The sequence below is a fragment of the Agromyces salentinus genome (assembly GCF_009749395.1).
Taxonomy (GTDB): domain Bacteria; phylum Actinomycetota; class Actinomycetes; order Actinomycetales; family Microbacteriaceae; genus Agromyces; species Agromyces salentinus.
The window spans coordinates 1-111846 of sequence record NZ_WBIR01000007.1; the positions used below are offsets into that span (position 1 = coordinate 1).

A 111846-nucleotide genomic window follows, 5' to 3' on the forward strand; every position below is an offset into this window, starting at 1 on the left:
CGACCGCGGCGCCGCGGCACCCGGCGCGCCCGCGAGCGCACCCCGGCCCCCTGCCGCGGCCGTCGACCCGGCGCTCGCGGAACGCTCGGGCATCACGACGTGGGAGTGGGACGAGCTGGCGGCGCACCTCGACTCCCGGCAGGCGGGCAACGTCATCCGCGCCTACCCGGCGCTCGTCGACGAGAAGACGTCGGTGGCGCTGCGCCTGGTGGCCACGGCCGAGGAGCGCGACCGGGCGTCGCGCCGCGGCATCCGTCGCCTGCTCGTGCTCGCGACGCCGACCCCCGTCGCCTACGTGCAGGAGCACCTCTCGAACGAGGAGAAGCTCTCGCTCGCCGCGAGCGCGTACCCGGGCACCCGTGCGCTGCTCGACGACTGCCTCGCCGCCTGCGTGGACGCCGAGCTGCGTGCGCACCACCCCGACGGGCTGCTGCGCACGCGCGCGGAGTTCGACGTGGTCCGCGACGCCATCGCGGCCACGATCGTCGACCGCATGTTCGAGACGGTCGCGCTCGTCGCGCGCATCCTGCGCACGGCGCGCGAGGTCGACCGCGCGATCTCGAAGGCGTCCAGCATCAGCCTGATGTCGGCGCTCGGCGACGCGCGCACCCAGCTCGACGGCCTCGTCCCCGCGGGGTTCGTCTCGGCGACCGGGCTCGAACGCCTGCGCCACCTGCCCCGCTACCTCGACGCGCTGCTCGCCCGGGTGGCGAAGCTCGTCGAGAACCCGGGCCGCGACCGGCAGGCGATGAACCAGTTCGAGCCCTCGCTCGAGGCGTTCGAGGCGGCCGGCGGGCGCATTCCCATCGACCCCGAGGCGCCGGAGCGGCTCGTGCGGGTGCGCTGGATGCTCGAGGAGCTGCGCGTCAGCCTGTTCGCACAGGAGCTGCGCACGGCCGAGCCGGTCTCGCCGCAGCGGATCGCGAAGGCGCTGGCCGGCTGACACCGCGTACATCGCGGGGCACGCCGGGCGCCCCGCCGTACGCACGCCCGCGGGCATCCGCGTCGATAGAGTGGTGCCACCGTGGGAAGCTACACCGATCTTCTGAGAACCGCGGGCGTCGCTCGCATCATCGCCGCCCAGCTCACTGCGCGCTTCCCGTCGGGCATGCTCTCGCTCGCGTTCCTCCTGCACGTCGAGCAGCAGACCGGCTCCTACGGTGCAGCCGGTCTCGTGCTCGCCGCCACGTCGATCGGCCAGGCCATCGCCGGGCCCCTCACGAGCCGGCTCATGGGCCGTGTCGGCATGCGGCCGGTGCTGATCGTGACGACCATCGTGTGCGTCGCGGGCATCGTCTCGATCGGCGTGCTGCCGCTGACCGTGCCGCTCTACATGCTCGTCGGCTTCGTCACCGGGCTCGCGACGCCGCCCGTGCAGCCGGCCGTGCGCACGATCTACCCGAAGATGGTCAACTCGCGCCAGCTGACCCCGCTCTTCTCGCTCGACGCCTCGGCCCAGGAGATCATCTGGGTCGTCGGTCCCGTCGTCACGACCCTCGTGGCGACGCAGATCGGCACCATCTGGGCGATCATGCTCGCCGCGCTGATGATGGTCGGCGGCGGCGCCTGGTTCATCAGCTCCCCCGAGCTCGGCCGCGTGCGCATCCCTCGCTCGAAGCGTCGGTTCGGAGTGGTCCTCGCGAGGCCGCCCGTCATGCTCGCCACGATCGTCGGGTTCCTCCTCATCGGCGCGTGCGCGGCGGTCGAGGCGGGAGTCGTCGCGGTCTTCGGGCACGGCGGCCCGGAGGCCGGCATCGTCCTCGCGATCTTCTCGGTCGGCAGCCTCGCCGGCGGCCTCCTGTTCGGGCACATCCCCATCGGCCCGTGGGCGACCGCCCGCCGCATGTTCATCGTCTTCGCGGGCATGGCGCTCGCCGCGTTCGTCATGGACTTCTGGTGGCTCTCGGCGACGCTCTTCGTCGCGGGCATCGGCATCGCGCCGGCCCTCGCCGTCCTCTTCTCGATCGTCTCCTCGAGCGTGAAGTTCTCCGACACGGCCGAGGCCTACGGATGGGTCGGCACCGGCCAGCTCATCGGCGCCGCACTCGGATCCGCGCTCGCCGGCTTCTTCATCGACGGCTACGGCGCGCAGGGCGCGTTCTGGATCGCCGCGGCATTCGCCTTCGTCGGGGTGCTCGTGCCCACGTTCGGCCGTCGCTGGCATCCCGACCTGCGCGGCCGCGACGCGTCCCCGATCCCCGACACCGAACCCGTGCCCATGCAGCCCAGCTGATCGGAGCCCAGATGACCGACGAACCGCTCCCCCTCGCACCCGTGCTCGACCTCGCCGACGGCGCGGCCGTCCCGCAGCTCGGGTTCGGGCTCTACAAGGTGCCGGCGGCGGATGCCACGGCGCTGGCCCGCACCGCCCTCGACACCGGGTACCGACACCTCGACACCGCGGCCTTCTACGAGAACGAGGCGGAGGTCGGCCGCGCGGTGCGCGAAACGGAGGTGCCGCGTGACGAGGTCTTCGTCACGAGCAAGGTCTGGAAGGACGACAACGGCTTCGACGCCACGCTCCGTGCGTTCGACGCCTCGATGGAGCGCCTCGGGCTCGACGTGCTCGACCTCTTCCTCATCCACTGGCCCGTGCCCTCGACCGATCTCTACGTCGACACCTGGCGGGCCCTCATCCGGCTGCAGGCCGAGGGGCGGGTGCGCTCGATCGGCGTCTCGAACTTCCACGTGCACCACGTCGACCGCATCGTCGCCGAGACCGGCGTCACGCCGGTCGTCAACCAGGTCGAGCTGCACCCGTGGCTGCCGCAGCGCGAGCTCCGCGAGGATCACGCGGCACGCGGCATCCGTGTCGAGGCGTGGTCGCCGCTCGCCCGCGGGCGGGTGCTCGAGGATCCGACGCTCGCGCGCATCGCGGAGCGCCACGGCCGGACGCCCGCACAGGTCGTCCTCCGCTGGCACATGGAGCAGGGCGTCATCGCGATCCCGAAGGCGTCGTCCGCCGCCCGCATGCGCCAGAACCTGGACGTGTTCGGCTTCGCGCTCGACGAGGTGGATCTCGAGGCGATCGCGGCGTTGGAGTCCGGCACGCGCACAGGCCGCGACCCCGACCTCGACTGAACCCCGCTCGGCCGAAGGGATGCACGGCGCAGCCCTCCGGACGAGCGGCGCCGACGCTTCGTTGGGGCCGTTCACCGACTCCCAGCGAACCGCAACGGCATCGTGACCGCACTCCCAGTCGGCCCCCAGACATCGGCCACGCCCGCGCCACTACCGTGAGCGCATGAGAGCCACGCAGCGTATCGTCCCGCCCCGCACCAGCCTCAGGTTCGCCTCGTCGGCGGCCCTCGCCCTCGTCGCCGCGGCCCTGCTCGGGGGCTGCAGCATGGGCGCCGGCAGTGATGCCGCATCCACCGCCGTCGACCCGGCCATCGAGGCGCCGATGCCGGACCAGGCGCCCGAGCAGTTCGCGGGCGGCGCGGAACTCGGCGAGGCGAGCGATGCCGACGGCGGCGCGGAGGCCGGCGCCGAGGCGCCCGAGGATCGCAGCGTCGTGACCACCGGCTGGGTCGCCATCACCGTCGAGGACCCCGTGGCGGCGGCGGCCGACGTCGCCGAGCTCACGGCCCGGGCCGATGGCCGCGTCGACGACCGCACCGAACGCCCGGGCACCGACACCCAGTCGGCGTCGGCATCCCTGGTGATCCGGGTCCCGTCCGACGGGCTGGACGCGGTGCTCGACGAGCTCCGCGATCTCGGCGACGTCACCTCGGTGCAGCTGAGCGCAACGGATGTCACGGTGGCCCACCAGGACCTCGAGGCGCGCATCGGCGCGCTCACCGCCTCGGTCACGCGCATGCGGGCCCTCCTCGCCGAGGCCGCCGACATCGGCGACCTCATCGCGATCGAGTCCGAGCTGACCACGAGGCAGGGCGAGCTCGACGGCCTCACGCAGCAGCGCGCCCAGCTCGACGACCAGATCGCCTACTCGACGGTCTCGGTCGAGCTGGGCACCGAGGACACCGCGCCGTCACCGGCGCCCGAGGGGTTCTGGGGCGGGCTCGTCGCCGGGTGGACCGGACTCCTCTGGTTCCTCGGCTGGCTCGGCGTCGCGCTCGGCGTGATCCTGCCCTGGGTGCTGGCGGCCACGGTCGTCGTCGCGATCGTGCTCGGCATCGTCCGACTCGCGCAGGCGCCGGCGCGGCGTCGCGAGCGCGAGGCGGGGGCGGCACGCGACCCCGAGGCGGGGGCGGCACGCGAGCGCGAGGCGGTCGCCGCCTCGACGACCGGCGACGACCCGACCCCTCGGGCGTAGTCTGACGAGGTGACCTCGACGCCCGAGACCCTGCTCGACGACCACCTGCTCGAACGCATCCGCGAGCGGGCCGCGCACTACGACCGCGAGAACGCCTTCTTCGACGAGGACCTCGCCGAGCTGCGCCTGGCGGGCTACCTCCGGATCCTCGTCCCGACCCGCCTCGGCGGCCTCGGCTGGGGCCTCGACGACGCGGTGCGCGCGCAGATGCGCCTCGCCGGCGCGGCACCCGCCACCGCCCTCGCGATCAACATGCACCTCGTGTGGACGGCCGTCGCGAAGATCCTCGCCGACCGGGGCGACGACTCGCTCGAGTTCCTCCAGCGCGAGGCCGGCGCGGGCGAGGTGTTCGGGTTCGGCATCAGCGAGGCCGGCAACGATCTCATGCTGTTCGGCTCGCGCACCTCCGCCGACCCGCAGCCCGACGGCGGCTATCGCTATTCGGGCCGCAAGATCTTCACCTCGCTCTCGCCCGCGTGGACGCGCCTCGGCACCATGGGCCTGGACGAGACCTCGGCCGACGCCCCGAAGCTCGTCTACGGCTTCATCGACCGCGACGACCCCGACGTGCGGATCCTCGACGACTGGGACACGCTCGGGATGCGCGCCAGCCAGAGCCGGACGACCGTGCTCGACGGCGCGTACGCCGCGCCCGACCGGATCGTGCGCCGGCTCGATCCCGGCCCCAACGCCGACCCGCTCGTCTTCGGCATCTTCGCCGCCTTCGAACTGCTCCTCGCCTCCGTCTACGCCGGCATCGGCGCACGGGCGCTCGACCTCGCCGTCACGGCCGCGCACCGCCGCACGTCGATGAAGCGCGACGGGGCGCCGTACGCGCACGATCCGGACATCCGCTGGCGTATCGCGGATGCCGCGCTCGCGCAGGACGCCCTCGAACCGCAGCTGCTCGCCGTGGCGCGCGACCTCGACGGGCTGGTCGACCACGGATCGAAGTGGTTCGCGAAGCTCGTCGGCGTCAAGGTGCGCTCGACCGAGACCGCGAAGCAGGTCGTCGACCAGGCCGTGCGCGTCTCGGGCGGCTCGAGCTACTTCGCCGGCTCCGAGATCGGGCGGCTGTACCGGGACGTGCTCGCGGGCATCTTCCACCCCTCCGACGACGAGTCGGCGCATGCGACGGTCGCGAACGCCTGGCTGGGCCCACTGCCCGAGTGACCGCCGCCCGTCCGGGCACCGCGCGGCGCGGCATCCGCTCGCTAGACTGGCAGGACCGGTGGCGATGGATGCCGCCGCATCCTTGGGAGTTGAGGCATGAGCGGCATCGCGTTCATCATTTCGATGGCAGTGTTCCTGTTCGGCATGTGGCTGATGGGCAATGCCACGCACATCGTCGGGTTCGAGGCCGCGGTCTTCTTCGCCGGCATCCTCTGCGTGTCCCTCGCCGTCGCGATCCCGGTGAGCATCCTCGGCCGCAGCGACAAGGCCTGAGCGCCCCTCGATGACGCTTCCGCAGCAGGACACCCGCGTCACGTACCCCGAGGGCGAGCTCGTCCAGCCCGCACGCGTGCTGCACGTGGAGCCCTTCGACGACCGACTCGTGGTCGTGACCGATGTCACCAGCTTCCACCCCGTCGACGCCGCCTGGCCCGACCAGCCGGCCGACACCGGCGTCATCGACGCGCACGGCGTCAGCCATGCCGTGCACGAGGCCGTCGTGGCGGCCACCGATGGTGACGCGCTCCACCTCGGCGCCGACATCCCGGTGCGCAAGGGAACCGAGGGCTGGTCCTTCCTCGTCGCGCACCTCGTCGACGCCGACGCCGCGATCTCCGAAGACGACCTCGTGGCGATCACGGCGGATGCCTCGGCGCGACGCGCCCTGTCCCTCGGGCACACCGCCTGCCACGCGGCATCCCTCGCCCTGAACCTGGCGCTCGCCCCGTACTGGTCGAAGCCCGCGCGCACCGACGCGCTCGGAAACCCCGACTTCGACGGCATCGCCATCGCCTCGAGCCGCATCGAACCCGGCGGTTCGCTCGACCGCTACCGCCTGAACAAGTCGCTCCGGCGAGCCGGCTTCGATGCCGCCGCCGCCCTCCTCGACGCGGACCTCGACGACCTCGCGCGGACCGTGACCCAGACGGTGCAGGGCTGGGTCTTCGCCAACGCGCCGGTCCGCATCGACCGCGACGGCGACGGGCTCACCGACCGCCGCACCTGGGTCGCCGAACTGCCCGTCGGCACGGCGGAGATCCCCTGCGGCGGCACGCACGCCGACTCCCTCGGCGAACTCGGCAATGCGCATGTCGACCTGCAGATCGTCGACGACGACGGCACGCCCGTGGTCGAGATGCGCACCACCGTCACCACCTGACACCGCGGTCACCCGGCGAGCCGGGCCCGAGCGGACGGCAGTGCTCTCAACGGGGTTACGATGTCCGCTGTGGGTATTCGCATCGAGAAGGTCGACCTGCCGGGCATCGGCGTGCGTCACGACCTCGTTACCGAAGGCGGGCGGCGCATCAGCGTCGTCTCGCACCGCGACGGCGAGCGCGATCTCGGCGTCTTCGACCGCGACGATCCCGACGCGTGCCGTGACTCGGTCCAGCTGAACGACGACGAGGCGGCGGCCCTGGCCGACGTGCTCGGCGCCTCCGTCATGCTGAGCCGGCTCACGAGCCTCAGCGACGAGACCGCGGGCCTCTACACCGAGCAGATCGCGCTGCCGACCGATTCGCCGTACCTGAACCGCACGCTCGGCGACACGAAGGCGCGCACCCGCACGCACGCCTCGATCGTCGCCATCGTCCGCGACAAGTCGATCATCCCCTCCCCGACGCCGTCCGAGAAGCTGCGGGCGGGCGACGTCATCGTCGTCGTCGGAACACGAGAAGGACTCGACGGAGTGGCCAAGCTGCTCGCCACCGGCCCCGACTGATCGCCGGGCGCCGCCGATGCACGACACCACGCTGCTCCTGATCGAGGTCGGCGCGCTTCTGCTCGTCATGAGCCTGGCCGGGCGTCTCGCCCTGCGCATCGGGATGTCGCCGATCCCGTTCTACCTCCTGATCGGCCTCGCGTTCGGCGAGGGCGGCATCGTGCCCCTCGACGCGAGTTCCGAGTTCCTCGAGGCCGGCTCCGAGATCGGCATCATCCTGCTGCTCGCACTGCTCGGCCTCGAGTACACGGCGTCCGAGCTCTTCGACAGCCTGAAGTCCGCGCGCGCGGCGGGCATCGTCGACGGCGTGCTGAACGCGGTTCCCGGCGCACTGATGGCGCTCATGCTGGGGTGGGGCCCGCTCGCCGCGGTCGCGCTGGCGGGCGTCACCTGGGTCTCGTCGTCGGGGGTCGTGGCGACGATGCTGCGCGACCTCGGTCGCCTCTCGAACCGCGAGACCCCCGCCATCCTCGGCGTGCTCGTCATCGAGGACCTGGCGATGGCCTTCTACCTGCCCATCCTGTCCGCCCTCGCGGTCGGGGCGAGCATCCTGCAGGGGGCCATCGGCGTGGCGATCGCCGTCGGCGTGGTCACCGTCATCCTCTTCGTCGCCCTCCGCCACGGGCACCTGATCTCGCGCCTGTTCCCGGCCGACCAGTACGAGCCGCTGCTGCTCGGCGTGCTCGGGCTCACGATGCTCGTCGCCGGCCTCGCCGCGCAGGTCAGCGTGTCCTCCGCGGTCGGCGCCTTCCTCGTCGGCATCGCACTGTCGGGGCGGGTGGCCGCGAACGCCAGCCGGGTGCTGACCCCCCTCCGAGACCTGTTCGCGGCCACGTTCTTCGTCTTCTTCGGCATCACGTCCGACTCCTCGGCACTGTGGACGATGCTGCTCCCGGCGACCCTCCTCGCGGTCGTGACGATCGCGACGAAGGTGCTGACCGGCGCCTACGCCGCCAGGCGCGCCGGTGTCGGCACCCTCGGCCAGTGGCGCGCCGGGTTCACCCTCGCGCCGCGCGGCGAGTTCTCGATCGTCATCGCGGGCATCGCGGTCGCCTCCGGAGCGGCGCCCGAACTCGCGCCGCTCGCGACGGCGTACGTGCTCATCACGATCATCGCCGGGACGTTCCTGGCCCGCGTTCCCGATGCCCAGTGGTTCCGTGCGATCGTGCGGCGGCGGGCCGAACGGGCCGCCACCGCCGCGGGCTGAGCAGCGCTCGACCCACCGTGACGCCGAACGGGCGGCCCGGTCGCGAACGACCGTTCCGCGAGCGAGCGGCCGGCGGCCCGCGGCCCGCGGCAAGGCCTACTCGGCGGAGCGGCCCTCGGCGGCGGCATCCGCCCGGTCCTGCGCCGCGACGGCACGGAACGCCGCGAGGTCCGCGTCGACATCCGCCTCGGCGTCGGCTGTGAGGAGCTCGCGCACGCGCGGGACGACCTGCGTGGCGTACCGCTCGATGCTGCCCATGATGGCCTCGTGCGAGAGGCCGCCGTTCGAGACCTTCAGGTCGAAGCGGGTCGCGCCCGTGACCCGCATGGCCTCGGCGATGCGCTGCGCCACGGGCTCGGGCTCCCCGGCGTAGAGCGCGCCGCGCGCGGCCTCGTCCTCGAAGTGCGCCCGGCTCGTGGGGCCCCAGCCGCGCTCCTGCCCGATCTTGTTCATCATGGCCTCGTAGTGCGGCCAGAGCGTGTCGAGCGCCTCCGACCGGCTGTCGGCGAGGAAGCCGGGCGAGTGGATCGCGACGGGCTGCGGCTCGTGGCCGAACTGGTCGAGCGCGCGACGATAGAGGTCGGCGAGCGGGGCGAACCGCGCAGCGCTCCCGCCGATGATCGCGAGCACGAGCGGCAGTCCGTAGTGCGCGGCACGCACGACCGACTCGGGGCTCCCGCCGACGCCGATCCAGGTCTTGAGGCGACCGTGCTCGACCGGCGGGAAGACCCGCTGGTTCTCGAGCGCGGGGCGCAGCTCGCCCGACCAGGTGACCGGCTCCTGCGGCAGCAACGCGGCGAAGAGGTTGAGCTTCTCCTCGAAGAGCTCCTGGTACTGGTTCAGGTCGTAGCCGAAGAGCGGGAACGACTCGATGAAGGAACCGCGACCGAGGATCACCTCGGCACGGCCGTTCGAGAGCCCGTCGAGCGTCGCGAAGCGCTGGAAGACGCGCACGGGGTCGTCGCTGCTCAACACGGTGACCGCTGAGCCGAGGTGGATGCGCTCGGTGCGGGCCGCGATCGCGGCGAGCACGACCTCGGGAGCGGAGACCGCGAATTCGTGCCGGTGGTGCTCGCCGACGCCGAAGAAGTCGAGTCCGAGGCGGTCCGCGAGCACGCCCTCCTCGACCACGTTGCGCAGCACCTGGGCGTGTGTCAGCTTCGCGCCGGATGCGTCGAGGGTGACGTCGCCGAACGTGTCGATGCCGAACTCGTAGTGGGTCATGCTCCGCCTCCGTCGTGACGCACACATCCGTATGCGTTCGCATGGGTTGAACCGGGTCCGTGCCGATGCTATTCCCCCGCGTCACGAACGCCGGGGAATGCGACATCCGATCGGTCGGTTGACCTTGATGCACACGCATGGAACCTCCGGCACGATGGAGGCGCGCGCGCGAGAATGGAGTGATGGACGTGGCAGACCGGCCGACGATCGGCATCTTCGGGGCGGGCAAGGTGGGCACCGCCCTCGCCCGCCTGCTCGTGGGCGCCGGCTACGACGTCGTCATGGCGGGTTCGCCGCGACAGACCGCCCTCTCGCTGCTCGTCTCGGTGGTCGCACCGGGGGCCCGGGTCGGCACGCCCGACGAGCTGGTCGCGCACGCCGACGTCATCATCGTCGCGGTGCCGTTCGGCAAGGCCGCCTCGGTGCCCTGGGAGGACTTCGACGGGCGCATCGTCGTCGATGCGATGAACTACTGGCCACCGGTCGACGGCCACATCGCCGAGGTCGACGCCGACGAGCGGTCCACGAGCGAGATGATGGCGGCGCGCAATCCGAAGGCCCGCGTCGTGAAGTCCCTGAACCACGTCGGCTACCACGAGATGGAGGACGACAGCATGGACGCCGGTTCGCCGCTGCGTCGTGCCATGGCCGTCGCGGGCGACGACCCCGAGGCACGCGCGGCGCTCGCCCGCATCATCGACGACCTCGGCTTCGACCCGGTCGACGGCGGCCCGCTCGTCAACGGTCGGGCGCTCGAGCCCGGCCATCCGGCCTTCGGGCGCGAACTCGGCGCCGCCGAGCTCAGCGCGCTCGTGACCCCCAGCGCCGACCTCGCCGCCTGACCCTCCGCGGCGGTCGGCGTACGCTGGCACCGTACGGCCGAGGGCCGGCCGCATGGAGGGGCCCACCATGGCGACGGATGCCGCGGCGCTGGTCGCCGCGCTCGAGGAGATGGCCACGCCGGCGGAGCGCGAGAAGTACACGCGGTACTTCCCGCCCGACGACTCCGCGCCGTTCATCGGGGTGCGCATGGGCACGGTGTTCGAGCTCGCGAAGACGGCCCTCGACCTCCCCGTCGCCGAGCTGGAGACCCTGCTCGACGTGCCCACGCACGAGGTGCGTGCGCTCGCCTGCAGCATCATGGGCAAGTCCGCCGCCCATCGCCGCACGACGGAGGAACGACGTGGCGAGCTGTACGAGCTCTTCCTGCGCCGGCACGACCGCATCGACCAGTGGGACCTCGTCGATCTCGCAGCGCGGGACGTCGTGGGCGGCTGGCTGCTCGACCGCGATCGGGAGCCGCTCCGCCGGCTCGCGGCATCCGACCGCTGGCCCGAGCGCCGCACTGCGCTCGTCGCGACCTTCGCGTTCCTCCGCAGGCGTCAGCTGGACGACGCGTTCACGATCGCCGAGCTGCTCGCCGACGACGACGAGCCGTACGTCGCGAAGGCCCTCGGCTGGGTCCTCCGCGCCGCGGGCGACCTCGACCGTGAGCGCCTGACGCTGTTCCTCGAGCGACGGGCCCCGTCGATGCCGCGGGTCGCCCTGCGCGCCGCCGTCGAGCACTACGACAAGCCGGATCGGGCGCGCATCCTCGCGCTGCGCTGAGGGATGGGCCGCCGCTCGGGTCAGGAGGTCGGGCGGACGTCGGGTTCCTCGTCGTCGTCGTCCGACGCGCGACGCCGGCGCCTGGACCCCAGGTCGGCCACGCCGATGGCGAACGCCGCGGCGACCAGCACGGCGACGGCGAGCATGCCGTAGCCGTACGCGTGGTGGTAGACCTCGAGGTCGGGGTCTCCCCCGGACTCCCGGTAGATCGTCGAGTAGAACAACGACAGCGTGACCGCCGTGCCGATGGCCGTGCCGATGCGCTGGCCGAGCTGCCCGACCGAGCCGGCGAGGCCGCCCTGCCGTACCGGGATGTCCATGAGCGTCAGCGTCTGGTTCGGCGAGACGACGAGGCCGCCGCCGGCTCCCGCGATCGCCATCGCGCCCGCCATGGCCCAGGGGGTCACCGCGGCCGGCGTCGTGATGGCGACGAGCACGAGCAGGCCGATGCCGATGAGCAGCAGCACGAGGCCGCCCACGACGAGCGGTCGGCCCAGGCGGTTCACGAGGGTGCCGCCCACCCACGAGCTCAGCGCGCTGACGAGTGCGAAGCCGATGCTCACCATGCCCGCGTAGACGGCCTCGAGTCCGAGTCCGTCCTGCAGGTAGAGGGTCGTGAGCAGGAACATCGACGGCATGGCGGCGAAGTACACGCTGGCCAAGGAGATGCCATTGCGGAACGAGGCGACCCGGAACAGGGTGAGCGGCACGAGCGGCTGCCGACCGGATGCCGCGTACCGCTGCTCCCACGCGAGGAAGGCGGTCAATGCCAGCACGAAGATCACGAGCACCCACCAGCGAGCCGGATTGTCGCTCGGAGAGCCCGTCGTGAACAGGAACGGCCACATGAGCGCGAGCACGGTCACCGCGAACAGCCCGAGCCCGACGGGGTCGAGTGAGAGCGGCTCCTTCGAGGGACGGCGCGTCACCGGCAGGAACCAGATGGCCAGCACGAGCGCGATGATCACGAGCGGCACGTTGATGAGGAAGATGCCCCGCCAGCCGTCCTCCGGGCCGCCGATGGCGATCATGAGTCCGCCGAGCGTGGGGCCGAAGGCGGTGGCGAGACCGATGACCGCGCCGAAGAGGCCGAACGCCTTGCCGCGCTCGGGTCCCCGGAAGAGCTCCTGGATGATGCCGAGGACCTGCGGCATCTGGATGCCGGCCGCCACCCCCTGCAGGAGGCGTGCGACGAGCAGTACCGTGATGTTCGGCGCGAGCGCCGCGACGAGGCTCGTGACGAGGAACAGGCTCAGGCCGACCACGAAGAGGGTCTTCCGCGACCGCTGGTCGCCGATGCGCCCGGAGGGCACGAGCGTGAGGCCGAAGGTGAGGACGTAGCCGGCGACGATGAGCTGCAGTTGCGTGGCGGAGGCGTCGAACGCCGCCTCGATCGACGGGAGCCCCACGTTGACCTTGGAGAGATCGAGGATGGTGAGGGCGGCGACGCCCGCACAGATCCAGTAGGCGCGCCAGCGATGGGCCTCGGAGACGGGGATGGACCTGGTGGCCGGTTGCTGCGTCATCCCTGCCAGACTATGCCCGGCCCCTCGCGAAGGCGAGACACGACGGGCGGCACCGACGAGTCGGCGGCGATGCGCGAGAGCGAGACGGATCGCGGGAACAGGAAAGGCCGGCTTTCGCCGGCCTTTCACGCTGCTGGTGGACCCAGGGGGATTCGAACCCCCGACCTTCTCATTGCGAACGAGACGCGCTACCAACTGCGCCATGGGCCCGAGCGAGTACGAGCCTATCATCCCGAAAGCGGTGGTTCGAACCACCGCCGAGCGCCCGTCAGCCGGCCTGGCGGCGCCGTCGGAGCACGGTGTCGAGGTCGTCGAAACGCCGCTGCGGCGCCCCCACGACGCCCATGCGCGCGTACGGGCTCACGGGCTCGGGTGCGGCCTCCTCGCGCGTCGGCTCAGGCGCTGCCGCCGCCGGGACGATGCTCGGCATCGGCGTTGCGAGCTCGTCGATCCGCCTGGCCCGCTCGGCCTCGAGCGCGAGGCGCTGCAGTTCGGCGGCGGCCTCGATGGACGCCATCGCGGTCGCGGCGATCGTGCCGCGCGAGAGCGTCAGCGGGCGAGGCAGCGGCTGCGGGACCCAGCCCTCGGGCGCGGCATCCGGTTCGGCGAACTCGACCGGCTCGAACGCCTGCGACACGACGGGCGCCGCGACGTGCACGGCGGGACGGGCGACGCGGATGCGCGCGAGCGCCACGAGGGCGCCGAGCGCGGCGAGGAGCACCGCACCGCCCGTGATGAGCACGGACACGGCGGTGGCGACCGGGGCGAACCCCAGCAGGACGACGCCCGCGACGGCGGTGAGGAGGCCGACCAGCAGCGCGAGCGAGCACAGGGCCCGCCGCCGCCGGAGCACCTTCAGGCTGGTGGCACGGACAGGCGCGTCGACGACCGCGATCGGCTCGGTCGGCGCGGCGACGCTCGCGACGAGGTCTGCTGCGGCATCCGCCGCCGTCTGCGCCGCGCGACGCTCGGCGATCGCGAGCCGCTCACTGGCCTGCTCGCTCAGGCGGGCCGCACGCTCCTGCTCCCGCAGCACGCGCTGCTGGGCCGCGACCTGCCGCGCCGTCGCCTCGATGACGACCGGCTCGGGCGTCTCCGCGGTCTCGGCGAGGATGCGCAGCGTCTGCTGGAGCCGGACCGCGTTGCGCTCCGTGGCGACGTACTGACGGCGGCTGAGCCAGATGGGCATGAGGTACGCGAGCCACAATGCCGCAGCCACCGCCACGAGCAGTCCCCCACCGATCACGCCCATGCGACAACGCTAGGACACGTGCGACGGATGAGTCGACCCGGCCCGGGCGTGTCAGCGATCTGCTATCCTCAGCGGCTGCGCGGCCGCGACGAGATCCTCGGGATGGATCCGAGCGGCCTCGGTCGGCGCCCGTCCGTCGCGCCAGCGCCGGAGCACGCCGCCCGGCACCTCCTCGGCGACGAGCGCGAACGCGAAGTGGTCGCACCACTGGCCGTCGATGTGGATGAAGCGCCGGCGCAGGCCCTCGTAACGGAAGCCCAGCTTCTCGACCACGCGCAGCGACGGCCCATTCTCGGGGCGGATGCAGATCTCCATGCGGTGCAGGCGGAGGGTCCTGAAGCAGTAGTCCGTCGCCAGCGCGACCGCGGTCGGGGTGATGCCCCGACCGGCGGCCCCCTGGGCCACCCAGTAGCCGATCGAGGCCGACGAGAGCGAGCCGTGGGTGATCGACGAGACGTTCATCTGGCCGACGATGGCGCCGTCGACCTCGATGAGGAACGGGAGCGCCGTGCCGTTGCGGGCATGAGCGAGCAGGTTCCGGATGCTGGCCCGCGCGTCGATCACCGTGCCGCCGCCGGGATACGTCGCCTCCCAGCGCCGGAGCCATGCCCGGTTCTCGAGCAGCACGCGTTCGAGCGCCTTCGCATCACGCGCCCGGATGGGGCGCACGATGATGTCACCGTCGCGCAGGGTCGGGATCCCGGCGGCGGACATGGTCAGTCGCGCCCGAGGCCGGCGACGTACTCGACGAGCCAGGGCTTGAGGTCGGGACCGAGGTCGTCGCGATCGGCCGCCAATTGGATGACGGCCTTGATGTAGTCGAGCTTGTCCCCCGTGTCGTATCGGCGGCCGCGGAAGATCACCCCGAAGACGCCGCCCGTCCCCTCGACGTCGGCGGCCATCTCCATGAGGGCGTCGGTGAGCTGGATCTCTCCGCCCTTGCCCGGCTGGGTGTGCTCGAGCACGTCGAAGACCTCGGGCTTCAGCACGTAGCGGCCGATCACGGCGTAGTTCGACGGCGCCACCTCCTTCGCCGGCTTCTCGACGAGCCCCGTGATGCGGACCACGTCGTCCTCGTCGGTCGCCTCGACGGCCGCTGCGCCGTAGAGGTGGATGCTGTCGGGGTCGACCTCGAGCAGCGCGACGATCGAGGCGTCGCGGGAGACCTGCTCCTCGAGCATGCGGGAGAGCAGGATGTCGCGGGCGTCGATGATGTCGTCGCCGAGGAGCACCGCGAACGGCTCGCGACCGACGTGCATCTTCGCGCGCAGCACGGCGTGCCCGAGCCCCAGCGGGTCGCCCTGGCGGACGTAGTGCATGTCGGCCAGGTCGGTCGACTCGTTCACCTTCTCCAGCTTGGCGGTGTCGCCCTTGGCCGCGAGGGTCGCCTCGAGTTCGGCGACGCGGTCGAAGTGGTTCTCGAGGGCGTTCTTGTTGCGCCCGGTGACCATCAGGACATCGGTCAACCCGGCCTCGACGGCCTCCTCGACCACGTACTGGATCGCGGGCTTGTCCACGACGGGCAGCATCTCCTTCGGCATCGCCTTGGTCGCAGGGAGGAATCGGGTGCCGAGGCCCGCCGCCGGGATCACGGCCTTGGTGATGCGTACAGTCATGCGCTTCAGCGTATCCGGACGGGCGGCCCCGCGCAGGCCCGCCTCAGCAGGACGGCCCTAGGATGAGTGCCATGTCCGACGATCCGTCCGTCCAGAAGCGGATTCTGCGCGCCGAGCTCCGCGAACGCCGCCAGAACATGCCGGAGCACGAGCGTCGCATCGCCACCGAGGGCTTCACGGCCCGCCTGGAGGAACTCGTCGGATCCACGGATGCCGCATCCCTCTCGTGCTACCTGTCGATGCCGAGCGAGCCCGACACGCGGCCGTTCGTCGAGTGGGCCGAGGCCCGTGGCATCCGCGTGCTCTTCCCGGTCACGCGCGAGGACGGACTGCTCGACTGGACCATCGGCGAGAGCGAGGACGAGATCCTCGGCCTGCACGGCACGCCGGAGGCGGTGGGAGAACTCCTCGGCCCGATGGCCATCAACGACGTCGACCTGATCGTCGTTCCGGCGGCCGCGGTGGACTCGACGGGCATGCGATTGGGCTGGGGCCGGGGCTATTTCGACAAGACCCTCGGTTCGATGGGAAAATGTCCTCCGGTGTACGCCGTGGTGTTCGACAGCGAGTTCGTCGAAGAGGTCCCACGCGAGGTGCACGACCAGCCGGTCAACGGCGTCGTCACCCCGACGCGCATCCACGCGTTCTAGCAGCGATGCACCTCCGAACCGAGAGAGCTCCATGCCCACCTATTCCTACCGTTGCACCGCGTGCGACAACGCCTTCGACATCCACCAGGCCTTCAGCGACGACACGCTGACGGTCTGCGAGGCCTGCGGCGGCCCGCTGCGCAAGCTCTTCAACACGATCGGCGTGACCTTCAACGGGTCGGGCTTCTACCGAACGGATTCCCGTGCCGGCGCGTCCGGCGGGTCGTCGGGTGGCGGGTCGAAGGGCGGATCGGGCACGTCGTCGTCGGGTTCTGCCCCGGCGAAGGCGGGGGGCTCGTCGTCGAGTTCGTCTTCGGGCGGCTCCACCGCTAGCGTGGCGTAGACCTGATCGATGCGACAGCAGGGGGCGACGTGCTGAAGGGTTTCAAGGAGTTCATCCTCCGGGGCAACGTGATCGAGCTGGCCGTCGCGGTCGTGATCGGCACGGCGTTCACGGCCGTGGTGACCTCCATCGTGAACAACCTGATCAACCCGCTGATCAGCGCAGTCTTCCGCGCCGACAGCCTCGACACGGCGTTGGTCGCCGAGATTCCGACACTCGACGGCGGCACTTCCGACGTCAAGTTCGGCGCCGTGCTCGGCGCGATCATCACGTTCATCACCGTCGCGGCGGTCGTCTACTTCGTCTTCGTCCTCCCGATGAACACTCTCAAGGAGCGCGCGGAGGCCAAGCGCAAGGCCGGCGAGCCCGACCCGGACGAACCTGAGTCGGAGCTCACCCTGCTGTCGGAGATCCGCGACCTGCTCGCCGAGCGGCCCACGGGCGACACACACCAACCCAGGCACTGACCCCGCGTCGATGGAGGGCCCGTCGCCCAGGGCGGGCGCTGCGTCGAGCAACGGCTCAGCCCCAGTGGGGCGGCTTCTCCCGCGTGAACCGATCGTCGTCGGGGCCAGGCGCACGGCGGGCACCCTCGTCGTCCGGCGCGTCCTCGCGGCCGGGCACCGGCGCCTCCGGCGAAGGGTCGGTGCCCGGCGCCGGCGTCAGCCGCGCCCGCCGCGCCCGGCCGCCGGCCCGCTCGACGCGTTGACGTTCGTCGTTCATTCCGAAGCGGCGTCCACGGGAAGCACGGGCGGCTTGCCGAGCAGCGTGGCGACGCGGTCGGCGACCGCCTCGGGGTTGCCGAACAGCTCGAAGGTGTGCACGCGGAGGTAGTGCCAGCCCAGCCTGCGGAGCACGTCGGGCCGGAGGCGCAGGGACTCGCGGAGGCTGTATCCGGTGAGCACTTCATCGGTCTCGACCACGACGGCCTTGCCCGCGTTGGCGGCGGCCAGTGCGAGGCGACCCCGGTGGCCGGGTGAGATGCGGATGCCGCGGCGCTCGAGCCTGGCCGCGAGGTCGTCGAGCATCGACGACCCGCTCGACCCGTTGACGCCCTCGGCGGCACGCTCCTCGGTCTGGCTCAGGATGCTCGCGAGCGCGAGGACGCCGTGCGACTGCCGGTCGGCATCGATGTCGTCGGGGCGGAACGCCGAGACGAGGTCCATCGAGCGCCGGGCGCGGGTCATGCCGACCGCCAGGAGGCGGTCGCCACCGGGCTCGCCGAGCGACCCGAAGTTCGACAGGAGCCGCCCATGCGGGGTGCGTCCGTACCCGACCGAGAAGATGACGCGGTCCCGGCTCTGCGCGACGGACTGCTCGAGCGTGAGCACGGTGAACGGCTCGGCTCGGTCCTTGAGGATGAAGTCCGACAGATCGGTGCGCTTCGCGAAGGCGGCGAGCACGGCCTGGTGCACGCGCGCGGCGTGCCTGGCGCTCGCGGTGATGACCATGAGCGACTCGCGCGGGCGCTTGACGGCGTGCTCCATCACGAGCTCGACGACCTTCGCGACCTCGGAATCGATGGACTCGACGGTGCCGGTGACCTGGTCGGGCAGCCCGTTGCCGCGCACGTAGTGCAGTCCGAGGCTGCCGTGGCCGAGGAAGCTGCCGGCCCACGGCAGCGACTCGATGCGGCCGCCGTAGAACCGGCGATTGACCAGTTCGGCGAGGTCCTCGCCGCCCGCGCGGTAGCTGCGGGTCAGGGTCATCGTCGGGAGCAGCTCGCCGAGCCGGGCGAGGGCGGAGTCCGCGTGCAGCGCGTCGACGCCGTCGACCTCGGCGGCCCGGCCGGTCGCGGCATCCGTGGCGTCGGGGTCGTCGAGGCCGGTCTCGAAGAGGGTCGGGGTCTGCGTGACCGGGTCGCCGAAGGCCACGACCTGCTTGGCCCGTCGGATGGCGCCGAGGTTCTCGGCCATCGTCGTCGAGCCCGCGTCGACGAGCACGACCGTGTCGAACGTGATCGACGGATCGATGGCAGCCACGTCGTACGGCGAGGCGAGCCAGATCGGCGCGAGCGTGCGGAACAGGTGCGGCGTCTCGCGCTGCAGCGTGCGGCCGTCGACGCGATCGCCGCGCAGCATCCGCTTCAGGCGCTCCGCCTCGTCGGGGTGGTCGACCAGGGCGACCTTCCAGTTCTCGCCGAGGTGCCAGGCGAGCTGCGGGCCGGCCGACGACGCATGGGCCTCGTCGACGAGGCGGAAGTCGCCCTCGAGGCGATCGAGCAGGGCCGTGTCGGCGCCGAGCAGGGCGGTGTCGGTCGCGAGCATCTGCTCGAGCACCGACTGCCACCAGGCCAGCTCGAGCTCGGCCTCGACGACGTGCTCGGGCACGTGCCGCTTCGCGAGGTCGACGAGCAGCGGGTCGAGGCCGAGGTCCCGCAGGCTCGCGAGGAGGGCGGTGCGCTCCTGGAGGTTGGCGAGCACCTCGGACTCCGCGGCGAGACCGGTGAGCATCGTGGTGAGGTCCCGCACGGGCCGGGCCACGAGGCGGCGCGGCGTGCCGCTCAGGCCGAGCGGGGTGTCGAGCAGGGCGAGGTCGCCCTCGACCGACCGGTACGCCACGTGGACGTCGTCGAGCCCGACGGGCACGGCCGGGATGGATCCGGCCTCGGAGTAGCGCTGCCAGAGGGTGCGCTGCTGCTGGATGCCGCGGAGTGCCGCGTTGAGGTCGGTCACGTGCACGCCCGGGCGCACGTACTCCAGGGCGTGCCGGCGCAGGCGTCGCCGGTTCGCCCCCGACATGCCGGGCGACTCGCGGCGCGGCGCCGTGGCGGAGATGAGCTCGCCGAGCGGGCGGTCGAACACCGACGGCCGGAACCGGTCGAGCGTCTCGCGCACGTCGAGCAGCAGCCGGAGGAAGACGCCGAGCTCCGCGACCGATTCGAACGTGCGGAGCCTCGTCTGGGCGATGAGGGCGCGGCCGCGATCGATGAGCCGGGGCACGTCGGTGCCGCTCAACCGCTTCGCGAGCTCGTGGGCACGCGTCGCCTCCTCGGAAGAGGTGAACGAGGCGCCGTACCAGGGCGAGTCCCCCGGTCCGTACTTGAACTCGCCGAGGGCTGCGGCGCGGACGAGGTCGCGGGAGACCCGGTCGCGTCCCTCGGCGAGCGCGACGAGGGACGGATGTCCGAGCCGGGCGGTGGTCGAGGGGGCTTCGGGCAGGAGGGCGAGTCGCGCGAGCTCGCCGAGCGCGTCCAGCACGGAGACGTGGAGTGCGGGATCCCGGCGGGTGAGGGCGGACCGGTAGTCGACGAGCGCCTTGCGGAGCCGGACGAGCGCATCGTCGACGTCGGCGACCCTCGGCCGCTCGACCTTCTCGTTGCGCGAGATCGACGAGATCAGGTCGCGTCGCAGCGCCGTGGTCGTGACGGCGGCGCCGCCGAGTCCGACCTGGCCGAGCCGGTGCGCGATGCCGTCGAGGCTCGCGCGGCGCGCACCGACCACGAGGACGCGCTGGTCCTTGGCGACGAGCGACCCGACCGCGTTCACGATCGTCTGCGTGCCGCCGGTGCCGGGGAGGGTCTTCACGACCAGCGACGTTCCGGCCTCGATCTCGGCGATCACGCGCTCCTGCTCGGGATCCGCGTCCAGGAGGAGGGTGTCGGTCGACGGGGGCCGTTCGTCCTGGGGCACCGGACGTGCCCGTTGGCCGGTGTCGGCGTACCTCGCCTTGGCGGCGGGGTTGCCGGCGATGGCGTCGATGAGCGGGTGGTCGAGGCTCGTGGCGTCGTCGGCCATGGAGGGGCCCACCTCGGCGAACGAGGACACGACCAGGCGCGGCGCGACCTGGAACCACGGCAGGTGGCTCGTGAGCCCGCGCAGGCGGTCGATGACGGGCTGCGGCTTGAAGACGCCGTTGGTGATCGCGAGCGCGACGAAGGCGTCGGCGTCCAGCGTGATCTGGAACTGTCGTCGGAGCTCCCGCGCGAGCGCGGGGTTCAGGAACGGCTGGCCCTTGAGCTTGAGTTCGAAGTCGCGCCCGTACCGGCGGATGGCGAGGGGACGCAGCAGGACCGGGGCGAGGAATTCCTCGCCGGCATTGCGCCACGAGGCGAGCCCGATCGCGAGGTGCACCGACTCGATCCCTCGCACGGACCGCAGCTCGACGCCCTTCTGGGTGATCTCGGCGGCGGCCAGCTTGGCGTTCCGCAGTGCGAGCTCGTCGCGGATGAGGCTCGAGAGCAGGGTCGAACGCCCGGTGATGAACTGGGGCAGTCCGCCGGGGTGGGTCGTCGAGAGCTCGATGCGCGTCCTCGGCGTGTCGATGAATCGCACGAGCGGGGATCGACCGCCCACCGTCTCCAACTCGCGCTGCCATCGATGCCAGGCGGGTTCGGCGACGTTGCCTGCGACGAGGTCGGGGTCGCCGAGGCTCAGGCTGTGGGGACTCGTGAGGTTCTGTGACATGTGTTCCGGGGTGAGTGCTCGGGCGACGGCATCGGTCTCCGCATCGAGGAGCACATCCTCTTCTTCATTCCGATCGAGCCGCCGCACACGGACACGATAAGGCCCGAACGACCGTTTCGTGGGATGCAGCGCCGTCGGATGCTTGTTCAGATACCCCCTGGGTATCGTGGTAGCCTCGACGCCTGCCCTACGCTGTGCCCCTTCCGCGCAGCAGATCGACCCGAAGGAGCCGCCATGCAGGAGATCACCCCCGCCGAGGTCGAGGCACTCGACGGCCCCGTCATCCTCGACGTGCGCGAGCCGCACGAGCTGGAGCAGGCACGCATCGAGGGCGCCATCCACATCCCGCTCGGCGAGCTCGTCGCCAGGGTCGACGAGCTCCCGCGCGACACGACCGTCTACACCCTGTGCCACGTCGGCGGCCGCAGCGCCCAGGCGACCGTCTACCTCGAGAGCATCGGCGTGGACGCCGTCAACATCTCGGGCGGCATCCTCGAGTGGTACCGCCAGGGGCTGCCCGTCGAACTCGGCAGCACGCCGTGACGGCCCCGGCCGCCGCCTCGGCCGCCGACGAGGCGCAGCGCCGCATCCTGAACCGGCTGAAGCGCGCCCGCGGCCAGCTCAACGCGGTCATCGACGCCGTCGAGTCGGGCGAGGACTGCCGCACGGTCGTGACGCAGCTCTCCGCCGTGTCGAGCGCACTCGACAAGGCGGGCTTCGCGATCATCTCCTCGGCGATGCGCGACTGCCTGGCCGACGAGGCCACCGCCGCGGCGCCGGCGGCGCGCGGCGTCGCCCCCACGGGCGGAACGGCCCGCGACCGCCTCACCGTCGACGAACTCGAGAAGCTGTTCCTGACGCTCTCCTGAGCACCGTTCCCACGGGCGACGGATGCCGCGCCCGGCCGCCCGTGCTCAGCGGGCCGACTGCAGCTCGAGGCCGTGCGCCAGGGCGACGCCCTCGTTCGTGAGGCGGCCGGCCGTGGCGTTCAGCCCCTTCGCGAGCGCGGGGTCGGCGTCGAGCGCCGCCTTCCACCCGAGGTCGGCGATGCGCACGACATACGGGAGGGTCGCGTTCGTGAGCGCCGGCGTCGACGTGGCGGGGACGGCGCCCGGCATGTTCGCGACGCAGTAGAAGATGGCGTCGTGCACCCGGAACGTGGGCTCCGCATGCGTCGTCGGGTGCGACCCCTCGAAGCATCCGCCCTGGTCGATGGCGATGTCCACGAGCACGGCGCCGGGCTTCATCTGCGCGACCATCTGGTCCGTCACGACCTTCGGGGCCGCCGCGCCGGGAACCAGCACGGCGCCGATCACGAGGTCGGCGTCCTTCACCTGGCGGGCGATCTCGTACGGCGACGAGGCGAGCGTGTGGATGCGGTGGTCGTACCGCGCGTCGAGCTCGCGGAGCTTGGGCAGCGAGATGTCGAAGACCGTGACGTCGGCACCGAGGCCGAGCGCGGTGGCCGCCGCCTGCTCGCCGGCGACGCCGCCGCCGATGACGATGACCTTCGCGGGCGACGTACCGGGCACGCCCGCGAGCAGGACGCCGGCTCCCCCCTTGGAGGCGAGCAGTTCGGCCGCGCCGACCTGGGGGGCGAGCCGCCCGGCGACCTCGCTCATCGGGGTGAGCAGCGGGAGCGACCGGTCGGGCAGCTGGACCGTCTCGTAGGCGATCGCGGTGACCCCCGAGTCGAGGATGGCGCGGGTCAGCGGAAGGTCCGCAGCGAGGTGCAGGTAGGTGAAGAGCGTGAGGTCCTCGCGCAGGAAGCCGTACTCGGCCTCGATCGGCTCCTTGACCTTCAGGACGAGGTCGGCCGACCACGCCTCGGTAGCGGTGCCGACGATCTCGGCCCCGGCGGCGATGTACTCGGCATCGGCGAAGCCGGCGCCCGTACCCGCGCCCGCCTGGATGGCGACGCGGTGGCCGCGTTGCACGAGCGTGTGCACGCCGGCGGGCGTCATGGCGACGCGGAACTCGTTGTTCTTGATCTCAGCGGGTACGCCGATGTACATGAGGGACTCCGAACGAAGTTGGGTGGTTTCCCTCATGGTCGCCTGTTATTCGTGAGATAGGAAGAACGCCCGCACGGAATTCGGTAGAGTTGAGGTGTCTTGCGCAGAAGTTCGGAAGGATGCCGCATGGAGGGCGATTCGCCGCAGATCAGCACAACCCGATCGGTGACCCCGGCGGGCGCCGTCACCCTCGACGAGCTCGATCGCGCCATCATCGCGCGGCTCCACGAGAACGCCCGCATCCCGAACATCGACCTCGCCCGCGCCGTCGGGGTCTCCCCGTCGACCTGCCTCGCGCGGGTGCGATCGCTCCGGGAGCGCGGCGTCATCGTGCGCTACACCGCGGAGATCAACCCGGTGGCCCTCGGCTTCACCCTCCAGGCGCTCGTGAGCGTGCGCATCCGCCCCGGCGCGCGCCACCTCATGGAGCAGATCTCCGACGAGCTCCGACGTGAGCCAGAGGTCGCCCAGCTCTTCTTCCTCGGCGGCACCGAGGACTTCCTGATCCACGTCCGCGTTCGGGACAGCGATCACGTCCGGCAGTTCGTGCTCGAGAACCTCTCGGCCAACCCCGCCGTGGCCCTCACCGAGACCAACCTCGTCTTCGAGCACCACACGGCGCTCTCGGCCGGCCTGCGCGCCGTGATCTGAGCTCAGCCGTCCACCGGCAGGATCTGCGCCAGGTCGAGCCCGTCGGGCGATTCGAGCTGCGCGTACGTGCAGGAGGCGGCATCCCGGTCGGGCCGCCACCGCTTGAACTGGGCGGTGTGCCTGATGCGGTCGCCCTCCATCTGGCTGTACCCGACCTCGACCACGAGCTCGGGTCGCAACGGCACGAACGAGAGGTTCTTGCCCCCCGACCATCGGCTCACGGCGCCCGGCATGCGAGAGCCCTGATGCGCGTCCGGGTCGGCCCACTCGCCCCACGGATGCCGCGACAGGTCGGTCTCGATGTACGGCTCGAGTTCGGCGACGAGGCTCGCCCGTCGCGCCATCGGGAACGACGCCGCGACGCCCACGTGGTGCAGGCGCCCGTCGTCGTCGTAGAGCCCGAGCAGGAGGGAGCCGACCACGTCGCCGGTCTTGTGCCAGCGGAAGCCGGCGATCACGCAGTCGGCCGTGCGCTCGTGCTTGACCTTGAACATCGTGCGCTTGTCGGGCAGGTAGGCCCCGTCGAGCGGCTTCGCGACCACGCCGTCGAGTCCGGCGCCCTCGAACCGCGTGAACCACTCGCGGGCCTCGGCGAGGTCCGCCGTCGCGGGCGTGACGAACACCGGGTCGGATGCCGCGGCGAGCGCCTCGACGAGCAGGTTCCGGCGCTCGCCGAACGGGCGTTGCATGAGGTCGTCGTCGCCGAGGGCGAGCAGGTCGAACGCGACGAACGACACCGGAGTCTGCTCGGACAGCAGCTTCACGCGGGAGGCGGCCGGGTGGATCCGCTGCTGCAGTGCGTCGAAGTCGAGGCGTCCGTCCCGCACGAGGATGATCTCGCCGTCGACCACGCACCGCTCGGGCAGGTTCGCGCGAAGCGCCTCGACCAGCTCGGGGAAGTACCTGGTCATCGGCTTCTCGTTGCGGCTCCCGAGCTCGATCTCCTCGCCGTCGCGGAACACGATCGTGCGGAAGCCGTCCCACTTGGGCTCGGTATGGCCGAGATCCGGGATCTCCTTGACGGCCTTCGACAGCATGGGCGCGATGGGCGGCATCACAGGCAGGTCCATCGCTCCATCATGCTCCCGGAGAGGTCGGCGGCGCAGCCCCGCCCATGATCGCGCGACGCACCGCCCGGCATCCGCAGTGATTACCACCCCGATGGCGTGCGATCAAGCCCCGTTCCACGTTCGGGTTCGTGCCGTAAGGTCTATCCCGGTCGCCCCCGACGATGTGGCCGACCGGAACGAGGAACACACCATGCACCACCACTTCACCGCCGATGCGCGCGCCCTGACCACGGCCGCACTCGCGCCCCAGGAACCCACCCGGAGGTTCACACGATGAGCTCCGTGCTCGACAATCCGTCGCGCTCGCACGCGCACCTGCCCGCCCAGGGACTCCCTCCCATCGGCAGCTGGTGGACCCTGCTCGACCGGGGGCTCCAGCGGGAGATCCTCGCGAACCCCGCCGCTCCCCTGCGTCCGTTCACCGTGCGCCGGATCTTCGAGGTCTGCGGTCTCGACGTGCACCGCGCGCCGCTCGGCGCACGCCTCGGTGCGAACGAACGCGCGTACATCTCCGGTTGGGCGCACGCGATCGACTGGGCCTGACCACGACCGAGGGAGCGGACGGATGCCTCCGGCGGGCGCCCGACGAGACCTCGGCGCCATGCCGGCACGACGCGGCACCGGTTCGTCACGGGCCATGGTGCCCCTGGAGGGACTCGAACCCCCAACCCTTTCCTTAGGACGGAACTGCTCTTCCATTGAGCTACAGAGGCTGACCGCAGAAGTCTACCCGGCCCGTGCGGGCGGGCAGGACGGCCCGAGGGTCGATGAAGCCGACGATCCGGGTCGTCTCCGGGAGGGGCCGAGCGCGGACCGCTGGAGGTCGCGGGTCCGCGATAGCCTGTCCGACGGCCGCCTGCGCGCGGCGATGACGTCGATGTGCGAGAGTCAATCGGCACGCCACGACCGAACGGGAGCATCATGAGCGGCACGAGATTCTGGGTCGGCGCCTCGACGACGGGCGCGCTCGGCTCGCCCGCCCGCGGCATCCGCTCCCTCGACGTGTCACCCGACGGCGGCACGACGCTCGGCGAGCCCATCGAGGTCGGCGAGAACCCGATGTACCTCGCCGTGTCCCCCGCCGGCGTGGTCGCCATCGTCCACGAACTCGCCGAGGGCCGGTTCTCGGCCTGGAGCCTCGACGGCGACACGGTACGGCCCTTCGGCCGCGCGGGCGGAACCCGGGCGGCCGACCCGTGCCATGTCGCCTTCGACGAGGGCGGCGAGTGGGCATTCGCCGCCAACTACTCCGGCGGTCGCGTGACCGCCCATCGGCTGCGATCGGATGCCGCCGCCGACGCCGTGCTCTCCGTCGCGTTCAGCGGCTCGGGGCCCGACCGCTCCCGGCAGGAGTCCTCGCATCCCCATCAGGTCGTGGTCGACGCGGCCAGGTCGCGCCTGCTCGTGCCCGACCTCGGATCCGACCGCATCCGCGTGCTCGACCTGACCTCGATGCCCGATTCGCTCGGGCGCGACGGACTGGACGCCGGCGACATCGCGGTCCATGCGGGCGCCGGCCCTCGGCACCTCGTGATCGCCGGCGACCTGGCCGTCGTCGCGAACGAACTCGACCGCACGGCGAGCGTCATCGACCTCGTCGAGGGCCGCGAACTGGGTTCCTACCCCGTCGACGAACGCATCACCCCGCGCGGCCTCGGCCTCTCCGCGATCCGGCTCACGGCGTCCGGCACGGTGCTGATCGGCGACCGGGACGCCGACGCCCTCGTGGCCCTGCGCTTGGACGCCGGCGCCCGAACAGTGGAGCGGGTCGCCTCGATCCCCACCGGCGGCCGCCACCCCCGCGACCTGCACATCACGCACGACGAACGATTCGCACTCGTGGCCGACCAGGCGTCGGATTCGATCGCCGTGCTCGCCCTCGCGGACGGCGTTCCGACCGGCGTGGCCTCCACGGTCTCGACGCCGGCGCCGGGCTGCCTCGCACGCCTGCCGTGAGCGCCGCGCCTCAGTTGTAGCCGAGCACCACGATCGCCGACGTCGTCGGCGAGAGTTCGTCGACGAACGGGTTCTCCTCGAGTCGGACCTGTTCCGAGGGCTGCGTCATCGCGGTCACCTGTCTCTGCGTGGGATGGCACCCAACGCTACGGGAGCGACGCCGTGCCCTCATTGTCCGTGTCGTCCAACATCGACGGCGGTTTTCGCCACATCGTCACAGTCCACGAGAGAGCGGGCGGCGGGGAGCCCCGCGTGGATCAGGTCGGCGGGTAGAGGTACAGCGCCGATCCGGCCGGGATCGTGCGCTGGTGGTAGGAGTGATCGGAGTTCTGGTTGTACTCCTCGATGTTGACGGTGCCGTCGCCGTTGATCGACTGCACGTACGCCACATGGTTGTACGGGAACCAGGCGACCGCACCGACGACCGGGACGTCGCTCGTCGGCCATCCGTGGGCCACCCACTCGTCGGCCCAGGCATAGGCGCTGCCCGAGGCGAGGTTCGACCAGTCCCACTTCCAGGGCGCCCCGGTCGAGCCCGCGTCGCGGTTGAGGCGCCACGCGACGAAGTCGACGCACTCGCGGTAGTAGTAGCGCAGCGGCGAGAGCCCTCCGCCGTAGTCGTCGGGGATCTGGTCCCACCAGGGGTAGTCGTCGCCCTCGGCCTTGACGGTGTAGATCGCGTAGGCGCCGGCGCCCCGCGAGGCGAGCTCGGCGGCCCACGCCGCCTGCGCCTCCTCCTCGGCGGAGCGCGCCGCTTCCTCGATCTCGGCCTTGGTCGTCACGGAGTAGGCGTCGTGCGAGACGGGGGCACCCGACGCGTCGGCGGAGACGTCCACGTCCTGCGCCTCGGCGACGGCGAAGCTGAAGACTCCGGAGGGCTCGAAGAGGTCGCCCGCAGGCATGAAGGCATACGCCGGCATGGCGACCGTGCCCACGATGGCGGGGACGACGAGCACCGTGGCGAAGACGCGCAGCGGGCGGCGGTTGCGTCGAACGGAGGACGGCCGGACCGCGCTCACGGCGGGCGGCGCGGCGTCGGGATTCTGACGGATCGGGGTGGGCGGAACTGACGCCGCGGCACGCCGCACGGCACGGGCGGAATCGCGCGTGCGCGCGCGAGCCGGTTGCGAGGGCATCGATCGTCGCGATCTCGCGGACTCCGCCGCGCGCCGCTGCGAGCGCGATGGCAGCTCGGCGTTCTCACCTTCGTGCAAGAGTCGATCCTCCGGACGCCGTTCGAGGCCCTGTCAGGCCCAGATCGGGTTACGTGCGTCGTCGCATCGGCCGGGTCGTCCGGCGACTGGATCCACCATAGGGCAACCCGGCGTCGAAGTCACTCCGACGTCATGCGGCGTTCGCGAGATACTCGTCCCACTGCGGCAGCGGCCGCTCGAAGCCGCGCACGACCCAGCTGCGGCCATGCGGCATCCTGGGCGTGAATCGCAGCTCCCAGCCCATCTCGGCAGGCGTGTGGTCGCTCTTCTGGTTGTTGCATCGCAGGCAGCACGCGACGAGGTTCTCCCAGGTGTCGCGCCCGCCGCGCGACCGCGGCAGCACGTGGTCGATCGTGGCCGCCGACCGGCCGCAGTACGCGCACCGGTGCTCGTCGCGGCGCAGCACGCCCCGCCGGCTCACCGGCACCGCGTGCACGCGCGGGGTGCGCACGTAGCGGGTGAGGATGATCACGCTCGGCCGCTGCCACGACCCGCTCGCGGCGCAGACCGGGTTCCCCTCGTCGTGGCGGATGACGGTCGCCTTCTGGTTCATGACCAGCAGGAGGGCCCGCTTGAAGGAGACGACGGCGAGCGGTTCGTAGCCCGCGTTCAGCACGAGTGTGCGCATGGAGTGCCTTTCGATCGGGGCTGGATGGCTTCCAGCCGCGTGAACGGATCGACGCTCCGGCGACGTGCGGGTCGCGTGAGGCCATGAAGGGGGCGGATGCCGCGTGTCGACGCCGAACCGGCCGGAGAACGCAGAACGGGCACCGTCATGAAGACAGTGCCCGTCGAAACGTCGGCTCGGCTGGTGATCGGCTGACTACTGCGCCGTTGGTGGAATTGCGCGCGCGCATCCGCGGAATGGATGCTGCGCGTGCGAACCATCGGCGTTCCCCTCGCCCGGATCTCGGATCGTCAGGCCTTCAGGCTACGACATGAATGGCACGCCGGGACATCCCGGCGTGCCATTCACAGGTCGTGTCATCCGATGTTCACATCTCAGATGCCGATGCGGACGATCGTGTAGTCGCTCGTCCAGATCGGCTGCACGCGAACCGAGGCGCCCTCGTACGGCGCGTGGAGGATCATGCCGTTCCCGGCGTAGAAGCCGTCGTGGCCGTCCATGATGACGAGGTCGCCCGGCTGCGCGTCGGCCTCGGAGATCGGCGTGCCCATCGCTCCCTGCCCGGCCGAGGAGTGCGGCATGCCGATGCCGAACTGCGCGTAGACGTACATCACGAAGCCGGAGCAGTCGAACCCGGCGGGCGTGGCGCCGCCGTACACGTACGGCGTGCCGATGTACTGGGTCGCGACGTTGTAGACGCTGGCGAGGTCGTAGGCGGGGTAGGGCGGGCTCTCGAGGAACTCGCCGACCGATGGCCCGGAGTACGACGCCGCGTACGAGGTCATCGCGGTCTCGGCGGCCACGCGGGCCGCCTCGGCCTCCTCGGCCTGCCGCTGGGCCTCGGCGGCAGCTTCCGCTGCGGCCTGGATCTCGGCGGCCGTGGTCGCGGCGAAGCCGTCCTTCGTGACGGGTGCGGCGATGACGTCCTCGGCCACCTCGACGGACTGGGCCTGCGCATTGGTGAGCTTCGTCTCGTCGCTGGTCGCGAATCGCGGACCGTTGCTGCCGGGCGCGAACGCGTACGCGGGAATCGCGATGGTGCCGACGATGCCGGCGGCCAGCGTCATCACTGCGACATTCGCGAAGGCGCCGCGCCGGAGCGGGCGGGTCGACGCGAGCGGCTTGACCGCGGTCGCGTCCTGCGCCGGAACGGCCGCCAGGTCGCGGGCCTTGCGCGCGACCGCCTTCGGGCTGTTCCTCTTGAGCTGGGCATTGGGACGACGGGGGGTGAATCGAGCCAAATCGGGTTCCTCCACCGCCCCACGGAACCATGCTCCGTCCCACCTGGTGCGCTCGAGGCGCGTCTTCGTCCTGAACCGGGCGGTGGGTGCTGAGAGGCGATCCCGGTCCTGGTCCGACGACCGGCTTCGTGCCGTCGGACTCGACCGAGGATACGCGAGGGCCGCCCGAATGTCACATTCCGGTCACGGTTCGGCGGAAATGCTTGCGCAGAGGCCCCCGAACGGGGGGCGACTAGGCGCCGATGAAGATGTGACCCGCGACGTCCGTCGGGAGCTCGAGGCCGCCCTCGACGCCGTCGACCTCGACCAGCACGTACCCGCCGTTCCTGGCGAACCGTGCGGCGGCGCCGGGCAGGATGCCCGCCTGCTTCAGCTGGAGCAGCAGTTCGGGATCGAACTGCACCGGCTCGCCCAGGCGGCGGACGACGCCGCGCACCTCGGTCTCGCTCTCGGCGAGCGCGTCGGTGACGCGCACGACGCCGGTCATGAACGGGGCGGCGGGCTCGAGACCGAGCTCGTCGAGCCCCGGGATCGGGTTGCCGTACGGGGAGTGGGTTGGCTCGCCCAGGATCTCGACGAGGCGACGTTCGACCTGCTCGCTCATGACATGCTCCCAGCGGCATGCCTCGTCGTGCACGAACTCCCACTCGAGCCCGATGACATCGGCGAGCAGGCGCTCCGCAAGGCGGTGCTTGCGCATGACGTGGACGGCCTTGCTGCGCCCGTCGGGCGTGAGCTCGAGGTGACGGTCTCCGGAGACGACGACGAGTCCGTCGCGCTCCATGCGGGCGACGGTCTGCGACACGGTCGGACCCGAATGCCCGAGACGCTCGGAGATGCGGGCGCGCAGCGGCACGATGTGCTCTTCCTCGAGGTCGAGGATCGTGCGAAGGTACATCTCCGTGGTGTCGATGAGATCCGTCATCAGCAAAGCCCTCCCTGTCGCAGCCCGTCATCAAGCCTAGCCGGATGCCGAGCCTCGTTAGACTCGGGTGCATGCCGAGCCTCGTGATCCCCAGCGACCTCCTGCCCGCCGACGGACGATTCGGCTGCGGCCCCTCCAAGGTGCGGCCCGAACAGCTCGCCCACCTCGCCGCCGTCGGGCCCTCGCTGCTCGGCACGTCGCACCGCCAGGCGCCGGTGAAGAACCTCGTCGGGCGGGTCCGCAGCGGACTGTCCGACCTGTTCGCGCTCCCCGACGGCTACGAGGTCGTCCTCGGCAACGGCGGTTCCACCGCGTTCTGGGATGCCGCGGCATCCGGCCTCATCGAGCGACGTGCCCAGCTCTGCTCCTTCGGGGAGTTCGGCCAGAAGTTCGCGGGAGCGGCCGGTGCCCCGTGGCTCGAGGCCCCCGACGTGCGCAAGGCCGACGCCGGCACCCGCTCGAACCCCGAGGCGGTCGCGGGCGTCGACGTCTACGCGTGGCCGCACAACGAGACCTCGACCGGCGTCATGGCCCCCGTGCAGCGCGTGTCCGGCGATGACGGCGCGCTCACCGTCATCGATGCGACGAGCGCCGCGGGCGGCGTGGCGGTCGACCCGACGCAGTTCGACGTCTACTACTTCGCCCCCCAGAAGAACTTCGCGTCCGACGGCGGCATCTGGTTCGCACTGTTCTCCCCTGCCGCGCTCGAGCGCGTCGAGCGCCTCGCGGCATCCGATCGGTACATCCCCGAGTTCCTCTCACTGAAGAACGCGGTCGACAACTCGCGGCTGAACCAGACGCTCAACACCCCGGCGCTCGCCACCCTGCTGCTGCTCGAGAACCAGCTGGAGTGGATGAACGGGTCCGGCGGGCTGGAGTGGGCCGACGCCCGCACCCGCGAGTCGTCGTCGGTGCTCTACGACTGGGCCGCGCGAACGTCGGTCGCGACGCCCTTCGTCGCCGATCCGGCGGATCGTTCACAGGTGGTCGTCACGATCGACTTCGACGAGTCGACGGATGCCGCGAAGATCGCCTCGATCCTCCGCGAGAACGGCGTCGTCGACACCGAGCCCTACCGCAAGCTGGGCCGCAATCAGCTGCGCGTGGCGACCTTCACGGCCATCGAACCCGATGACGTCCGCGCGCTGACCGCCTCGATCGACTACGTCCTCGAGCAGGTCGGCTGAGCCCGATGCGGCTCTGGCTGCCCGAGTCCGAGCGTCGGCCCGATCCGGCGCCCGCTCGGGCCGACGCGCGCAAGGCGGTGCTCGCGGGCACCGCGCTGTGGGTCGTGGCACTTCTCGCGTGCGTGCTCGCTCGTGAGCCGCTCGCCCGGGTCGGCCTGGACTGGCTCGCCTGGGCATGCGCGGTGGGTGCCGTCCTCGGCGTGATCGCCCTGCTCGTGGTGCAGGTGATCAGGCGCCGAGCGGCGCGTCAGCCCTCGTCGTCCTGATCGCCGGACGCCGCCTCGGCGGGGTCCGATGCGAGCGCAGACTCGTCGAGCGGGAGCTCGTCCCGATGCGCGTCGTCGAGGTCGCCCTCGTCGAGCTCGTCGAAGTCGATGCCGTCGAAGGGGTCGTCGTGCTCGTCGTCGTCGTCGTGCTCGTCGTCGTTCTCGTCTTCGGAGTCGTCGTCGAACTCGTCGTCGCCGACGATCTCGAGTTCCTCCGAGGCATCGTCGAGGTCGTCGTCGTGCTCCTCGCCGGCCTCGCGCGCGGCCTCGGCCGCAGCGGCCTGGGCGGCACGGTAGTCGGCGAGCCGCTCGGACCAGGGGATCCATGCGGGCGCGAGCAGCGCCCGCTCGCCGGGCATGAGCTGCGTCTCGACGATGGTCGGCTCTGCATCATCGACGCGGACGAGGGTCACGCTCCAGTGCCAGCCCGGGTAACCGGAGAGGTCGGACGCGAAGTGCAGGGTGAGCGCGTGCTCGCCCTCCACGATGTGGCCGATGACGGATCCCACGGTCTCGGGCGCGGTCGTCTCGAGCAGCGCACGACGCGCCATGTCGACGGAGTCGAGCAGGACTGCATCGGGCTCGAATGTCGGCGCCGGCTCATCGACGATCGCGTCGGACGCGGCCGTCTCATCGGCGACGATCGTGTCGGACTCAGCCGTCTCGGCAGGCTCCGCCGACTCGGTCTGCTCGGCAGGCGCCTCGGACGCGTCGACGTGGGCCGCGGCATCCGATCGGGGCTCGGGGTCGGAGAGCTCAGGCATCCAGGTCGTCAGCCACCTTGCGCAGGACGGCTGCAACCGTCCGCGCCTTGGACTTCTCGGGGTAGCGACCGCGACGCAGGTCGGCGCCGATGCCGTCGAGCACCTTCACGACGTCCTCGACGATGATCGCCATGTCGTCGGCGGGCTTGCGGTTGATCTTCGCGAGGCTCACGGGAGCGTCGAGGACGCGCACCGACAGGGCCTGCGCGCCGCGCTTGCCCTCGGCGACGCCGAACTCGAGGCGAGAGCCCGCACGCACGGTCGCGCCGGCGGGAAGAGCGGAAGCGTGGAGGAAGACCTCCTGGCCGTCATCTGAGCTGATGAAGCCGAACCCCTTCTCCTCGTCGTAGAACTTGACCTTGCCGGTGGGCATCGTGTGAACCTCGCTCGTATCGGAGGCGCGCCGAATGCGCGCGCCCTGCTCGGACCAGTCTAGAGTCCCGGCCGACTCCCGCGACGCCGCTGACGCTATCCTTGATGCGTGAGTGAATCCGATCAGGGCGGCAACCAGCGCATCGAACGCGTTCTGGCGTACATGTTCACGACGATGGTGATGCTGTCGATCGGCGCATTCATCGCCGTGCTGATCGGCACCATGGCCGGTGCGGCCGAGAACGACGGCTTCAGCCAGGGCGTCTGGCCCGTGATCATCATGCTCCCGTGGTTCGGCCTGCCGATCGCCTTCCTCCTGCTCATCGCCCTCTTCATCGTGCACGCGGTGAATCGCGCGCGTTCCACGCGCCCTCGAACGAACTGATCGGAGACGATGCTCGAACTCGCCGCGCGACTTCGTGCGCTGCCCCGACCACAGCTCGAGGCCGCGCTCAAGACGCGTGAGTTCGACACGGCCGGCATCCGCGACCTCTTCGACCTCGCCGAGGTGCTGCTCGGGCCCGAGTCGCTCGACCATGCGATCTCCCGGCTCGATCGCCCGCGTCTCGCGGCGCTCGCCGCGACGGCGGCGCTGACCGCCGACCACGCCGACACGACCGTCGACGCGGTCGCCGCCGAACTCGCTCGGCTCGGCGCGTCCGCAGAGCTCTCCGCGGCGACTCCCGAGCTGCTCGAGCAGCTCGCCCTGATCCTGCTCCTCGTCGTCGACGGGTCCCGCGTGCACCTCCCGGCCGCGGTGTCGAGCCGCCTCGCCGTCCGCACCGGGCGCGACATCCCGGATGCCGCGGAGCTGGCCGCCCCCGCACCGCCCGTGCTCGTCGGCGTCGACGAGGTCGACCGCACGATCCTCGACCGTCGGGCCTCCGAGACCGCGTATGCGACCGTCGCGGCCACGGCCGAACTCCTCGCCGCGCTGGGAGTGCAGCCGGCGCGGGAACTCGCGAAGGGCGGGCTCACCCTCCCCGATTCGAAGCGACTCGCCGAGGTCTGCGGCATCGAGCTCGACGCCCTGCCCCGCCTGTTCCATCGCGCCGACGAGGCCGGACTCGTGCTCCGCGACGGTGCCTACTGGCTCGAGTCCGACATCGGCGCGAACTGGACCCAGCGCAGCGCCGGTGAGCGCTGGCAGCGCCTGGCCGAGCAGTGGCTCGCGCGCATCCCGCCGACACTGCGCGAACTCGTCGCCCGGCGGAGCGAGACGCTCTCCTCGACCGACCTGCGCGACGACGTCCGCTGGCTCTACCCCGCGGGCGGGAGATGGCTCGACGACGGACTCGACCGGCTCGTCGACGACGCCGAGGCGCTCGGCCTCGCCGTCGCCGGCGAGCCCGTGGAGTCCGGCCGGCTCGTGCTCACCGGCCAGGTCGAGCGCGCGGCCGCCATCCTCGCGGCGCATTTCCCCGCGCAGGTCTCGAAGGTGTACCTCCAGCACGACCTGACGGTCGTCTCGCCCGGTCCGCTCGAACCCGTGCTCGACGCCCGGCTCCGCAGCTTCGCCGATGTCGAGGCACGCGACCTCGCCTCGACGTACCGCGTGAGCGCGGCATCCGTGAACCGCGGCCTCGCCGCCGGCGAGACGGCCGCGACGATCCTGGACTTCCTCGGCGGCCTCTCGCTGACCGGCATCCCGCAGCCGGTCGAGTACCTCGTGCACGAGGCCGCCAAGCGATTCGGAAGCGTCCGGGTGGCCTCTGCCGACGACGCCGAACTGCCCGCGCGCACGGTCGTCCGCTCCGAGGACGAGCAGGTGGTGCGAACCCTCGCGGTCGACCAGGCCCTGAGCGCGATCGGCCTCCGCCAGGTCGGGCCCTACCGGCTGCTGTCCCGCTTCGCGCCCGACGTCGTGTTCTGGGCGCTCTCCGACGCCCGTTACCCCGTCGCCGCCGAAGACCACGATGGCGCCATCGTGCGCCTGCGTCGCCACCACCTCGCCCAGTCGCCGCCACCGGCAGCGACGACGGACCCCATCGGGGCACTGCTCGACCGCGTGCTCGTCGAGGCCGACGACGACGCCACCGAGGTCGCATGGCTCGCACGGCAGCTCGAGGCGGCGGCGCGCGCCAAGGAGACGCTCACGGTGACCGTTCGGATGCCGGGCGGCACCACGGCCGACTACCTGCTCGCTCCCGCGAGCGTCGCCAACGGCCGGCTGCGTGCGCGCGACCGCAAGGCCGACATCGAGCGCACCCTTCCGCTCTCGGCGATCGCCGCGGTCATGCCCGCCCCGTCCAACGTCTGAGCCGCCGGCGCGCGCGAGGCACGCGGGCGGAGGACGACGCGAACGGCCGGCCTCCCATGAAGCAGGCGTAGACTCGACGGTTATGTCAGACGGCCCACTCATCGTGCAGAGCGACCGCACCGTGCTCCTCGAGGTCGCGCACCCGCTCGCCGAGGACGCACGGCACGACCTCGCGATCTTCGCCGAGCTGGAGCGCGCGCCCGAGCACGTGCACACGTACCGCATCACCCGGCTCGGCCTCTGGAACGCCAGGGCGGCCGGGCACACCGCGGACGACATGCTCGGCACGCTCGAGAGATACGCGAAGTTCCCGGTTCCCCAGACCGTCTCGGTCGACATGCGCGAGACCGTGGCGCGCTACGGGCGCCTCGTCGTCGACCGCACCGACGACGGCGCCCTACGGCTCAGGTCAGACGACCTCGCCGTGCTCACCGAGGTCGCCGGCGCGAAGCGCATCGCCCCGCTGCTCACGGAGCGCATCGACGACACCGGCTTCCTCGTGGAGGCCTGGGCTCGCGGCGCACTGAAGCAGGAGCTCGTCAAGCTCGGCTGGCCGGCGGAGGACCTGGCCGGGTACACGCCCGGCACGCCGCATCCGATCGATCTCGACGAGTCGGGCTGGCACCTGCGCGACTACCAGCAGAAGGCGGTCGACAACTTCTTCGACGGCGGCTCCGGCGTCGTCGTCCTGCCCTGCGGCGCCGGCAAGACGCTCGTGGGCGCCGGCGCGATGGCCACCGCGAAGACCACGACCCTCATCCTCGTCACGAACACCGTCTCGGCCAGGCAATGGCGCGACGAGCTCCTGAAGCGCACCTCGCTGACGGCCGAGGAGATCGGCGAGTACTCGGGCCAGACGAAGGAGATCAAGCCGGTCACCATCGCGACGTACCAGATCCTCACCGCGAAGCGGAAGGGCGAGTACGCCCACCTCGCCCTGCTCGACGCGCTCGACTGGGGCCTCGTGGTCTACGACGAGGTGCACCTGCTTCCGGCGCCGGTCTTCAAGCTCACCGCGGAGCTCCAGGCCCGTCGCCGACTCGGCCTCACGGCCACGCTCGTGCGCGAGGACGGCCGCGAGGGCGACGTCTTCAGCCTCATCGGTCCCAAGCGCTTCGATGCGCCCTGGAAGGAGATCGAGGCGCAGGGCTTCATCTCCCCCGCGGCCTGCTACGAGGTCAGGATCGACCTGCCGCCCTCCGAGCGGCTCTCGTATGCGGCATCCGCGGATGACGAGCGCTACCGCCTGGCGGCCACCGCTCCGGCGAAGCTCGACGTCGTCAAGGAGCTCGTCGCCAAGCACCGTGGAGAACGCATCCTCGTGATCGGGCAGTACCTCGACCAGATCGACGAGCTCGCGGAGACGCTCGGCGCCCCGCAGCTCACCGGTTCGACGCCCGTCGACGAGCGGGAGCGGCTGTTCCAGTCGTTCCGCGAGGGCACCACTCAGGTGCTCGTCGTGTCGAAGGTCGCGAACTTCTCGGTCGACCTCCCCGAGGCGACCGTCGCGATTCAGGTGTCGGGGTCGTACGGCTCGCGGCAGGAGGAGGCGCAGCGCCTCGGCCGCCTGCTCCGCCCGAAGGAGTCCGGCCTCACCGCGAACTTCTACACGCTCGTCTCGCGCGACACGGTCGACCAGGACTTCGCGCAGAACCGCCAGCGGTTCCTGGCCGAGCAGGGCTACAGCTACACGATCCTCGACGCTCACTCGCTCGAGGCGGCCTGACCGGCTCAGCCCCTGGCGTAGCGGAGCAGCACGAGGTCGCCGGCCGGCATCGCGTGCACGAGGCGCATCCGGCGCGCCGCCTCGGCCGCGCCCTGCACGATGCGGATTCCGGAACCGCCCGCGAGCGTCGGCGACAGGGTCAGGCACACCTCGTCGACCAGATCGGCGTCGAGCAGGCTGCCGAAGAGGTGCGGGCCTCCCTCGCAGAGCACTTGGCCGAGACCCGCACGCGCGAGGCCGCCGAGCATGGCCCGTGGATCGAGTGCGTCATCACCGCAGACGAGGACGTCCGCGACCTCGGCGAGCGCGAGCCGCCGCGACTCGGGCGACGACGCATGCGTGACCACGAGCGGTCGGCGCACCGCCTCGGCGAAGAACGGATGCCGCGGCTCGAGGTCGAGCCGCGATGAGACGACCGCCACGCGCGGCTGCCCGTCGAGGCCCTGCGAGCGCCGCCACGCGGCATCCGCCTCGCCGACGGCCAGCCCGCCGTAGCCCTCGGCCCGCACCGTCCCCGCCCCGATGAGGACGACGTCGGCGAGGGTGCGCAGCACCTGCATGGCGAGACGGTCGGTGGCGTCGCCGAGCGGGCCGCTGCGCCCCGACAGCGTCGCCGACCCGTCGATGCTCGCCACGAAGTTCATGCGCACGCGCGGCGTAGACCGATCGGGCAGGGCGTAGGCGGCGAGCAGGGCCTCACGGTCGATCGCGGACGCCTCGGTCATCGGTTGTGCTCCAGGTAGACGGGCTCGCGCCAGCCCTCGATCGCGGAGACCATGCGCATCGCGTCGACGGTCTCGCGCACGTTGTGCACCCGGACGATGCGGGCGCCCTGCATGACGGCGTAGACCGCCGCCGCGATCGAGCCCTCGACGCGTTCGCCGCGCGGCCGGCCGAGGCTCTCGCCCACGAAGTCCTTGTTCGAGAGCGCCACGAGGGTGGGGTACCCGATCGCGACGATCTCGCCCAGTCGTCGGGTCAGCTCGAGCGAGTCGAGCGTGTGCTTGTTCAGGTCGTGCCCCGGATCGACGATGATGCGATCGGATGCCACGCCGGCGGCCTCCGCCCGGGCGACACGGTCGCGAAGGAACGCCGCCACCTCGCCGACGACGTCGTCGTAGCGCGGCGATGGGTAGGGCGTGCGGGGCGCCGCGAGGCTGTGCGTGACGATCACCGCCGCGCCGCTCTCGACGAGCACTTGCGCCATCGCCGGGTCGCTGAGGCCGGTCGTGTCGTTGACGACGTGCGCGCCTGCGGCCAACGCCTCCCGCGCGACCTGGGCGTGGAACGTGTCGACCGAGATCACCGCGCCGGAGCCGGCCATCGCAGCGACCACCGGGACCACGCGGTCGATCTCCTCGGCGACCGGGACCGGCGGGCCCGGGGCGAACTTGGCGCCGCCGATGTCGATCCAGTCGGCGCCGTCCTCGACGGCCCGCTCGGCGGCCGCGACGGCGGCTTCGAGGGCGTCGGTGCGTCCGCGATCGTAGAACGAGTCGGGCGTGCGGTTGACGATGGCCATCACGGCCACCTCGCGTGCGAAGTCGAAGGTGCGTCCGCCCAGTCGCATGGGGGCCGCGCTCATGCCGGAACCAGCGTCTCGAGCGCGACCGACGGATCGGCCAGCGCGTCCCGATCGACTGCGGCGCCGGATCGGATCAGTGCCTGCACCGACTCGTTGACGTCCCAGACGTTGACGTTCATGCCGGCGACAACCCGCGCCTCCCGCACCCAGAAGGCCATGAACTCGCGCGCGGCGACGTCACCGCGGAACACGACGGAGGCGTCCGCGGCGAGCGGCCCGTACCCGGAGTACTCCATGCCGAGGTCGTACTGGTCGGTGTAGAAGTACGGGATCTCGTCGTACGCCACCCGTGCGCCGGCCAGGGCGCGGCCGACCGCCCGCCCCTGGTTCTGCGCGTTCGCCCAGTGCTCGACCCGCAGGTGCCTGCCGAGCACCGGATGGAGCACGTTCGCGACGTCGCCCGCCGCGTACACGTCCGGTGCGCTGGTGCGGAAACCCTCGTCCGTCAGGATGCCGTCGTCGATGGACAGGCCGGCGGATGTCGCGAGCCCCGTGTTCGGGGTCGCGCCGATGCCGACGACCACGAGGTCGGCATCGACCTCATCGCCGCTGTCGAGGATGACGCCGTCGACCCGGTCGCTCCCCCTGATCGCGCTCGCCGCCGCTCCCATGCGGAGATCGACCCCGTGGTCGTGGTGCAGCGTCGCGAACACCGCGCCGACCTCCGGGCCGACCGCCGACTCCAGCGGGACGGCGCCGGGCGCGACGACGGTGACCTCGTTGCCGTACTGCCTCGCGGCGGCCGCGACCTCGAGCCCGATCCATCCGGCGCCGACGATCGCGACGCGCCGTCCGCCGTCCTTCAGCGCGGCGCGCAGGTGCGTGGCATCGGCGAGGGTGCGGAGCGCGTGGACGCCGCGCAAGGAGCCACCCGGTCCGGTGAACCGGCGCGCGGAGGCTCCGGTCGCCAGGAGGAGCCGATCGTACGGCACGGGTTCACCGTCGATCGTGACGAGGTGCGCCTGGACGTCGACCGCCGTCGCCTCGACGCCGGTGCGGAGCTCGACCCGTTGCTCCGCGTACCACTGCGCAGGCAGGGGGATCGTCGCCTCTGCGTCATCCACGCCGAGCAAGTAGCCCTTCGACAGGGGCGGACGTTCGTACGGCGGACGGTCCTCGTTCGTGGCGACGAGGACCTCGCCGTCGAAGCCCTCCGCCCGGATGCCCTCGGCAGCACGTGCCGCCGTGAGCCCTCCGCCGATGATCAGGATGCGCTCGACTGCTGCCATGGTGCGAGTCTCGCATGGCGGCCGCATCCACGCCGCGCCGACGGAGGAAGCACCCCGAGTTCTGTCGCGAAGTTCACAGACCACATTCAGGAAACCTGCAGCAGACTGAAAACATGGCTGACGGACCCAGAATCCTCATCGTCGACGACGAGCCCAACATCCGTGATCTGCTCACCACGAGCCTGCGCTTCGCCGGGTTCGCGGTCCGCGCCGTGGGCAATGGCGCGCAGACCATCTCGGCGGTTCTCGAAGAAGAACCGGACCTCATCATCCTCGACGTCATGCTGCCCGACATGAACGGCTTCGGCGTCACGAAGCGCCTGCGTTCGGCGGGCTACACCGCGCCGATCCTCTTCCTCACGGCGAAGGACGACACCGAGGACAAGATCACCGGCCTGACGGTGGGCGGGGACGACTACGTCACGAAGCCGTTCAGCCTCGACGAGATCGTGGCCCGCATCAAGGCGATCCTGCGGCGCACCATGCACGCCGAGGAGGACGCGGTCATCCGCACGGGCGAGCTCATGATGGACCAGGACACGCACGAGGTGCTCGTGGGCGACGTGCCGGTCGAGCTCTCCCCGACGGAGTTCAAGCTCCTGCGGTACCTGATGCTGAACCCCAACCGCGTGCTTTCGAAGGCGCAGATCCTCGACCACGTGTGGGAGTACGACTTCAACGGCGACGCCGGCATCGTCGAGAGCTACATCTCCTACCTTCGGCGCAAGCTCGACCAGCACTCGGCCGAGCCGCTCATCCAGACCAAGCGCGGGTTCGGGTACATGCTGAAGTCCTCCTCCAAGCCCTGACTCAGGCTTCGCCGCCTAGACTCGCTCCGCTATGCCTCAGACGATCTCCGAGCGGTGGAACCGCATCTCCCTTCGCACCAAGATCACCGGTGTGACGGTCCTGATGCTGACCCTCGGACTCATGGTCTCCGGCATCGGAACAGCCGCCATGCTGCGCTCCTACGTCGAAGACCAGATGTCGGCCAAGCTCAGCAGCATCGCAAGCGGCAGCCTCGACCGGTACTTCGTCGACGAGAACGACTCCGACGCCTCGCCCGACGCGAGCAAGCGCAAGTTCTCCGAGAACGACCAGGTCTTCGTCGCCGTCTACGACGACGCGACCGGTGAGCTCAACGGCACCAACTGGGACGCCCGCCCCGAGGAGGCGCGACCGCTCATCCCGAAGACACTCACCCAGGGTGAGGTCAGCGCCCTGAACGCCAAGGGCTCCGGGTACACGATGTTCCCGCTGAAGGACGCGAACGGCGACCAGAGCTTCCGCGGTGTCGCAGCGCTCATGCTCGCCGACAGCCACGGCAACTACTCCCCCATCGTCATCGCGATCTCGAACAAGGACACCGAATCGCTGATCGCCGTCTACCTGACGATCTTCTTCGGCTTCGGAGTCGGCGTCGTCCTCGTCGGCGCGCTCCTGACGCGGATGCTCGTGACCACGACCTTCACGCCGCTGCGCGAGGTGGAGGCCACCGCGGCCGCCATCGCCGACGGGGACTTCAGCCAGCGCCTCGGCGGTGCGACGCCGAACACCGAGGTCGGACGGCTGAACCGCTCCCTGAACACGATGCTGAACCGCATCGACCGAGCCTTCCGCGACCGAGCCCGCACGATCGACCAGATGCGGCGCTTCGTCGGTGACGCGTCCCACGAGCTGCGCACGCCGTTGGTCTCGGTTCGCGGCTATGCCGAGCTCTATCGCATGGGCGCGCTGCAGACGCCCGACGAGGTCGCTCAGGCCATGGACCGCATCGAGAAGGAGGCGATCCGCATGGGCGGCCTGGTCGAGGATCTCCTCGCCCTGGCACGGCTCGACGAGGCGAAGCCGCTCGAACTCGCCGAGGTCGACCTCGTCCCCCTCGCGCGCGACGCGGCCCTCGACGCGATGGCCGCCCACCCGACCCGCACGGTCACCGTGATCACGCCCGACGACCTGCGATCGACGGATGCCGCGGGCGCGCCGGCCCCGTCCGGATCCGAGCCTCCCGTCGATGCCGGCGACCGGGCCACCACAGGGGCCATCTCTTTCGCGGGCGCGACGCTCGCGCGACTTCGCGGTCGCCGTCCGCGGGCTGAGTCCACCGGCTCGAACCCGCGCCGCGGACCGGGCACGGGCGCCGTCCAGGCTCCCGTCGCGACGCGCGAGACATCCGGCCAGGTGCCGGCCGGCCCGACCGGTGCGACGGCCTCTGCCGGCGCACCGCAGGCGATCGTGCTCGCCGAGGAGAACAAGATCCGCCAGGTCATCACGAACCTCATGGGCAACGCCGTGCGGTTCACCGCGGCCGACAGCCCGATCGACATCCGGGTGAGCGCCGACCCGCTGACCGAGCGCGCCATGATCGAGATCGTCGACCACGGCGAGGGCATCCCGCCGCAGATCCGCGAGAAGATCTTCCAGCGCTTCTGGCGCGCCGACACGTCGCGCACGCGCGAGACCGGGGGCTCCGGCCTCGGACTCGCGATCGTGTCCTCGATCGTCGCCGCGCACAACGGCAGCGTCGACGTGATCGAGACCCCCGGTGGCGGAGCGACATTCCGTGTCCAGCTGCCCCTCGCCGGCAGCGCAGCGGCTCCCCAGCCGGTCTCCGCCGACTGACTCGTCCTCCCCCGAGCCGCTGACGAAGCGCGGCGCCCACGTCCGCTGCCGTTCCCTCCAGAGGGGATCCGACGCGCCCGTAGCGTGACCTTCACCACCGATCGAAGGGATCCCCATGTCGAGCTACCACGTCGATGCTGCGCAGGTCGCGGCCGCGACCCAGACCGTGAAAGGCACCATCGGCCGCATCCAGTCCGAGGTCGCCTCCCTGCTGGGCCAACTGACGGGCCTGCAGTCCTCGTGGTCCGGCCAGGCGGCCACCGCGTTCCAGGGTGCGGTCGCCGACTGGCGCGAGACCCACCTCCGGGTCGAGCAGAGCCTCGACGGCCTCAACCTCGCGCTCGGCCAGGCCGCGACGCAGTACGCGGAGGCCGAACAGGCGAACGCGAGGCTGTTCCTGCGCTGACGTGCCCTCTGCCGACACGCCGCTCCAACGACGAAGGGCGCCTCCTGGTCGGAGGCGCCCTTCGCGCTGATCAGGCCGTGCAACGGCCGAGGATCTGTTCGGACTAGAAGTCCATGCCACCCGTGGGGTCGCCGACCGGAGCCGGGTTCTTCTCGGGCTTGTCGGCGACGACGGCCTCGGTGGTGAGGAACAGGCCGGCGATCGACGCTGCGTTGAGCAGGGCCGAGCGGGTGACCTTCACCGGGTCGTTGATGCCGGCGGCCAGCATGTCGACGTACTCGCCGGTCGCGGCGTTCAGGCCCTGACCGACCGGGAGGTTGCGCACGCGGTCGACCACGACGCCCGGCTCGAGGCCGGCGTTGAGGGCGATCTGCTTGAGCGGGGCGTCGATCGCGACGCGCACGATGTTCGCGCCCGTTGCCTCGTCGCCGGTCAGCTCGAGCTTCTCGAACGCGGTCTTGCCCGCCTGGATGAGGGCGACGCCACCACCGGCGACGATGCCCTCCTCGACGGCGGCCTTCGCGTTGCGGACGGCGTCCTCGATGCGGTGCTTGCGCTCCTTGAGCTCGACCTCGGTCGCCGCACCCGCCTTGATGACGGCGACGCCGCCGGCGAGCTTGGCGAGACGCTCCTGGAGCTTCTCGCGGTCGTAGTCGGAGTCGGTGTTCTCGATCTCGGCGCGGATCTGCGCGACGCGACCGGCGATGCCCTCCTCGTCACCGGCACCCTCGACGATGGTCGTCTCATCCTTGGTGATGATGACCTTGCGGGCCTGGCCGAGCAGGTCGAGGGTCACGTTCTCGAGCTTGAGGCCGACCTCCTCGGAGATGACCTGGCCACCGGTGAGGATCGCGATGTCCTGGAGCTGCGCCTTGCGACGGTCGCCGAAGCCGGGAGCCTTGACGGCGACCGACTTGAAGATGCCGCGGATCTTGTTGACGATCAGGGTCGCGAGCGCCTCGCCGTCGACGTCCTCGGCGATGATCAGCAGCTGCTTGCCGGTCTGGATCACCTTGTCGACGATGGGCAGGAGGTCCTTGATGTTCGAGACCTTGCCGTTGACGATCAGGATGTAGGGGTCCTCGAAGACCGCTTCCTGGCGCTCGGGGTCGGTGACGAAGTACGCCGACAGGTAGCCCTTGTCGAAGCGCATGCCCTCGGTCAGTTCGAGTTCGGTGCCGAAGGTGTTCGACTCCTCGACGGTGACGACACCCTCCTTGCCGACCTTGTCGATGGCCTCGGCGATCAGGGCGCCGATGGTCTCGTCGGCGGCGGAGATGGAAGCGGTCGCAGCGATCTCCTCCTTGGTCTCCACCTCCTTGGCGTTGGCGATGAGCTCGGCCTCGACGGCCGCGACGGCCTTCTCGATGCCGCGCTTCAGCGAGATGGGGTCGGCGCCTGCGGCGACGTTGCGGAGGCCCTCGCGCACGAGCGCCTGGGCGAGCACGACCGAGGTCGTGGTGCCGTCACCGGCGACGTCGTCGGTCTTCTTGGCGACCTCCTTGACGAGCTCGGCACCGATCTTCTCGTACGGGTCGTCGAGCTCGATCTCCTTGGCGATCGACACGCCGTCGTTCGTGATGGTGGGGGCGCCCCACTTCTTCTCGAGCACGACGTTGCGACCGCGCGGGCCGAGGGTCACCTTGACCGCGTCGGCGAGCGTGTTGAGGCCACGCTCGAGACCGCGGCGGGCCTCCTCGTTGAAAGCAATGATCTTTGCCATGTGTGTATCTCGTCCCTTCTCGGACGTCTCAAAGATTCGTGTTTAGCACTCGATTCGAATGAGTGCTAAACCGATTCTGGCACTCGACCGCCCCGAGTGCAAGCGAGCGCCGGCCACCCGGCGCAACGTTCGCTCACGGCGCGAAGGACACCGAACCGGTGGTCGGCACGAGCTCGATCCAGGTGTTGCCCGGCGCGAGGCGAAGGGCGTCGCCCGAGTCGGAGGTGAGCACGATCGGCGCGTCCGGAGCGTCCTTCGACCATGTGCCGTGCGCGGTGCGACCGGCCGCCGAGACCCACGCCTCGCCCGATCCGACCATGACGGTCCTCGGCACTTCGCCGTAGCTCCAGTCGATCCCGACGCGCATGGTCACGACGTTGACGGCGCGGACGCGTTCGCCGGAGGCCTCCGTGTCCGCGAGGCCCTCCTGCGAGCGCAGCCACGTCGACGTCCCGGCATCCCAGTCCCAGGACGGCGCGCGCTCGTCCGAGAACGTCTGCGCGATCGCGGAGGTGGTCGTCGCGGCGAACGTCGGATCCGCGAGCGGGTCCGCGCTCCCATAGGCGAACTGCACCGGCGGAGGCGGCAGTTCGGGATGCCGGGCGACCGCCTCGGAGGCGGCGAGGATCACGTCGTGCGGTCCGGGCCGGTCGTCGGCGCGCGTGAACAGGCCGGTGTCGTCGTAGTCGAACACGATGTTCACGACCGGCGCCGCCTGCATCATCGCGACGAACTGCTCCTGCCCGCCCGAGTAGGCGACGATCCCCCCGAGGGGCGAGATGATGTCGGGATCCATCGGCCGGATCGAGCGCACCGGTCCCACCTCGTCCGGCACGTCGGAGTGCCAGACGGCGACATACCTCGTGAGGCCGCCCTCGACGAGCTCCTCGAACACGAGGTCGGTGCGGTTCAACGCGATCTGCGGCCGCGCGAGCTCGTGATCATCGATCTTCACCGCGATCGACGGATGCTGCATCGCACTCCACTCGGCCCCGGTTCCGCGCAGGGGCGAGAACGCGATGCCGACGGGTGCCGCCGACGCGCCCACCGGGCGCGGCGCTGCCGTCTCCGCCGGCGGGGACGCGGACGGGTCGGCCGCATCGCCGAAGCATCCCGAGAGCAGCAGGGCGGACGTCGCGAGCAGCGCTCCGAGCCGCAACCACCCCGTGGCCGAACGAGCGCGCTTCGCCATGCCGAACAGCAAACCATCCACGGTGCCGGCAGGACGCGCGACGCGCCGCGACACCGCCGCGGATCGCCCGCGCCCCGCGGGTTGCCGGCGCCCCGCGGGTTGCCGGAACGACGGAGCGCCGCCGGTCGAGGACCGACGGCGCTCCGACCTCGCGTCTCAGGCCGGGCGGACCGCCTCGGCCTGAGGGCCCTTCGAACCCGTGCCGACCTCGAACACGACGGCCTGGCCCTCCTCGAGGACCTTGTAGCCGGCCATGTCGATGGCGGAGTAGTGGACGAACACGTCCTGCCCGCCGTCGTCGACGGTGATGAATCCGTAGCCCTTTTCAGCGTTGAACCACTTGACGGTTCCGTTCGCCATGCGTTGCTCCCATATAGCTGTGTGTCGATCAGCACGTGCCTGTCGCCTGTACCGGGCCCCTGATTCGTGCCGACTGGAACCACGGGTGGTACCGGTGCAGCGCACGGGTTCGAGCGACCAATTCCAGATCCTAATGAGACGCGTACGCCTGAGAGAAGGGGTTGGACGCACCGCAATGTCGCGGAATGGCAACGATTCGGCGCTGCTCAGCCGCCGAGGCCCTCCGCGAAGTCGGAACCGAGCACGAGGACCAGCGGCGTGCCGATCTCGCCGAACTTCGCATCGAGGCGCACATCGGTGCCGGGCACGGCCTGTGCGACACCTCGCGCCGCCCCCTCGAGGTCGGCGGTCGCGTAGTAGACGACGGTCTCGGTGAGATCCGATTCACTGGCGTTCGCCATGGCGCTGACCGGGATCCCGGCTGCGGTGAGCGTCTCGCCGGCGGTCGCAGCCAGCCCTTCGGTCGCGGTCCCGTTGAGGACCGTCACCGGCACGTCGGGTGCCACCGTGGGCTCCGCGGTCGCGACCGGTGACGGGGTACTGGACGGCGAGGCCTCCGAGAAGTCGACCCGGTCGTTGACGATGACGACCCCGGCGATGCCCGCGCCCGTCAGCACGGCCGTCGCCAGTGCAGCCCAGCCGAGGGCCACCCACCTGGCACCGCGGCGCTGCGGCGCGCGATGCGCGCCGACCCGCTCGATGCCATGCGGGATGGAGTCGAACCGGTCTCGGGGATAGTTCTGCGCCATGGGTCCAGTCGGGGTCGGGCCGTGCTCAGTCGAGCGGGCGTGTGGTCGAGAGTGAGCGACGCGCGCGGTCGGCGGCCCGGGCCTCGCGCATGCGCTGCAGCCTCTTGACGAGCATCGGATCGTGGCGGAGCGCGGCCGGCGAGTCGATCAGCTCGCCGAGGATCCGATAGTAGCGAGCGGCCGACATCTCGAACTCGTCGCGGATGCCGTCGGCCTTCGTACCGGGATGCTGCCACGACCTGGCCTCGAAGGCGAGCACGCGTACGGCGAGGTCGTCCAACGGAGCGCCCGGCTGGGAGCCGCGGTGCGCGGGCTCTGCGCTCATGGTGCTCCTCCTCCGACCGTGGCTTGGCTTCGGGTGACATCCTAGGGATCCGCGGCCGTGAGGATGCCGAGCGCCCACGGCGTGTGCGCGGCCGTCACGCTCGGCCGTCACGCTCCGGGGACGTGCGACGATGGACGGACCTGAGTTTCTGGAGGAACCGCGATGGCGTACCGAGTGGAGAAGTCCGACGACGAGTGGCGCGAGCAGCTCGGCGATGAGCAGTTCGCGGTGCTCCGCGAGGCCTCGACCGAACGCGCCTGGACGGGCGAGCTGCTCGACGAGGAGCGGGCGGGCGTCTACGCCTGCGCCGCCTGCGGTGCGGAGCTGTTCAAGAGCGGCACCAAGTTCGACTCCGGATGCGGCTGGCCGAGCTTCTACGAGTCCGTCCGCCCCGAGGCGGTCGAACTCATCGAGGACACGTCGCTCGGCATGGTCCGCACCGAGGTCCGCTGCGCAGCCTGCGGCTCGCACCTCGGCCATGTCTTCCCCGACGGGTTCGGCACGCCGACCGGCGACCGGTACTGCATGAACTCGATCGCACTCGACTTCACGCCCGAGTCCTGAGCGTGCGGCCGGCCCAGGCCGCGGTACGGGCCCGGCGATCGGTGTCCAAGGTGACGGATGCCGCGCCGACCGACGCGGAGCTCCTCGAACTGCTCGCCGCGGCGGGCCTCGTCGCCGATCACGCCGCGCTGCGGCCGTGGCGCGTGATCGCGCTGCGGGGGGATGCGCGAGCACGTCTCGGTGCCGCGCTCGCGGAGGCTGCCGGGCTTGCGCTCGACGAGCACGGCGGAGCGAAGCTCGCGAGCAAGCCGCTTCGCGCGCCGGTACTCCTCGCGATGGTCGCGGTGCGGACGCCCGATCATCCCAAGGTTCCCGAGTGGGAGCAGGACACCACGGCCGCCGGCGTCGCGCACCTGCTCGAACTGCTGCTGGACGAGGCCGGCTGGGGCGTCATGTGGCGCACCGGGCCGTACACGCGGCATCCGGCCGTCGCCGCCATGCACGGCCTGGGCGAGGACGAAGCGCTCCTCGGCTGGCTCTACGTCGGGGGCAGGCCCGACCGGTGGCGAGCGGAACGCCGCCGCATGCCCGATGCCGCCGAGAGGTTCACGACCCTGACGTGATCGTGGTGAGCTCGTCGCTCACGTGCCGGCTGCGGGACTCGAACCCGCAACCCCCGCTTTACAAGAGCGGTGCGCTACCAATTGCGCCAAGCCGGCGAGGCGGAGCCCCAGCCCATGATATCGATCGTGCCCCGGCCCCCGGCCCCCGGGAACCCGGGTGGCCGGAGCACGATCGGAGGCTACTGCGCCGGGGTCGGCGTCGGAGTCGGCGTCGACTCGGACTCGTTGAACGTCGCGCTCGTGGCCTGGACGACGAACGACTGGAACTCCTGCGCGTCGGTGAGCGACCCGCTGTACTGCTGGCCGTTCACGAGCACCGTCGGGGTGCCGGTGATCGAGGTGAGCTCGGAGTTCGGGATCGGCTCGGTGAGTGCGCGGTTCGTGGCGTCCTGCACCCACGACTTGAAGCGGACGTCGTCGATGCAGCCGCCGACGGACGATGCGGCGCCGGCGTCGTTCGCGAGCTTCTTGAGGTCGGAGTTCGCGAGGCCGGTCGAACCCTCTTCGGGCTGGTTCTGGAAGAGGAGCTCGTTGTAGTCGAAGAACGCCTCGGGCGAGAGGTCGGCCACGCACGCCGCGGCGTTCGCCGCCCTGAGCGAGTACTGCGTGCCCGCCGACTTGTTCGTGAGGATCGCGATCGGATGGATCTCGAGGGTCGCGGCACCCGACTCCACCATCGTGCGCATGGCCTCGGAGTTGGTGGTCTCGAACTGACCGCAGAACGGGCACAGGTAGTCGACGTAGGTGACGATGTTCGCCACGGTGCCGCTGTCGTCGGGCTCGGTCGGCGTCGGGTCCTGACCGGCGTCGAGCGCCGGCGTCTCGACGGCGGTGATGCCGCCCTCGTCGCCGGCGACGAGCAGGATCCCGTCGCTCGCCATGTTCGCCGGGCCGGGCCCCGCCGGCTTGATGCTGTTGAAGATGAGCGTTCCGATGAGCCCGGCGACGACCAGGACGGCGACGATGACGCCACCCTGGATCAGCAGCTTGTTGCGCTTCTCGCGCTTCTTCTGCTCTTCGCGCAGGACACGGGCCTTCTCACGGGCCGCCTCCCTGCGATCGTTACGGGTGGCGCGTGGCTGATTGGATCCGCCGTTGGTCATCGATGGTCACTCCGGTCGCTGTGTGGGCGCGCGCGTACTGCGAACGCACCCACGATAGTAGGAAGGGTGGCTGTGAATCCGCCACACGGACAGCGCCGTCCGCATGCGACGGCGAGCGGCGCGGGGCCCCTCCATCGGCGGGTCTCAGGCGGCCGGGACGTGGTCAGCGGGTGCCATCGCGCATGCGATACTGGGGAGGCGTCATCGCTGACGCAGTCCATCACTACGGATCGTCCGGCACGTACCTGCCGGTGAAGGAGAAGAACACCATGGCGTCAGTCACGTTCGACAAGGCCACCCGCCTCTACCCCGGCGGCACCCGCCCCGCCGTCGACCAGCTCGACCTGGATGTCGCAGACGGCGAGTTCCTCGTGCTCGTCGGCCCGTCGGGTTGCGGCAAGTCCACCTCGCTCCGCATGCTCGCCGGCCTCGAAGAGGTCAACGACGGCAACATCTTCATCGGCGACCGCAACGTCACCGACGTGCCGCCGAAGGACCGCGACATCGCGATGGTCTTCCAGAACTACGCGCTCTACCCGCACATGACGGTCGCGGAGAACATGGGCTTTGCGCTCAAGATCGCCGGCGTAGGCAAGGACGAGCGCGCCGCTCGCGTCCTCGAGGCTGCGAAGCTGCTCGACCTCGAGCCCTACCTGAGCCGCAAGCCGAAGGCCCTCTCCGGCGGCCAGCGCCAGCGCGTCGCCATGGGTCGCGCGATCGTGCGCCAGCCCCAGGTGTTCCTCATGGACGAACCGCTGTCGAACCTCGACGCCAAACTCCGCGTGCAGACCCGTACCCAGATCGCCTCGCTGCAGCGCCGCCTCGGCGTCACCACCGTCTACGTCACGCACGACCAGACCGAGGCGCTCACAATGGGCGACCGCATCGCCGTGCTGAAGGACGGCCTGCTCCAGCAGGTCGGCACCCCGCGCGACCTCTACGAGAAGCCGCAGAACGTGTTCGTCGCCGGCTTCATCGGCTCCCCCGCGATGAACCTGTTCCACGCGGACCTCGTCGAGGGCGGCGTCATGTTCGGAACGGCCACCGTGCCGGTCGAACGCGACGTGCTCGCCGAGGCCTCGGCGAAGACCGCGACCATCGGCGTGCGCCCCGAGGACATCACCGTCTCCGCCAACGAGGGCGAGGGCCTCGCGGTCGACGTCGACCTCGTCGAGGAGCTCGGTGCCGACGGCTACCTCTACGGCCACTCGACCGTCGAGGGCAAGCGCACCGACATCGTGGCCCGCGTCGACGGCCGCATCCACCCGAGCGCCGGCGACCGCGTGTACCTCACGGCGACGCCGAACCACGTGCACCTGTTCGACATCGAGTCGGGCCTGCGCCTCAGCAACAAGGCCGTCGTCAGCTGACGACTCCGCACCTTCCACGATCGACGCCGGTCGGGCTCAGGCCCGGTCGGCGTCGGCCGTTTCCGGACGTTGCACTCCGAATCCGCAACCCGCACGACGGATCGGACGCCCGGTTCGTCGGCGAAGGTCCGCCCCGGCTACGCTGAGCACGATGAGCGGCTCACTTTCGATCACGTCGGCGATGACCGATCCCGCCCTGCTCGACCTCCCCTGGAACATTCCGCTGGAGTCGTGGCCGAACGAGAACATCGCGACCCTCCCGAAGGGCATCTCGCGCCACCTCGTGCGCTTCGCCCACCTCGCGGGCCACGTGGTCGCGATCAAGGAGACCACGGCCGAGATGGCGCGTGGCGAGTACGAGATGCTCCGCACGCTCCAGAAGCTCGAGATCCCCTGCGTCGAGCCCGTCGCGGTGATCACCAACCGGACCGATGACGACGGCGAGCCCCTCAAACCGGTCCTCGTGACCCGGCATCTCCGGTTCTCGCTGCCCTACCGTGCGCTGTTCTCGCAGACGCTCCGGCCCGACACGGCGACCCGCCTCGTCGACGCACTGGCCGTCCTGCTCGTGCGACTGCACATCGTCGGGTTCTTCTGGGGCGACGTCTCGCTCTCGAACACGCTGTTCCGTCGGGATGCCGGCGCCTTCGCGGCGTATCTCGTCGACGCCGAGACCGGCAAGCTCTACGAGGGCGGCCTCTCGAACGGCCAGCGCGAGAACGACCTCGAGATCGCCCGAGTGAACATCGCCGGCGAACTGCTGGACCTCGAGGCGGGCGGCCGCGTGGCCGACGAGCTCGACCCGGTGCGCATCTCGAACGGCATCGTCGAGGCCTACCGCAGCCTCTGGAAGGAGCTCACCGGGTCCGAGTCGTTCTCATCGGCCGAGCGGTGGCGCATCAACGAACGCGTCGGCCGGCTCAACCAGCTCGGGTTCGACATCGAGGAACTCGCGATCCGCACGTCGGACGCGGGCACGACCGTGCGCATCCAGCCGAAGGTGGTCGATGCCGGGCATCACCAGCGCCGCCTGCTCCGCCTGACCGGCCTGGACGCCGGCGAGAACCAGGCCCGCCGGCTGCTCAACGACCTCGACTCGTATCGGGCGACGTACGGCAAGGAGGCGCTCGACGAGGAGATGGTGGCGCACGAATGGCTCGTGCGCGTCTTCGAGCCGGTCGTGCGCGCCATCCCGGTCGACCTGCGCGGCAAGCTCGAGCCGGCCGAGGTGTTCCACCAACTGCTCGACCACCGCTGGTTCCTCGCCCAGCAGGCCGGCCACGACATCCCGCTCGCCGAAGCCGTGGGCTCCTACATCAACACCGTGCTCCGGCACCGCCGCGACGAGGCCACGGTCATCGGCCCGCAGACCGGCGCGATCACCACGTCGATCGACGTGGTGCCGCTCGACACGGCCTCGGTCGCCGTCATCGACCCCGACGACGAGAACGACTGGCGGGCGAACGTCTGAACGCCCTCGGGCGCGCAGGCGTTCGCCCGTGAGCCGGGCGGGTCACTTCCCGGCGCGCAGCTTCGAGATCTCGTAGAGGGTGACCGATGCCGCAATGCCGGCGTTCAGGGATTCGGTGGCCGCGCTGATCGGGATGGAGACGATGGCATCGCACGTCTCGGCGACGAGACGCGAGAGGCCCTTGCCCTCACTGCCGACGACGATGACGATCGGACGCTCGGCCCATGAGAGACCGGGGAGCGACACGTCGCCGTCGCCGTCGAGGCCGAGGACGAACACGCCCCGCTCCTTGAGCGCCTTCAGCGTCTGCGTGAGGTTCGAGGCCATCGCCACCGGCACGCGCGCGGCTGCGCCGGCCGAGGTCTTCCAGGCGCCGGCGTTGACGCCGACCGAACGACGCTGGGGCACGATCACGCCCTGCCCGCCGAACGCGGCGGTCGAGCGGATGATGGCGCCGAGGTTGCGGGCGTCGGTGATGCCGTCGAGTGCGACGAAGAGCGGGGTCTCGTCGCTCGCGATGATCTCGTCGAGGAGTTCGATCGGGTGCGCGTACTCGTACGGCGGCACCTTGAGCGCGAGGCCCTGGTGCACGCCACCCTCGCCGGCGAGCCGGTCGAGCTCGGGCCGCATGACCTCGAGGATGGGGATGCCGCGGTTGGTGGCGATCTTCATCGCCTCCTTGACGCGGTCGTCCATCTCGATGCGTGCGGCGACGTAGAGGGTCGTCGCCGGGATGCGCGTGCGCAGCGCCTCGACGACGGAGTTGCGACCCGTCACGATCTCGGACTCGTCACCCGACTTCGAGCGGCGCGACGCACCCGATGCGCCGCGCGGGGCTCCGGAGCGCGATCCCTGCCCGGCGACCTTTCCGGCCGGCTTGCCGCCCTTGCCGCCGGAGGCCGCGTAGCGCTCCTGCGCCGCCTTCCGCTTGCCGGCGGGGTGCCAGGCACGGTCCTCCGCCTTCGGCGTGGGGCCCTTGCCCTCGAGTGCCTGACGGCCCTGGCCGCCCGATCCGACCTGCTTGCCCTTCGCCTTGCGCACGGCTCCGGCGCGCGGCTTGCTGCTGCCCTTCATGATTCCAAGCTCCAATGCGTGCCGGTCTGGCTGTCTTCGATGGTGATGCCCGCAGCCGAGAGTTCGGCGCGGATTCGGTCGGCGGCGGCGAAGTCCTTGGCTGCGCGCGCCGCGTGGCGGTCTTCGATGAGTCTGGTGACGAGCGTGTCGAGGGCGGATGCCGCCGGCCCGGCGTCGGGCGCCCACGCCGGGTCGCGGGGGTCGATGCCGAGCACCCCGACCATCGCGGAGACCTGCCCGTGCAGGACCGCGGCGTCGTGCAGCGCGTCGGAGTCGAGCGCCTGGTTTCCCGCGCGGACCGCGTCGTGCAGGACCGCGAGCGCCTGAGGGACGCCGAGGTCGTCGTCCATGGCCGTGCCGAACGCGTCGGGGATCACGGCTGCGCCGACGCCCGCGTACCTCGTGCCCGCGAGGCGTCGCTCGACGCGATCGAGGAATGTGCGGATGCGGTCGACGGCGGCCTCGGCCTCGGCGAGCGAGGTCGGCGCGTAGTCGAGCGTCGAGCGGTAGTGGGCCGCGCCGAGCAGGTAGCGAACGGCGAGCGGGGACGCGAGTTCGAGGAGCTCGGCGGCGTAGACGGAGTTGCCCAGCGACTTCGACATCTTCTGCCCGCCGACGTTCACGAGTCCGTTGTGCACCCAGTACCGGGCGTAGCCGTCACCGGCGGCCGTGGACTGGGCGAGCTCGTTCTCGTGGTGCGGGAAGCGCAGGTCGAGCCCGCCTCCGTGGATGTCGAACTCGGAGCCGAGGTAGCGGGTGGCCATCGCCGAGCACTCGATGTGCCAGCCCGGACGCCCGTCGCCCCACGGCGAGGACCAGGTCGCGGACTCGGGCTCGTCGGCCTTGCGCCCCTTCCAGAGGGCGAAGTCGCGCGGGTCGCGCTTGCCCCGAGGGTCGGCGTCGGCCGCGGCCTCCATGTTGTCCCGCGCCTGGCGGGTCAGTTCGCCGTAGGCGGGCCAACCGGCCGTGTCGAAGTAGACGTCGCCCGAACCGTCCGGTGCCGGATATGCGTGGCCCGCGTCGATGAGCCGTGAGATCAGCTGCTGCATCTGCTGGACGCTCGCGGTGGCTCGGGGCTCGTAGGTGGGCGGTCGAATGTCGAGCGACGCGTATGCGGCCTGGAACTCGAGCTCCACCCGGTACGCGAGCGCCCACCACTCCTCGCCGGTCGCGGCGGCGAGGATCTTGTCGTCGATGTCGGTGACGTTGCGCACGAAGGCGACGTCGTATCCGCGGTACGAGAACCATCGGCGCAGGATGTCGTACGCCAGTGCGCTGCGGAGGTGACCGATGTGCGGGCTCGACTGCACCGTCGGTCCGCAGACGTACATGCCGACGAACCCCTCGCGGAGGGGAACGAAGTCACGCAGGGCCTGGGCCTTCGAGTCGTAGAGTCGCACGGTCACCCGGCAAGCCTACCGGCGCGGACCCGCGCATCCGCTGTGCCCGCCGCCGGTCACGGTCGTCGCGCCTCAGGCGGCGACCAGCAGTGCCGTCGCGATCGCGTGGACGCCCTCGCCCCGCCCGGTGAACCCGAGTCCGTCCGTCGTCGTCGCCGCCACGGACACGGGTGCCCCCAGCACCTGTTCGAGGACCGCCTGCGCCTCGGCTCGCCGCGGCGCGAGTTTCGGGCGGTTGCCCACGATCTGCACCGAGACGTTGACGATGCGGAATCCGGATGCCTCGACCAGCCGCCGGGTCTCGGCGAGGAACACGTCGCCGTGCGCTGCCGCGAACCTCGGGTCTGACGTGCCGAAGATCGCGCCCACGTCACCCAGCCCGGCCGCGGCCAGCACCGCGTCGCAGATGGCGTGGGCCGCCGCGTCGCCGTCGGAGTGGCCGGAGAGCCCACGTTCCCCCGGCCATTCGAGTCCGGCGAGCCAGAGCACGGTCGAGGGGTCGTCGTCGAACGCGTGCACGTCGACACCGGTCCCGACCCGCATCGCGGGCGGGCCGTGGTCCGCGGGCGTGACACTGCTCGTCATCTCGGTCCTCTCGTCGCGAACCATCTGCTCGGCCCGCCGCAGGTCTTCTGGCACGGTGATCTTGAACGCGCGGGCATCGCCGGGTACCAGGTCGATGCGGAGCCCCACCGCCGCCACGAGCGAGGCGTCGTCGGTGTGCGAGGCGAGCGAGTCGGCCTCGGCGTAGGCCTCGTCGAGGACCTCGCGGGGGAACCCCTGCGGCGTCTGGACGGCCGCCAGCTGCGATCGATCGACGGTCTCGACCACGCGGCCGGCGTCGACGCGCTTGATCGTGTCGACCACCGCGAGACCGGGGACGATGCCATGGCCCCTCGCCCGGACGGCGGCGGCGACCTCGTCGAAGAGCACGGTCGGGGTGAGCGGCCGGGCGGCATCGTGCACCAGCACGGTGTCGACGTGTCGCGGGAGCACCGCCAGTCCGGCGGCGACCGATTCCTGCCTGGTCGGGGCGCCGGGCACCACGTCGAAGGGTGCGGATGCCGCGGCCGCGACATCCGCGAACCGCTCGCGCACCTCGTCGACGCGCGCATCGGGGGCGACGACCACGACATGCGGGGGTTCGCGCATGCCGAGTACGGCATCGAGCGCGACCCCGAGGATGCTCGATGCGCCGAGCGGCACGAACGCCTTCGGCTCGGCATGGCCGAGCCGCGTGCCGCTTCCGGCTGCGACCAGGATGACGGCGAGCGTCGACGCATTCATGGTTCGAGCGTATCCGCCCGGACGCGACGACGGCACCGCGGTCGAGATCGACCGCGGTGCCGTCGGGAGGCTAGGACGCGAGGACCTCGTCGAGCACGGTCGACGCAGCCTCTTCGTCGGTCTTCTCCGCGAGCGCGAGCTCGGAGATGAGGATCTGACGAGCCTTGGCCAGCATGCGCTTCTCGCCCGCGGACAGGCCGCGGTCCTGGTCGCGGCGCCACAGGTCGCGCACGACTTCGGAGACCTTGATCACGTCGCCGGAGGCGAGCTTCTCGAGGTTCGCCTTGTAGCGGCGCGACCAGTTGGTCGGCTCCTCGGTGAACGGCGCGCGCAGCACCTCGAACACCTTGTCGAGGCCGTCCTGGCCGATGACGTCGCGGACGCCGACCAGATCGACATTCTCGGCAGGGACCTCGATGACGAGATCACCCTGCGTGACGTTCAGCTTCAGGTATTTCTTGGTCTCGCCCTTGATGACGCGGTCTTTGACTTCGATGATCGTCGCGGCACCGTGGTGCGGATACACGACGGTTTCGCCAACCTCAAAAAGCATGAATGTATGTCCTTCCGGCAACTTTCAGGATATCACATTCGCGTTCATGCTAAGGTTCCGCCGCTGATCGCCCGGGCCGCGTCACGCCGTTAGGCTACACTCGGATCGATTCCTCGTGCGCGCCGTCACAGCTCGCGTGCACGCCCGTACTTGGAGGTTCTGTGAAGGCGCGTCTCGCGGCATCCGCTGTTCTGGCCCTGGGTCTCGCCATCGGCGCGACCGGCTGCTCGATGGTCACCTATCAGGCGACGACCGAGCACTACGACGCCAGCGACGGCGTCTCGCTCACCATCGGGGACCTCGCCCTGCGCAACGTCCTCGTCGTGAGCGAGGACGGCGAAGACGGCAACCTCATCATGACCGTGGTGAACACCGGCGAAGACGACCGGACGCTCGAGATCGAGCCCACCGGTGCCGACGTCGTCGAGCTCGAGGTCCCGGCCGGCGAGACGATCGTGCTGGGAACCGAGGAGACCGAGCCGGTGCTGCTCGAGGGCATCGACGCCGAGGTCGGCGGCCTGACCCCGATCTACTTCCGGTACTCCGGTATCGAGGGACTCGAGAAGCAGGTCCCCGTGCTGGACGACCGCCTGTACGAGGGCCTCGCCCCCTGAGCCCAGCGCCGGGCCGAGGCGCCCGACGCATGACGATGGCCGCGGCATCCGGACTCCGAGAGGAGCGGATGACGCGGCCATCGTGCTGACGGGCGCAGCTCCGGACGGTGTCGCTACGCCTCGAAGCGGTAGCCGAGTCCCCTGACGGTGACCAGCTGCACGGGCTCGGAGGGCTGCTTCTCGATCTTCGACCTGATGCGCTTGATGTGCACGTCGAGCGTCTTCGTGTCGCCGAAGTAGTCGGACCCCCACACGCGGTCGATCAACTGTCCTCGCGTGAGTACTCGCCCGGGATTGCGCATGAGCAGTTCGAGGAGCTCGAATTCCTTCAGGGGCATGGGCACGGGTTCCCCGTCGACCTCGACCGTGTGGCGATCGACGTCCATGCGGACCCGGCCGCCCTCGAGCAGTGCATCGTCGAAGTCCTCCGCGTCGATGCGACGACGCAGCACGGCGCGGATCCTGGCGAGGAGTTCGCGCGTCGAGTACGGCTTGGTGACGTAGTCGTCGGCCCCGAGTTCGAGCCCCACGACGATGTCGATCTCGGAGTCCTTCGCGGTGAGCATGATGATCGGCACGTTCGAGCGCGCACGGATCTCCCGGCACACCTCCGTGCCCGGCAGGCCCGGCAGCATGAGGTCGAGCAGGACCAGGTCGGCACCGGCTCGGTCGAAGGCGGCGATCGCGGCCGGCCCATCGGCCGCCACCTCGATCTCGTAGCCCTCGCGTTCGAGCAGGAAGCTCAGCGGGTCGCTCAGGGCGATCTCGTCCTCGACGAGCAGGATGCGGGTCACGGGGTTCTCTCCTCGGCTGGGGATCGGCGTTCCGCGCCGACGGTGGTCGTGGTCGTGGTCGGGTCAGCGGACGGGGTGCGGGGAGCGCTTCTTCGCGGCATCCGGTGCGGGCTTCTTCGATCCGCCGCGTCGCTCGCCGCCGCCGGCCGGCGCCGACGGGGAGACGGAGTCGGCGAGGGGCAGCCGGATCATGAACGTGGAACCTCGGCCCGGCTGGGACCACACGCGCACGTCGCCGCCGTGGTTCTGGACCGTGTGCTTCACGATGCTGAGGCCGAGCCCGGAGCCGCCGGTGTTGCGCGAGCGGGCCTGGTCGACGCGGAAGAACCGCTCGAACACGCGATCGAGGTCTTCGCCCTCGATGCCGATGCCCTGGTCGGTCACCGCGATCTCGACCGTGTGGTCGTCGACCTTGACGCCCACGCCGACGCGTCCGCCCTCGTTCGAGTAGGCGATGGCGTTCGCGACGAGGTTGTGCACGGCCACGATCATGAGCGCCCGATCGCCGTAGACCCGGGCGCCGGGCGCGACGCGGACGGCGACCTCGACGCGCTTCGCGGCGGCGACGATGCGGTTCTGGTCGACCGCCTCGGCCACGACCTCGTCGATCGAGACGAGCACGTCGGGTCGCAGGGCATCGCGCGCCTGCAGTCGGGAGAGCTCGATGACCTCGCTCGTGATGTGCGCGAGGCGGGTCGCCTCGGTCGAGAGCCGACTCGCGAACCGGCGGACCTGGACCGGTTCGTCGGCGGCCATCTCGAGCGCCTCGGCGAGCAGGCTCACCGAGGCGATGGGCGTCTTCAGCTCGTGGCTGATGTTGGCGACGAAGTCGCGGCGCACCTCGTCCAGCCGGTGCGCCTCGGTGCGGTCCTCGGCGAGGACCAGCACGAACCGCGTGCCGAGCCGGGCGACCAGGACGTGCAGCCGCATCGTGGCCTCGCCGTAGGGACCGCGCGTGACGGAGATCTCGTCGGCGATGGTCTCGCCGTCTCGGCGCACGGATGCCGCGAGCGCGAGCAGCTCGGGATGGGTCACCGCACCCGCGTGCACGAGGCCGAGCGCCTGTGCACCCGGCGATGCCTTGAGGACGTTGTTGGACGGATCGAGCACGATCCCCGCGGACTCCAGCACGTCGAGCACCTGCTCGACGCCCTCGGGGATGCTGGGCGCGATGACCTTCGCCGCCCGCGCCCCCCGTCGCTCCGCCATGTAGAGCATGACGAGGAAGCCGGCGCCGAGGAATGCGCCGAGGGCCAGCGCGACGAGCACCAACCAGATGGAGTCCATGTCTGTAGCGTAACCACACCGCGATCGGGCGAATCGCCGCAGGCGCTCGGCTGCGGCGGTAGGTTAACGAGTGTTCAGGCTCCCGGCACCTGACGTTCACCTTCGAACGCGACGATGGCCGGAGCCCGGCGCCAACCCGGGCGCTCCAGCGTGCGCTCCGCGTGCCGCTGCCGCCGAGAGAAGGAAGAGTCCATTCATGCGTGAGGTGTTCCAGCAGGAACTGCGGGAGGTCCAGGAGCGGCTCGTCGAGATCGCCGAGCTCGTGGCGACGTCGATCGACAAGGCCACTCGCGCATTCAACGAGTCCGACGTCACCCTCGCCGAGGAGGTGATCGCCGAGGACCACCGCATCGATCAGGGCACGGTCGCGCTCGACGAGCTCGCGATCACGATCCTCGCCAAGCAGCAGCCGGTCGCGCGCGACCTCCGCATCGTCGTGAGCGCCCTCCGCATCAGCGCCTCGCTCGAGCGCATGGGCGACATGTCGACGCACATCGCCCAGCTCGCCCGCTACCGGTTCCCCGACAAGGTCGTGCCCAAGAAGCTCCGCGGCACGTTCGCCGACATGGGGGCGCTCGACGTGGAGATCGCGCAGAAGCTCGCGCAGCTGCTGCGCACGGAGGACGTGAAGCTGGCCGAGGAGATCCGCAACGAGGACGACAAGGTCGACGACCTGCACCTCTCGGTCTTCGACACCGTGCTCGGCGAGAAGTGGAAGGGCGAGGCGGCCGACACCGTCGACGCCACCCTCGCGAGCCGGTACCACGAGCGCTTCGCCGACCACGCCGTCTCGATCGCGAAGAAGGTGCAGTACCTCGTCACGGGCGACTGGGACCCCGACCTCAACGCGGGGCTCTGAGCCCGAGGGGTCGGTCGCTCGGGCGGCGCGGCCGCGCGGGCATCCGCTCGCACCGGACCGTCGGTCACGCGACATCCGCTCGCACCGGCGCCGGAACGTCGAACGGGCGGGGGATCACTCCCCCGCCCGTTCGGCGTTGTACGACGGCCTCGGACTACTTCTTGCCCTGCGCGGCCACGGCGGCGGCACCGGCCGCGGCGGCCTCGGGGTCGAGGTAGCGGCTCGGGGCGATCGGCATGAAGTCATCGCCCAGCTCGTAGACCAGCGGGATGCCGGTCGGGATGTTCAGCTCGGCGATGTCGTCGTCGCTGATGCCGTCGAGGTGCTTGACGAGCGCGCGGAGCGAGTTGCCGTGCGCGGTCACGAGCACGGTCTTGCCCGCGGCGAGGTCGGGAACGATGCCGTCCTCCCAGTAGGGCAGCATGCGCGCGATGACGTCCTTCAGGCACTCGGTGCGCGGCAGCTCGTCATCGGCGAGGTCGGCGTACCGCGGGTCGCCGACCTGCGAGTACTCGGCGTCGTCGGCGAGGACCGGCGGCGGCACGTCGAACGAGCGACGCCAGAGCTGGAACTGCTCCGGGCCGTACTTCTCGAGGGTCTCGGCCTTGTCGAGCCCCTGCAGGGCGCCGTAGTGGCGCTCGTTCAGGCGCCAGGTTCGACGCACGTCGATCCAGGCGCGGTCGGCGACGTCGAGCGAGATGTTCGCGGTCTGGATCGCGCGCGTGAGCACCGAGGTGTGCAGCACGTCGGGGAGGAGGCCGGACTCGGCCAGCAGCTCGCCCGCGCGCGCGGCCTCGGTGCGTCCGAGTTCGCTGAGCCGGACGTCGACCCAACCGGTGAACAGGTTCTTCTGGTTCCATTCGCTGTTGCCGTGGCGAAGCAGCACGAGGGTGTGAGGCATGACTCCAGCCTAGCCGTGAGGCATCCTCCGCCCCGCCCCGCGTCGGCCGGTGACGCGGGCCCGGCTCCGCTCGCATCCGGATGCCGCGTGCGTGCGCTGCTGGCAGACTTGGCAGATGCCGCCCGACGCCTCGCCCCATCCGCGGCGCGTGCGCCCGGGCCAGCGCATCGGAACCGTGACGCGCGGGACGACGAACACCAACCGGTTGAGGCGCGTCGACCGGTGGATCGCGGCGCATCCGGCCTTCCGGCACGCGGTCGAGCCATTGGTGGTCGACCTCGGGTACGGCGCGAGCGGGGTGACGGCCCTCGAGCTCGCCTCGCGACTCGCGCAGGCGCGGCCCGACGTGCAGGTGCTCGGCCTGGAGATCGAGCCCGAGCGCGTCCGGATCGCGAACGAGCAGCTCGACCGCGTTCGCTCGGGCGGCACCCACTTCGATCCGGCGATCGCGGCGGCGTTCGCCGTCGGCGGGTTCGAGGTCCCGACGCCCGGCGGCGTGCGTCCGGCCGTCATCCGCGCCTTCAACGTGCTCCGCCAGTACGGCGAGGGCGAGGTGGCCGATGCCTGGGCCCTGATGACCTCCCGGCTCGCCCCCGGCGGACTCCTCGTCGAGGGCACGTGCGACGAGCTCGGCCGCGTCTCCAGTTGGGTGGGGCTCGGGCCGTCCGGCCCGAGGACCTTCACGATCAGCCTCCGGCGCACGGGCCTCGACCGACCGTCCGTCGTCGCCGAGCGACTGCCGAAGGCGCTCATCCACCGCAACGTCCCCGGTGAGCGCATCCACGACCTGCTCGGCGCGCTCGACCGTGCCTGGCAGGTGCACGCGCCGATGACCGTCTACGGACCGTCGCAGCGCTGGATCGCCACTACCGCGAGCCTTCGGCATGAGGGCTGGCCGGTGGTGGGCGGGCCGCGCCGAGCACGCCTGGGCGAGCTCACCGTGCCGTGGCCCGCCGTCGCGCCCGGCTGAACTCGTCCGCGAGGAGCGAGGTCAGGGCCTCGCGCCGAGCCGCGGCAGGCGTGGGATGTCGACTGCGGCACGCGCATCGGCCGGCACGATCTCGACCTGGGCGGCCGCCACGTCGGTGCCATGGCTCTCGACGATGAGCGGGAGGTCCCCGGGCACCGCGCGCTTCACGACGGCGAGGGCGACCGGACCGAGTTCGTGATGCATGGCGCTGGAGGTGATGCGGCCGACGACCCGCCGCTCGGGCGCCTCGCCCTCGACGGGCTCGGGGCGCACCTTCTCTCCGATGACCTCGTCGCCGGGGGCCGGGAGCACCGTGTCGCTGCCGTCGAGGTGCAGCAGCACGAGACGGCGCGGGGGACGGCCGAGGTTCAGCACCTTCGCGACCGTCTCCTGGCCCTTGTAGCAGCCCTTGCCGAGGTCGACGGCGCTCTGCAGCCAGTCGAGCTCGTGGGGCAGGCTCTTCTCGTCGACCTCGGTGGCGAGTCGCGGACGCCACGCGGCGATGCGCAGCGCCTCGAGCGCGAGGAGGCCCGCGACCTCGACCCGACCCGACCGGATCGCCGCCGCCGCATCCGACATGGTCCGGCGCGGGACGATTCGCTCGATCAGGTGCCAATCGGATGCCGGGTGGCCGGCCTCGTTCGCGTAGCGGTGCGTGCCGGGGATGCGCGTCGACCACGGGTCGACCCAGTCGACCGCCACGCCCGCGGGCTCGGCGGGAAGGGCGGCGTCGAGCGCGGCCGCCGACATGGCGCCGAGCACGGCGAACCCATCGGTGCGATCGACGACCGCGACCCGCAGCATGAAGCGCATGCGGTCGAGGAAGGAGGCCAGCGGGGCGGCATCCGATCGCTCGCAGACGAGCCAGGCCGTCTCGCCGTCGTCGACGACGTGCACGACGTGCTCGATGTGCCCGGCCGCGTCGAGGAAGAGCGCCTCGGCGCTCTCGCCGGGCCGCAGGCGGGCCAGCGACTGGCTCGCCATGGAGTGCAGCCAGGTCAGGCGGTCGGGACCCGTGACCGTGACGATGCCGCGATCGGAGAGGTCGACGATCGCCTGACCGCGCTCGAGGCGGCGCTGTTCGACGATGGGGTTGCCGTAGTGGCCGGCGACGCCCGCGTCGACGCCCTCGGCGGGCACGGCTCCGGGCAGGGAGAGGAACGGGGAGTCCGGCATCAGTCGACCTTCGCGAGGCGTGCGGAAGCGTGGGTTCGCAGGTCCTGGCCGAGGGCCGCGATGTCCCAGGCCCAGAGCAGGTGGCCCTCGACGAGCCCGTAGAGCCTCGTCGCGGCCGCGTAGTCCTTCGCGCCGGCGCCGCGCATCACGGCGTCGGTCGCCAAGTCGACGCGCGGCCCCTTGACCTGGCCGAGGTACAGCTCGGAGACGCCCCCGGGGTGCACGAGCGAGACCTCGAGGTCGAACCCGCCGTCGGCGTTGCGGAGCGCCTCGACGTCATCGGCCGTGCCGTAGCGCGACGCGCCCACGCCGGGCAGCAGCGCGGGGCCGGGGTCGGCGTCCTCGAGCCGGCGGGCGATGCGCCAGTAGCCGGTCTCGGTCGCCAGCGGGCGCGGCTCGCCGTCGGGGCCCTCGGCGAAGAGCCACGTGTACGAGGAGTAGTTCAGGTGCGGGAGGCCGTCATGGCTGAAGCTCACGCGCTGGCCGAACTCGTACGTGATCTTCTCGTCGCCGACGGTGTAGTCGATGACGCCGGATCCCTCCCAGACTCCGAGGAGCCAGGAGAGCGGGACGAGCTCGGCCGGGAGGTCGACGGGGAGGTCGATCATGCGCTCAGCGCTGCCCCTTGAAGAGCTTGTAGACCACGACGCCGCTGATCCACGCGATCGAGAGGCTCGCGAGACCGAGCAGTCCGATGAAGAGGAGTTCGAGGGCGAGCAGCTGCGACATGATCCGAGTCTATCCGCTCAGGCGATGACCGTCGGCGCGACGACGGCGGCCGCGACGGCGACCACCACGGCAGCGCCCGCGACGCTCGCGCTCGCGCGCAGGACGAATCCCTGGGGTCGGCGCGTCATGAGCTGCGCGAGCAGCGAGGCGAGCACGGATGCCGCGAAGACGACGCCCAGCGCATCGAAGACGCCGAGCGGGCCGCTGTCGCCGAACCACTCCTGCGTGCCGCCGAACGCGAGCCCCAGCACGACCGCTGCGCCGACGAGGGCGAGCAGCCAGACCGCGGCCACCGCGATGCCGCCTCCGCGTGTATCGTTCTGCGTCTGCATGTCGTCCTCGTTCGTGTCACCGTGCGGCACGTGCTGTCCCGTAGTATTGACGAACTTACTCCTGGAGGGGTGTACGTGGCGCAGCTCTTGATCCTGTCGCCGGCGGCAAACGACGAAGTTCTCCCGGCGCTGTCCCTGTTGTCTCATCGAACGCGGATCATTCCCGCATCGCCTGAGCAGTTGGTCAGAGCGCCGGAATCCGATCTCGTCTTCCTCGACGCCCGCACCAACCTCGCCGGAGCGAAGGCGCTGTCGCAGATCCTGCGGACGACCGGGCTCTCCTCGCCGCTCATCCTGATCGTCACCGAGGGCGGCCTCACCGCGGTCACGCCCGACTGGGGCATCGACGACGTCGTGCTCGAGCACGCCGGCCCAGCCGAGGTCGATGCCCGCATCCGCCTCGCGCTGGGACGCGCGCAGGCGAGCCAGCCCAATGAGCGCATCCAGACCTCCGGCGTCGTCATCGACGAGGCCAGCTACTCGGCGAAGGTGCACGGACGCACGCTCGACCTCACCTACAAGGAGTTCGAGCTCCTCCGCTTCCTGGCCGCGCATCCGTCGCGCGTGTTCACGCGCGAGCAACTGCTCAGCGAGGTGTGGGGCTACGACTACTTCGGCGGCACGCGCACCGTCGACGTGCACGTGCGTCGCCTGCGGGCCAAGCTCGGCGACCTCGACAGCCTCATCGGCACCGTCCGCAACGTCGGCTACCGCTTCAACGTGCACGAGGACGACGAGGGCGCCCCCGTCACGACGCGTTGACACGCTGTTCATCGCTCGAATCCTCGCGGATGGCATTATGAGTCAATGAGCACCGACAGCGCCCTCGACAGCGACCGCACGTCGAGCGACTTCGACGACGACTTCGAGCCCTTCGACATCGAAGGCGCCCCCGAACTCCCCGCGGAGCGCTACCTCGACCGAGAGCTCAGCTGGCTCGCGTTCAACCGTCGCGTGCTCGAACTGGCCGAGGATCCCAAGCTCCCCGTGCTCGAGCGCGCCAACTTCCTCGCCATCTTCGCGTCGAACCTCGACGAGTTCTTCATGGTCCGCGTCGCAGGCCTCAAGCGACGCATCGTGACCGGCCTGGCCGTGCCGACGAACGTCGGCCGGGCGCCGCTCGACGTGCTGTCCGACATCTCCCGGCAAGCGCACGAACTGCAGGAACGCCACGCGAACGTGTACCAGGACCTCGTGAAGCCCGCCCTCGCCGAGGCCGGCATCCGCGTCGTGACCTGGGAGGCGCTCGGCGACGACGCCCGCGAGCACCTCCGGGAGTACTTCTCGAGCCAGATCTTCCCGGTCCTCATGCCGCTCGCGGTCGATCCGGCCCACCCGTTCCCATACATCTCCGGGCTCTCGCTCAACCTCTCGGTGCGCGTGCGCAACAGCCGCAGCGGCCGTCAGGAGTTCGCGCGCGTGAAGGTGCCGCAGATGCTCCCCCGCTTCGTGCGGGTCGACCCGGCCGAATCCATCGAGGATGCCAGGTACATCACGCTCGAGGACCTCATCGCCAACCACCTCGGCGACCTCTTCCCCGGCATGGAGATCCTGGCGCACCACGTGTTCAGGGTCACCCGCAACGAGGACGTCGAGATCGAGGAGGACGAGACCGAGAACCTCATCAAGGCCCTCGAGAAGGAGCTGCTGCGACGTCGCTTCGGCCCGCCCATCCGCCTCGAGGTCACCGACGACATGGACGAGGTCACCCTCGGGCTCCTCGTGCGCGAGCTCGACGTCACCGAGCACGAGGTGTTCCGGCTCCCGGCCCCGCTCGACCTCGGCGGCCTGTTCGTCCTCTCCAGGCTCGACCGGCCCGAACTCCACTACCCGACGCACGTCCCCGTGACCGCGGCGCAGCTCCAGCCGTCCGACACGAACATCCGCGCCGACATCTTCAAGGCCGTGTCCCGTCAGGACGTCCTGCTCCACCACCCGTACGAGTCGTTCGCGACCAGCGTGCAGGCCTTCCTCGAGCAGGCCGCCGCCGACCCCGACGTGCTGGCGATCAAGCAGACCCTGTACCGCACCTCGGGCGACAGCCCGATCGTCGAGGCGCTCATCGACGCCGCAGAGTCGGGCAAGCAGGTGCTCGCGCTCGTCGAGATCAAGGCGCGATTCGACGAGCAGGCCAACATCACGTGGGCGCGCAAGCTCGAGAAGGCCGGGGTGCACGTGGTCTACGGCCTCGTCGGGCTGAAGACGCACTGCAAGCTCGCCCTGGTCATCCGACAGGAGAAGGGCACCCTCCGCCACTACAGCCACATCGGCACCGGCAACTACAACCCCAAGACCAGTCGCATCTACGAGGACCTCGGCCTCCTCACCGCCGACGACCAGGTCGGCAAGGACCTCACCCGCCTCTTCAACGAGCTCTCGGGCTACGCCATCGAGAAGAAGTTCAAGCGCCTGCTCGTGGCACCGCTGCACCTGCGCAAGGGACTCCTGAAGCTCATCGCGGCCGAGGTCCGCAACGCCGAGCAGGGCAAGCCCGCCGGCATCCGCATCAAGGTGAACTCCATGGTCGACGAGGCGATCATCGACGCCCTGTACCGCGCCTCGAACGCGGGCGTGAAGGTGGAGATCTGGGTCAGGGGCATCTGCAGCCTGCGCCCCGGCATCCCAGGGCTCAGCGAGAACATCACGGTCCGCTCGATCCTCGGCCGCTACCTCGAGCACTCGCGCATCTTCTCGTTCGTCAACGACGGCGACACGCAGATCCACATCGGCTCGGCCGACATGATGCATCGCAACCTCGACCGCCGGGTCGAAGCCCTGGTGCGGCTCACCGAGCCGGCGCATGTCGCCGAGGTCACCGCCCTGTTCGACCGCGCCATGGACGACCGCACGAGCTCATGGCACCTCGACGGCGACGGCGTGTGGACGCGCCACACCGTCGACGAGGACGGCGCCCCGCTCGACGACCTCCAGGCCGCGCTCATGCTCGAGATCGGGCAGCGGCGCCAGCGATCCGGGCACCGCCGGTGAAGGCTGAGACGGCCGTCTACGCGGCGGGCGCCGTGTGCTGGCGCATCATCGACGGGCGCATGCACGTGCTGCTCATCCACCGCACCGTGCACGGCGACGTCACCATCCCCAAGGGCAAGGTCGACCCGGGCGAGTCGCTCCCCCAGACGGCCGTTCGCGAGATCGCCGAGGAGACCGGGCTGGCGATCGCCCTCGGCGTCCCGCTCGGCATCTCGCGCTACCTGATGCCGAACGGGCGCGAGAAGGTGGTCCACTACTGGGCCGGCGAGGTCAGCGACCAAGCGCTGCAGCGTTCGACCTTCAAGCCGAACGGCGAGGTCGCGGCGCTCGAGTGGGTCACCGTCAAGCGCGCACGCAGCTACCTCTCGTACGCGCCCGACGTCGAGATCCTCGAGAGCTTCGCGGCCCTCGTCGACCAGGGGGTCACCAGCACGTTCCCGCTCATCCTTCTGCGCCACGGCAAGGCCGTCTCCCGCGATTCGTGGAAGGGCGAGGACACCGCTCGGCCCCTGAGCCGTCGGGGCGTCGAGCAGGCGGCGGCCCTCGTCGAGACGATCCGGGCGTGGCATCCGACCCGGATCGTGTCGAGCCCGGCCGTGCGCTGCGTCACGACCGTGCGGCCGCTCTCGGCGGCGAACGGCGTCGAGGTCAAGCTCGACGCCCGGATCAGCCAGGACGCGTGGACGCACGGCGACGCGGACGTGCGACGGGTCGTCGGCAAGCGGGTGCGGTCGGGCCGCTCCGCGGTCATCTGCAGCCACGGGCCGGTGCTCCCCGACATCGTCCGGGAGATCGCCCTCGCCACCTCGACACCACTCGGCTCCTACGTGACGGACGCCGCCGAACTCGAGCCGGGCGGCTTCAGCGTCGTGCACCTGTCAGCGACGAATTCCGGTTCGGGCATCATCTCGATCGAGACCCACGCGCCTCGCGCCTGACCTGTGAGATCCCCCCGAAACCGGCTGGGATCCGCATCGGACAGCGGTCGTTCACCTTCCGTTCACCACTTCAGCGCATGCTCGTAAGGCGCGCTGCATAGCGTCGCAGGCGGGTCGGCACCGACCCGGTACCTGCATTCGAATCCCCGGAAGGGAACCTCACGTGAACCTCAAGCGTTTCGGCGTGCCTGCCGTCGTCGCCCTCACGGCGGCGCTCGCGCTCAGCTCCTGTGCCTCGAACGAAGGCGGCGCAGCCGCTCCCGAGGAGTCGACCTCGACGCTCTCGGGCAACCTCGTCGGCGCAGGCGCGTCCTCGCAGGACACGGCACAGCAGTCGTGGATCGCCGGCTTCCAGACCGCGAACCCCGACGTGACGATCGACTACGACCCCTCGGGCTCCGGCGCCGGTCGCGACACGTTCCTCGAGGGCGCCAGCGCCTTCGCCGGCTCGGACCGCGCGTTCAAGGACGAAGAGGTCGCCGCCGGCGGCTTCGCGTCGTGCGCACCCGACTCGAACATCGTCGAGCTCCCCCTCTACATCTCGCCCATCGCCGTGATCTTCAACGTCGAGGGCGTCGACACGCTGAACCTCGACGCCGCAACCATCGCCGGCATCTTCTCGGGCGCCATCACGAACTGGAACGACCCGGCCATCGCCGCGACCAACCCCGACGCGACGCTCCCGGACCTGGCCATCACGCCCGTGCACCGCTCCGACGACTCGGGCACCACGGAGAACTTCACCGAGTACCTCGGTGCCGTCGCTCCCGACGTCTGGAGCTACGAGGCCGACGGCGTCTGGCCGATCGAGGGCGGCGAGGCCGCACAGGGCACGTCCGGCCTGGTCGACGCCGTCACCAACGGCACCGGCACCATCGGGTACGCCGACGCGTCGCGCGCCGGCGACCTCGGCACCGTCGCGGTGCAGGTCGGCGACGACTTCGTCGAGTTCTCGCCCGAGGCCGCTGCGGCCATCGTCGACGCCTCGCCGCTCGCCGAGGGCCGTTCCGAGGGCGACATCGCCATCGAGATCGACCGCACCTCCGAAGAGGCCGGCGTCTACCCGATCGTGCTGGTGAGCTACCTCATCGGCTGCGAGCAGTACGAGGACGCGGCGAACGCCGAACTCGTCAAGTCGTACTTCTCGTACATCGCCAGCCCCGAGGGCCAGGACGTCGCCGCTGCGGATGCCGGCTCGGCCCCGATCTCCGACTCGCTCCGCGAGAAGGTCGACGCTGCGATCGCACTGATCAAGTAGTAGGTTCGTGCCCGACCCCAGGTGCCTGCACCGGGGGTCGGGCACGAGCATGTCCCACCGGTTCCGACTCCCCGATTCGAGGAATACGACACACATGAGCTCCGCGGCCACCACCATCAAGGCCAAGCAACGGCCGGGCGACCGGGTCTTCTCCGGGTCGGCCGTCTTCGCCGGCTCGATGATCCTCGTCACCCTCGCCGCCGTCGCGATCTTCCTCATCGTGCAGAGCATCCCCGCCCTGTTCGCGACGAGCGATGAGGCGTCCATCCTCACGACGAACTTCTGGGACTACGTCCTCCCGCTCCTCTTCGGCACGATCTGGGCCGCGGCCCTGGCGCTGCTCATGGCGCTCCCCGTCTCGATCGGCATCGCCCTCTTCATCTCGCACTACGCACCTCGCAGGCTCGCCTCGGTGCTTGGCTACATCGTCGACCTGCTCGCCGCGGTGCCCTCGGTGGTCTTCGGCCTCTGGGGCATCGGCGTCCTCGCACCCGCGATCCAGCCGGTGTACTCCTGGCTCGTCACGAACCTCGGCTGGTTCCCGCTCTTCGCCGGGCCCGTCTCCGGCACCGGCCGCACCATCCTCACGGCCGCCGTCGTGCTCGCCGTCATGGTGCTTCCGATCATGACCGCCATCTGCCGGGAGGTGTTCCTCCAGACCCCGGTCCTGCACGAGGAGGCCGCGCTCGCGCTCGGCGCGACCCGCTGGGAGATGATCCGCATGTCCGTGCTGCCCTTCGGCCGTTCGGGCATCATCTCCGCATCGGTGCTCGGGCTCGGCCGCGCACTCGGCGAGACGATGGCCGTCGCCATGGTGCTCTCCGCGTCCGGTGTCATCTCCTTCCAGCTGCTCACGTCGGTGAACCCGTCGACGATCGCCGCGAACATCGCGCTGAGCTTCCCCGAGGCCTACGGCCTCAACGTCAACGTGCTGATCGCGACGGGCCTCATCCTCTTCGTCGTGACCTTCGCGGTCAACGCGTTCGCGCGCTGGATCGTCAGCCGCCGCAAGGAATTCTCGGGAGCGAACTGATGACCATGACCAAGCCCGAGGCCGAGACCGTCACGTCCACGCCGATCGCGAACTCCCTCACCGCCGGCCGCCTGCCGACGCCGGCGCCCTGGATCATCCTCGGCACGGCCATCGCCGTCTCCGCAGCGCTCTTCGCAGTGCTCGGGGTCGCCTCCGGCGCCGGCTTCGACTGGGGCGGCGCGATCATCGTCGGCGGCCTGCTCTACGTGCCCTCCATCTGGCTGTTCTCCCGGCTCGTCGAGGGCGGCCGGCGCGCCAAGGACCGGCTCGTCACCGCGCTCGTGACCGGCGCCTTCCTCCTCGCGATGATCCCGCTCATCTCGCTCGCGATCACCGTGGTCACGTTCGGCCTCGCGCGCTTCGACGCCGAGTTCTTCAACTCCTCGATGCGCAACGTCACGGGCGAGGGCGGTGGCGCGCTGCACGCCATCGTCGGCACGCTGCTCATGACGGGCGCCGCCGCGATCATCTCGATCCCGATCGGCCTGCTCACCTCGATCTACCTCGTCGAATACGGTCGCGGTCGCCTCGCGCAGGGCATCACGTTCCTCGTCGACGTCATGACCGGCATCCCGTCGATCGTCGCCGGACTCTTCGCGTACGCCCTCTTCGCGATCTTCTTCGGTCCGGGCATCCGACTCGGCATCGCCGGTGCCGTGGCGCTCTCGGTGCTGATGATCCCGGTCGTCGTGCGGTCCAGCGAGGAGATGCTCCGGCTCGTGCCCAACGAGCTCCGCGAGGCCGCCTACGCCCTGGGCGTCCCGAAGTGGCTGACGATCGTCAAGGTCGTCCTGCCCACCTCGATCGCCGGCATCACCACGGGCATCATGCTCTCGATCGCCCGCGTCATCGGCGAGACGGCGCCGCTCCTGATCGCGGCGGGCTTCACGCAGAGCATGAACTACAACCTCTTCGAGGGCCGGATGAGCTCGCTTCCGGTGTTCGTCTACACGCAGTACGCGAACCAGGGCAACCCGCCGGAGGCCTACCTCGACCGCGCCTGGGCGGCAGCGCTCACCCTGATCCTCATCGTCATGGCCCTGAACCTCCTCGCGCGACTCGTCGCCCGGTTCTTCGCCCCCAAGTTCGGTCGCTGAACCGCAAGCCAGTAAGGAAACCCGTGTCAAAGCGCATCGAGGTCCGTGACCTCAACGTCTACTACAGCAAGTTCCTCGCGGTGGAGGGCGTCTCGCTCGAGATCGAGCCCCGCAGCGTCACCGCCTTCATCGGCCCGTCGGGCTGCGGCAAGTCGACGTTCCTCCGCACCCTCAACCGGATGCACGAGGTGATCCCCGGGGCGCGCGTCGAGGGCGAGGTGCTCATCGACGGCAACAACCTCTACGACCCCGACGTCGACCCCGTGCTCGTCCGCCGCCAGGTGGGCATGGTCTTCCAGCGACCCAACCCGTTCCCGACGATGTCGATCAAGGAGAACGTGCTCGCGGGCGTCAAGCTGAACAACGCGAAGATCTCACGGTCCGACGCCGACGCGCTCGTGGAGCAGTCGCTGCGCGGAGCGAACCTCTGGAACGAGGTCAAGGACCGCCTCGACCGCCCCGGTTCCGGCCTCTCGGGCGGTCAGCAGCAGCGCCTCTGCATCGCCCGCGCCATCGCCGTCTCGCCCGAGGTCATCCTCATGGACGAGCCCTGCTCGGCGCTGGACCCGATCTCGACCCTCGCGATCGAGGACCTCATCGAGGAACTGAAGCAGCAGTACACGATCGTGATCGTGACGCACAACATGCAGCAGGCCAGCCGGGTGTCCGACAAGACCGCGTTCTTCAACATCGCCGGCACCGGCAAGCCCGGCAAGCTCATCGAGTACGACGCCACAACGACGATGTTCTCGAACCCGTCCGTGAAGGCCACCGAGGACTACGTCTCCGGCCGATTCGGCTGATCCGATGCCTCGGTCGAGGTGAAGTGCAGACACGGATGCCCCGGAGCGAACTCGCTCCGGGGCATCCGTGCTTCTGCGGGTCGGACTCGATGCCGCGTGGGGGCGCCGCCTCGACCGACGATGCGGGTTACCGGGTGCGTGCGTTGATCAGCACGCCCCCTGCAGGGCCCACGGACCCCACTGCTCGGCACCCGGGGTGTTGTTCTGCGTCCACCACTTGGCCGTGTAGGTGGAGCCGCCGTAGCTGACGACCGCGCCGCCGTTGTAGGCGGTCGCCGCGGCCCATGCCGGCGCTGCGCACGTGCCGGGCTCGGTGGGGTCGGTGGGATCCGTCGGGTCCGTCGGGTCCGTCGGGTCGCATGCGGCCACGAGGGCCCAGACCGCGGCGGAGCCGGGGGTCTCGCCCTGCGTCCACCACTTCGCCGAGTACTCCGAGCCGTTGTACGACACCTTCTGGCCGCCCGTGTACACGCCGGACGCGGTCCACGCCGCCGCCGCGCACTCACCGGGATCGGTGGGGTCGGTCGGGTCGGTCGGGTCCGTCGGGTCCGTGGGGTCGGTGGTGCTGACCGGGTCGGTCGCGGGCCCGGCCTTGGCCGCGCGGAGCTTGTCGGCGAGGGTGCCGATGAGCTCGCCGTTGCGGTCGCCGTCGAGCTCCCACCACATGCCGCCGCCGAGGCCCTGGTCGACGATGTACTGCGACTTGCGCGTCGTCGACTTGACGCTGTCGTAGCTCCACCACTGGTTGCCGTCGTACCGCCATGCGGCGCCGAGCGCCGCGTCGTAGTACTCGGTGCCGAGGGTCTTCAGCTTGTCGTAGTCCTCATTGCCCTTCTCCCAGGTGCCGGGCGCGGCATCCGTCGCCGTGCTCCAGGCGTTGGAGGACTTCACGCCCTGCCATCCGCGCCCGTAGGCGGCCAGGCCGATGCCGAGCTGCTTCGGGTCGATCCCGGTCTTGAGGTACTCCTTGACGGCCTTGTCGACGCTGAACCGCTGCGCCGGCGCCCGCGTGTCCGCAGGGTCGTCGAAGAGGTTCGCCTGGTGGCCGTTCAACGTCGGGTTCCAGGCGCCGTGCAGGTCGTAGCCCTGGATGTTGCCGAAGTCGAGGTACCGGAACTTCTCGGGGTCGTTCCATCCGCCGGACGCGATGTCGGCCGGGTTCGCCGGCAGGAACGCCGAGAGCTGGTACGGGTGTCCGTTCTCCGCCGTCAGCGCGTCGACCTGGGTGCGGAACTCCTTCAGGAGCAGCGTGAAGTTGGTCTTGTCATTGGCGACGTCGACGTGGTTGCCCACCTCGCCGTTCAGCGAACCGGGCCACTCCCAGTCGATGTCGATGCCGTCGAAGACGCCCGCTGCGGCACCGGTGCCGCCACGACCGTCGATCACGGGCAGGTTGCCGCGCAGGTAGAGGTCGACGCAGCTCTTCACGAGCTTCTTGCGCGAGGCATCCGTCGCGGCGGCCTTCGAGAAGTTCTTCGACCAGGTCCACCCGCCGAGCGAGATCATGACCTTGAGCTTCGGATGCTTCGCCTTCAGCTGCTTGAGCTGGTTGAAGGAGCCCGCGAGCTTCTGGTCCCAGGCGTCGGCGACGCCCGCGACGGAGTTCGCCGCGGTGTACCCCATGCCGAAGTCCGCCCACGCGTCACCGGCACCGTCGGAGCCGTTCGGCCCCGTGCCCTGGGCCTTGTTCGCGATGAAGCAGGTGAGGTCCTGGTGGTGGATGTTGCCGAAGGAGTAGTTGATGTGGGTGAGGACGGCAGCGGTGCCCGAGGTCTCGAGCTGCTTCGCCTGGAAGGCACGGCCGTAGACACCCCACTGGGCGAAGTAGCCGACGTTGCGGTAGCCGTTGACGGCGCTCGGCGCCGTCTCGGGGGCGGCTGCGGCGGGGGCCGCCGCACCGACCGCGGCGAGACCGGCGACCATCGCGCCGGTGGCGAGGGTCGCCAGCGCCGTGCGCAGGCCCCGTCGCGTGCTTCTCTGTCTCTGCATGGTGTCCTTCGTCGAGGGAGGAGCGGACGCGGTTGCGCCCTCGACGAAACGGTACGAGCGGACGCCTCCCCCGTCGTCAGCACGATCCACATGCTCGGGTGCACGCGACGGAGCCGAGTACGTAGGACTACGTACTCGGCTCCGGGACGGCGTGCCCATGGACGGCATCGCCGGGATGCCGTCGACCGGATGCGGTCGACGGCCCGATCAGCAGGTCGCCGCGGACCCCCAGACGGCGGCCGTGCCGGGCGTCTCACCCTGGGTCCACCACTTGGCGGTGTACTCCGACCCGTCGTAGGAGACCGGCGAGCCGCCGGTGTAGACGGCCGACGCGCTCCACGCGGGGGCGTCGCAGGTGCCCGTCCCCCCGCCTCCACCGGTGCCGCCGCCCGTGCCGCCCGCGCCGGGCTCGACGAGCAGCGCATTGCGCGGGAGGTCGTACAGCGTCGCGAACGTCTCGGAGCCGATCTGGACCCGGAGGTTCGACGGCTGGGACATCGGCATCGACCACGACAGCTTCGTGGCCAGGGAGCCGCCGGCCGGAATGCCTCCTGACGGCACCGTGATCGTGTAGGTGTGGAAGTCGCCCTTCAACCCTCCGACGTTGGTTCCGGTGTGCCCGCTGGCGACCTTCGTGATGCCCCAGCCGTTCTGCTCCTTCAGCTCGCCGGTGTCGCTCGTGCCGGTGTCGAAGGTGACCTTCGACCCGGCCGGGATCGCGACGGCCGACCGGTTCGTGAAGGTCACCTTGGGGTTGATCGGGTAGTTGTTGTCACCGAGCGCGAACTCGCCGTAGGAGACCTGCAGGTCGATCGCCTTCGTCGGCATCGTGACCGCGGCCTTGGACGCCCCGTACGGCTGGGATGCCGAGAGCGTCTGGTGGATCCGGTTCACGAGGGTCGAGCCCATCGTGTACTGGCCCTTCGCGGCGTCGTACCCGTAATCGCCCGCGAGTTCCCAGATCATGATGCCGCCGAGGCCCTTCTGCGCGACGTAGTCGGCCTTGGCCTGGATCGCCTGGTCGCTGTCGCCCGAGAGGAAGGTCCTCGTGGAGGAGTTCCACCACCACTCCGTCTTGGACACGTCGTCGAACCTGTGGGCGTACGTGCCGACCAGCGGTGCGGTCGGAGAGCCGTAGCTCGCCGCGTAGTCGCCGACCTTGCCGCTCTGCAGGTTGAGGACGTGCCAGATGGGGTTGGCGCCGGCCGCCATCTGGATGCCGAAGGCGTCGTTGTCGTGCCACAGGTTGTCGATGCCGCCTGCGCCGTTGCCGCACTTGTCGGTGCCGCCGATGGTCGCCCCCGTCCCGTAGGCGCACTTGGTCTGGTCGGGCAGTGCGGCCCGTCCGCCCAGTCCGTCGGTGCCGCCCGAGACGCCCGTCCACCCGCGCGTGTAGAACGGCACGCCGACGTTGATGCGGCCGGCCTGCATCGCCCCACGGAAGTAGTGGTACGCCCAGTCGGTGTTGAGGTAGCCGATGCCCTTGTACGCGGTGTACACGCCGCCGGCGGTGAGCTCGGCGTCCTTCCCGTCGTCGTACAGCGGGGCGTTGCCGCCGACGTACTCGTTCCATGCACCGTGCAGGTCGTACGACATCATGTTGAGGTAGTCGAGGTACTGCACGACCTGGTGCACCTCCTGCCCGCGGAGCAGCCAGCCCGAGGCCGGCGCCGCGACGGTCAACAGGTAGTGCCGGCCGTCGGCCGCCCCCGCCCGGTCGAGCTTCTCGCGCAGGGTCTTCATGAGCTTCGCGTAGTTCGCCCAGAGTGTCGCGCGCCGGGGATCGGAGACGCCGAAGTCATCGGGGTTGCCCGCCTTGTTGTTGCTCGTGGCGTACTCGTAGTCGATGTCCACGCCGTCGAAGCCGTACTGGCGGATGAACGCGACCGCGGAGTCCGCGAACACGTCGATCCTCGCCTGCGACTCCGTCATCGTGTAGAAGCCGCCGTCGGCGACGCGCTTGCCGTCGGCACCGAAGTGCCCGCCGGTCTCGGCCCAGCCGCCCACCGACACGAGCGACTTCACGCCGGGGTTCGCCTTCTTGTACTTCTCGAGGAGGTTGAGGTGGCCGCGGTACGGCAGTGCCTGGTCCATCTCGGCGCCGGCGACGCCCGGCCAGGTCAGCTCGGTCGCCGCGTCGTTCGCGGCGTCGGCGCCGACCGACACCTTGCCCGCACCGTCGATGTGGGCGAAGGCGTAGTTGACGTGGCTCATCTTGGTCCACGGGATGTCGCTCGCGAGATAGCGCGGCGTGCCGTCGACGCCGGTGCGCCAGCTCGTGAAGTAGCCGATGACCCGCTGCTCGAGCCCGTTGGGCAGCTTCTCGCGTCCGTCGGTGTCGTAGATCGTGCAATAGGGGACGTTCACGCCCGGCGTCTGGTACAGCCCGTCCGGCCGGCACTTCTCGTCGGGATTGGCGGTCCACGGGGTGCCGGGCGTGGGGGTCGGGGTCGGGGTCGGCGTCGCCGTGGGCGTCGGGGTCGGGGTCGGGGTCGGGGTCGGGGTCGGGGTCGGGGTCGGGGTGGTCGTCCCGCAAGCGCCGTTGCTCGACCACGGCCCCCACTGTTCCGTGCCCGGCACGTTGTTCTGCGTCCACCACTTCGCGGTGTAGTTCACGCCGTCGTAGGAGATCTTCGCGCCGCCGCCGTAGGCCGCCGTGGCGTTCCAGGCCGTGGCGCACGGCTCGGCCGCGTTCGCCATCGTCGCCGGGATCAGGCCTGCCAGCAGCAGGCCGACGCCGGCCGCGGCGGTGATGAGCCGCGCGCGCATTCGACTGGGTGTTCGCATGTCGTTCCCGTCTGATTCGGATGTCTCGGCCCGCACCTCGCGCGGGCAGCCCGACGCTAGTTCAGGGGCGACGGCGCCGAATCAGCACATCCACGCATACGTAGGACTACGTATGCGTGCCCGACATCCGGCCGCGCATCCGATGCGCGAGCACGGCGAGCTCGACCCGGGAGTGCACGGCCAGCTTGGAGAAGACCCGACCGACGTGCACCTCCACCGTGCGAACGGAGACGAACAGCCGTGCCGCGGCGTCCCGGTTGGAGATGCCCTCGACCACGAGCATCGCGACCTCGAGTTCACGTTCGGTGAGCAGCTCCGCCCAGGCGTCGCGGCACTCGACCAGATCCGACGCGTCGGCGGCTGAGGCGACGACGGTCGTGGGAGGCACGGATGCCGCGGGCGCATCCGCCAGCCGCACCGCACCCGTGGCGGAGGGTCGGGGCCCGTCGCCACGCCCGCGCCGCGCTTCGGAGGACGGGCGGGCACCTGCACCGGCATTGTCGGCCTCGGCCCGGCCGGCGCGCTCGCGTCCGGCCTGCGCCCGCCGTTCCTCGGCGACGGCCGCAAGCCAGCCGTTGGCACCGCAGTCCCCGAAGAGGTGCTCGGCGGCCAGGAGGTGCCGGTCGGCCCGGTCGACCGCACCGAAGGATGCGCACACCCGCGCCAGCATGAGCTCGGTGCGCGCACGCTCGTAGGGGGAGGCGATGCCGCGTGCCCGCTCGGCGACCGCGGCGTACTCCCCCTCGAAGCCCGACCGGTCGATGCTCCGCATCCGGTGCCGCAGTTCGCTGGCGAGCCTGGCGTCCGGCGTGCGCCGGCCGGCGCTGGGGGCGGACGCGGGTCGTTCGCCGTGCCCGACCCTGCCGGAGCCGGCGTCGCCAAGTTCCTCGGCCGCGGCATCGAGGCCCGGCAGGTGCAGCCCGCTTCCGAATCCGGTGCGGGCACGCTCGTCGGCCAGCGCGACCAGCGTCTCGGCCTCGGAGCGCCGGCCGTTCAGGCGCGCCCACATGGCCCGGTCGACGAGGTCCTCCCGCCGGACGCCGAGCACGGGCTGCGGCAGCACCGCTTCGACCGAACGCGCCCACGCACCGATCGTGCCGGTCGAGATGAGCTCGACCCGTCGTGCGAGCGCTGCGCCCAGCCCGCCGAAGGCGAGGCCGATCGGGAGGTCGGATGCCGCCTGTCGCAGTCCGTCCGCCGCACGTCGTACCTCGCCGGCCCAGAGCTCGAGCAGGGCGATCGCAACGGCCCGTTCGGCGCGCATCATCGGCGAGCGTTCGACGCACGACACCGCGGGCGCCTCCTCGGTGCCGGGAACGTCACGCCGCATGCCGAGCCGGCGAGCCGCACTGCCGGCGTCGCCGGCGAGCCCGCGCTCGAGCGCCTCGGTCATCGCCCGAACGGTGCCGATGAGGCTCGCCACCGGAACGGCCGGGGGCTCCGCGGCGGGAGCCGGCGTCGTGTCGGCGGCGTCGGGGAGGACGGCCCCGAAGCCCGCGCCGCCGAACAGCGAGCACCAGCCGTACGCGACGCGCCACTCGTCCTGGGACCGCTCGGACCCGTCGAGCAGTTCGCGGGCCTGGGCGAGGCGCATGGCCGCGCGATGCGTGGTGCCGCGCTCGGCCAGCAGCCCCGCCGCGATGAGCATCGCGCGCGCGAAGCGGGCGCGATCGACGCCGACCAGGGCCTCGCCGCGACGGCTGCGCTCGAGCAGCTCGTCGAGCTCGCGGTCCGGCACGTCGCCGGTCAGCAGTGCCACGGCGATGAGGTAGTCGGCGAGCACGGCGACGCGCTGGTGCTCGTCGCCGCGATTCAGCACCTCGCCGAACCAGCGCTCGGCTTCCTCGACGAACCCCGCATGCAGCGCCGCACGACCGGCGATGGACTGCGCGCGCACGGCGTTCCCGCCGGAGGCGAGACTGGCCGCCTCGCGGGCGACGGCATGGGCGCGCTCGGCCTCGCCCGCGGCATCCGCTCGCTCGGCGATCGCGAGCAAGGGCTCGACGAGTTCGCCGGACCCCTCGAGCGTGGCCAACGAGCGATGCCAGGTCGCTTGGTCGACCACCTGCAGGACGGCGTACGCCTCGGCGAGCGCGGCGTGTGCGGCGGTGCGCTCGGCGAGCGATGCGTGCGCGTGCGCCCAGACGCGGGTGCGGGGATCCGCGAACGCGAAGTGACCCGCGACGAGGAGGAGCTGCCGGCTCAGGCCGCTGCTCACGAGGTCCGCCATCGAACGCCCGGTCGCGGCGAGGAGCACGTCGATGCGGTCGTCGATGCAGACGGCCGCGACGACGAGTGCCTGACTTTCCCACGGAGCGAGCCGTTCGCCGTCGTCCCCCACGGCCTCATCGATCGCCGGGACGAGCGGCAGCGGGTCGGGCAGCGAGGCGAGCCCGAGTCGCTGGGCGCCGCGGAGGGCCCCGGCCACCTGGATGATGGCGTCGGCATCGCCGCCGAGTCCCAGGCCCAGGCGCGCCGCGACATGCGGCGCGACGAAGATGCGGTGCTGGGCGAGCATCTCGACGATCGCGTCGGAACCCTCGAAGGCCTCGACCGTGGAGCGATGGCGCGGCTGCTGACGCGGTTCCTCGTTCATGGGTGCCACCCTCCGCTCGCTCACGTCACTGATCGCGTGCGGTTATGTTAGCAACATTTACAAACCGGAGTCGAGGAGGAATTCACTCGAATGCAACTCCCCGTTCAGGGGACGCGGCGTACGGTCCGCGGCATCCGCCTCGGGCGTCGGCGCGGGACGCCGAGGCCGTCACTCGCGCGGCGTCAGCAGGTACTCGTTGAACGCGCGCGTCTCCTCGGCGTCGTACGGGAACGCGGCGCCGTCCAACTCGGTGACGCCGACGGCGAGCCGAACGCTCGAGACGAGCCAGATCGCGTCGGCCGTCGACAACTCCTCGACGCGGATGTCGCGGTACTCGGTCCGCCGCCCGGTCTCGGCCAGGTGGTCGAACAGGCTCATCTGCGTCGTGCCGTGCAGGATCGCCCCGGAGGGCGCCGGGGTGGAGTAGAGGTCGCCGTGCCGGAGGATCACGCTCGAGGTCGGGCCCTCCATCACGAAGCCGTCCGACGAGACGAAGATCGTGTCGTCGGCTCCCCTGCGGTGCGCCTCGCGAAGCGCCGCCATGTTCGTCGCGTAGCTCAGCGTCTTGGCGCCGAGCAGCAGCCATGGCGCCTTCGCCGCAGCATCGTGGGCGTATCCGCGGTCGAGCGTCACGACGGAGACGCCCTGCGCTCGAGGCGTGCTGAAGTCGGCCGCGGGCGAGGCGTGCAGCCATGCGGTCGGGGCCGGCCCGTGCTCGACTCCGCGGCTGAGCACGAGCTTGAGGGCGAACTCGCCCTCCGCCGGCAGCAGGCCCACCACGCGGTCGATCGCGGCGCGCCACTGACGCAGGTTGGGCTCCGGCAGTTCGCAGATCACGGCGGAATTGCGGAGCCGGTCGAGATGCGGCCCGGTCTCCTGGGCGTGGCCGTCCGTGACCGCGATGGTCTCGAACACGCCGTCGCCGCGCTGCGTCGAGAGCTCGCCCACGCGGAGCGCCGGCGCATCGGCCGGCACCTGCCGGAAGGTCGAGGCGAGGTCTTCGTCGCGGGCATCGGCGGGCAGCGGCTCGAGGAGGAGCGTCACGGTCATGATCCGATGCTACGCGGATGCCGCGGCCGATCGGTCGCGCCCTCCGCACCGGTGGCGAGGTGGAGCCGGACCGACCGGGGACCCGACCGCTCCCCCCGACGCGGCGCGCCCGACCGCGCTACCCTCGACGCATGCGCGAGCTCGGGACCGGCGAGATGTCGCGGGTCTCGGGGCTGTCCTTGAAGGCGTTGCGACTCTACGAGGCCAACGGGCTGCTCGTGCCGGCTTCCATCGACGCACGGACCGGTTATCGCCGGTACGGCCAGGCCGAACTCGCACGCGCGAGGTCGATCGAGTCCCTGCGCCGGATCGGCATGCCGCTCGCCCGGGTCCGGGAGCTCCTGGATGCGCCGCCGGATGCGCTCCGTCGCGAGCTGACCGCGTGGTGGGACGCCGAACGGTCGGCGTTCGCACGACGCAGCCAGGTCGTCGACGTCGTGACGGACGACGCGGCGAACGCGCACCTCGATCGCCGGGCGGTGGATGCGCTGACGGAGCGGGTGCAGGTGGTCGACCGGCCGGCCCGGCGGATCGCGTCGATCACGCGCGTCGTCGAGCAGGCCGAGCTCGTGCCCACCACGCTCGCGGACGTCATCGACCTGCGACGCCACCTCGCCGCGCAGGGCGCGAGCCCGCTGGACGCGCATCAGTTCATCTTCCACGATCCGGTCGGATTCGGACTGCCGGGGCGCGTCGAGGCGGCCGTTCCGTACGAGGGCCGCGCCGACCCGGTCGGCGAGATGGTGCTGCGCGTCGAGCCCGCAGTCCGGCTCGCCGGGATCGAGGTCACCGCCGACGAGCTGGCCTACCCGGCGCTGCTGCGGTTCTACGACGTGGTCCGTCGAGCCGCCGAGCGGTTCGACGGTTCGGCCGGCGCTCCTCGCGAGCTCTACGAACGACCATGGAGCACCGCCGCCGGCGCACTCGTGGCGATGATCGCGATCCCCGTCCGACTCGGTCTTGACCCTGCCCCAGGGGCGGACCCCACGCTCGAGGCATGACCTTCCCACCCCATGCCGCGACCGAGACCGTCGACCGCTTCCGGACGCACTCGGACCTGACCGAACCGGGCCCGCACTCCTCACTCCTGCGAGACCTCGGCACGGACGATGCATCCCTGCACCTGACGGTCACGAACCTCATCGACCACTACCGGGCGACGCCGGGCGGCGTCGGATCGGAGCAGATGCACGACATCGACCGCCGCTGGATCGCCGCGCTCCTGGACGCGCTCGCGGATCGTCGTCCTGGTCCGCTCGACACCCCGCGCGAGGCGTCACTCCGCGCCGGAGGATGCTGCCGGGACCATTCGCTGCTCGCCGTCGCGGTGCTGCGCGAGCACCGGATCGCCGCGCGGACCCGGCTCGGGTTCGCCGGCTACTTCACGCCCGGCTACTTCCACGACCACGTCGTCGTCGAGCGCTGGGACGACGGAGGAAACCGCTGGCGGCGGTTCGACCCCGAGCTCGACCAGGGCGGCTTCGACTTCCGGGTCGATGACCTGCCGCGAGGAGAGGCCGGCGGATTCCGCACCGCCGCCGAGGCGTGGGTCGCCCACCGCTCCGGCCTGACGGACCTGTCGGACCACGGCGTCGGCCCCGACACGCCCTACAGCGGACCGGACTTCGTGCACGCGTACGTGCTCGCGGATCTCGCGCACCGGCAGCGGTGCGAGCTCCTGCTCTGGGATGCCTGGGGCGCGATGGCCGCACCCGGCGAGGAACTCGACGGAGAACGGCTCGACCTCGCCGACGTGGTGGCCGACCTGACCATCCGGGCGGATGCCGGAGACCCGCGAGCCGAGGCCGAGCTCGATGCCCTGTGGGCGCGAGACGCCCGCCTGCGGCCTGGGCGGTTCGTCGAGACGCACTCGCCGACCGGTCGCACCGGCACGACGGATCTCGTGGGCCGGACGACCGTGTGGCGCACGGCATCGACGGAGCCGACGGCCCTGGAAACGTGAGTGACCGGCCGCAGGAACGCCTCTCGGCGCGAGGCCGCTCGGAGCGGCGAATATTGGAGCCCGGGGTTACTGCGGCCGGCCACGTCAAGTGTAAACGAGTGGGAGGGGTGCTCTATTCCGGACCCGGGCCCGGTGCTGGATCCGACCCTCCACGGCGCGGGGAATCCGGCTCACTCGCGCCCGAACCCACGTCCCGCGAGTCCGTTCTCGAAGGCCCAGATGACGACGTGCAGACGGTCAGGCAGCCCGAGCTTCGCGAGGATCGACGCGATGTGCGTCCTGACGGTGTTGCCGGTGAGGAACAACCGCTCCGCGATCACGTCGTTCGAGGCACCGGTCAGCACCTCCACGAGCACGTCGCGTTCGCGGGGGGTCAACGGGCCGAGCATCACCTCGGGATCCACCGGCTCCGGTGCTCGGGCCACGAAGTCGAGCAGGCTCGCCGTGGCTCTGGGGGCCAGGACGGCGTCGCCCGCGTGCACGGCGCGGATCGCCGCCGCGAGCTCGCCGCTCGAGGCGTTCTTCGTGAGGAACCCGCTCGCGCCCGCCCGGATCGCGGCGAACACGTATTCGTCGAGGTCGTACGTGGTGAGGATCAGCACGCGAACGCCGGACTGCGCGTCGAGCAGTCGCTCGGTGGCCGCGATGCCGTCGAGCCGCGGCATCCGGATGTCCATCAGCACCACGTCGACCCGGCGGCCTCGCGCCGCTTCGACGAGTTCCGCGCCGTCGGCCGCCGCGAGGACGAGCTCGAGATCGTCGTGCACCTCGAGCATGGCTCCGACCGCGGACCGGATGAGCTCCTGGTCGTCGGCGATCGCGACCCGGATGCGCGGGGACGCGTGGTCATCGGACATCGCGAAGCTCCTCCCCTCCGATGGGGAACGAGGCACGGGTCCGCCAACCGCCGCCGTCGAGACGTCCGCTCTCGAACCGGCCGCCGAGCCGCTCGACGCGGTCGCGCATGCCCCGGATGCCGCTGCCTGCCGAAGGAGGCCCACCGGGTCCCGACGCCCCGTCGTCGACGATCTCGAGCACCAACTCGGCGGCCGCCCACCGCAGCCGCACCTCGGTGCTCGTGGGCGGGTCGGTGTGCTTCAGCGTATTCGTGAGGGACTCCTGCACCGCGCGGTAGGCCGCGAGCGACGTGCCCGGACTCACGGCCTGCGGTTCGCCCGTCTCGATGACGGCCACCCGCCGCCCGGGCGCCCCGGCCCGTTCCACGAGCGCGGTCAGTTCGCCGAGGCCGGGACTCGGCTCGCGCGGTCCGGGGCTCGGTGCATCGCCGGAGTCGGGCGGGTCGACGAGCACCCCGAGGAGGCCGCGCATGTCGGTCATGGCCGCGCGACCGGTCGCGACGACCTGTTCGATGGCCGTGCGCGCTCGACCCTCGTCACGGTCGAGCAGCACGCGCGACGCCTCGGCCTGGGTCACCATCACGGCGAGCGAATGCGAGATCACGTCGTGCAACTCGCGCCCGATGCGACGACGTTCGTCGGCGACGGCGGCACGTTCGATCTGCATCCGCAGCTCTGCGGACTGCCGGCGGCCGAGTTCCTGGGCGGCCCGCTTCCGCCGTGATTCCCGGCTGTATCGTCCGAGGGCCCACGCGGCGGCGATCGAGGCGACGAGGAATCCGCAGAGGGCGATGAGCACCCACGGCTCCGGAACCGGGCCGTGCGCGAAGGCGACCGAGGTCATGAGTCCGGCGCCGAGGAGGCCGAGCACGATGGCCGAGACATCCGCCCACCCGTCGTCGCTCGCCGCCGCCGTGAAGACGAAGACGAGGTACGCTGCGCTGCTCGGCAGCAGCACCGCGATGGATGAGGTGCCCGGCAGGCTCGCGATCGTGAGCAGGACCATGACGGCGGATGCCGCCCACAGCACGAGGCGCGGCGACCGGCGACGCACGACCACGAGCAGATGCAGCAGGACGAAGCACGAGGTGGTGCCTGCGAGCCAGGCGGCGTCCGCGGCCGGATCGGTCTCACGGACGAGTTCGACGACGGTCACCGGCAGGAGTGCCGCGCCGCAGGCGGCCGCCAGGACCCAATCGGCCGTCGACGGCGGCCCGGCCGGGATACGCACCCGGACGGCCGATCCGGGCAGGTCGAAGCGCGCCTCGCGGGATGCCGCGGACGAGGTGGACCGAGGTTCGGACGACGCACCCATTGCGGCTTCCACGCTACCCGGCGGTTCCGGGCCCCATCTCGTCCGCGCGGGTGAGGCGGCCTGTCCTCCTGGACTGCGACGCTGGGCACCCCCGGAGGCGCACGGCGTCCGGGCCGCATCCGGAAGGACCGTGAACCATCATGCCCGCGAGACCTCCAGCAGCAGACCTCCGATCGACGGCGGCCCGCGAACACGACGGAGCGCGCCCCTTCCCCCGCGCATCGGCGACCGCGGCCCTCGTCACCTCCTCGGCCGTCACGGGGCTGGGGCTCATCTGGCTCCTCGCCCCGGGCCTCAATCCCTTCGCCGGCGACGACATGATGAGCCTCGTCTCGCAGGCGCTCGGCCCCGTCGCGGTGGCGGCCGCAGCGCTGGGACTCGGCCTGGTCGGCGTCCTCCTCGCGGTGACCACGCTGCGCGGGCGGCGAGCGGACTCCATCGCCGCGCCCGGTGGCGCCGTGCTGGCCGCGGCGCTCTCGATCACCCTCGGCAGCGTTCACGTGATCGCCTTCGCCGGCTACGTGTTCGGTGCCATCGTGGTCGGCGTGGGGCTCGTCGCGATCGTCGTGCTCCCCTTCCGGGCGCCCCGGCTCGGCCTTCCGCTGTTGGGCGGTTCCATCGTGCTGATCGCGGCCTCCGCCTGGGCCGGTGTCACCCTCGATGGCATCACCGAATTCGCCGGCGCGTTCGGGAGGGCCCTCGTCGAGGACGCACCGAACCTCGCCGTCATCGCCGTGACGGTCGCCGCGATGCTCACGTGGGCCGTGACGGCCGTCGTGGGGGTCGGTCGCACGCGAGGCGGGCGGCGCTTCGAGGCCTGGCTCGTGCGCCACCGCAGGCCGCTCACGATCCTGGCGGCTGCGGGCCCGCTCCCCTACGGCGTCGCGCGTGCATCCTGGCTGACGCCGTGGCCGCTCTTCGGTCCGGCCGAGGGCGAGGGGATCACCGCCCCGATGCTCGCCACGGGTCTCATGCTCGGCGCCGGTGCCGTCGCCGCGAGTGTGCTCACGCTCGGCCTGATCCTGCCGTGGGGCGTGCGGTTCCCGCGCTGGATCCCGAGGATCGGCGACCACGTCGTTCCGGCTGCGACCGCGGTCGTCCCGGGAGCCGTCGCCGCCGGGCTCCTCTGCCTGTCGGCGAGCCCCATGCTGGTGTCGGGGATCGGCGACGAGGGCGACCCCGTCAGCCCGCTGGTCGTCAACCTCGTGCTGCCGTTCTGGTACTGGGGACCGATGCTCGCACTCGCCGTCTGGGCGTACGCGGCGTGGCGGCGTCGAGGAGCCCTCGACGCGGCGTGATCGGATCGCCCGATCACGCCGCGGTCCCGTGCGACGCGGGACCGCGATCGAACCGGGTCAGTCGAGCGAGTCGCGGCGCCAGAGCCGGGCGCAGGCGATCAGCTCGTCGGCGAGCTGCGTGAGGCGCAGCGCCCGTCGCGTGAGGTCGCCCGGACGTTCGGGATGCACCGAGTCCGCGGCATCCGCGTCGTCGGCGAAGCTCACGAACCCGGCCGCGACGACCCGGCAGAATGCCGCTGCCCGGTCGAGCGCGACCGCGAAGTCGCCGGTGAAGAGGCCCTGGAGGATGCGGTCGGCGAGTTCGCGGACCTCGTCGGGCCCGGCCGGGGCCGGGGCGCCCGCCACGACCTGGTCGATCGTGTGCGATACGGCGGCCCCCCGCTGGTATCCGAGGCTGACGCCCTGCGGATCCTGACGGATGAGCGTCCGCAGCAGGTACACGCGCCAGAGCGCGCCGGGCAGGCTCTTCGCCGAGGCGTGCGACCACAGCTCGGCGATCGCGTCGATGCCGTGCTCGTCGGTGTACGAGACCAGCCGGGCCACGACCTCGGGGTCAGGGTCCTCACGGACGCGCGCGAGCAGTGCCGACGCGGTGTCGTGCGCCATCCGGCTGAGTTGCGCGGGATCCTGGCCGCCCACGATCGAGTCGAACTTGTGGGGGGCGAACCTGGTCGGCCGGTGGAAGCTGTCGTCTGAAACCATCGCGCGCCACCCTACTCCGCCTGCCGGGGTGATCGCCTCGGGATCGGCGTTCCGTCGAACTCGGCGATGCGACGCGACCAGATCCGGCTGCGCCAATCACCGCCGAGGCGCTCGTACGTCACGCGCGCGTGGCAGTTGCGGCATCTCACATCGCACTTCCCGATCTCGGCGCTGACCCTTCGCCAGGAGTAGGCCGCCTTTGCGAGCTTCATCACCTCGGCCGACTTCTCGACGCCCTCTCGGTGGTCGAAGTCGAGCACGCGAAGGTCGGGCTCTCCGCAATCGACGCACGGATGCTCCATGAGGTACTGCCCGATGCGCTCCAGATGCGCGGCCCTGGTCTTCGCGACCTGGGCTGCGACTGCGCGCCGGTGCTGGACGAGATGCTCGGCGTAGTACCGCTTGGCTCGATCCTTGTTGCAGGACCGGCAGACGGACTGGTACCCGTCGGGTGATGCGGTCCGGAGGTTGAACTCCGAATACGAGCGACGGACCCTGCACATCGAACACGTCTTCACCGCTGCTCCTTCGACTCGACTGCGCCACCGTCGGACGTCACCGATCACTCGCGGTGGCCATGGCCGTCCATGCTCTCGCGGGGCCTCGACCTTGCACAGTACGAGGTGCCGCCGACAGTGCGGTCACGCGGCCTCCGCTCGCGCGTGGGGCAGGCTATTGTGGTTCGGCGGGCCTCTAGCTCAGTTGGTAGAGCAGCGGACTTTTAATCCGCGGGTCGTCGGTTCGAGCCCGACGGGGCCCACCTCGAAAACTCGGGGCAACCCACGGTGAACAGCGCGCAGACCGAGGCGAGGCCTCGCGATCCGGGGCACCGCCCGACGGGGGCCCGGCCCCGTCACGACGAGGATCGGACGCACCCGTCCCGGCGGCTCCTCCCCAAGTGTCCCCTTGGTTCGCACGACCTCGTGCGAATACGCATCACGGTACGCCTGGAGTGGCCGTTGCACCAGTGTCGGCGACGAATCCGGCCGGATCGCGTCGGACCACCGCCGGCGCCTTGTCCGGAGCCGCCAATGAGAGCGCGGCCACGCTGTGGCGCGGCACAGGCGACCTCGCCGTCGTGCGGGTTCAGCTGCTCCGTGGCAGGACTCAGCCGACGATGCCGCGGAACGCCGACATGAGCGCGACCCGCTCGGCCGAGGACCGTGCCAACGGCGTGACCGCGAGCGTCGTGACCCCCGACTCCCGGAACGCGGCCACGCGCTCGGCGACCTCGGAGGCCGTGCCGATGAGGGAGATCGCCCGCACGAGCTCATCGGGCACGGCGGCGATCGCCTCGTCGCGCCGACCCTCGAGGTAGAGGTCCTGGATCTTCGCGGCATCCGCATCGAAGCCGTAGCTCGCGACCAGGTCGTTGTAGAAGTTCTTGCCGCGCGCCCCCATGCCGCCGACGTAGAGCGCGAGCTGCGGCTTCACCGAGGCGAGCGCGAGAGCCGCGAGCTCCGGGCTGTCGGTGATCGCGAGCGCCGGGCTCGCGTACACGTCGAGGGCGCCGAGCTCGTCGGAGCGCTTGGCCGTGCCGGCGGCGAGCGCGCCGCCCCAGACGTCTGCGGCCTTCTCGGGGTGGTAGAACATGGGCAGCCAGCCGTCCGCGATCTCGGCCGTCTGCTCGACCGATCGCGGGCCGAGGGCTGCGACCGAGATCGGGATGCGGTCGCGCACGGGGTGGTTGATGAGCTTCAGCGGCTTGCCGAGCCCCGTGCCCTCGCCCGCGGGCAGCGGGATGCGGTAGTGGCGACCGTCGTGCACGACGGGTTCGCGCCGCCAGGTCATGCGGCAGATCTCGATGATCTCACGGATGCGGGCGACCGGCGCGTCGTACTTCACGCCGTGGAAGCCCTCGATGACCTGCGGTCCGGATGCCCCGATGCCGAGCTCGAACCGGCCGTCGCTGACGTAGTCGAGGCCGGCCGCGGTCATCGCGGTGAGGCTCGGCGTGCGCGTGTAGAGCTGCAGGATGCCGGATGCGAGCGTGATCGTCGAGGTGCGAGCGGCGAGGAACCCGAGCTGGCTGACGGCGTCGAACGAGTAGGCCTCCGGCATGGCGATGAGGTCGACCCCGGCCTGCTCGAGCTCGACGACCTCGTCGGCCACCTCGCGGAATCCGCCTGCGTAGTTCAGGAACATGCCGACGCGCATGGGTCACTCCTCGTCGTGTGATCACCCGACCGGTCTCGGGCTGGTGTCGAGGCTAGCCGACCGCGTTCGGCCGGGAGGGGCGATTGTGCGGCATCCACCAACGCGCAGGTGCCGACGCGTCCTGCGTGGTGGAAACGCGAGAAGCCGGGCTCGGCGCCGCAGGCGCTCGCAGCATGCTCCGAGGCGGATGCCGCAGGCTGGAGGTCCGCGGTCCGCGGTCCGTGAACGCCGACCGCCTCCTCGACCCGACGAACGGAGCACCGGATGGACTGGAGCCTGGTGCTGGATGTCGTCCTGCTGCTCACCCTCATCGGCGCCGTCCTGAACGGGTACCGCGCCGGGCTGCTCCGCACGGCGGCCGGGCTCATCGGCGTCCTCCTCGGCGCTGCTACCGCGGCCGTCGTCATGCCGTGGGTGACGGGACTCGTCGCGGCGCCGGAGTGGCGGGTCCCGGCGGCGCTCGGCGCGGCGCTCGTGCTCATCGCCGTCGGCGCGTCGATCGGCGGCGCGATCGGAGCGGCCCTCGGGCGCGGGGCGGTCGCCGTGAAGCTCGGCATCGTCGATCGGATTCTCGGCGCGATCGGCAACCTCGTCGTGACGGTGTTCGTGGTAATGCTCGTGGCGACGGGCGTCGCGGCCATGGGCGTGCCGGTGCTCTCCCCCGCCATCGCGGGTTCCAAGGTGATCTCGACCATCGAGGCGATCACCCCCGAACCCGCGCAGCGGTTCCTCGCGGAGGTCCGCACCGCCGCCATGGGCGAGGCGCTGCCGTGGCTCGTCGACGTGCTCGAGGTGCCCGACGTCGCCCCCGAGGTGCCTGCGGGCGCCGTCGACGATCCCGAGATCGCGGCGGCCGCGGCATCCGTCGTGCGCATCACCGGCACGGCCTTCGAATGCGGCACGTCGATGTCCGGCAGCGGGTTCGTGATCGCGCCGGACCGGATCGTGACGAACGCGCACGTCGTCGCCGGCGTCGACGAGCCGGTGGTGGAGACGCCGGGCGACATCGCCCGATCGGGACGCATCGTCGCCTTCGACGCCGGTCTCGACCTCGCGGTCATCGCGGTCGACGGCCTCGACGCCACCGCCCTTCCGGTGACGGAGCCGGCGACCGGCGACGAAGTCGCGGTGGCCGGCTACCCGTTCGGCGGCCCGCTCGACCTGCGCCCCGGCTCGGTCATGTCCATCGGCCCGGTGACGTTCCTCGAGGGCGGCGGCTCGTCCACGCGCGACGTGATGACCCTCGCCGCCGATGTCGACCACGGTAATTCGGGCGGCCCGGTGCTGACCGGCGACGGCGCGGTCGGCGGCGTGGTCTTCGCGAAGTCGGAGACCGTCGCGAACGTCGGCTTCGCGATCCCGGTCGCGACACTGACGGCCTTCGCGGGCGACGCGGGCTCGCTCGATCGCGCGGTCGACTCCGGCAGGTGCGCCGTCGGCTGATCGGCGTCGATCGGACTACTCGGCGGTGAAGCCCTCGAACCGGATGCCCCACGAGAGCTCCCACGCCTCGCCCGGGTCGAGCCAGCGAAGGCCTCGGCCGGAGTTGAACGCCTCGGCCGGTGCGGTCATCGGCTCGATGGCGATGGCGACGTCGCCCTCCTCGCCGGGGAAGTTGCGGCTGGTGTAGACCTGCACGTACTCGAACTCGTCGTCGGCCCAGATGGAGACGCTGCGGCCGTCGGGCGCGGTGAGGGAGTGCAGCACCTCGCCGTCGCGGCTCACCACCTCGCCGAACGCGTCGTCGAGCTGGAGGTCGCCCACCCGGCGCCCGTCGCGGAGGTCCCATTCGGTGCCGTCCACGGGCACCTCGCCGGTGGGGAGGAGGCGGTCGTCGACCTCGATGTGGCTGGCCGCGTCGATCCTCAGCACGAGGTCGGAGGTCGGCACCCCGCCGATCTTGACGTACGGATGGGTGCCGAGCGCGATCGGCGCGGGCGCGCCGCCCTGGTTCTCGAAGTGGTGGGTGACGCGAAGTCCGTCGGCGACGAGCTCGTAGTGCACCGCGGTCTCGAGGAGGTACGGATAGCCCAGCTGGGGATAGACGGTGGCCGAGAGCGTGACCGAGTCGCGCTGCTGGTCGACCACCCGGTACTCGGTGTAGCGCAGCAGCCCGTGGATGGCGTTGTTCAGCTTGGGCTCGGTGATCGCGAGCCGGTGCTCGACGCCGTCGTTGGTCCAGATGCCGTCGCGGATGCGGTTCGGCCAGGGCACCAGCACGATGCCCGCGCCACTCGGCGGGGAGACGTCTTCGGCGAACGGCGGGACGAGGTCGATGCCGTTGATGCTGAGGGTGCGGATGCCCGCGGCGACGGCGGTGATGGTCGCGCTGAGGTCACCGCTCGCGGTCGAGGTCTCGAGCACGAACTGCTCGCCCGTGGGAAGCGTCATGCCTCCACTCTAGGGTCTCGTGCGAGCACGGTCGTGAGCCCCACCTCGTGCAGCTCGGCGAGGAGCGGCGCCGGTGCCGCGGCATCCGTGATGAGGGTGTCGAACGCGTCGACGGCGGCGATCCGGCCGAGGTGGACCTCGCCGAGCTTGGACGCGTCGGCGACCACGATCGAGCGTGCCGCAGCCCGGAGCATGAGCGTCTTGACGGACGCCTCCGGGAGGTTCGCGTTGGTGACGCCGTGCACGGGGTCCACGCCGTTGCAGCCGATGAACGCGAGGTCCACGTGCACCTCGTCGAGCATGGAACCCGCGAGCGGATGCACCAGCGAGTGCTGCTTGGGCCGGAGGCTGCCGCCCGTCACGATGACCGTGAAGCGAGGGATCTCGGGTTCGAGCTCGAGCGCGATCGACAGGCCGTTCGTGAACACGGTGAGGTCGTCGAGGTCGTCGCGGGCGCGCAGGGCGCGGGCGATCTGCAGGGTCGTGGTGCCGACGTCGAGGATGAGGCTCTGCCCGCTGCGGACGAGCGATGCCGCGTGCACCCCGATCAACCGCTTCGGTTCGACGGATGCCGCGAGCGCCTCCTCGAAGCTCGGCTCGCGTTCCGGCCGGTCGGCCTCGATGAGGGAAGACACCGGGACGGCCCCGCCGTGGACGCGGCGGATCGAGCCCTGTCGCTCGAGGGCGTCGAGGTCGGCGCGGGCCGTGACGGTCGTGACGCCGAACACCCCGCTGAGCTCGGCCACGCGGACGAACCCGCGTTCGGCGACGAGTGCGAGGGCGCGTTCGCGACGTTCGGGCGCGGGCAGGGCGGCATCCGTCATGGTGGAATCTTGGACGACCGCCGGGCATTTTGCAATACGAAACCCGGTTGTTTGCAAAACGAAATGCGCGTAGGGTGGCCGCGTGCACGACACCGATCACGTCTCCGACGCCCGCATCGCCGTCCGGGAAGCCAAGCTCGCCGACGGCCGCGACCTCATCTACTTCGACGACGTCGACACGACGCTGGCTCCTGAGCGTCGCGCCGACGAGCGCGTCCTCGACCCCCGGCCGGCGAACGCGCACATGCGCCAGGATCCGCTCACCGGCGAGTGGATCTCGATCGCCGCCGCGCGCCAGAACCGCGTGTTCCTGCCGCCGGCGCACCTCGACCCGCTCGCCCCGCAGACGGTGGACAACCCGTCGGAGATCCCGAGCGTCTACGACGTCGCCGTGTTCGAGAACCGCTCGCCGTCCTTCGGCCCCGAGCTCGCCGATCCCGATGCCTCGAGCGCCGAGACGCTCGCCGACCTGCGCCGCATCGGCCTGGAGCGCACGCGCAGCTCGGTCGGGCGATGCGAGGTCGTCTGCTTCAGCCCCGCCCACGAGGGGTCCTTCGGATCGCTCACCCGTTCGCGTGCACGCACCGTCATCGAGGCATGGGCGCACCGCACGGCGGCCCTCTCGGCACTGCCCGGGGTCGAGGAGGTCTTCCCGTTCGAGAACCGGGGGCGCGAGATCGGCGTCACCCTGCCGCATCCGCACGGGCAGATCTACTCCTACCCCTACGTGACCCCGCGCACCGAACGACTGCTGGCGGCCATCGACGACTACGGCCCCACCCTCATGGCCGACATCCTCGACCGTGAGCGAAACGGTCCGCGCGTGCTGCTCTCTGGCGAGCACTGGACCGCGTTCGTGCCGTTCGCGGCGCGCTGGCCCATCGAGATCCACCTGCTGCCGCACCGGCACGTGCCCGACTTCGCCGCGACCACCCTCGCCGAGCGCGACGAGCTCGCGGGCCTCTACCTGCAGCTCCTCCAGGGCGTCGACCGGCTCTACGACACCCCCACGCCCTACATCGCCGCGTGGCACCAGGCCCCGGTGCACGAGCACCGCGACGACGTGCGCCTGATGCTCCAGCTCACGAGCCCGCGCCGGGCCGCGGACAAGCTCAAGTACCTCGCCGGGTCCGAGGCGGCCAAGGGCGCCTGGATCGGCGACGTCACGCCCGAGGCCGCGGCCGAGGCGCTGCGCCGCGCCATCCACGCGACGGATGCCGCGGCCGACGCCCCGGCGCCCGCCACCGCCACCGCCACCGCCACCGCCACCGCCACCGAAGGAACCCGAGCATGACCGAGGCCACGCCGATCGCCGAGACCGCCGCCGGCTTCCGGGAGCGGTACGGCCGCGACCCCATCGGCGTCTGGTCCGCACCCGGGCGCGTCAACCTCATCGGCGAGCACACCGACTACAACGACGGGTTCGTGTTCCCGTTCGCGATCGACCAGCGCGCTGCCGTCGCCCTGGGCGCACGAGACGACCGGGTCGTCCGCGTCTCCTCGACCTTCACCGGCGAGGTCGTCGACGTCCACCTCGACGACCTCTCCCCCGAGTCGCTCGACGGGTGGTCGGCCTATCCGCTCGGCGTCGCCTGGGCCCTCGGGCAGTTCGGCGCCGACCTGGCCGCCGTGCCCGGGGTGGACCTGCACATCTCCAGCACCGTGCCGGTCGGTGCCGGCCTCTCCTCGTCGGCCGCCATCGAGAGCTCCGTCGCGCTCGCGCTCGACGAGCACTGGGGTCTCGGCCTCGACCGCCCGACGCTCGCGAAGGTCGGGCAGCTCGCCGAGAACCGCGTCGTGGGGGCCCCCACCGGCATCCTCGACCAGTCGGCCTCGCTCCTCTCGCGCGCCGACGCGGCCGTGTTCCTCGACTGCCGCAGCCTCGACGCCGAGGTGATCCCGCTCGGGCTCGTCCCCGACGGGCTCTCGATCCTCGTCATCGACACCCACGTCACGCATGCCCACGCCACGGGCGGATACGCCGCGAGGCGCGCCTCCTGCGAGGCGGGCGCCGAGGCGCTCGGCGTGGAGTCGCTGCGTGACGTGCAGGTCGGCGACCTCGACCGCGCCGCGTCGGTGCTCGACGAGGAGACCTTCCGCCGCGTCCGCCACATCGTGACCGAGAACCAGCGGGTGCTCGACACCGTGCGCACGCTTCGCGAGCACGGCGCCGGCGCCATCGGTCCGCTGCTCGACGCATCCCACGTGTCGATGCGCGACGACTTCGAGATCACGGTGCCCGAGATCGACCTGGCCGTCGCCACCGCCCAGGCGAGCGGTGCGATCGGCGCGCGCATGACCGGCGGCGGCTTCGGCGGCTCGGCGATCGCGCTCGTCATCGACGCGCTCGTGCCCGTGGTCGAGCGGGAGGTGCGCACCGCGTTCGCCGAACAGGGGTACCGGGCGCCGACGACGTTCGTGGTGCGGCCGAGCGAGGGCGCGCGCCGCGACGCGTGAGCGCGAGGCGCGATCCGCCTGCCGACGGTGGCCGCGTGCTGGTTCCCGCACGTGGCGGGCGAGCCCGGCGGCGCGGACGTCACGGCCGCGGATCAGGACGCGGATCAGGACGCCCGATGCCACTCCTCGGCCAGGATCGCGTAGGTGAAGCCGTCGATCCAGCCGAGCTCCTCGTGCCACGAGTCCCGGATGCCGTGCTGCTCGCGCCGCATGCCGACCCGCTCCATGACCCGCCAGGAGGCCGCGTTGTCGGCGAAGCATCCAGCGGTGACCCGGTGCAGGCCCAGCTCGGTGAAGGCGAGGCCGAGGAGGGCGCGGGCGATGTCCGTCGCGTAGCCCCTGCCGGCGTGGGCCGGATCGATGAGGTAGCCGAGCGTCGCCTCGGAGCCGCGCCAGGCGTCGCCCTGGAACTGGCCCATTCCGTCCTGCACGTGCAGCGATCCCGTGCCCACCACCGTCCCGTCGATCACGGCGACGGCCGTGTGCTGGGCCGGGTCCTCGACGGAGTCGAGCCACGCCGTCGTGAACGCCTCGGGGTCGACCGTGGTCCTGAGCAGCCAGCGCGTGACCTCCGGCCGGTTGCGCCAAGTCAGGACCTGCTCCAGCGCGGCCCGGGTCGGCGTGCGCAGCTCGAGCGGTCCGGCCGGTCGCGGCCACGCGACATCCGGGCTGGTCATCCCGTCGGCTCCCGCGTGGGGTCGACCGTCGGCTCAACCGTGGGTTCGACCGGCGGCTGGACCGGATGCGGCGTGCCGCCCGTGATGCGCACGAGTTCGTCGAACGTGGTCGGGAAGACGGTCTTCGCGTGGCCGGCCGCGGCCCACACCTCGTCGTAGCCCGCGAGGTCGACGTCCACGAACGTGCGAACGCGCGTCGGGTGGCCCACGGGTGCGACGCCGCCGATTACCTGACCGGTGGCGGCCTTGACGGTGTCCTTCGACGCCCGCCCGATGCGCCCGCCGAGACGGTCGCCGAGCCACTCGGTGTCGACCCGGTGCGCCCCGGAGGTCAGGACGAGGATGGGTTCGCCGTCGAGCGTGAACACGAGCGAGTTCGCGATCTGGCCGACCTGGACCCCGAGCGCGTCGGCGGCCAGCTGCGCGGTCGTGACGGCGTCGTCGAACCACACCACGCGCGGCTCCACGCCCTGCGCGGTGAGCGCGCCCATCACGGCGTCGACGGCGGGATGCGTGGGCACCGACGAGGCGGCGGGCACGGTGGCGGCGGGCACGGCGGCGGCGGTCTCGACGGGGGTCGCGTCAGTCGGCATGCTCCGATCCTAGGAGCGGGGCGAGCAGGCCGGGCACCTGACGCCTAGGCTGTCGGCATGACTGCCGACCCGTCGTCCCGTGTCCTCACGATCGCGGACGTGCCCGCACCCGAGGTCGACCCGTCGGCGTTCGTCGCGGCCGGGGCCGTCATCGTCGGCAACGTCCGCCTGGCCGCCGACTCGAGCGTCTGGTACAACGCGGTGCTCCGCGCCGAGGCCGAGCCGATCGTGCTCGGCGAGCGCTCGAACCTGCAGGACACCGTCGTGTGCCACGTCGACCGCGGCTATCCGCTGACGATCGGCAGCGACGTCTCGGTCGGCCACGGAGCCGTGCTGCACGGTTGCACCATCGGGGACGGCAGCCTGATCGGCATGAGCGCGACGGTGCTGAACGGGGCCGTCATCGGTGCCGGGTCGCTCGTGGCCGCGGGCGCGGTCGTCCTCGAGGGCACGGTGGTCCCGCCCGGCTCGCTCGTCGCCGGCGTGCCCGCGAAGGTGCGCCGCGAGCTCACGCCCGACGAGCAGGCCTCACTGCACCGGAACGCGCAGGCCTACCTCGGTCACGTCGGCCTGCACACCGCGCCCGTCGACTGACGCCGCGGCCGGCACCGCGGGCCGCGCCGCGACCCGCTCGGCCCCGCCGACGAGACGGCTCCGGAGCCGTCGCGCCCGGCGCACGACGCCTCTGGCCGGCACCCCGACGCCCCACGCGAGTGCGCCGAGCATGCTGCGATCGTGCTCGCCGAGCATGCGCCGTCGTTCGAACGCCACGCGCAGGCGCCCGCCCGACAGGTCCCGGCGGCGCACGAGCGGACGGAGGGGCACGATCTCCCTGGCCTCGGCGAGGGACTCGAGGCGGCGAACCCAGTCGTCGGCCTGCGCGGGATGGAAGTAGTTGTCGGCCAGCCACGCGGCATCCGCCGCCCCGAACCGGCCCTCGACGAGCTCACGGGTGGATCCGAGCAGCCCGGAGCCCTCGAAGACCGTGTTGATCATCGCCGGGGAGACGCCGTAGTCGTCCACGAGCAGGGTCGGCAGGCCCAGCGCGATCGCCTCGAGGGCGGCCGTCGAGCTGACGGTCACGAGGGCTCCCGCGCGCGCGAGCTTCTCGGCCATCGGGCCGTCCTCGATCACGAGGTTGTCGGGCGGGTCGACCTCGGCCATGAGGTCGGCGTAGTCGAAGGTCTCGGCATGGGTCTGCGCCTCGCCCCTGCGTGCGCGCACCTTCACGACGACGCGGCGGTCGGGCTGCCGCCGGGCGAGCTCCGCGAGGGCGGCGAGCAGGTGCACGCGGTCCGAACGCTCGGCGGGCACCTTCGCCTGGGTGGCGAACACGATGTCGGAGCCGCTGGATGCCGCGGGGCCTGCCGCGTCGGCGGACGCGAGGAAGGGCAGGGTCGCCAGCGCGAACGTCATGCCGAGCCCGAGCTCGGCCGCGTTCGCCCGGAACTCGCGGACCTCCCGGCGGCTGTGCAGCACGATGAGGTCGGTCTGCTCGCGGTAGATGACGGCCTTGGGCACCGCGGGGATCGTCAGCCCGGGGAACCCGCTCACGAGCACCGGACGGTCCCGACGCCGTTCGATGCGCGGCGCGACCACCCGCACGAACGGCCCACGCAACGAGAGCAGCACGGCGTGCGGGTCGAGCACGTCGAGCAGCCCGTCGAGGTCGTCCAGGTGCAGCACGCGCGTGCGCCGCGGCGAGAAGCGCGTGCCCGCGAGCGCGTGGGCGAGCTGCGTCGGGCTCGGCTGCACCGGGGAGGCGAGCACGACGAGCTCGACGTGCCAGCGGGGTGGCAGCTTCGAGGCGAGGGCGGCGCCCCACTTCACGTAGGAGTCGGAGTCGGCGATGACGAGCAGGCGCCGGCTCGCGGCATCCGTCGCCCGTGCCCGTTCGAAGTTCACGCGGGCACCCGGCGCAGCTTCGCCCGGGGCGCCTCCTCGCCGGGGAAGACGCGCTTGACCCCGTCGCCCATGGCGTCGCCGATGATCCGGATGTCGCGCACGAGGTGCTCGAAGCCCTGCGGCTCGAGGGAGGCCGCCTGGTCCGAGCCCCACATGGCGCGGTCGAGCGTGATGTGCCGTTCGACGGCCACCGCCCCGAGCGCGACCGCCGCGAGCGAGATCTGCAGCCCGCGCTCGTGGCCCGAGTACCCGATCGGCACGCCCGGGTAGCGCCGGTGCAGCGTGTCGATCATGCGCAGGTTCGCCTCCTCGACGGGCATCGGGTAGCTCGAGGTGGCGTGCATCAGGACGAGCCGGTCGGTGCCCAGCCGGTCGACGGCCCGGTCGATCTCCTCGATCGTGGACATGCCGGTCGAGAGGATGATCGGCTTGCCGGTCGCGGCGAGCGCGTCGAGCAGGTCGAGGTCGGTGAGCGAGGCCGAGGCGACCTTGTGGGCGACCACGTCGAGCCGCTCGAGGAACTCGACCGAGGGCACGTCCCACGGGGAGGCGAACCAGTCGACGCCCGCGCGCATCGCGTACGAGGCGATCTCGAGGTACTCGGCCTCGCCGAACTCGACGCGGTACCGGTAGTCGAGGTACGTCATCGTGCCCCACGGCGTCTCGCGCTCGACGTCGCGCATGTGCTCGGGCGTCGCGATCTCGGGGGTGCGCTTCTGGAACTTCACGGCCTGGGCGCCGGACTCGACGGCGACGTCGATGAGGCGCTTGGCGATCTCGACGTCGCCGTTGTGGTTCAGGCCGATCTCGCCGATGACGTACACGGGCTGACCCGGGCCGATCAGCGAGGTTCCGATGCGTACCGACATGTGGTGCTCCTTCATCGCGCGGTGGCGGGTTCGCGGTGCTCTGCCCGCCGGGCGGCGAGTTCGCGTGAGGTGACGATCAGGTCCGCGATCTCGCGCACGGCGCCGTGGCCGCCCGTGCGATCGAGGACGTGCCGGGCGGCGGCGAGCACGTCGGGCACGGCGTCGCGCACGGCGACCGGCCAGCCCACGAGCTCCAGCGCCGGCAGGTCGTTGCGGTCGTTGCCGACGTAGGCGATGCGGTCGAGCCGGATGCCGCGGCTCGACGCCCAGTCGGCGAGCGCCTCGCCCTTCTCCTGGACGCCGTGCAGGCATTCGACGCCGAGCTTCTCGGCGCGGCGCGCCACGACCGGATCGGCCTCGCGGCTGAGGATCAGCACGGGGAGGCCGGCCGCCCGCAGGCGGGCGACACCGGCACCGTCGGAGCGACTCACGCGCACCGACTCCCGACCCAGGGTGTCGACCCAGGCCGTGTCATCCGTGTGCACGCCGTCGAAGTCGGTGACCAGGGCGTCGACGTCGATGACCGGATGCCGCGGGTCCCCGTCGCGGACGGCGGCGCCGTCGATCGACGGGGCGAGCAGCGCGGCGCGCGCCAGGTCGGCCGCGTCGTCGATCTCGATCGCGTGGTCGGGATGCACCTGCGCCATGCCGACCCTGCCGAAGAAGCGGTGCCCGGCCTGCACGAAGCCGTCCGCCCGCATGACGTAGAAGGCGCCCGTCTCGGCGTACTCGGGCTCGCGGTCCTGGCGGCGCGGGCGCGCGGATGCCTCGTGGTTGACGCCGGCAGCGCCCTCGGGCGTCTCGGCCCAGAGGAAGACGTGGCTCGCCACGGCCGAGAACACCACGTCCTGCTCGCCGTCGAGCACCCGCTCGACGGCACGGTCGAGCGCCGCATGGTCGATGAACGGGGACGTCGCCTGAACGAACACGAGCACCTCCGGCCGGACGCCGGTGTGCGCCGCGACGCTGTGCAGTGCGTGCAGCAGCGCGGACTCGGACGTCGCCGTGTCGCCCGACAGGTCGTCGGGGCGCCTGACCACGCCCGCGCCGGCGGCCCTGGCCGCGCCCGCGATGCCGTCGTCGTCCGTACTCACGAGGACGGCGTCGATGAACCGGGCGGCGCTCGCGGCGCGCACCGCGCGGGTCACGAGCGGAACGCCGCCGACCTCGGCGAGGTTCTTGCCGGGCAGGCCCTTGGAGCCGCCCCGCGCGGGGATCACCGCGATCACCCGCGGGGCGGGGTGCATGGCTCGGCCGAAGGGCCGCCCGTCTTCGAGCATGCTGCGAACCTATGGGCGGGCCGTGGCCGCACCCTTGCCGACGGGTGATCGCCCGGTGAACGCACGGCGACCGGCAGGCGACGGTCGACACCGCGACCGCCGCCCACGGGAGGCGACGGGCCGTCACCGCGGCGATGGCCCGGACGGCAGCGACCCGGGACCGAGACGGCGGATGCCGCGAGGCTCGGCCCGCGGCATCCGCCGTTCGTGTGCGCTCGACCCGGCTAGCTCGCCAGCCGCTGCTCGGCCGCCTTGACGACGTTCGCGAGCAGCATCGCGCGGGTCATCGGGCCCACTCCACCGGGGTTCGGCGAGAGGTGGCCGGCAACATCCGCGACCGCGGGGTCGACGTCGCCGGTGAGACGACCCTCGCCCGTGGCTTCGTCCACCACGCGCGTGATGCCCACGTCGAGCACGGCCGCTCCGGGCTTGACCCAGTCGGGCCTCACGAGGTGCGCCACGCCCACCGCCGCCACGACGATGTCGGCCCGGCGCACCTCGGCGGCCAGGTCGACCGTGCGCGAGTGCGTGAGCGTCACCGTGGCGTCGAGTCCCTTGCGGGTGAGCAGCAGTCCGAGCGGACGCCCGACCGTGATGCCTCGGCCGATGACCGCGACATGACGACCTGCGATCGGCACGTCGTAGCGCTGCAGCATCTCGACGATGCCCGCCGGGGTGCACGGCAGCGGCGAGGCGAGCTCGCCCGAGACGCCGAGCACGAGCCGCCCGAGGTTGGTCGGGTGCAGTCCGTCGGCATCCTTGTCGGGGTCGATGAGCTCGAGCATCGCGTTCTCGTCGTGCCCGGCGGGCAGCGGCAGCTGCACGATGTACCCGGTCACCTCGGATGCCGCGTTCAGGTCGGCGATCGCGGCGCGCACGTCGGCCGGCGAAGCCGTGGCCGGCAGGTCGACGCGGATCGACTCGATGCCGACCTCCGCGCAGTCGCGGTGCTTGCCCGCGACGTACGATCGCGAGCCCGGGTCGTCGCCGACGAGCAGGGTGCCGAGGCCGGGCACGACGCCCGCCCCGCGCAGCGCCTGGATGCGCGAGGCGAGCTCGGACTTCACGGCGGACGCCGTGGCGACCCCGTCGAGCGTGATGGCCGTCATCGCGGCGCCTACTGGGAGAGGCCCGGGTAGAGCGGGAAGGCCGCCGTGAGGGCCTCGACGCGCGAGCGGAGCTCGGCGACATCCGCCTCGCCCTGGAGTGCGAGCGCGATGACGTCGGCGACCTCGGTGAACTCGGCGTCGCCGAAGCCGCGGGTCGCGAGCGCCGGCGTGCCGATGCGCAGGCCCGAGGTGACCATCGGCGGGCGCGGGTCGAACGGCACCGAGTTGCGGTTCACGGTGATGAGCGCCTCGTGAAGGAGGTCTTCGGCCTGCTGGCCGTCGATCTTCGAGTTGCGGAGGTCGGCGAGCACGAGGTGCACGTCGGTGCCGCCCGTGAGCACATCGATGCCCGCAGCGCGCGAGTCGTCGGCCGTCAGACGGTCGGCGAGGATCTGGGCGCCCCGGATGGTGCGCTCCTGGCGGTTCTTGAACTCCTCGGACGCCGCGATCTTGAACGCCGTCGCCTTGGCCGCGATGACGTGCATGAGCGGGCCGCCCTGCTGGCCGGGGAACACGTTGGAGTTCAGCTTCTTCGCGAGCTCGGTGTCGCGCGAGACGATGAAGCCCGAGCGGGGGCCGCCGATGGTCTTGTGCACGGTCGAGGAGACGACGTCGGCGTAGGGCACCGGGCTCGGGTGCAGGCCCGCGGCCACGAGGCCGGCGAAGTGCGCCATGTCGACCCAGAGCTTCGCGCCCACCTCGTCGGCGATCGCGCGGAACGCGGCGAAGTCGAGGTGGCGGGGGTACGCCGACCAGCCGGCGATGATGACCTGTGGGCGGTGCTCGAGGGCCTTGTCGCGCACGACGTCCATGTCGACGAGGAAGGTCTCGGGGTTCACGCCGTAGGAGACGGCGTTGTAGAGCTTGCCCGAGAAGTTGAGCTTCATGCCGTGCGTGAGGTGACCGCCGTGCGCGAGCTCGAGGCCGAGGATCGTGTCGCCGGGCGTCGCGATCGCGGAGAGCACCGCAGCGTTGGCGGTGGCGCCCGAGTGCGGCTGCACGTTGGCGTACTCGGCGCCGAAGAGGCTCTTCGCACGCTCGATGGCGAGCGACTCGGCCACGTCGACGTACTCGCAGCCGCCGTAGTAGCGGCGGCCGGGGTAGCCCTCGGCGTACTTGTTGGTGAGCACCGACCCCTGCGACTGCAGCACCGAGACGGGAACGAAGTTCTCGCTCGCGATCATCTCGAGGTAGTCGCGCTGGCGACCGAGCTCGAGCTCGAGCACCTCGGCGATCTCGGGATCGACCTCGGACAGGGGGGCGTTGAAAACGGACTCGGCCAAGACTGGCTCCTTCAGTGACGGTACGGACCAAACGAGGGTTCCTCGTCGCGCGACTCGCGCGACAAGGCATCCGTACCGGCCCAGGCGTGCGGTCGATACTCGCCAGTCGCTCCCCGATGGGAATCCATCTCAACGCCAGTCGCGACCCCGCAAGCATAGCAACGGATGCCGCCCGCGGAGCGGTCCATTCGTCTCTCCTCGTCCCGATGCCCGGCCGACACCCTGTCGCGGCGTCGTCGCAGGTGGCAGGATGGAGCCGCGCCGCTCTGTTAGGAATCCTTCGTATTCCGGCGGCCGACCCATCCGAGGACGCATGCCACGCCGAACCCGAACCACCGCAGCCCTCGGGCTCGGCCTCGCGGCGATCGCACTCGCGGCCTCCCTCACCGCGTGCGTCCCACCCGCGCCTGCCCAGAACGGAGACGCCGTGACCGGCATCGTCCCGGCGCCGATCAGCGCCGAGTACCCCGAGGGCGCCGCGCCCTTCCGCCTCGACGACACGACCCGGCTCCTCGTGAGCGGCGACGGCGCCGCGGGCGTCGCAGAGACGTTCGCGGCCATGGCGCGCCGGTCGACGGGGTTCGAGCTGCCCGTCGTCGTCGACGGGTCCGAGGGCGGCGAGCCGGCGGCATCCGATGTCGTGTTCGTCGTCGCCGACGGAGAAGCGCCCGACGGCGTCGCCGAGGGGTACACGCTCGAGTCGGGCGACGGCGGCGTGCGCCTCGCGTCCGACACCCCCGCCGGCCTGTTCCGGGCGACGCAGTCGCTGCGCCAACTGCTGCCGGCCGAGATCGAGCGAGCGGATGCCGCGACGCAGCCGGCCGGCGGATGGACCGTGCCCGCGGCATCCGTCGCCGATGCGCCCCGATTCGCCTATCGCGGGTCCATGCTCGACGTCGCGCGCCACTTCTTCCCCGTCGAGGACGTGCTCGAGCACATCGACCGCATCGCACTGCTGAAGCTGAACGTGCTGCACCTGCACCTGACCGACGACCAGGGGTGGCGGATCCGCGTCGACTCCTGGCCGGAGCTCACCGTCGCGGGCGCGGCCACCTCCGTGGGCGGCGACGGCGGCGGCTTCTACACGAAGGAGGATTACCGGCGCATCGTCGAGTACGCCGCGGAGCGGTTCGTGACCGTGGTGCCCGAGGTCGACCTGCCCGGCCACACGAACGCGGCGCTGCACGCGTACCCCGAGCTGAACTGCGACGGCGTCGCGCCGTCCGCCTACGAGGGCGTGGAGGTCGGCTTCTCCTCCCTCTGCGCCGCCCCCGCGCGCGCCGAGGCCACCGACCGGTTCCTCGCGGACGTGCTCGGAGAGCTCGCCGAGATGACGCCCGGCCCGTGGCTGCACGTCGGCGGCGACGAGTCGCTGGCGACCTCCGAAGCCGACTACCTCGACCTCGTGCGGCGCATCACCGCCGCCGGCGCGGCCACCGGCAAGACGCTCATCGGCTGGCACGAGATGGGCGCGTCGCGCGAACTGCCCGCGGGCACCGTCGGCCAGTACTGGGACTTCGTGACGCCACGCGAGGATGCCGCGCAGCTGACGACCTCGTTCGTCGAGCAGGGCGGCAGCGTCATCCTCTCCCCCGCCGACGTCGCGTACCTCGACATGAAGTACCCCGACGACCCGGACGGCCCGATCGGCACGAAGCCCGGCCAGCTGTGGGCCGACGGCCCGACGACACTCGAGGAGGCGTACGGCTGGGAGCCGACCGCGATCGTCCCCGGCCTCGCCGAGGGCGACATCCTCGGCGTCGAGGCGCCCGTCTGGACCGAGACCATCGCCACGACCCCAGACCTCGAGTTCATGGTCTTCCCCCGCATCGCGGCGGTCGCGGAGATCGCGTGGTCGCCGGCGCCCTCTGCCGAGGCGCTGGCGTCCGCCCGCCCCAGTGCGGAGGGTGGCGCCCGCGACGTCGACGACTTCCACGCCCGACTGGCGGCACTCGGCACGCACCTCGACGAGCTCGGGGTCGCGTTCCGCCGCGTCGGCGGGGTGCCCTGGGTCGGCTGAGCCGCCCGCGGCGCCTCGGCGCTCGGCCCGCCCCGCCGCGGCCCCGCCCGCGCCGGCTTGGCCCACACCCGCCCGGCCGCGCGCCGCGCACCTCCTCGGCTCGGCAGCATCCGCTGCTCAGGCATTCGGCCGCGCCTCAGGACAGAACACCCGCAACCGGCCTGAGCTGCGTACGAATGCCTGACCGGCGTGCGTCGGCGGGTACCGAAACCGAGCCCGGCCCGGACCCGGACCAGGGGCCGAAGTCGGATCCGGAGCCGGATCCGGGTTCGACGCCGGCGCGACGCGTACCTCGAATGACCGTGCGACTCGTCCTCCGCAGGCCCATGACCACCGTCTCCCCGTCGTCACGCCGGTGCTGTTCCGCACTGCGCGGCGCCAAGGCCCGACACTTCATCGATGCGTATGTCATTGGCCGATTGGCTCGACTCCGAGGGCGGGATCCGACACGTGGAGCAAGCGCTCGGTGCGGGCTACACGAGGTACGCGATCCGTACGGCGGTCGCGCAGGGCGCGGTCCGCCGACTCCGCCGAACGTGGATCGCCACTCCCGCGGCTCCCGCTCTGCTCCGAACCGCGGCGTCCCTCGGCGGTCGCGTCGCGTGCATCACCGCAGCGCGCCTGCACGGCCTCTGGGCCATCGACGACGACCGTCCTCACTTCGCCGTCGCCCATGGCGCCTCGCGATTCGATGCCGGCGGCGCGCGAGTCCACTGGAACGCGGGCCCGATCGGTCCGACCCGGTTCGAGCTCGTCGAGTCCGTCGTCGACGCGCTCGTGCACATCGCGGGATGCCGTCCGCTCGACCACGCGCTCGCGACCTGGGAATCCGCCCTCCGAAGCGGGAGGGTCGACACCGAGTACCTCGCGCGGCTCCCACTCCGACACACGGCTGCTCATCGTGTGCGCGACGGCGCGTCGCAGCTCTCGGACTCCGGCCTCGAGTCGATCGCGTTCGCCCGCCTCCGGAGGATCGGACTCGCGATTCGACAACAGGTCCGTCTCGCGGGGCACTCGGTCGACGGCCTCGTCGGGTCGCGTCTGGTGATCCAGATCGACGGATACGAGTTCCATCGCGACGCCGCGAGCCGCCGGCGGGACATCGCCCATGATCGGCGTCTCGCCCTCATGGGCTTCACCGTGCTGCGCTTCGACTACGAGCAAGTGCTCTTCGGGTGGCCGGCGGTCGAGCATGAGGTGCGGGCGGCCGTGGCGGTCGGGTTGCATGAGATCCGCGACATCCGCTCGTCAGGCGAACGAACGCCATTCAGGCCGGCACCACGGGAAACGGCCTGAGCTGGAGGCGAATGCCTGAGCTCCGTGCGATGAGCGGATGCCGCGGGTCGGCCCCGCGGCATCCGCTCGACGGCGCGAAGCAGCGTCCGCGGCATCCGCTCGAGCGCAGCGCAGCGCTACTTCACGCTGCCCGCGGTCAGGCCGCCGACGAGGCGCTTCTCGATGAGCATGAACAGGATCACCACGGGCACGATCGCGACGATCGAGACGCCGAAGACGTAGTGCCAGCTCGTCTCGTACTGGCCGACGAACTTCGTCAGCGCGACCGAGAGGGGCTGGTTCCCGGCCGTCGAGAGGATCACCAGCGAGGCCGCGAACTCGTTCCAGCAGGCGACGAAGGTGAACACGATGGCCGTGACGATGCCGGGCCAGACGAGCGGGAGGCTGATCTTGAAGAGGACCGTGAGCCGGTTGGCGCCGTCGATCTGGGCCGCCTCGTCGACCTCCTTCGGGATGCCGGCGAAGAAGGAGTGCATGATCCACACGGCGAAGGAGAGGTTGAACGCCGAGTTGATGAGGATCATCGCCGCCCACGTGTCGATGAGGTCGAACGCGAGGAACTGTCGGAACAGGCCGGAGGTCAGCACCGCCGGCTGCAGCATCTGCGTGACGATGACGAGGAAGAGGAAGACCATGCGACCCGGGAACTGGAACCTCGCCGTGTAGTACGCGGCCGGCATCGCGACGAGGAGCACGAGCAGCGTCGCGAACACCGAGATGACGATCGTCGAGATGAGGTTCTGCACGAGGGGCGTCTCGGGCGTGGACCACATGTTGACGTAGTTCTCCCAGTGCCACTCGACCGGGAAGTACGTCGGGTCCACCGACCGGATCTGCGCCTTCGTCTTCACGGAGCCGAAGAACATGATCGTGTACGGCAGGATGAAGATGCCGAGCACGATGAGGCCCGCGAGCATGCGCAGGAGGACCTTGCCGATCGGCACCTGGTCCTCGGTGTAGCGGCGCTTGCGGGCGGATGCCGCGGGCGGGCCGATCGTCTCGAACGCGGGTGCGGTGACGGCCACGATCAGACCTCCTTCATGGGCTTGACCACGCGCACGTAGATGGCGACGATCACGATGACGATGACGAACGCGACGACCGAGAGGGCGCTCGCGACATCGACCTTGTGCTGGTTCTGGATGTACTTGAAGATCATCGTCATGATCGTGTCGGCGTCGTAGCCGGGGATCGATCCGGTCATCACCTTCAGGATCGGCAGCGAGTTGAAGACGTTGATGATGTTGATGAGCACCGCCACGGCGAGGGCGCTGCGCAGCTGCGGGAGCACGACGCCCCAGTACGTGCGGACCGGACCCGCGCCGTCCATCTTGGCCGCCTCGAGCACCTCGCCCGGCACGGTCTGCAGTCCGGCGAGGATCGTGTAGGTCGTGAAGGGCAGCGAGACGAAGATGGCGACGACGATCGACCACGCGAAGGCGGTCGCGGGGTTGCGGGTCCAGCCGTAGCCCTCTGGAGTGTCGACGAGGCCCACGTCGACGAGGAACTTGTTGATGATGCCGAAGTACGGCTCGAGTCCGTAGTAGACGACCATCGTCGTCATCACGACGGATGCCGCCCACGGGATGATCACCGCGAGGCGCACGATGCGCCGCCCGGGGAACGCCTTGTTCAGGATCTGGGCCAGGCCGAGCGAGATGATGACGGTGGCCGCGACGACCACCACGACCCAGATGATCGTGCGGCCGAAGATCGGCCAGAAGTACGGGAACGAGAAGACCTCGATGTAGTTGTCGAGTCCCGCGGAGCCCTTGTCGACACCAGATTGGGAGATGTCGCGCGTGGAGTTGTAGAACATGACCACGGCGGGGTACAGCACCACGCCGAAGATCAGGATCAGGGCGGGCCCGATCCACGGGAGCGCGGCGAGGACGTGGCCCACTCGCGACGGCTTCTTCGGCCGGCGCGGGCCGTCCGGAGAATCGGTCGATTGCTCCCCGGTGCGGGGACGGCCGTCGGCCGCCCCCGCCCGGGTCGATGACACATCTGACGTGGTGCTCATGAGTCGGTGGTCACCGATCCCTCCGGGTAGAACTGTCGGTTCGCTCGTTCAGGCTCAGCCGGCGTCGGCCTGGGCCTGGATCTCGGTCAGCACGTCCTGGGCCGGCTTCGTCTGGAGCTGGCCGAAGAGCGCCTTGAACGCGCCGTCCGTCGCGGACCAGGCGGGGTTGGTGCTCGGGTAGAACTGCGCGTCGGGCAGCACGTCGAGGAACGGCGCGAGCGCCTCCTCGCCGGACAGCGCCTCGGCACCCGACTTCGTGACGGGGAGGAAGCCCTCGGCCTGCACCCACGGCACGTACACGTCGGACGTGTAGTAGTAGTCGAGGAACTTGGTGATCGCGTCCTTCTTGTCGTCGTCGTTCTGGAAGGCCATGAGCTGGTCCATGACGCCGACGGTCATGGGGCTGCCGTCCTGGGTCGGGATCGGGACGATCGAGTAGTCGAGGTCGGGGTTGCCCTCCTCGATCTGGCCCACGGTCGGCGGGAGGCCGACCTGCATGCCGATCTTGCCCTGCACGAAGATGTCCATGAGCGGCGAGCGGTCGGTCGAACCGGGGTCGGCCTGGGTCGCACCGGCGTCGATCATCTTCTTGACCTGCTCGGCGCCCGGGAGGTTCGCCGGGTCGTCGACCGTGATCTCGGTGGCGTCACCGAAGGTTCCGCCGCCGCCCCAGAGCCACACGGCCGCCTCGGCCTGCGCCTCCTCGGATCCGAGCGGCATGCCGTAGCCGGCCACGCCGCCGCCGAGGGCGGAGACCTTCGTGGCCGCGTCGAGCAGCTCGTCCCACGTCTTGGGCGCCTCGGCGACACCGGCCTGCTCGAGCAGCGCGTTGTTCACGAAGAGCGCACGGGCCGATGCGATGAGCGGGAGCGCGTAGGCCGTGCCGTCGACCTCGGCGTTCGCGATGAACGAGTCCTGGAAGTCGGAGAACGTGTCGGCGGACACGACCTCCTCGGCCGGGTAGAGCAGCTCGTCGGCGGCGAAGCCGGCGAAGGGGCCGCCGTTGTAGATGTCGGGTGCCTCGCCGCCCTGGATCTTGGTGGCGATGACGGACTCGAGGTTGTCCCACGACTGGACCTCGAGCTTGACGTCGATGTCGGGGTTGGCCTCCTCGAAGCCGTCGATGACGTCTTCCCACAGGCCCTGGGTCGCATCGGAGTAGCTGGGAACGAGCAGGTCGAGCGTCGTCTCGCCGGATGCGGTGTCGTCGCCGTCGCCGCCGCCGAAGCCGCAGGATGCGAGTGTCATCGATGCGACGGCTGCGATCGCGACCGCCGTGCCGAAGCGCAGTGACTTCTTCATGGATGGATTCCTCACTCTGGTGGGTGGTGCACCGCGCAGGACCAGCTCACGCGACGGCGCGTGCGTTCGGATCGAGCGTCGCGTGCGAAGCACGGGAATGCTGTTTCCTGAACGTTTCTCGGAATAAACGATCAGAACCGTTCACTCGGTGACGAAAACCTACGTCGCTTGCGAGCAGGTCGTCAAGACCCCGTTCTTGATCGTTACTAATTTGTTCAGAAACCTCACAAACCCCGTTGGTTGCACGGATGCTGGTCAAACGTCGCATTGGGCTGATCGTTCGACAGCACATACCGTCATCTGCAATCATTGAGCGATCACACCGCTTCACCGCAAGCCAACCACCCCGTCAGGAGCCGAAGACGTGACCACGACGCCGATCCATCCAGCTGCAGCGCACATGGCGTCGGAGCTCGAATCCCAACCGAGGACCTGGTCCATCGCGGCCGCCCTCACCGACGAGCAGGCCGTGCTGCCCGCTCGCGGCGAGCGCATCGCGGTCATCGGCTGCGGCACCTCCTGGTTCATGGCGCAGTCCTACGCGTGGCTCCGCGAGTCCGGCGGGCACGGCGAGACCGACGCGTTCACCGCGTCCGAGGCCTTCGTCGACCGCGGCTACGACGCGGTCGTCGCGCTCACGCGCTCCGGCACCACGACCGAGGTTTTGCAGGTGGCCGAGCGCCTCAAGGGACGCGTGCGCACCATCGGCGTCATCGGCGACGCGACCTCGCCGCTCGTCGGGCTCGTCGACGATGCGATCACGCTCCCCTTCGCCGACGAGCAGTCCGTCGTGCAGACGAGGTTCGCGACCACCGCGCTCGCCCTCTTCCGCGCATCGCTCGGCGAGGACCTCGGGCGCGCCGTCGCGGACGCCGAGACCGCCCTCGCCGAGGTGCTCGACCCCGCGCTGGTCGACGCCGAGCAGTACTCGTTCCTCGGGCAGGGCTGGTCCGTCGGGCTCGCGCACGAGGCCGCGCTGAAGATGCGCGAGGCCTCGCAGTCCTGGACCGAGTCGTACCCGTCGATGGAGTACCGCCACGGACCCATCGCGATCGCCGCCCCCGGCCGCGTCACGTGGCACTTCGGCGAGGCGCCCGTCGGGCTCGAGGGCGACGTCCTCGCGACGGGCGCACGATTCGAGGCCGGCACGCTCGACCCGATGGCCGAGCTCGTCCGTGCGCAGCGCGTCGCGCTCGCACGTGCGCTCGCGCGCGGCCTCGACCCCGACGCCCCGCGCAACCTCACCCGTTCCGTCATCCTCGACGACTGACGATGGCCGGCGCAGAGGTCTCCGTGCTCGGGCCCGGCCCGGTCGTGCTCGCGTTCGACGTCGGAGGGACCGACACGAAGTCGGCGCTCGTGGACGCCGACGGCCGCCTCCTCGGCCTGCGTCGCACGGCCACGCCCATCGACGGCGCCGCCCCGGCGGCATCCGTGGTGGCCTCGCTGCCCGCCCTCGCCTCCGCACTGCTCGCCGAGCATCCCGGCGTCCGGCCGGAGGCGGTCGGCCTCAGCGTGCCCGGCCTCGTCGACGAGCAGGCCGGCGTCGGCGTCTTCGCCTCGAACTTCGGCTGGCGCGATGCCCCGATCCGGGCGCTCGCCGAAGGGGCCTTCGGCCTCCCGGTCGCATTCGGGCACGACGTCCGCGCCGCGGGCGACGCCGAGCACCGACTGGGCGCGGCCCGCGAGTTCGGCGACGTCATCGTCCTGGCGATCGGCACCGGCATCGCGGGCGCGATCATCCTCGGCGGCCACCCGTACTCCGGCGGCGGCTACGCCGGCGAGATCGGCCACACCCTCGCGGATCCCACCGGCGACCCGTGCACCTGCGGCGCGACCGGATGCCTCGAGACCATCGCCTCGGCAGGCGCGATCGCGAGGCGGTACGCCGCGGCATCCGGTGCCGACGTGGCCGGCTCCCGCGAGGTGCTCGCTGCCGCGGCAGCCGGCGACCAGGTCGCGGCAACCGTCTGGAACGACGCCCTCGACGCCCTGGCCGATGCGCTCGCACGCCTCGCCGCGGTCGTCGCCCCCGAGGCCATCGTCATCGGCGGGGGGCTCTCGCAGGCCGGCGACGACCTGTTCGTCCCGCTCCGCGAGCGCCTCGACGCCCGGCTGAGCTTCCACCGCCGCCCGAAGCTCGTGCAGGCGCGGCTCGGCGATGATGCCGGGCTCCTCGGCACGGCCCTCGCCGCACGGGATCTCGCGAACAGCGCGGCGCCGGCGGAACGGAGCGAGCCGTGATCCTCACCCTCACGCCGAACCCGGCGCTCGACCTCACCTGGGAGGTCGCCGGTCTCCGGCCCGGCAGCACCCACCGCGTCGACGCCGGCGTCGCGCGCGCCGGCGGCAAGGGGCTGAACGTCGCCAGGGTGCTGCACGCGCAGGGCCATGACGTCCTCGCCCTCGCGACCGTCGGCGGGGCATCCGGTGCCGAGTTCGCCGCCGACTTCGAGGCCAGCGGCGTGC

Annotated in this window: 107 protein-coding genes, 4 tRNA genes and 1 riboswitch (1 of these 112 only partly in view); of the genes, 54 read left to right on the top strand and 57 right to left on the bottom strand. The window is 71.1% G+C overall.

Annotated features, from left to right (window positions below; translation table 11 throughout):
- The 9 genes from GQQ95_RS08625 to GQQ95_RS08660 all read left to right on the top strand — a co-directional run.
- Nucleotides 1-943: DUF3418 domain-containing protein (locus GQQ95_RS08625; protein ID WP_157427270.1), on the top strand; the 943-nt coding region annotated here is incomplete at its 5' end.
- Between the two features lie 81 nt (nt 944-1024).
- Entirely contained in the window at nt 1025-2233 is a 1209-nt protein-coding gene (locus tag GQQ95_RS08630) for an MFS transporter (protein ID WP_157427271.1), read from the top strand.
- Nucleotides 2234-2244: 11 nt separating this feature from the next.
- Complete coding sequence (locus GQQ95_RS08635; RefSeq protein ID WP_157427272.1) at nt 2245-3081, top strand: aldo/keto reductase; 837 nt, start codon at nt 2245-2247, stop codon at nt 3079-3081.
- A 163-nt stretch (nt 3082-3244) separates the two neighbouring features.
- Nucleotides 3245-4276 carry a DUF4349 domain-containing protein gene (locus GQQ95_RS08640; protein WP_157427273.1) on the top strand — a complete coding sequence of 344 codons (1032 nt, stop codon included), beginning with the start codon at nt 3245-3247 and terminating at the stop codon, nt 4274-4276.
- Between the two features lie 9 nt (nt 4277-4285).
- Nucleotides 4286-5449 (top strand): acyl-CoA dehydrogenase family protein, encoded by a 1164-nt coding sequence (locus GQQ95_RS08645; protein ID WP_157427274.1) that lies wholly within the window; start codon nt 4286-4288, stop codon nt 5447-5449.
- A 96-nt stretch (nt 5450-5545) separates the two neighbouring features.
- Nucleotides 5546-5722, top strand: a complete 177-nt coding sequence (locus tag GQQ95_RS19330; RefSeq protein WP_170297023.1) for a hypothetical protein — start codon at nt 5546-5548, stop codon at nt 5720-5722.
- 10 nt (nt 5723-5732) lie between these two features.
- Nucleotides 5733-6608: a metal-dependent hydrolase gene (locus tag GQQ95_RS08650; RefSeq protein WP_157427275.1), complete on the top strand. Its 876-nt coding sequence runs from the start codon at nt 5733-5735 to the stop codon at nt 6606-6608.
- A gap of 69 nt (nt 6609-6677) precedes the next feature.
- Nucleotides 6678-7172 (top strand): cation:proton antiporter regulatory subunit, encoded by a 495-nt coding sequence (locus GQQ95_RS08655; RefSeq protein WP_157427276.1) that lies wholly within the window; start codon nt 6678-6680, stop codon nt 7170-7172.
- A 16-nt stretch (nt 7173-7188) separates the two neighbouring features.
- Nucleotides 7189-8379 (top strand): cation:proton antiporter, encoded by a 1191-nt coding sequence (locus tag GQQ95_RS08660; RefSeq protein ID WP_157427277.1) that lies wholly within the window; start codon nt 7189-7191, stop codon nt 8377-8379.
- A gap of 96 nt (nt 8380-8475) precedes the next feature.
- Here GQQ95_RS08660 and GQQ95_RS08665 read toward each other — a convergent pair whose 3' ends face one another.
- Nucleotides 8476-9603, bottom strand: coding sequence for an LLM class flavin-dependent oxidoreductase (locus tag GQQ95_RS08665; protein WP_157427278.1), 1128 nt, complete (start codon nt 9601-9603; stop codon nt 8476-8478).
- 182 nt (nt 9604-9785) lie between these two features.
- Between GQQ95_RS08665 and GQQ95_RS08670 the strand changes: the two genes are divergently transcribed.
- On the top strand, nt 9786-10445 hold the full coding sequence (locus GQQ95_RS08670) for an NADPH-dependent F420 reductase (protein ID WP_170297024.1): 660 nt from the start codon (nt 9786-9788) through the stop codon (nt 10443-10445).
- Between the two features lie 52 nt (nt 10446-10497).
- On the top strand, nt 10498-11211 hold the full coding sequence (locus GQQ95_RS08675) for a DNA alkylation repair protein (RefSeq protein WP_157427280.1): 714 nt from the start codon (nt 10498-10500) through the stop codon (nt 11209-11211).
- Nucleotides 11212-11231: 20 nt separating this feature from the next.
- Here GQQ95_RS08675 and GQQ95_RS08680 read toward each other — a convergent pair whose 3' ends face one another.
- The 5 genes from GQQ95_RS08680 to galU form a co-directional block, all read right to left on the bottom strand.
- Entirely contained in the window at nt 11232-12737 is a 1506-nt protein-coding gene (locus tag GQQ95_RS08680; RefSeq protein WP_157427281.1) for an MFS transporter, read from the bottom strand.
- A gap of 134 nt (nt 12738-12871) precedes the next feature.
- Nucleotides 12872-12947 (bottom strand) — tRNA-Ala (locus tag GQQ95_RS08685).
- A 58-nt stretch (nt 12948-13005) separates the two neighbouring features.
- Nucleotides 13006-13989 carry a hypothetical protein gene (locus GQQ95_RS08690; protein ID WP_157427282.1) on the bottom strand — a complete coding sequence of 328 codons (984 nt, stop codon included), beginning with the start codon at nt 13987-13989 and terminating at the stop codon, nt 13006-13008.
- Between the two features lie 51 nt (nt 13990-14040).
- The gene (locus GQQ95_RS08695) at nt 14041-14703 is read right to left on the bottom strand and encodes a GNAT family N-acetyltransferase (protein WP_157427283.1); all 663 of its coding nucleotides are present in this window, start codon (nt 14701-14703) and stop codon (nt 14041-14043) included.
- A 2-nt stretch (nt 14704-14705) separates the two neighbouring features.
- Complete coding sequence (galU, locus tag GQQ95_RS08700) at nt 14706-15605, bottom strand: UTP--glucose-1-phosphate uridylyltransferase GalU (protein ID WP_157427284.1); 900 nt, start codon at nt 15603-15605, stop codon at nt 14706-14708.
- A gap of 71 nt (nt 15606-15676) precedes the next feature.
- Here galU and GQQ95_RS08705 point away from each other — a divergent pair, with 71 nt between their 5' ends.
- Genes GQQ95_RS08705 through mscL form a run of 3 tightly spaced genes read left to right on the top strand, consistent with a single transcriptional unit; the run spans nt 15677 to nt 17065 of the window.
- On the top strand, nt 15677-16255 hold the full coding sequence (locus tag GQQ95_RS08705; protein WP_157427285.1) for a 5-formyltetrahydrofolate cyclo-ligase: 579 nt from the start codon (nt 15677-15679) through the stop codon (nt 16253-16255).
- A 31-nt stretch (nt 16256-16286) separates the two neighbouring features.
- The gene (locus GQQ95_RS08710; protein WP_157427286.1) at nt 16287-16598 is read left to right on the top strand and encodes an FmdB family zinc ribbon protein; all 312 of its coding nucleotides are present in this window, start codon (nt 16287-16289) and stop codon (nt 16596-16598) included.
- 29 nt (nt 16599-16627) lie between these two features.
- The gene (gene mscL, locus GQQ95_RS08715) at nt 16628-17065 is read left to right on the top strand and encodes a large conductance mechanosensitive channel protein MscL (protein WP_157427287.1); all 438 of its coding nucleotides are present in this window, start codon (nt 16628-16630) and stop codon (nt 17063-17065) included.
- Nucleotides 17066-17317: 252 nt separating this feature from the next.
- Here mscL and GQQ95_RS08720 read toward each other — a convergent pair whose 3' ends face one another.
- Nucleotides 17318-21004: an AAA family ATPase gene (locus tag GQQ95_RS08720; RefSeq protein WP_246205321.1), complete on the bottom strand. Its 3687-nt coding sequence runs from the start codon at nt 21002-21004 to the stop codon at nt 17318-17320.
- A 234-nt stretch (nt 21005-21238) separates the two neighbouring features.
- Between GQQ95_RS08720 and GQQ95_RS08725 the strand changes: the two genes are divergently transcribed.
- Together GQQ95_RS08725 and GQQ95_RS08730 are read left to right on the top strand one after the other, a co-directional pair.
- Entirely contained in the window at nt 21239-21547 is a 309-nt protein-coding gene (locus GQQ95_RS08725; RefSeq protein ID WP_157427288.1) for a rhodanese-like domain-containing protein, read from the top strand.
- Nucleotides 21544-21873 (top strand): metal-sensitive transcriptional regulator, encoded by a 330-nt coding sequence (locus GQQ95_RS08730; RefSeq protein ID WP_157427289.1) that lies wholly within the window; start codon nt 21544-21546, stop codon nt 21871-21873. Before GQQ95_RS08725 ends, GQQ95_RS08730 begins: the two co-directional genes overlap by 4 nt.
- A 45-nt stretch (nt 21874-21918) precedes the next feature.
- On the opposite strand, the gene ald is transcribed toward GQQ95_RS08730, so the two are convergent.
- Nucleotides 21919-23019 carry an alanine dehydrogenase gene (gene ald / locus GQQ95_RS08735; RefSeq protein WP_157427290.1) on the bottom strand — a complete coding sequence of 367 codons (1101 nt, stop codon included), beginning with the start codon at nt 23017-23019 and terminating at the stop codon, nt 21919-21921.
- Between the two features lie 126 nt (nt 23020-23145).
- On the opposite strand from ald, the gene GQQ95_RS08740 reads away from it, so the two are divergent.
- Nucleotides 23146-23670, top strand: coding sequence for an Lrp/AsnC family transcriptional regulator (locus GQQ95_RS08740; protein WP_157427291.1), 525 nt, complete (start codon nt 23146-23148; stop codon nt 23668-23670).
- Between the two features lie 2 nt (nt 23671-23672).
- Here GQQ95_RS08740 and GQQ95_RS08745 read toward each other — a convergent pair whose 3' ends face one another.
- Nucleotides 23673-24740: an ATP-dependent DNA ligase gene (locus GQQ95_RS08745; protein ID WP_157427292.1), complete on the bottom strand. Its 1068-nt coding sequence runs from the start codon at nt 24738-24740 to the stop codon at nt 23673-23675.
- A 273-nt stretch (nt 24741-25013) separates the two neighbouring features.
- On the opposite strand from GQQ95_RS08745, the gene GQQ95_RS08750 reads away from it, so the two are divergent.
- The gene (locus GQQ95_RS08750; RefSeq protein ID WP_157427293.1) at nt 25014-25283 is read left to right on the top strand and encodes a hypothetical protein; all 270 of its coding nucleotides are present in this window, start codon (nt 25014-25016) and stop codon (nt 25281-25283) included.
- 95 nt (nt 25284-25378) lie between these two features.
- On the opposite strand, the gene GQQ95_RS08755 is transcribed toward GQQ95_RS08750, so the two are convergent.
- Nucleotides 25379-25453 (bottom strand) — tRNA-Arg (locus GQQ95_RS08755).
- Between the two features lie 208 nt (nt 25454-25661).
- Between GQQ95_RS08755 and GQQ95_RS08760 the strand changes: the two genes are divergently transcribed.
- The gene (locus GQQ95_RS08760; protein WP_157427294.1) at nt 25662-26696 is read left to right on the top strand and encodes a lactonase family protein; all 1035 of its coding nucleotides are present in this window, start codon (nt 25662-25664) and stop codon (nt 26694-26696) included.
- Nucleotides 26697-26953: 257 nt separating this feature from the next.
- On the opposite strand, the gene GQQ95_RS08765 is transcribed toward GQQ95_RS08760, so the two are convergent.
- The 4 genes from GQQ95_RS08765 to GQQ95_RS08780 form a co-directional block, all read right to left on the bottom strand.
- Nucleotides 26954-27715, bottom strand: a complete 762-nt coding sequence (locus tag GQQ95_RS08765) for a CHAP domain-containing protein (RefSeq protein ID WP_157427295.1) — start codon at nt 27713-27715, stop codon at nt 26954-26956.
- Between the two features lie 325 nt (nt 27716-28040).
- Nucleotides 28041-28538, bottom strand: coding sequence for an HNH endonuclease (locus GQQ95_RS08770; RefSeq protein ID WP_157427296.1), 498 nt, complete (start codon nt 28536-28538; stop codon nt 28041-28043).
- Between the two features lie 374 nt (nt 28539-28912).
- Complete coding sequence (locus GQQ95_RS08775) at nt 28913-29779, bottom strand: C40 family peptidase (RefSeq protein ID WP_157427297.1); 867 nt, start codon at nt 29777-29779, stop codon at nt 28913-28915.
- Nucleotides 29780-30011: 232 nt separating this feature from the next.
- The gene (locus tag GQQ95_RS08780) at nt 30012-30704 is read right to left on the bottom strand and encodes an iron-dependent transcriptional repressor DtxR (RefSeq protein ID WP_157427298.1); all 693 of its coding nucleotides are present in this window, start codon (nt 30702-30704) and stop codon (nt 30012-30014) included.
- 71 nt (nt 30705-30775) lie between these two features.
- Here GQQ95_RS08780 and serC point away from each other — a divergent pair, with 71 nt between their 5' ends.
- Both serC and GQQ95_RS08790 read left to right on the top strand, forming a co-directional pair.
- Nucleotides 30776-31891, top strand: a complete 1116-nt coding sequence (gene serC / locus GQQ95_RS08785; RefSeq protein ID WP_157427299.1) for a phosphoserine transaminase — start codon at nt 30776-30778, stop codon at nt 31889-31891.
- Between the two features lie 5 nt (nt 31892-31896).
- Complete coding sequence (locus GQQ95_RS08790; protein WP_157427300.1) at nt 31897-32157, top strand: DUF2530 domain-containing protein; 261 nt, start codon at nt 31897-31899, stop codon at nt 32155-32157.
- Here GQQ95_RS08790 and GQQ95_RS08795 read toward each other — a convergent pair.
- Together GQQ95_RS08795 and GQQ95_RS08800 are read right to left on the bottom strand one after the other, a co-directional pair.
- Nucleotides 32139-32921 carry a DUF3027 domain-containing protein gene (locus GQQ95_RS08795; RefSeq protein ID WP_246205323.1) on the bottom strand — a complete coding sequence of 261 codons (783 nt, stop codon included), beginning with the start codon at nt 32919-32921 and terminating at the stop codon, nt 32139-32141. The genes GQQ95_RS08790 and GQQ95_RS08795 overlap by 19 nt on opposite strands.
- Nucleotides 32914-33294, bottom strand: coding sequence for a cold-shock protein (locus GQQ95_RS08800; RefSeq protein ID WP_157427301.1), 381 nt, complete (start codon nt 33292-33294; stop codon nt 32914-32916). Before GQQ95_RS08800 ends, GQQ95_RS08795 begins: the two co-directional genes overlap by 8 nt.
- A 108-nt stretch (nt 33295-33402) precedes the next feature.
- Here GQQ95_RS08800 and GQQ95_RS08805 point away from each other — a divergent pair, with 108 nt between their 5' ends.
- From GQQ95_RS08805 to GQQ95_RS08815, 3 genes are all read left to right on the top strand, one after another.
- Nucleotides 33403-33678 (top strand): multidrug ABC transporter ATPase, encoded by a 276-nt coding sequence (locus GQQ95_RS08805; RefSeq protein ID WP_157427302.1) that lies wholly within the window; start codon nt 33403-33405, stop codon nt 33676-33678.
- A 9-nt stretch (nt 33679-33687) separates the two neighbouring features.
- Nucleotides 33688-35553 carry a helicase-associated domain-containing protein gene (locus tag GQQ95_RS08810; protein ID WP_157427303.1) on the top strand — a complete coding sequence of 622 codons (1866 nt, stop codon included), beginning with the start codon at nt 33688-33690 and terminating at the stop codon, nt 35551-35553.
- An 82-nt stretch (nt 35554-35635) separates the two neighbouring features.
- Nucleotides 35636-37279, top strand: a complete 1644-nt coding sequence (locus GQQ95_RS08815; RefSeq protein ID WP_157427304.1) for a DNA repair helicase XPB — start codon at nt 35636-35638, stop codon at nt 37277-37279.
- Nucleotides 37280-37284: 5 nt separating this feature from the next.
- On the opposite strand, the gene GQQ95_RS08820 is transcribed toward GQQ95_RS08815, so the two are convergent.
- From GQQ95_RS08820 to GQQ95_RS08830, 3 genes are read right to left on the bottom strand one after another with little or no spacing between them, the layout of a single operon-like run.
- Nucleotides 37285-38004, bottom strand: a complete 720-nt coding sequence (locus tag GQQ95_RS08820; RefSeq protein ID WP_157427305.1) for a pyrimidine reductase family protein — start codon at nt 38002-38004, stop codon at nt 37285-37287.
- The gene (folP, locus tag GQQ95_RS08825; RefSeq protein WP_157427306.1) at nt 38001-38864 is read right to left on the bottom strand and encodes a dihydropteroate synthase; all 864 of its coding nucleotides are present in this window, start codon (nt 38862-38864) and stop codon (nt 38001-38003) included. The genes GQQ95_RS08820 and folP overlap by 4 nt, the downstream gene beginning before the upstream one ends.
- Nucleotides 38861-40093, bottom strand: coding sequence for an NAD(P)/FAD-dependent oxidoreductase (locus GQQ95_RS08830; RefSeq protein WP_157427307.1), 1233 nt, complete (start codon nt 40091-40093; stop codon nt 38861-38863). Before GQQ95_RS08830 ends, folP begins: the two co-directional genes overlap by 4 nt.
- Before the next feature lie 113 nt (nt 40094-40206).
- Here GQQ95_RS08830 and GQQ95_RS08835 point away from each other — a divergent pair, with 113 nt between their 5' ends.
- From GQQ95_RS08835 to GQQ95_RS08845, 3 genes are all read left to right on the top strand, one after another.
- Nucleotides 40207-40902 (top strand): response regulator transcription factor, encoded by a 696-nt coding sequence (locus tag GQQ95_RS08835; RefSeq protein WP_157427308.1) that lies wholly within the window; start codon nt 40207-40209, stop codon nt 40900-40902.
- Nucleotides 40903-40933: 31 nt separating this feature from the next.
- Nucleotides 40934-42715 (top strand): sensor histidine kinase, encoded by a 1782-nt coding sequence (locus tag GQQ95_RS08840; RefSeq protein ID WP_157427309.1) that lies wholly within the window; start codon nt 40934-40936, stop codon nt 42713-42715.
- 115 nt (nt 42716-42830) lie between these two features.
- The gene (locus GQQ95_RS08845; protein ID WP_157427310.1) at nt 42831-43121 is read left to right on the top strand and encodes a WXG100 family type VII secretion target; all 291 of its coding nucleotides are present in this window, start codon (nt 42831-42833) and stop codon (nt 43119-43121) included.
- Between the two features lie 103 nt (nt 43122-43224).
- On the opposite strand, the gene groL is transcribed toward GQQ95_RS08845, so the two are convergent.
- The 5 genes from groL to GQQ95_RS08870 all read right to left on the bottom strand — a co-directional run bounded on the left by groL (nt 43225) and on the right by GQQ95_RS08870 (nt 47470).
- Nucleotides 43225-44844: a chaperonin GroEL gene (groL, locus tag GQQ95_RS08850; protein ID WP_157427311.1), complete on the bottom strand. Its 1620-nt coding sequence runs from the start codon at nt 44842-44844 to the stop codon at nt 43225-43227.
- Nucleotides 44845-44977: 133 nt separating this feature from the next.
- Complete coding sequence (locus GQQ95_RS08855) at nt 44978-46036, bottom strand: DUF3048 domain-containing protein (protein ID WP_157427312.1); 1059 nt, start codon at nt 46034-46036, stop codon at nt 44978-44980.
- 156 nt (nt 46037-46192) lie between these two features.
- Complete coding sequence (locus GQQ95_RS08860) at nt 46193-46396, bottom strand: cold-shock protein (protein WP_156997336.1); 204 nt, start codon at nt 46394-46396, stop codon at nt 46193-46195.
- 206 nt (nt 46397-46602) lie between these two features.
- Nucleotides 46603-47145 (bottom strand): LytR C-terminal domain-containing protein, encoded by a 543-nt coding sequence (locus GQQ95_RS08865; protein ID WP_157427313.1) that lies wholly within the window; start codon nt 47143-47145, stop codon nt 46603-46605.
- Between the two features lie 25 nt (nt 47146-47170).
- Nucleotides 47171-47470, bottom strand: a complete 300-nt coding sequence (locus GQQ95_RS08870; RefSeq protein ID WP_157427314.1) for a DUF3263 domain-containing protein — start codon at nt 47468-47470, stop codon at nt 47171-47173.
- Between the two features lie 162 nt (nt 47471-47632).
- On the opposite strand from GQQ95_RS08870, the gene msrB reads away from it, so the two are divergent.
- Nucleotides 47633-48034 carry a peptide-methionine (R)-S-oxide reductase MsrB gene (msrB, locus tag GQQ95_RS08875; RefSeq protein WP_157427315.1) on the top strand — a complete coding sequence of 134 codons (402 nt, stop codon included), beginning with the start codon at nt 47633-47635 and terminating at the stop codon, nt 48032-48034.
- Nucleotides 48035-48036: 2 nt separating this feature from the next.
- Nucleotides 48037-48597 (top strand): nitroreductase family protein, encoded by a 561-nt coding sequence (locus tag GQQ95_RS08880; RefSeq protein WP_344304567.1) that lies wholly within the window; start codon nt 48037-48039, stop codon nt 48595-48597.
- A gap of 23 nt (nt 48598-48620) precedes the next feature.
- Here the strand turns inward: GQQ95_RS08880 and GQQ95_RS08885 are convergent.
- Both GQQ95_RS08885 and GQQ95_RS08890 read right to left on the bottom strand, forming a co-directional pair.
- Nucleotides 48621-48693 (bottom strand) — tRNA-Thr (locus GQQ95_RS08885).
- An 83-nt stretch (nt 48694-48776) separates the two neighbouring features.
- A complete protein-coding gene (locus tag GQQ95_RS08890; protein WP_157427316.1) occupies nt 48777-49700 on the bottom strand; it encodes a thioredoxin domain-containing protein in 924 nt (307 codons plus the stop codon).
- Between the two features lie 269 nt (nt 49701-49969).
- Between GQQ95_RS08890 and GQQ95_RS08895 the strand changes: the two genes are divergently transcribed.
- Together GQQ95_RS08895 and GQQ95_RS08900 are read left to right on the top strand one after the other, a co-directional pair.
- Nucleotides 49970-51070, top strand: a complete 1101-nt coding sequence (locus tag GQQ95_RS08895) for an ABC transporter ATP-binding protein (RefSeq protein WP_157427317.1) — start codon at nt 49970-49972, stop codon at nt 51068-51070.
- Nucleotides 51071-51221: 151 nt separating this feature from the next.
- Nucleotides 51222-52541: a DUF4032 domain-containing protein gene (locus tag GQQ95_RS08900; RefSeq protein WP_157427318.1), complete on the top strand. Its 1320-nt coding sequence runs from the start codon at nt 51222-51224 to the stop codon at nt 52539-52541.
- Between the two features lie 42 nt (nt 52542-52583).
- Here GQQ95_RS08900 and rlmB read toward each other — a convergent pair whose 3' ends face one another.
- From rlmB to GQQ95_RS08920, 4 genes are all read right to left on the bottom strand, one after another.
- Nucleotides 52584-53615, bottom strand: coding sequence for a 23S rRNA (guanosine(2251)-2'-O)-methyltransferase RlmB (gene rlmB, locus GQQ95_RS08905; protein WP_157427319.1), 1032 nt, complete (start codon nt 53613-53615; stop codon nt 52584-52586).
- Nucleotides 53612-55021 carry a cysteine--tRNA ligase gene (cysS, locus tag GQQ95_RS08910; protein ID WP_157427320.1) on the bottom strand — a complete coding sequence of 470 codons (1410 nt, stop codon included), beginning with the start codon at nt 55019-55021 and terminating at the stop codon, nt 53612-53614. The genes rlmB and cysS overlap by 4 nt, the downstream gene beginning before the upstream one ends.
- 66 nt (nt 55022-55087) lie before the next feature.
- Entirely contained in the window at nt 55088-56302 is a 1215-nt protein-coding gene (ispD, locus tag GQQ95_RS08915; protein ID WP_157427321.1) for a 2-C-methyl-D-erythritol 4-phosphate cytidylyltransferase, read from the bottom strand.
- Between the two features lie 70 nt (nt 56303-56372).
- Nucleotides 56373-56855, bottom strand: coding sequence for a CarD family transcriptional regulator (locus tag GQQ95_RS08920; protein ID WP_156997324.1), 483 nt, complete (start codon nt 56853-56855; stop codon nt 56373-56375).
- A gap of 161 nt (nt 56856-57016) precedes the next feature.
- Between GQQ95_RS08920 and GQQ95_RS08925 the strand changes: the two genes are divergently transcribed.
- Nucleotides 57017-57469 (top strand): hypothetical protein, encoded by a 453-nt coding sequence (locus GQQ95_RS08925; protein WP_157427322.1) that lies wholly within the window; start codon nt 57017-57019, stop codon nt 57467-57469.
- Between the two features lie 113 nt (nt 57470-57582).
- Here GQQ95_RS08925 and GQQ95_RS08930 read toward each other — a convergent pair whose 3' ends face one another.
- Both GQQ95_RS08930 and GQQ95_RS08935 read right to left on the bottom strand, forming a co-directional pair.
- Entirely contained in the window at nt 57583-58263 is a 681-nt protein-coding gene (locus tag GQQ95_RS08930; protein WP_157427323.1) for a response regulator transcription factor, read from the bottom strand.
- Nucleotides 58264-58326: 63 nt separating this feature from the next.
- Nucleotides 58327-59550 (bottom strand): sensor histidine kinase, encoded by a 1224-nt coding sequence (locus GQQ95_RS08935; RefSeq protein WP_157427324.1) that lies wholly within the window; start codon nt 59548-59550, stop codon nt 58327-58329.
- A 196-nt stretch (nt 59551-59746) separates the two neighbouring features.
- On the opposite strand from GQQ95_RS08935, the gene phoU reads away from it, so the two are divergent.
- Complete coding sequence (phoU, locus tag GQQ95_RS08940; protein WP_157427325.1) at nt 59747-60409, top strand: phosphate signaling complex protein PhoU; 663 nt, start codon at nt 59747-59749, stop codon at nt 60407-60409.
- A gap of 154 nt (nt 60410-60563) precedes the next feature.
- Here phoU and GQQ95_RS08945 read toward each other — a convergent pair whose 3' ends face one another.
- Complete coding sequence (locus tag GQQ95_RS08945) at nt 60564-61310, bottom strand: phosphoglyceromutase (RefSeq protein WP_157427326.1); 747 nt, start codon at nt 61308-61310, stop codon at nt 60564-60566.
- A gap of 115 nt (nt 61311-61425) precedes the next feature.
- On the opposite strand from GQQ95_RS08945, the gene GQQ95_RS08950 reads away from it, so the two are divergent.
- Nucleotides 61426-62280 carry a class I SAM-dependent methyltransferase gene (locus GQQ95_RS08950; RefSeq protein ID WP_157427327.1) on the top strand — a complete coding sequence of 285 codons (855 nt, stop codon included), beginning with the start codon at nt 61426-61428 and terminating at the stop codon, nt 62278-62280.
- 21 nt (nt 62281-62301) lie between these two features.
- Here GQQ95_RS08950 and ygfZ read toward each other — a convergent pair whose 3' ends face one another.
- The 3 genes from ygfZ to GQQ95_RS08965 form a co-directional block, all read right to left on the bottom strand.
- Nucleotides 62302-63456: a CAF17-like 4Fe-4S cluster assembly/insertion protein YgfZ gene (ygfZ, locus tag GQQ95_RS08955; protein ID WP_157427328.1), complete on the bottom strand. Its 1155-nt coding sequence runs from the start codon at nt 63454-63456 to the stop codon at nt 62302-62304.
- Nucleotides 63456-64064, bottom strand: coding sequence for a nitrobindin family protein (locus tag GQQ95_RS08960; protein ID WP_157427329.1), 609 nt, complete (start codon nt 64062-64064; stop codon nt 63456-63458). The genes ygfZ and GQQ95_RS08960 overlap by 1 nt, the downstream gene beginning before the upstream one ends.
- 138 nt (nt 64065-64202) lie before the next feature.
- Entirely contained in the window at nt 64203-64517 is a 315-nt protein-coding gene (locus GQQ95_RS08965; protein WP_157427330.1) for a hypothetical protein, read from the bottom strand.
- 75 nt (nt 64518-64592) lie between these two features.
- On the opposite strand from GQQ95_RS08965, the gene GQQ95_RS08970 reads away from it, so the two are divergent.
- The 7 genes from GQQ95_RS08970 (at nt 64593) to pstB (ending at nt 72634) form a co-directional block, all read left to right on the top strand.
- Nucleotides 64593-65279 (top strand): response regulator transcription factor, encoded by a 687-nt coding sequence (locus GQQ95_RS08970; protein ID WP_157427331.1) that lies wholly within the window; start codon nt 64593-64595, stop codon nt 65277-65279.
- 45 nt (nt 65280-65324) lie between these two features.
- Nucleotides 65325-67505 (top strand): RNA degradosome polyphosphate kinase, encoded by a 2181-nt coding sequence (locus GQQ95_RS08975; RefSeq protein ID WP_157427332.1) that lies wholly within the window; start codon nt 65325-65327, stop codon nt 67503-67505.
- Nucleotides 67502-68443 (top strand): NUDIX hydrolase, encoded by a 942-nt coding sequence (locus GQQ95_RS08980; protein ID WP_281352027.1) that lies wholly within the window; start codon nt 67502-67504, stop codon nt 68441-68443. The genes GQQ95_RS08975 and GQQ95_RS08980 overlap by 4 nt, the downstream gene beginning before the upstream one ends.
- Nucleotides 68444-68606: 163 nt before the next feature.
- The gene (locus tag GQQ95_RS08985; RefSeq protein WP_157427333.1) at nt 68607-69701 is read left to right on the top strand and encodes a phosphate ABC transporter substrate-binding protein PstS; all 1095 of its coding nucleotides are present in this window, start codon (nt 68607-68609) and stop codon (nt 69699-69701) included.
- 94 nt (nt 69702-69795) lie between these two features.
- Nucleotides 69796-70734 (top strand): phosphate ABC transporter permease subunit PstC, encoded by a 939-nt coding sequence (pstC, locus tag GQQ95_RS08990; protein ID WP_157427334.1) that lies wholly within the window; start codon nt 69796-69798, stop codon nt 70732-70734.
- Nucleotides 70734-71831, top strand: a complete 1098-nt coding sequence (gene pstA, locus GQQ95_RS08995; protein ID WP_157427335.1) for a phosphate ABC transporter permease PstA — start codon at nt 70734-70736, stop codon at nt 71829-71831. The genes pstC and pstA overlap by 1 nt, the downstream gene beginning before the upstream one ends.
- 23 nt (nt 71832-71854) lie before the next feature.
- Nucleotides 71855-72634 (top strand): phosphate ABC transporter ATP-binding protein PstB, encoded by a 780-nt coding sequence (pstB, locus tag GQQ95_RS09000; RefSeq protein ID WP_157427336.1) that lies wholly within the window; start codon nt 71855-71857, stop codon nt 72632-72634.
- Nucleotides 72635-72781: 147 nt separating this feature from the next.
- Here the strand turns inward: pstB and GQQ95_RS09005 are convergent, their stop codons facing one another.
- The 4 genes from GQQ95_RS09005 to GQQ95_RS09020 all read right to left on the bottom strand — a co-directional run bounded on the left by GQQ95_RS09005 (nt 72782) and on the right by GQQ95_RS09020 (nt 81056).
- Nucleotides 72782-74623 (bottom strand): glycosyl hydrolase family 18 protein, encoded by a 1842-nt coding sequence (locus GQQ95_RS09005; protein ID WP_157427337.1) that lies wholly within the window; start codon nt 74621-74623, stop codon nt 72782-72784.
- A gap of 207 nt (nt 74624-74830) precedes the next feature.
- Nucleotides 74831-77392, bottom strand: a complete 2562-nt coding sequence (locus GQQ95_RS09010) for a glycosyl hydrolase family 18 protein (RefSeq protein WP_212275369.1) — start codon at nt 77390-77392, stop codon at nt 74831-74833.
- 124 nt (nt 77393-77516) lie between these two features.
- Complete coding sequence (locus GQQ95_RS09015) at nt 77517-80006, bottom strand: helix-turn-helix domain-containing protein (protein WP_157427338.1); 2490 nt, start codon at nt 80004-80006, stop codon at nt 77517-77519.
- A gap of 168 nt (nt 80007-80174) precedes the next feature.
- A complete protein-coding gene (locus GQQ95_RS09020; protein ID WP_157427339.1) occupies nt 80175-81056 on the bottom strand; it encodes an aminodeoxychorismate lyase in 882 nt (293 codons plus the stop codon).
- A gap of 131 nt (nt 81057-81187) precedes the next feature.
- On the opposite strand from GQQ95_RS09020, the gene GQQ95_RS09025 reads away from it, so the two are divergent.
- Both GQQ95_RS09025 and GQQ95_RS09030 read left to right on the top strand, forming a co-directional pair.
- Nucleotides 81188-82057: a MerR family transcriptional regulator gene (locus GQQ95_RS09025; RefSeq protein WP_170297025.1), complete on the top strand. Its 870-nt coding sequence runs from the start codon at nt 81188-81190 to the stop codon at nt 82055-82057.
- A complete protein-coding gene (locus GQQ95_RS09030) occupies nt 82054-83019 on the top strand; it encodes a transglutaminase-like domain-containing protein (protein ID WP_157427341.1) in 966 nt (321 codons plus the stop codon). The genes GQQ95_RS09025 and GQQ95_RS09030 overlap by 4 nt, the downstream gene beginning before the upstream one ends.
- Nucleotides 83020-83189: 170 nt before the next feature.
- On the opposite strand, the gene GQQ95_RS09035 is transcribed toward GQQ95_RS09030, so the two are convergent.
- Nucleotides 83190-83876: a response regulator transcription factor gene (locus GQQ95_RS09035; RefSeq protein WP_157427342.1), complete on the bottom strand. Its 687-nt coding sequence runs from the start codon at nt 83874-83876 to the stop codon at nt 83190-83192.
- Entirely contained in the window at nt 83866-85191 is a 1326-nt protein-coding gene (locus tag GQQ95_RS09040; protein ID WP_157427343.1) for a sensor histidine kinase, read from the bottom strand. Before GQQ95_RS09040 ends, GQQ95_RS09035 begins: the two co-directional genes overlap by 11 nt.
- 140 nt (nt 85192-85331) lie before the next feature.
- Here GQQ95_RS09040 and GQQ95_RS09045 point away from each other — a divergent pair, with 140 nt between their 5' ends.
- Nucleotides 85332-86489 carry a hypothetical protein gene (locus tag GQQ95_RS09045; protein ID WP_157427344.1) on the top strand — a complete coding sequence of 386 codons (1158 nt, stop codon included), beginning with the start codon at nt 85332-85334 and terminating at the stop codon, nt 86487-86489.
- Between the two features lie 57 nt (nt 86490-86546).
- Here the strand turns inward: GQQ95_RS09045 and GQQ95_RS09050 are convergent, their stop codons facing one another.
- Both GQQ95_RS09050 and GQQ95_RS09055 read right to left on the bottom strand, forming a co-directional pair.
- Nucleotides 86547-87191 (bottom strand): DNA-directed RNA polymerase subunit beta, encoded by a 645-nt coding sequence (locus GQQ95_RS09050; protein WP_157427345.1) that lies wholly within the window; start codon nt 87189-87191, stop codon nt 86547-86549.
- 11 nt (nt 87192-87202) lie between these two features.
- Nucleotides 87203-87694, bottom strand: a complete 492-nt coding sequence (locus GQQ95_RS09055) for a hypothetical protein (protein WP_157427346.1) — start codon at nt 87692-87694, stop codon at nt 87203-87205.
- Between the two features lie 184 nt (nt 87695-87878).
- Here GQQ95_RS09055 and GQQ95_RS09060 point away from each other — a divergent pair.
- Nucleotides 87879-87951 (top strand) — tRNA-Lys (locus tag GQQ95_RS09060).
- Nucleotides 87952-88298: 347 nt separating this feature from the next.
- Here GQQ95_RS09060 and GQQ95_RS09065 read toward each other — a convergent pair.
- Entirely contained in the window at nt 88299-89348 is a 1050-nt protein-coding gene (locus tag GQQ95_RS09065) for an LLM class F420-dependent oxidoreductase (RefSeq protein ID WP_157427347.1), read from the bottom strand.
- Between the two features lie 264 nt (nt 89349-89612).
- Between GQQ95_RS09065 and GQQ95_RS09070 the strand changes: the two genes are divergently transcribed.
- A complete protein-coding gene (locus tag GQQ95_RS09070; protein WP_157427348.1) occupies nt 89613-90791 on the top strand; it encodes a MarP family serine protease in 1179 nt (392 codons plus the stop codon).
- Between the two features lie 15 nt (nt 90792-90806).
- Here the strand turns inward: GQQ95_RS09070 and GQQ95_RS09075 are convergent, their stop codons facing one another.
- Together GQQ95_RS09075 and GQQ95_RS09080 are read right to left on the bottom strand one after the other, a co-directional pair.
- On the bottom strand, nt 90807-91739 hold the full coding sequence (locus GQQ95_RS09075; protein ID WP_157427349.1) for an aldose 1-epimerase family protein: 933 nt from the start codon (nt 91737-91739) through the stop codon (nt 90807-90809).
- Nucleotides 91736-92563 (bottom strand): DeoR/GlpR family DNA-binding transcription regulator, encoded by an 828-nt coding sequence (locus GQQ95_RS09080; protein WP_157427350.1) that lies wholly within the window; start codon nt 92561-92563, stop codon nt 91736-91738. The genes GQQ95_RS09075 and GQQ95_RS09080 overlap by 4 nt, the downstream gene beginning before the upstream one ends.
- A gap of 82 nt (nt 92564-92645) precedes the next feature.
- On the opposite strand from GQQ95_RS09080, the gene galT reads away from it, so the two are divergent.
- Entirely contained in the window at nt 92646-93857 is a 1212-nt protein-coding gene (gene galT, locus GQQ95_RS09085; RefSeq protein ID WP_157427351.1) for a galactose-1-phosphate uridylyltransferase, read from the top strand.
- Nucleotides 93854-95020: a galactokinase gene (gene galK, locus GQQ95_RS09090; protein ID WP_157427352.1), complete on the top strand. Its 1167-nt coding sequence runs from the start codon at nt 93854-93856 to the stop codon at nt 95018-95020. The genes galT and galK overlap by 4 nt, the downstream gene beginning before the upstream one ends.
- A gap of 104 nt (nt 95021-95124) precedes the next feature.
- Here galK and GQQ95_RS09095 read toward each other — a convergent pair whose 3' ends face one another.
- Both GQQ95_RS09095 and GQQ95_RS09100 read right to left on the bottom strand, forming a co-directional pair.
- Entirely contained in the window at nt 95125-95697 is a 573-nt protein-coding gene (locus GQQ95_RS09095) for a GNAT family N-acetyltransferase (RefSeq protein ID WP_157427353.1), read from the bottom strand.
- Nucleotides 95694-96188 (bottom strand): YbaK/EbsC family protein, encoded by a 495-nt coding sequence (locus GQQ95_RS09100; protein WP_157427451.1) that lies wholly within the window; start codon nt 96186-96188, stop codon nt 95694-95696. The genes GQQ95_RS09095 and GQQ95_RS09100 overlap by 4 nt, the downstream gene beginning before the upstream one ends.
- A gap of 159 nt (nt 96189-96347) precedes the next feature.
- Between GQQ95_RS09100 and GQQ95_RS09105 the strand changes: the two genes are divergently transcribed.
- Nucleotides 96348-96884 (top strand): gamma carbonic anhydrase family protein, encoded by a 537-nt coding sequence (locus tag GQQ95_RS09105; RefSeq protein WP_157427354.1) that lies wholly within the window; start codon nt 96348-96350, stop codon nt 96882-96884.
- On the opposite strand, the gene GQQ95_RS09110 is transcribed toward GQQ95_RS09105, so the two are convergent.
- From GQQ95_RS09110 to glyA, 5 genes are all read right to left on the bottom strand, one after another.
- On the bottom strand, nt 96819-98195 hold the full coding sequence (locus tag GQQ95_RS09110) for a DUF6716 putative glycosyltransferase (RefSeq protein ID WP_157427355.1): 1377 nt from the start codon (nt 98193-98195) through the stop codon (nt 96819-96821). The two genes, GQQ95_RS09105 and GQQ95_RS09110, sit on opposite strands and share 66 nt — an antisense overlap.
- Entirely contained in the window at nt 98192-99064 is an 873-nt protein-coding gene (locus GQQ95_RS09115; RefSeq protein WP_157427356.1) for an N-acetylneuraminate synthase family protein, read from the bottom strand. The genes GQQ95_RS09110 and GQQ95_RS09115 overlap by 4 nt, the downstream gene beginning before the upstream one ends.
- An 11-nt stretch (nt 99065-99075) precedes the next feature.
- Complete coding sequence (locus GQQ95_RS09120; protein WP_246205331.1) at nt 99076-100344, bottom strand: acylneuraminate cytidylyltransferase; 1269 nt, start codon at nt 100342-100344, stop codon at nt 99076-99078.
- A gap of 224 nt (nt 100345-100568) precedes the next feature.
- A complete protein-coding gene (locus GQQ95_RS09125; RefSeq protein WP_157427357.1) occupies nt 100569-101453 on the bottom strand; it encodes a bifunctional methylenetetrahydrofolate dehydrogenase/methenyltetrahydrofolate cyclohydrolase in 885 nt (294 codons plus the stop codon).
- Between the two features lie 8 nt (nt 101454-101461).
- Complete coding sequence (glyA, locus tag GQQ95_RS09130) at nt 101462-102736, bottom strand: serine hydroxymethyltransferase (RefSeq protein WP_157427358.1); 1275 nt, start codon at nt 102734-102736, stop codon at nt 101462-101464.
- Nucleotides 102737-102807: 71 nt separating this feature from the next.
- Nucleotides 102808-102889: riboswitch (ZMP/ZTP riboswitch) on the bottom strand.
- Between the two features lie 160 nt (nt 102890-103049).
- On the opposite strand from glyA, the gene GQQ95_RS09135 reads away from it, so the two are divergent.
- A complete protein-coding gene (locus GQQ95_RS09135) occupies nt 103050-104756 on the top strand; it encodes a beta-N-acetylhexosaminidase (RefSeq protein ID WP_157427359.1) in 1707 nt (568 codons plus the stop codon).
- A gap of 399 nt (nt 104757-105155) precedes the next feature.
- Nucleotides 105156-106052, top strand: a complete 897-nt coding sequence (locus GQQ95_RS09140) for a DUF559 domain-containing protein (RefSeq protein WP_157427360.1) — start codon at nt 105156-105158, stop codon at nt 106050-106052.
- A gap of 116 nt (nt 106053-106168) precedes the next feature.
- Here the strand turns inward: GQQ95_RS09140 and GQQ95_RS09145 are convergent, their stop codons facing one another.
- The 3 genes from GQQ95_RS09145 to GQQ95_RS09155 form a co-directional block, all read right to left on the bottom strand.
- Complete coding sequence (locus GQQ95_RS09145; RefSeq protein WP_246205333.1) at nt 106169-107077, bottom strand: carbohydrate ABC transporter permease; 909 nt, start codon at nt 107075-107077, stop codon at nt 106169-106171.
- A 2-nt stretch (nt 107078-107079) separates the two neighbouring features.
- Nucleotides 107080-107955 (bottom strand): carbohydrate ABC transporter permease, encoded by an 876-nt coding sequence (locus tag GQQ95_RS09150; protein ID WP_246205335.1) that lies wholly within the window; start codon nt 107953-107955, stop codon nt 107080-107082.
- A 174-nt stretch (nt 107956-108129) separates the two neighbouring features.
- Nucleotides 108130-109377: an extracellular solute-binding protein gene (locus GQQ95_RS09155; protein WP_157427362.1), complete on the bottom strand. Its 1248-nt coding sequence runs from the start codon at nt 109375-109377 to the stop codon at nt 108130-108132.
- Nucleotides 109378-109777: 400 nt separating this feature from the next.
- Here GQQ95_RS09155 and GQQ95_RS09160 point away from each other — a divergent pair, with 400 nt between their 5' ends.
- The 3 genes in view from GQQ95_RS09160 to GQQ95_RS09170 are tightly spaced (at most 2 nt apart) and all read left to right on the top strand, a layout consistent with a single transcriptional unit that may run on beyond the window.
- Nucleotides 109778-110647: an SIS domain-containing protein gene (locus GQQ95_RS09160; protein WP_157427454.1), complete on the top strand. Its 870-nt coding sequence runs from the start codon at nt 109778-109780 to the stop codon at nt 110645-110647.
- Nucleotides 110648-110649: 2 nt separating this feature from the next.
- Nucleotides 110650-111621, top strand: a complete 972-nt coding sequence (locus GQQ95_RS09165) for an ROK family protein (protein ID WP_157427363.1) — start codon at nt 110650-110652, stop codon at nt 111619-111621.
- Nucleotides 111618-111846, top strand: partial view of a 1-phosphofructokinase family hexose kinase gene (locus GQQ95_RS09170; protein WP_157427364.1) — the beginning only. The gene runs 755 nt beyond the window's last position; only the first 229 of its 984 coding nucleotides appear in the window; the start codon lies at nt 111618-111620; its stop codon lies beyond the right edge, outside the window. Before GQQ95_RS09165 ends, GQQ95_RS09170 begins: the two co-directional genes overlap by 4 nt.

Excerpts from the sequence above, each read along its gene's own strand:
- GQQ95_RS09160 (WP_157427454.1), top strand. The coding sequence starts at position 109,778 with ATGGCGTCGGAGCTCGAATCCCAACCGAGGACCTGGTCCATCGCGGCC.
- GQQ95_RS08815 (WP_157427304.1), top strand. The coding sequence starts at position 35,636 with ATGTCAGACGGCCCACTCATCGTGCAGAGCGACCGCACCGTGCTCCTC.
- GQQ95_RS08640 (WP_157427273.1), top strand. The coding sequence starts at position 3,245 with ATGAGAGCCACGCAGCGTATCGTCCCGCCCCGCACCAGCCTCAGGTTC.
- GQQ95_RS08865 (WP_157427313.1), bottom strand. The coding sequence starts at position 47,145 with ATGGCGCAGAACTATCCCCGAGACCGGTTCGACTCCATCCCGCATGGC.
- GQQ95_RS08710 (WP_157427286.1), top strand. The coding sequence starts at position 16,287 with ATGCCCACCTATTCCTACCGTTGCACCGCGTGCGACAACGCCTTCGAC.
- GQQ95_RS08835 (WP_157427308.1), top strand. The coding sequence starts at position 40,207 with ATGGCTGACGGACCCAGAATCCTCATCGTCGACGACGAGCCCAACATC.
- ygfZ (WP_157427328.1), bottom strand. The coding sequence starts at position 63,456 with ATGCCGGACTCCCCGTTCCTCTCCCTGCCCGGAGCCGTGCCCGCCGAG.
- GQQ95_RS08635 (WP_157427272.1), top strand. The coding sequence starts at position 2,245 with ATGACCGACGAACCGCTCCCCCTCGCACCCGTGCTCGACCTCGCCGAC.
- GQQ95_RS09125 (WP_157427357.1), bottom strand. The coding sequence starts at position 101,453 with ATGACGGCCATCACGCTCGACGGGGTCGCCACGGCGTCCGCCGTGAAG.
- GQQ95_RS08975 (WP_157427332.1), top strand. The coding sequence starts at position 65,325 with ATGAGCACCGACAGCGCCCTCGACAGCGACCGCACGTCGAGCGACTTC.
- GQQ95_RS08770 (WP_157427296.1), bottom strand. The coding sequence starts at position 28,538 with ATGCGCACACTCGTGCTGAACGCGGGCTACGAACCGCTCGCCGTCGTC.
- GQQ95_RS08860 (WP_156997336.1), bottom strand. The coding sequence starts at position 46,396 with ATGGCGAACGGAACCGTCAAGTGGTTCAACGCTGAAAAGGGCTACGGA.
- pstA (WP_157427335.1), top strand. The coding sequence starts at position 70,734 with ATGACCATGACCAAGCCCGAGGCCGAGACCGTCACGTCCACGCCGATC.
- GQQ95_RS08960 (WP_157427329.1), bottom strand. The coding sequence starts at position 64,064 with ATGATCGACCTCCCCGTCGACCTCCCGGCCGAGCTCGTCCCGCTCTCC.
- GQQ95_RS08950 (WP_157427327.1), top strand. The coding sequence starts at position 61,426 with ATGCCGCCCGACGCCTCGCCCCATCCGCGGCGCGTGCGCCCGGGCCAG.
- GQQ95_RS08720 (WP_246205321.1), bottom strand. The coding sequence starts at position 21,004 with ATGTCACAGAACCTCACGAGTCCCCACAGCCTGAGCCTCGGCGACCCC.
- GQQ95_RS09015 (WP_157427338.1), bottom strand. The coding sequence starts at position 80,006 with ATGAACGAGGAACCGCGTCAGCAGCCGCGCCATCGCTCCACGGTCGAG.
- msrB (WP_157427315.1), top strand. The coding sequence starts at position 47,633 with ATGGCGTACCGAGTGGAGAAGTCCGACGACGAGTGGCGCGAGCAGCTC.
- GQQ95_RS09065 (WP_157427347.1), bottom strand. The coding sequence starts at position 89,348 with ATGCGCGTCGGCATGTTCCTGAACTACGCAGGCGGATTCCGCGAGGTG.
- GQQ95_RS09075 (WP_157427349.1), bottom strand. The coding sequence starts at position 91,739 with ATGACGCTTCCCACGGGCGAGCAGTTCGTGCTCGAGACCTCGACCGCG.
- ald (WP_157427290.1), bottom strand. The coding sequence starts at position 23,019 with ATGTACATCGGCGTACCCGCTGAGATCAAGAACAACGAGTTCCGCGTC.
- GQQ95_RS08900 (WP_157427318.1), top strand. The coding sequence starts at position 51,222 with ATGAGCGGCTCACTTTCGATCACGTCGGCGATGACCGATCCCGCCCTG.
- GQQ95_RS09155 (WP_157427362.1), bottom strand. The coding sequence starts at position 109,377 with ATGAAGAAGTCACTGCGCTTCGGCACGGCGGTCGCGATCGCAGCCGTC.
- phoU (WP_157427325.1), top strand. The coding sequence starts at position 59,747 with ATGCGTGAGGTGTTCCAGCAGGAACTGCGGGAGGTCCAGGAGCGGCTC.
- GQQ95_RS08795 (WP_246205323.1), bottom strand. The coding sequence starts at position 32,921 with ATGCCTGAGCTCTCCGACCCCGAGCCCCGATCGGATGCCGCGGCCCAC.
- groL (WP_157427311.1), bottom strand. The coding sequence starts at position 44,844 with ATGGCAAAGATCATTGCTTTCAACGAGGAGGCCCGCCGCGGTCTCGAG.
- rlmB (WP_157427319.1), bottom strand. The coding sequence starts at position 53,615 with ATGAAGGGCAGCAGCAAGCCGCGCGCCGGAGCCGTGCGCAAGGCGAAG.
- GQQ95_RS09035 (WP_157427342.1), bottom strand. The coding sequence starts at position 83,876 with ATGTCCGATGACCACGCGTCCCCGCGCATCCGGGTCGCGATCGCCGAC.
- GQQ95_RS08680 (WP_157427281.1), bottom strand. The coding sequence starts at position 12,737 with ATGACGCAGCAACCGGCCACCAGGTCCATCCCCGTCTCCGAGGCCCAT.
- GQQ95_RS08780 (WP_157427298.1), bottom strand. The coding sequence starts at position 30,704 with ATGACGGATCTCATCGACACCACGGAGATGTACCTTCGCACGATCCTC.
- GQQ95_RS09055 (WP_157427346.1), bottom strand. The coding sequence starts at position 87,694 with ATGTGCAGGGTCCGTCGCTCGTATTCGGAGTTCAACCTCCGGACCGCA.
- GQQ95_RS08705 (WP_157427285.1), top strand. The coding sequence starts at position 15,677 with ATGTCCGACGATCCGTCCGTCCAGAAGCGGATTCTGCGCGCCGAGCTC.
- GQQ95_RS08920 (WP_156997324.1), bottom strand. The coding sequence starts at position 56,855 with ATGCTTTTTGAGGTTGGCGAAACCGTCGTGTATCCGCACCACGGTGCC.
- GQQ95_RS09105 (WP_157427354.1), top strand. The coding sequence starts at position 96,348 with ATGACTGCCGACCCGTCGTCCCGTGTCCTCACGATCGCGGACGTGCCC.
- GQQ95_RS09070 (WP_157427348.1), top strand. The coding sequence starts at position 89,613 with ATGGACTGGAGCCTGGTGCTGGATGTCGTCCTGCTGCTCACCCTCATC.
- GQQ95_RS09040 (WP_157427343.1), bottom strand. The coding sequence starts at position 85,191 with ATGGGTGCGTCGTCCGAACCTCGGTCCACCTCGTCCGCGGCATCCCGC.
- GQQ95_RS09115 (WP_157427356.1), bottom strand. The coding sequence starts at position 99,064 with ATGTCGGTACGCATCGGAACCTCGCTGATCGGCCCGGGTCAGCCCGTG.
- GQQ95_RS08870 (WP_157427314.1), bottom strand. The coding sequence starts at position 47,470 with ATGAGCGCAGAGCCCGCGCACCGCGGCTCCCAGCCGGGCGCTCCGTTG.
- ispD (WP_157427321.1), bottom strand. The coding sequence starts at position 56,302 with ATGAATGCGTCGACGCTCGCCGTCATCCTGGTCGCAGCCGGAAGCGGC.
- GQQ95_RS08800 (WP_157427301.1), bottom strand. The coding sequence starts at position 33,294 with ATGCCCACCGGCAAGGTCAAGTTCTACGACGAGGAGAAGGGGTTCGGC.
- GQQ95_RS08840 (WP_157427309.1), top strand. The coding sequence starts at position 40,934 with ATGCCTCAGACGATCTCCGAGCGGTGGAACCGCATCTCCCTTCGCACC.
- GQQ95_RS09050 (WP_157427345.1), bottom strand. The coding sequence starts at position 87,191 with ATGGTTTCAGACGACAGCTTCCACCGGCCGACCAGGTTCGCCCCCCAC.
- GQQ95_RS09100 (WP_157427451.1), bottom strand. The coding sequence starts at position 96,188 with ATGGGCGCGCTCACCGCGCAGGGCGTGGAGCCGCGCGTGGTGTGGTTC.
- GQQ95_RS09140 (WP_157427360.1), top strand. The coding sequence starts at position 105,156 with ATGCGTATGTCATTGGCCGATTGGCTCGACTCCGAGGGCGGGATCCGA.
- GQQ95_RS08670 (WP_170297024.1), top strand. The coding sequence starts at position 9,786 with ATGGACGTGGCAGACCGGCCGACGATCGGCATCTTCGGGGCGGGCAAG.
- GQQ95_RS08945 (WP_157427326.1), bottom strand. The coding sequence starts at position 61,310 with ATGCCTCACACCCTCGTGCTGCTTCGCCACGGCAACAGCGAATGGAAC.
- GQQ95_RS09135 (WP_157427359.1), top strand. The coding sequence starts at position 103,050 with ATGCCACGCCGAACCCGAACCACCGCAGCCCTCGGGCTCGGCCTCGCG.
- GQQ95_RS09025 (WP_170297025.1), top strand. The coding sequence starts at position 81,188 with ATGCGCGAGCTCGGGACCGGCGAGATGTCGCGGGTCTCGGGGCTGTCC.
- serC (WP_157427299.1), top strand. The coding sequence starts at position 30,776 with ATGCCGAGCCTCGTGATCCCCAGCGACCTCCTGCCCGCCGACGGACGA.
- GQQ95_RS08725 (WP_157427288.1), top strand. The coding sequence starts at position 21,239 with ATGCAGGAGATCACCCCCGCCGAGGTCGAGGCACTCGACGGCCCCGTC.
- galU (WP_157427284.1), bottom strand. The coding sequence starts at position 15,605 with ATGACTGTACGCATCACCAAGGCCGTGATCCCGGCGGCGGGCCTCGGC.
- GQQ95_RS08965 (WP_157427330.1), bottom strand. The coding sequence starts at position 64,517 with ATGCAGACGCAGAACGATACACGCGGAGGCGGCATCGCGGTGGCCGCG.
- GQQ95_RS08845 (WP_157427310.1), top strand. The coding sequence starts at position 42,831 with ATGTCGAGCTACCACGTCGATGCTGCGCAGGTCGCGGCCGCGACCCAG.
- GQQ95_RS08830 (WP_157427307.1), bottom strand. The coding sequence starts at position 40,093 with ATGGCAGCAGTCGAGCGCATCCTGATCATCGGCGGAGGGCTCACGGCG.
- GQQ95_RS08855 (WP_157427312.1), bottom strand. The coding sequence starts at position 46,036 with ATGGCGAAGCGCGCTCGTTCGGCCACGGGGTGGTTGCGGCTCGGAGCG.
- GQQ95_RS19330 (WP_170297023.1), top strand. The coding sequence starts at position 5,546 with ATGAGCGGCATCGCGTTCATCATTTCGATGGCAGTGTTCCTGTTCGGC.
- GQQ95_RS08750 (WP_157427293.1), top strand. The coding sequence starts at position 25,014 with ATGAGCTCCGTGCTCGACAATCCGTCGCGCTCGCACGCGCACCTGCCC.
- GQQ95_RS08660 (WP_157427277.1), top strand. The coding sequence starts at position 7,189 with ATGCACGACACCACGCTGCTCCTGATCGAGGTCGGCGCGCTTCTGCTC.
- GQQ95_RS08760 (WP_157427294.1), top strand. The coding sequence starts at position 25,662 with ATGAGCGGCACGAGATTCTGGGTCGGCGCCTCGACGACGGGCGCGCTC.
- GQQ95_RS08745 (WP_157427292.1), bottom strand. The coding sequence starts at position 24,740 with ATGGACCTGCCTGTGATGCCGCCCATCGCGCCCATGCTGTCGAAGGCC.
- GQQ95_RS08675 (WP_157427280.1), top strand. The coding sequence starts at position 10,498 with ATGGAGGGGCCCACCATGGCGACGGATGCCGCGGCGCTGGTCGCCGCG.
- GQQ95_RS08935 (WP_157427324.1), bottom strand. The coding sequence starts at position 59,550 with ATGGACTCCATCTGGTTGGTGCTCGTCGCGCTGGCCCTCGGCGCATTC.
- GQQ95_RS08790 (WP_157427300.1), top strand. The coding sequence starts at position 31,897 with ATGCGGCTCTGGCTGCCCGAGTCCGAGCGTCGGCCCGATCCGGCGCCC.
- pstC (WP_157427334.1), top strand. The coding sequence starts at position 69,796 with ATGAGCTCCGCGGCCACCACCATCAAGGCCAAGCAACGGCCGGGCGAC.
- GQQ95_RS08695 (WP_157427283.1), bottom strand. The coding sequence starts at position 14,703 with ATGTCCGCCGCCGGGATCCCGACCCTGCGCGACGGTGACATCATCGTG.
- GQQ95_RS09010 (WP_212275369.1), bottom strand. The coding sequence starts at position 77,392 with ATGCGCGCGCGGCTCATCACCGCCGCGGCCGGCGTCGGCCTGCTGCTG.
- GQQ95_RS08690 (WP_157427282.1), bottom strand. The coding sequence starts at position 13,989 with ATGGGCGTGATCGGTGGGGGACTGCTCGTGGCGGTGGCTGCGGCATTG.
- GQQ95_RS08895 (WP_157427317.1), top strand. The coding sequence starts at position 49,970 with ATGGCGTCAGTCACGTTCGACAAGGCCACCCGCCTCTACCCCGGCGGC.
- GQQ95_RS09095 (WP_157427353.1), bottom strand. The coding sequence starts at position 95,697 with ATGACCAGCCCGGATGTCGCGTGGCCGCGACCGGCCGGACCGCTCGAG.
- GQQ95_RS09165 (WP_157427363.1), top strand. The coding sequence starts at position 110,650 with ATGGCCGGCGCAGAGGTCTCCGTGCTCGGGCCCGGCCCGGTCGTGCTC.
- GQQ95_RS09005 (WP_157427337.1), bottom strand. The coding sequence starts at position 74,623 with ATGCAGAGACAGAGAAGCACGCGACGGGGCCTGCGCACGGCGCTGGCG.
- GQQ95_RS09080 (WP_157427350.1), bottom strand. The coding sequence starts at position 92,563 with ATGACGGATGCCGCCCTGCCCGCGCCCGAACGTCGCGAACGCGCCCTC.
- GQQ95_RS08665 (WP_157427278.1), bottom strand. The coding sequence starts at position 9,603 with ATGACCCACTACGAGTTCGGCATCGACACGTTCGGCGACGTCACCCTC.
- GQQ95_RS09020 (WP_157427339.1), bottom strand. The coding sequence starts at position 81,056 with ATGACCGTGACGCTCCTCCTCGAGCCGCTGCCCGCCGATGCCCGCGAC.
- GQQ95_RS09045 (WP_157427344.1), top strand. The coding sequence starts at position 85,332 with ATGCCCGCGAGACCTCCAGCAGCAGACCTCCGATCGACGGCGGCCCGC.
- GQQ95_RS08820 (WP_157427305.1), bottom strand. The coding sequence starts at position 38,004 with ATGACCGAGGCGTCCGCGATCGACCGTGAGGCCCTGCTCGCCGCCTAC.
- GQQ95_RS08890 (WP_157427316.1), bottom strand. The coding sequence starts at position 49,700 with ATGACCAACGGCGGATCCAATCAGCCACGCGCCACCCGTAACGATCGC.
- GQQ95_RS08650 (WP_157427275.1), top strand. The coding sequence starts at position 5,733 with ATGACGCTTCCGCAGCAGGACACCCGCGTCACGTACCCCGAGGGCGAG.
- GQQ95_RS09120 (WP_246205331.1), bottom strand. The coding sequence starts at position 100,344 with ATGCTCGAAGACGGGCGGCCCTTCGGCCGAGCCATGCACCCCGCCCCG.
- folP (WP_157427306.1), bottom strand. The coding sequence starts at position 38,864 with ATGAGCGCGGCCCCCATGCGACTGGGCGGACGCACCTTCGACTTCGCA.
- GQQ95_RS09030 (WP_157427341.1), top strand. The coding sequence starts at position 82,054 with ATGACCTTCCCACCCCATGCCGCGACCGAGACCGTCGACCGCTTCCGG.
- galK (WP_157427352.1), top strand. The coding sequence starts at position 93,854 with ATGACCGAGGCCACGCCGATCGCCGAGACCGCCGCCGGCTTCCGGGAG.
- GQQ95_RS08810 (WP_157427303.1), top strand. The coding sequence starts at position 33,688 with ATGCTCGAACTCGCCGCGCGACTTCGTGCGCTGCCCCGACCACAGCTC.
- GQQ95_RS08740 (WP_157427291.1), top strand. The coding sequence starts at position 23,146 with ATGGAGGGCGATTCGCCGCAGATCAGCACAACCCGATCGGTGACCCCG.